General features: G+C 38.2%; 107 protein-coding genes (1 of these 107 running past the window's edge). 47 read left to right on the top strand and 60 right to left on the bottom strand.

Going from position 1 to position 115,343, the window contains the following annotated elements:
* From ribH to JKA74_RS10805, 5 genes are all read left to right on the top strand, one after another.
* On the top strand, nucleotides 1-14 hold the 3' end of the coding sequence (ribH, locus tag JKA74_RS10825) for a 6,7-dimethyl-8-ribityllumazine synthase (RefSeq protein WP_201431211.1). 475 nt of this gene lie to the left of the window's left edge; 14 of the gene's 489 nt are visible here — the last part of the coding sequence; its start codon lies off the left edge, out of view; it ends in the stop codon at nucleotides 12-14.
* A complete protein-coding gene (locus JKA74_RS10820; protein ID WP_201431210.1) occupies nucleotides 11-1,330 on the top strand; it encodes an aspartate kinase in 1,320 nt (439 codons plus the stop codon). The genes ribH and JKA74_RS10820 overlap by 4 nt, the downstream gene beginning before the upstream one ends.
* Before the next feature lie 771 nt (nucleotides 1,331-2,101).
* Nucleotides 2,102-2,662, top strand: coding sequence for a YceI family protein (locus JKA74_RS10815; RefSeq protein WP_201431209.1), 561 nt, complete (start codon nucleotides 2,102-2,104; stop codon nucleotides 2,660-2,662).
* Between the two features lie 34 nt (nucleotides 2,663-2,696).
* Entirely contained in the window at nucleotides 2,697-4,025 is a 1,329-nt protein-coding gene (locus JKA74_RS10810) for a hypothetical protein (RefSeq protein ID WP_201431208.1), read from the top strand.
* Nucleotides 4,026-4,114: 89 nt separating this feature from the next.
* Nucleotides 4,115-4,732, top strand: coding sequence for a YceI family protein (locus JKA74_RS10805; protein WP_201431207.1), 618 nt, complete (start codon nucleotides 4,115-4,117; stop codon nucleotides 4,730-4,732).
* A 5-nt stretch (nucleotides 4,733-4,737) separates the two neighbouring features.
* Here the strand turns inward: JKA74_RS10805 and JKA74_RS10800 are convergent, their stop codons facing one another.
* Together JKA74_RS10800 and JKA74_RS10795 are read right to left on the bottom strand one after the other, a co-directional pair.
* Nucleotides 4,738-5,421 carry a DUF2490 domain-containing protein gene (locus tag JKA74_RS10800; RefSeq protein WP_201431206.1) on the bottom strand — a complete coding sequence of 228 codons (684 nt, stop codon included), beginning with the start codon at nucleotides 5,419-5,421 and terminating at the stop codon, nucleotides 4,738-4,740.
* Between the two features lie 198 nt (nucleotides 5,422-5,619).
* A complete protein-coding gene (locus JKA74_RS10795; protein ID WP_201431205.1) occupies nucleotides 5,620-6,510 on the bottom strand; it encodes an SMP-30/gluconolactonase/LRE family protein in 891 nt (296 codons plus the stop codon).
* Between the two features lie 162 nt (nucleotides 6,511-6,672).
* Here JKA74_RS10795 and JKA74_RS10790 point away from each other — a divergent pair, with 162 nt between their 5' ends.
* A complete protein-coding gene (locus tag JKA74_RS10790; protein WP_201431204.1) occupies nucleotides 6,673-8,577 on the top strand; it encodes a CocE/NonD family hydrolase in 1,905 nt (634 codons plus the stop codon).
* 431 nt (nucleotides 8,578-9,008) lie between these two features.
* Here JKA74_RS10790 and JKA74_RS10785 read toward each other — a convergent pair whose 3' ends face one another.
* Nucleotides 9,009-12,701, bottom strand: coding sequence for a lamin tail domain-containing protein (locus JKA74_RS10785; protein WP_201431203.1), 3,693 nt, complete (start codon nucleotides 12,699-12,701; stop codon nucleotides 9,009-9,011).
* A 127-nt stretch (nucleotides 12,702-12,828) separates the two neighbouring features.
* Here JKA74_RS10785 and JKA74_RS10780 point away from each other — a divergent pair, with 127 nt between their 5' ends.
* From JKA74_RS10780 to JKA74_RS10770, 3 genes are all read left to right on the top strand, one after another.
* Nucleotides 12,829-13,842: an aspartate-semialdehyde dehydrogenase gene (locus JKA74_RS10780; RefSeq protein ID WP_201431202.1), complete on the top strand. Its 1,014-nt coding sequence runs from the start codon at nucleotides 12,829-12,831 to the stop codon at nucleotides 13,840-13,842.
* Nucleotides 13,823-15,028 (top strand): THUMP-like domain-containing protein, encoded by a 1,206-nt coding sequence (locus tag JKA74_RS10775; protein WP_201431201.1) that lies wholly within the window; start codon nucleotides 13,823-13,825, stop codon nucleotides 15,026-15,028. The genes JKA74_RS10780 and JKA74_RS10775 overlap by 20 nt, the downstream gene beginning before the upstream one ends.
* A 235-nt stretch (nucleotides 15,029-15,263) precedes the next feature.
* The gene (locus tag JKA74_RS10770; protein WP_201431200.1) at nucleotides 15,264-15,650 is read left to right on the top strand and encodes a hypothetical protein; all 387 of its coding nucleotides are present in this window, start codon (nucleotides 15,264-15,266) and stop codon (nucleotides 15,648-15,650) included.
* A gap of 81 nt (nucleotides 15,651-15,731) precedes the next feature.
* Here JKA74_RS10770 and JKA74_RS10765 read toward each other — a convergent pair whose 3' ends face one another.
* The 6 genes from JKA74_RS10765 to JKA74_RS10740 all read right to left on the bottom strand — a co-directional run bounded on the left by JKA74_RS10765 (nucleotide 15,732) and on the right by JKA74_RS10740 (nucleotide 20,588).
* The gene (locus tag JKA74_RS10765; protein ID WP_201431199.1) at nucleotides 15,732-16,172 is read right to left on the bottom strand and encodes a hypothetical protein; all 441 of its coding nucleotides are present in this window, start codon (nucleotides 16,170-16,172) and stop codon (nucleotides 15,732-15,734) included.
* Nucleotides 16,173-16,228: 56 nt separating this feature from the next.
* On the bottom strand, nucleotides 16,229-16,480 hold the full coding sequence (locus tag JKA74_RS10760) for a TOTE conflict system archaeo-eukaryotic primase domain-containing protein (protein WP_236587703.1): 252 nt from the start codon (nucleotides 16,478-16,480) through the stop codon (nucleotides 16,229-16,231).
* Between the two features lie 173 nt (nucleotides 16,481-16,653).
* Nucleotides 16,654-17,973 carry an ATP-binding protein gene (locus JKA74_RS10755; protein WP_201431198.1) on the bottom strand — a complete coding sequence of 440 codons (1,320 nt, stop codon included), beginning with the start codon at nucleotides 17,971-17,973 and terminating at the stop codon, nucleotides 16,654-16,656.
* 146 nt (nucleotides 17,974-18,119) lie between these two features.
* Nucleotides 18,120-18,611: a GNAT family N-acetyltransferase gene (locus JKA74_RS10750; RefSeq protein WP_201431197.1), complete on the bottom strand. Its 492-nt coding sequence runs from the start codon at nucleotides 18,609-18,611 to the stop codon at nucleotides 18,120-18,122.
* Nucleotides 18,612-18,620: 9 nt separating this feature from the next.
* Nucleotides 18,621-19,475: a DUF4349 domain-containing protein gene (locus JKA74_RS10745; protein ID WP_201431196.1), complete on the bottom strand. Its 855-nt coding sequence runs from the start codon at nucleotides 19,473-19,475 to the stop codon at nucleotides 18,621-18,623.
* Nucleotides 19,476-19,664: 189 nt separating this feature from the next.
* Nucleotides 19,665-20,588 (bottom strand): NAD(P)-dependent alcohol dehydrogenase, encoded by a 924-nt coding sequence (locus tag JKA74_RS10740; protein WP_236587701.1) that lies wholly within the window; start codon nucleotides 20,586-20,588, stop codon nucleotides 19,665-19,667.
* Between the two features lie 939 nt (nucleotides 20,589-21,527).
* Here JKA74_RS10740 and JKA74_RS10735 point away from each other — a divergent pair.
* Together JKA74_RS10735 and JKA74_RS10730 are read left to right on the top strand one after the other, a co-directional pair.
* Complete coding sequence (locus JKA74_RS10735; protein ID WP_201431401.1) at nucleotides 21,528-22,016, top strand: RNA polymerase sigma factor; 489 nt, start codon at nucleotides 21,528-21,530, stop codon at nucleotides 22,014-22,016.
* Entirely contained in the window at nucleotides 22,000-22,605 is a 606-nt protein-coding gene (locus tag JKA74_RS10730; RefSeq protein ID WP_201431195.1) for a hypothetical protein, read from the top strand. The genes JKA74_RS10735 and JKA74_RS10730 overlap by 17 nt, the downstream gene beginning before the upstream one ends.
* Nucleotides 22,606-22,784: 179 nt before the next feature.
* On the opposite strand, the gene JKA74_RS10725 is transcribed toward JKA74_RS10730, so the two are convergent.
* The 6 genes from JKA74_RS10725 to JKA74_RS10700 all read right to left on the bottom strand — a co-directional run bounded on the left by JKA74_RS10725 (nucleotide 22,785) and on the right by JKA74_RS10700 (nucleotide 30,191).
* Nucleotides 22,785-24,242, bottom strand: coding sequence for a S41 family peptidase (locus JKA74_RS10725; RefSeq protein WP_201431194.1), 1,458 nt, complete (start codon nucleotides 24,240-24,242; stop codon nucleotides 22,785-22,787).
* A gap of 236 nt (nucleotides 24,243-24,478) precedes the next feature.
* A complete protein-coding gene (locus JKA74_RS10720; RefSeq protein WP_201431193.1) occupies nucleotides 24,479-24,706 on the bottom strand; it encodes an acyl carrier protein in 228 nt (75 codons plus the stop codon).
* Between the two features lie 45 nt (nucleotides 24,707-24,751).
* Nucleotides 24,752-27,109 carry a TonB-dependent receptor gene (locus JKA74_RS10715; protein WP_236587699.1) on the bottom strand — a complete coding sequence of 786 codons (2,358 nt, stop codon included), beginning with the start codon at nucleotides 27,107-27,109 and terminating at the stop codon, nucleotides 24,752-24,754.
* An 82-nt stretch (nucleotides 27,110-27,191) separates the two neighbouring features.
* A complete protein-coding gene (locus JKA74_RS10710) occupies nucleotides 27,192-28,532 on the bottom strand; it encodes a carboxypeptidase-like regulatory domain-containing protein (protein ID WP_201431192.1) in 1,341 nt (446 codons plus the stop codon).
* 17 nt (nucleotides 28,533-28,549) lie between these two features.
* Complete coding sequence (locus JKA74_RS10705) at nucleotides 28,550-29,569, bottom strand: FecR domain-containing protein (RefSeq protein WP_201431191.1); 1,020 nt, start codon at nucleotides 29,567-29,569, stop codon at nucleotides 28,550-28,552.
* A gap of 49 nt (nucleotides 29,570-29,618) precedes the next feature.
* Entirely contained in the window at nucleotides 29,619-30,191 is a 573-nt protein-coding gene (locus tag JKA74_RS10700; RefSeq protein ID WP_201431190.1) for an RNA polymerase sigma-70 factor, read from the bottom strand.
* A 325-nt stretch (nucleotides 30,192-30,516) separates the two neighbouring features.
* Here JKA74_RS10700 and JKA74_RS10695 point away from each other — a divergent pair, with 325 nt between their 5' ends.
* Nucleotides 30,517-31,656: an acyl-CoA dehydrogenase family protein gene (locus JKA74_RS10695; protein WP_201431189.1), complete on the top strand. Its 1,140-nt coding sequence runs from the start codon at nucleotides 30,517-30,519 to the stop codon at nucleotides 31,654-31,656.
* A gap of 60 nt (nucleotides 31,657-31,716) precedes the next feature.
* On the opposite strand, the gene JKA74_RS10690 is transcribed toward JKA74_RS10695, so the two are convergent.
* The 10 genes from JKA74_RS10690 to JKA74_RS10645 form a co-directional block, all read right to left on the bottom strand.
* Nucleotides 31,717-32,109 carry a hypothetical protein gene (locus JKA74_RS10690; RefSeq protein WP_201431188.1) on the bottom strand — a complete coding sequence of 131 codons (393 nt, stop codon included), beginning with the start codon at nucleotides 32,107-32,109 and terminating at the stop codon, nucleotides 31,717-31,719.
* Between the two features lie 77 nt (nucleotides 32,110-32,186).
* The gene (locus JKA74_RS10685) at nucleotides 32,187-33,287 is read right to left on the bottom strand and encodes a hypothetical protein (protein ID WP_201431187.1); all 1,101 of its coding nucleotides are present in this window, start codon (nucleotides 33,285-33,287) and stop codon (nucleotides 32,187-32,189) included.
* A 7-nt stretch (nucleotides 33,288-33,294) separates the two neighbouring features.
* Nucleotides 33,295-34,851, bottom strand: a complete 1,557-nt coding sequence (locus JKA74_RS10680) for a GH3 family domain-containing protein (RefSeq protein ID WP_201431186.1) — start codon at nucleotides 34,849-34,851, stop codon at nucleotides 33,295-33,297.
* A complete protein-coding gene (locus tag JKA74_RS10675) occupies nucleotides 34,848-35,603 on the bottom strand; it encodes a hypothetical protein (RefSeq protein ID WP_201431185.1) in 756 nt (251 codons plus the stop codon). Before JKA74_RS10675 ends, JKA74_RS10680 begins: the two co-directional genes overlap by 4 nt.
* A gap of 7 nt (nucleotides 35,604-35,610) precedes the next feature.
* On the bottom strand, nucleotides 35,611-37,275 hold the full coding sequence (locus JKA74_RS10670; RefSeq protein WP_201431184.1) for a B12-binding domain-containing radical SAM protein: 1,665 nt from the start codon (nucleotides 37,273-37,275) through the stop codon (nucleotides 35,611-35,613).
* Nucleotides 37,272-38,324: an aromatic ring-hydroxylating dioxygenase subunit alpha gene (locus JKA74_RS10665; protein ID WP_201431183.1), complete on the bottom strand. Its 1,053-nt coding sequence runs from the start codon at nucleotides 38,322-38,324 to the stop codon at nucleotides 37,272-37,274. Before JKA74_RS10665 ends, JKA74_RS10670 begins: the two co-directional genes overlap by 4 nt.
* Before the next feature lie 2 nt (nucleotides 38,325-38,326).
* Nucleotides 38,327-39,181, bottom strand: a complete 855-nt coding sequence (locus tag JKA74_RS10660; protein ID WP_201431182.1) for a fatty acid desaturase — start codon at nucleotides 39,179-39,181, stop codon at nucleotides 38,327-38,329.
* Between the two features lie 29 nt (nucleotides 39,182-39,210).
* Nucleotides 39,211-40,128, bottom strand: coding sequence for a fatty acid desaturase family protein (locus tag JKA74_RS10655; RefSeq protein ID WP_201431181.1), 918 nt, complete (start codon nucleotides 40,126-40,128; stop codon nucleotides 39,211-39,213).
* Nucleotides 40,129-40,132: 4 nt separating this feature from the next.
* Nucleotides 40,133-42,910, bottom strand: a complete 2,778-nt coding sequence (locus tag JKA74_RS10650; protein WP_201431180.1) for an FG-GAP-like repeat-containing protein — start codon at nucleotides 42,908-42,910, stop codon at nucleotides 40,133-40,135.
* Complete coding sequence (locus JKA74_RS10645; protein WP_201431179.1) at nucleotides 42,897-43,514, bottom strand: hypothetical protein; 618 nt, start codon at nucleotides 43,512-43,514, stop codon at nucleotides 42,897-42,899. Before JKA74_RS10645 ends, JKA74_RS10650 begins: the two co-directional genes overlap by 14 nt.
* Before the next feature lie 247 nt (nucleotides 43,515-43,761).
* Here JKA74_RS10645 and rpsU point away from each other — a divergent pair, with 247 nt between their 5' ends.
* From rpsU to JKA74_RS10610, 7 genes are all read left to right on the top strand, one after another.
* On the top strand, nucleotides 43,762-43,953 hold the full coding sequence (gene rpsU, locus JKA74_RS10640; protein WP_188464065.1) for a 30S ribosomal protein S21: 192 nt from the start codon (nucleotides 43,762-43,764) through the stop codon (nucleotides 43,951-43,953).
* A gap of 73 nt (nucleotides 43,954-44,026) precedes the next feature.
* A complete protein-coding gene (locus JKA74_RS10635; protein WP_201431178.1) occupies nucleotides 44,027-44,908 on the top strand; it encodes a tyrosine-type recombinase/integrase in 882 nt (293 codons plus the stop codon).
* A gap of 23 nt (nucleotides 44,909-44,931) precedes the next feature.
* Complete coding sequence (gene hpf / locus JKA74_RS10630) at nucleotides 44,932-45,231, top strand: ribosome hibernation-promoting factor, HPF/YfiA family (protein ID WP_201431177.1); 300 nt, start codon at nucleotides 44,932-44,934, stop codon at nucleotides 45,229-45,231.
* A 262-nt stretch (nucleotides 45,232-45,493) separates the two neighbouring features.
* The gene (locus JKA74_RS10625; protein ID WP_201431176.1) at nucleotides 45,494-46,663 is read left to right on the top strand and encodes a tetratricopeptide repeat protein; all 1,170 of its coding nucleotides are present in this window, start codon (nucleotides 45,494-45,496) and stop codon (nucleotides 46,661-46,663) included.
* 12 nt (nucleotides 46,664-46,675) lie between these two features.
* Nucleotides 46,676-47,998, top strand: coding sequence for a hypothetical protein (locus tag JKA74_RS10620; RefSeq protein ID WP_201431175.1), 1,323 nt, complete (start codon nucleotides 46,676-46,678; stop codon nucleotides 47,996-47,998).
* A 171-nt stretch (nucleotides 47,999-48,169) separates the two neighbouring features.
* Nucleotides 48,170-49,030 (top strand): carboxylating nicotinate-nucleotide diphosphorylase, encoded by an 861-nt coding sequence (gene nadC, locus JKA74_RS10615; protein ID WP_201431174.1) that lies wholly within the window; start codon nucleotides 48,170-48,172, stop codon nucleotides 49,028-49,030.
* An 85-nt stretch (nucleotides 49,031-49,115) separates the two neighbouring features.
* Nucleotides 49,116-49,592, top strand: coding sequence for a YcxB family protein (locus JKA74_RS10610; RefSeq protein WP_201431173.1), 477 nt, complete (start codon nucleotides 49,116-49,118; stop codon nucleotides 49,590-49,592).
* A gap of 180 nt (nucleotides 49,593-49,772) precedes the next feature.
* On the opposite strand, the gene JKA74_RS10605 is transcribed toward JKA74_RS10610, so the two are convergent.
* A complete protein-coding gene (locus JKA74_RS10605) occupies nucleotides 49,773-50,762 on the bottom strand; it encodes a M28 family peptidase (RefSeq protein ID WP_201431172.1) in 990 nt (329 codons plus the stop codon).
* 388 nt (nucleotides 50,763-51,150) lie between these two features.
* Here JKA74_RS10605 and JKA74_RS20875 point away from each other — a divergent pair, with 388 nt between their 5' ends.
* Nucleotides 51,151-51,285: a hypothetical protein gene (locus tag JKA74_RS20875; protein ID WP_262895930.1), complete on the top strand. Its 135-nt coding sequence runs from the start codon at nucleotides 51,151-51,153 to the stop codon at nucleotides 51,283-51,285.
* Between the two features lie 32 nt (nucleotides 51,286-51,317).
* On the opposite strand, the gene JKA74_RS10600 is transcribed toward JKA74_RS20875, so the two are convergent.
* Genes JKA74_RS10600 through JKA74_RS10590 form a run of 3 tightly spaced genes read right to left on the bottom strand, consistent with a single transcriptional unit; the run spans nucleotide 51,318 to nucleotide 53,164 of the window.
* Nucleotides 51,318-51,782 (bottom strand): MaoC family dehydratase, encoded by a 465-nt coding sequence (locus JKA74_RS10600; RefSeq protein WP_201431171.1) that lies wholly within the window; start codon nucleotides 51,780-51,782, stop codon nucleotides 51,318-51,320.
* Nucleotides 51,783-51,830: 48 nt separating this feature from the next.
* The gene (locus JKA74_RS10595) at nucleotides 51,831-52,562 is read right to left on the bottom strand and encodes an SIMPL domain-containing protein (protein WP_201431170.1); all 732 of its coding nucleotides are present in this window, start codon (nucleotides 52,560-52,562) and stop codon (nucleotides 51,831-51,833) included.
* Nucleotides 52,563-52,618: 56 nt separating this feature from the next.
* Nucleotides 52,619-53,164: a hypothetical protein gene (locus tag JKA74_RS10590; protein ID WP_201431169.1), complete on the bottom strand. Its 546-nt coding sequence runs from the start codon at nucleotides 53,162-53,164 to the stop codon at nucleotides 52,619-52,621.
* 154 nt (nucleotides 53,165-53,318) lie between these two features.
* Here JKA74_RS10590 and JKA74_RS10585 point away from each other — a divergent pair, with 154 nt between their 5' ends.
* Nucleotides 53,319-53,948: a hypothetical protein gene (locus JKA74_RS10585; RefSeq protein ID WP_201431168.1), complete on the top strand. Its 630-nt coding sequence runs from the start codon at nucleotides 53,319-53,321 to the stop codon at nucleotides 53,946-53,948.
* 59 nt (nucleotides 53,949-54,007) lie between these two features.
* On the opposite strand, the gene JKA74_RS10580 is transcribed toward JKA74_RS10585, so the two are convergent.
* Nucleotides 54,008-55,429: a pyridoxal phosphate-dependent decarboxylase family protein gene (locus tag JKA74_RS10580; protein ID WP_201431167.1), complete on the bottom strand. Its 1,422-nt coding sequence runs from the start codon at nucleotides 55,427-55,429 to the stop codon at nucleotides 54,008-54,010.
* A gap of 88 nt (nucleotides 55,430-55,517) precedes the next feature.
* Here JKA74_RS10580 and JKA74_RS10575 point away from each other — a divergent pair, with 88 nt between their 5' ends.
* From JKA74_RS10575 to JKA74_RS10555, 5 genes are all read left to right on the top strand, one after another.
* Nucleotides 55,518-56,111, top strand: a complete 594-nt coding sequence (locus tag JKA74_RS10575) for a LemA family protein (protein WP_201431166.1) — start codon at nucleotides 55,518-55,520, stop codon at nucleotides 56,109-56,111.
* A gap of 71 nt (nucleotides 56,112-56,182) precedes the next feature.
* Complete coding sequence (locus tag JKA74_RS10570; protein ID WP_201431165.1) at nucleotides 56,183-56,620, top strand: TPM domain-containing protein; 438 nt, start codon at nucleotides 56,183-56,185, stop codon at nucleotides 56,618-56,620.
* Nucleotides 56,621-56,835: 215 nt separating this feature from the next.
* A complete protein-coding gene (locus tag JKA74_RS10565) occupies nucleotides 56,836-57,621 on the top strand; it encodes a TPM domain-containing protein (protein WP_201431164.1) in 786 nt (261 codons plus the stop codon).
* A gap of 217 nt (nucleotides 57,622-57,838) precedes the next feature.
* On the top strand, nucleotides 57,839-59,626 hold the full coding sequence (locus JKA74_RS10560) for a glycoside hydrolase family 15 protein (protein WP_201431163.1): 1,788 nt from the start codon (nucleotides 57,839-57,841) through the stop codon (nucleotides 59,624-59,626).
* 141 nt (nucleotides 59,627-59,767) lie between these two features.
* Complete coding sequence (locus JKA74_RS10555; RefSeq protein ID WP_201431162.1) at nucleotides 59,768-60,670, top strand: YihY/virulence factor BrkB family protein; 903 nt, start codon at nucleotides 59,768-59,770, stop codon at nucleotides 60,668-60,670.
* 85 nt (nucleotides 60,671-60,755) lie between these two features.
* Here JKA74_RS10555 and JKA74_RS10550 read toward each other — a convergent pair whose 3' ends face one another.
* From JKA74_RS10550 to JKA74_RS10525, 6 genes are all read right to left on the bottom strand, one after another.
* Nucleotides 60,756-61,763, bottom strand: coding sequence for a DNA topoisomerase IB (locus JKA74_RS10550; RefSeq protein WP_236587697.1), 1,008 nt, complete (start codon nucleotides 61,761-61,763; stop codon nucleotides 60,756-60,758).
* A gap of 324 nt (nucleotides 61,764-62,087) precedes the next feature.
* Nucleotides 62,088-62,927: a prephenate dehydrogenase gene (locus JKA74_RS10545; protein WP_201431161.1), complete on the bottom strand. Its 840-nt coding sequence runs from the start codon at nucleotides 62,925-62,927 to the stop codon at nucleotides 62,088-62,090.
* A complete protein-coding gene (locus tag JKA74_RS10540) occupies nucleotides 62,924-64,081 on the bottom strand; it encodes a pyridoxal phosphate-dependent aminotransferase (protein ID WP_317193588.1) in 1,158 nt (385 codons plus the stop codon). The genes JKA74_RS10545 and JKA74_RS10540 overlap by 4 nt, the downstream gene beginning before the upstream one ends.
* A gap of 28 nt (nucleotides 64,082-64,109) precedes the next feature.
* Nucleotides 64,110-64,937: a prephenate dehydratase gene (locus JKA74_RS10535; protein WP_201431159.1), complete on the bottom strand. Its 828-nt coding sequence runs from the start codon at nucleotides 64,935-64,937 to the stop codon at nucleotides 64,110-64,112.
* A 106-nt stretch (nucleotides 64,938-65,043) separates the two neighbouring features.
* Entirely contained in the window at nucleotides 65,044-65,436 is a 393-nt protein-coding gene (locus JKA74_RS10530) for a response regulator (protein WP_201431158.1), read from the bottom strand.
* A gap of 273 nt (nucleotides 65,437-65,709) precedes the next feature.
* Nucleotides 65,710-66,927 carry a lipase family protein gene (locus tag JKA74_RS10525; protein WP_201431157.1) on the bottom strand — a complete coding sequence of 406 codons (1,218 nt, stop codon included), beginning with the start codon at nucleotides 66,925-66,927 and terminating at the stop codon, nucleotides 65,710-65,712.
* 51 nt (nucleotides 66,928-66,978) lie between these two features.
* On the opposite strand from JKA74_RS10525, the gene JKA74_RS10520 reads away from it, so the two are divergent.
* Nucleotides 66,979-67,932, top strand: a complete 954-nt coding sequence (locus JKA74_RS10520; RefSeq protein WP_201431156.1) for a pyridoxal-phosphate dependent enzyme — start codon at nucleotides 66,979-66,981, stop codon at nucleotides 67,930-67,932.
* Nucleotides 67,933-68,372: 440 nt separating this feature from the next.
* On the opposite strand, the gene JKA74_RS10515 is transcribed toward JKA74_RS10520, so the two are convergent.
* Both JKA74_RS10515 and JKA74_RS10510 read right to left on the bottom strand, forming a co-directional pair.
* Nucleotides 68,373-69,791, bottom strand: coding sequence for a Glu/Leu/Phe/Val family dehydrogenase (locus JKA74_RS10515; protein WP_201431155.1), 1,419 nt, complete (start codon nucleotides 69,789-69,791; stop codon nucleotides 68,373-68,375).
* A 29-nt stretch (nucleotides 69,792-69,820) separates the two neighbouring features.
* Complete coding sequence (locus tag JKA74_RS10510) at nucleotides 69,821-70,498, bottom strand: 3-hydroxyacyl-CoA dehydrogenase family protein (protein ID WP_201431154.1); 678 nt, start codon at nucleotides 70,496-70,498, stop codon at nucleotides 69,821-69,823.
* Nucleotides 70,499-70,547: 49 nt separating this feature from the next.
* Here JKA74_RS10510 and JKA74_RS10505 point away from each other — a divergent pair, with 49 nt between their 5' ends.
* Nucleotides 70,548-70,928, top strand: coding sequence for a RidA family protein (locus tag JKA74_RS10505; RefSeq protein ID WP_201431153.1), 381 nt, complete (start codon nucleotides 70,548-70,550; stop codon nucleotides 70,926-70,928).
* Nucleotides 70,928-71,413: a hypothetical protein gene (locus tag JKA74_RS10500; protein ID WP_201431152.1), complete on the top strand. Its 486-nt coding sequence runs from the start codon at nucleotides 70,928-70,930 to the stop codon at nucleotides 71,411-71,413. The genes JKA74_RS10505 and JKA74_RS10500 overlap by 1 nt, the downstream gene beginning before the upstream one ends.
* A gap of 129 nt (nucleotides 71,414-71,542) precedes the next feature.
* On the opposite strand, the gene JKA74_RS10495 is transcribed toward JKA74_RS10500, so the two are convergent.
* The 5 genes from JKA74_RS10495 to JKA74_RS10475 all read right to left on the bottom strand — a co-directional run bounded on the left by JKA74_RS10495 (nucleotide 71,543) and on the right by JKA74_RS10475 (nucleotide 75,396).
* Nucleotides 71,543-72,007 carry a hypothetical protein gene (locus JKA74_RS10495; protein ID WP_201431151.1) on the bottom strand — a complete coding sequence of 155 codons (465 nt, stop codon included), beginning with the start codon at nucleotides 72,005-72,007 and terminating at the stop codon, nucleotides 71,543-71,545.
* A complete protein-coding gene (locus JKA74_RS10490; RefSeq protein WP_201431150.1) occupies nucleotides 72,004-72,414 on the bottom strand; it encodes a hypothetical protein in 411 nt (136 codons plus the stop codon). Before JKA74_RS10490 ends, JKA74_RS10495 begins: the two co-directional genes overlap by 4 nt.
* Before the next feature lie 335 nt (nucleotides 72,415-72,749).
* Nucleotides 72,750-73,169: a hypothetical protein gene (locus JKA74_RS10485; protein WP_201431149.1), complete on the bottom strand. Its 420-nt coding sequence runs from the start codon at nucleotides 73,167-73,169 to the stop codon at nucleotides 72,750-72,752.
* 348 nt (nucleotides 73,170-73,517) lie between these two features.
* On the bottom strand, nucleotides 73,518-74,033 hold the full coding sequence (locus tag JKA74_RS10480; RefSeq protein ID WP_201431148.1) for a hypothetical protein: 516 nt from the start codon (nucleotides 74,031-74,033) through the stop codon (nucleotides 73,518-73,520).
* Entirely contained in the window at nucleotides 74,017-75,396 is a 1,380-nt protein-coding gene (locus JKA74_RS10475) for a M23 family metallopeptidase (protein ID WP_201431147.1), read from the bottom strand. The genes JKA74_RS10480 and JKA74_RS10475 overlap by 17 nt, the downstream gene beginning before the upstream one ends.
* A gap of 567 nt (nucleotides 75,397-75,963) precedes the next feature.
* Between JKA74_RS10475 and gltX the strand changes: the two genes are divergently transcribed.
* From gltX to JKA74_RS10445, 6 genes are all read left to right on the top strand, one after another.
* A complete protein-coding gene (gene gltX, locus JKA74_RS10470; protein ID WP_201431146.1) occupies nucleotides 75,964-77,505 on the top strand; it encodes a glutamate--tRNA ligase in 1,542 nt (513 codons plus the stop codon).
* 145 nt (nucleotides 77,506-77,650) lie between these two features.
* A complete protein-coding gene (locus tag JKA74_RS10465) occupies nucleotides 77,651-78,220 on the top strand; it encodes an RNA polymerase sigma factor (RefSeq protein ID WP_201431145.1) in 570 nt (189 codons plus the stop codon).
* Nucleotides 78,217-79,038, top strand: coding sequence for an energy transducer TonB (locus JKA74_RS10460; protein ID WP_201431144.1), 822 nt, complete (start codon nucleotides 78,217-78,219; stop codon nucleotides 79,036-79,038). Before JKA74_RS10465 ends, JKA74_RS10460 begins: the two co-directional genes overlap by 4 nt.
* Before the next feature lie 10 nt (nucleotides 79,039-79,048).
* Entirely contained in the window at nucleotides 79,049-81,508 is a 2,460-nt protein-coding gene (locus JKA74_RS10455) for an FG-GAP-like repeat-containing protein (protein WP_201431143.1), read from the top strand.
* Nucleotides 81,509-81,510: 2 nt separating this feature from the next.
* Complete coding sequence (locus JKA74_RS10450; RefSeq protein WP_201431142.1) at nucleotides 81,511-83,016, top strand: PorP/SprF family type IX secretion system membrane protein; 1,506 nt, start codon at nucleotides 81,511-81,513, stop codon at nucleotides 83,014-83,016.
* A 72-nt stretch (nucleotides 83,017-83,088) separates the two neighbouring features.
* Entirely contained in the window at nucleotides 83,089-83,322 is a 234-nt protein-coding gene (locus JKA74_RS10445; protein ID WP_201431141.1) for a hypothetical protein, read from the top strand.
* Between the two features lie 59 nt (nucleotides 83,323-83,381).
* Here JKA74_RS10445 and JKA74_RS10440 read toward each other — a convergent pair whose 3' ends face one another.
* Nucleotides 83,382-83,804: a 3D domain-containing protein gene (locus JKA74_RS10440; protein WP_201431140.1), complete on the bottom strand. Its 423-nt coding sequence runs from the start codon at nucleotides 83,802-83,804 to the stop codon at nucleotides 83,382-83,384.
* A 192-nt stretch (nucleotides 83,805-83,996) separates the two neighbouring features.
* On the opposite strand from JKA74_RS10440, the gene JKA74_RS10435 reads away from it, so the two are divergent.
* Nucleotides 83,997-84,773, top strand: a complete 777-nt coding sequence (locus JKA74_RS10435; protein WP_201431398.1) for a TIGR00266 family protein — start codon at nucleotides 83,997-83,999, stop codon at nucleotides 84,771-84,773.
* Nucleotides 84,774-84,812: 39 nt separating this feature from the next.
* On the opposite strand, the gene JKA74_RS10430 is transcribed toward JKA74_RS10435, so the two are convergent.
* Both JKA74_RS10430 and guaB read right to left on the bottom strand, forming a co-directional pair.
* Nucleotides 84,813-85,409, bottom strand: a complete 597-nt coding sequence (locus JKA74_RS10430; protein WP_201431139.1) for a methyltransferase family protein — start codon at nucleotides 85,407-85,409, stop codon at nucleotides 84,813-84,815.
* A gap of 98 nt (nucleotides 85,410-85,507) precedes the next feature.
* Nucleotides 85,508-86,980: an IMP dehydrogenase gene (guaB, locus tag JKA74_RS10425; protein ID WP_201431138.1), complete on the bottom strand. Its 1,473-nt coding sequence runs from the start codon at nucleotides 86,978-86,980 to the stop codon at nucleotides 85,508-85,510.
* Nucleotides 86,981-87,180: 200 nt separating this feature from the next.
* On the opposite strand from guaB, the gene nagB reads away from it, so the two are divergent.
* Nucleotides 87,181-89,103, top strand: coding sequence for a glucosamine-6-phosphate deaminase (gene nagB, locus JKA74_RS10420; protein WP_201431137.1), 1,923 nt, complete (start codon nucleotides 87,181-87,183; stop codon nucleotides 89,101-89,103).
* A gap of 78 nt (nucleotides 89,104-89,181) precedes the next feature.
* On the top strand, nucleotides 89,182-90,810 hold the full coding sequence (locus tag JKA74_RS10415) for a carbon starvation CstA family protein (RefSeq protein ID WP_201431136.1): 1,629 nt from the start codon (nucleotides 89,182-89,184) through the stop codon (nucleotides 90,808-90,810).
* A gap of 122 nt (nucleotides 90,811-90,932) precedes the next feature.
* Here the strand turns inward: JKA74_RS10415 and hemE are convergent, their stop codons facing one another.
* Entirely contained in the window at nucleotides 90,933-91,967 is a 1,035-nt protein-coding gene (gene hemE / locus JKA74_RS10410) for a uroporphyrinogen decarboxylase (RefSeq protein ID WP_201431135.1), read from the bottom strand.
* A 95-nt stretch (nucleotides 91,968-92,062) separates the two neighbouring features.
* Between hemE and sdaAA the strand changes: the two genes are divergently transcribed.
* The gene (sdaAA, locus tag JKA74_RS10405; RefSeq protein ID WP_201431134.1) at nucleotides 92,063-92,983 is read left to right on the top strand and encodes an L-serine ammonia-lyase, iron-sulfur-dependent, subunit alpha; all 921 of its coding nucleotides are present in this window, start codon (nucleotides 92,063-92,065) and stop codon (nucleotides 92,981-92,983) included.
* Between the two features lie 13 nt (nucleotides 92,984-92,996).
* Here the strand turns inward: sdaAA and JKA74_RS10400 are convergent, their stop codons facing one another.
* Both JKA74_RS10400 and upp read right to left on the bottom strand, forming a co-directional pair.
* Nucleotides 92,997-93,953 carry a calcium/sodium antiporter gene (locus JKA74_RS10400; protein WP_201431133.1) on the bottom strand — a complete coding sequence of 319 codons (957 nt, stop codon included), beginning with the start codon at nucleotides 93,951-93,953 and terminating at the stop codon, nucleotides 92,997-92,999.
* The gene (upp, locus tag JKA74_RS10395; RefSeq protein WP_201431132.1) at nucleotides 93,953-94,603 is read right to left on the bottom strand and encodes a uracil phosphoribosyltransferase; all 651 of its coding nucleotides are present in this window, start codon (nucleotides 94,601-94,603) and stop codon (nucleotides 93,953-93,955) included. The genes JKA74_RS10400 and upp overlap by 1 nt, the downstream gene beginning before the upstream one ends.
* Before the next feature lie 129 nt (nucleotides 94,604-94,732).
* Between upp and JKA74_RS10390 the strand changes: the two genes are divergently transcribed.
* From JKA74_RS10390 to dnaJ, 6 genes are all read left to right on the top strand, one after another.
* Nucleotides 94,733-95,653 carry a M20/M25/M40 family metallo-hydrolase gene (locus JKA74_RS10390; protein ID WP_201431131.1) on the top strand — a complete coding sequence of 307 codons (921 nt, stop codon included), beginning with the start codon at nucleotides 94,733-94,735 and terminating at the stop codon, nucleotides 95,651-95,653.
* 14 nt (nucleotides 95,654-95,667) lie between these two features.
* Complete coding sequence (gene hpt, locus JKA74_RS10385) at nucleotides 95,668-96,195, top strand: hypoxanthine phosphoribosyltransferase (protein WP_201431130.1); 528 nt, start codon at nucleotides 95,668-95,670, stop codon at nucleotides 96,193-96,195.
* Nucleotides 96,196-96,251: 56 nt separating this feature from the next.
* Nucleotides 96,252-96,830 (top strand): adenylate kinase, encoded by a 579-nt coding sequence (locus tag JKA74_RS10380; RefSeq protein WP_201431129.1) that lies wholly within the window; start codon nucleotides 96,252-96,254, stop codon nucleotides 96,828-96,830.
* Between the two features lie 108 nt (nucleotides 96,831-96,938).
* Nucleotides 96,939-97,931 carry a GTPase ObgE gene (gene obgE, locus JKA74_RS10375; RefSeq protein ID WP_201431128.1) on the top strand — a complete coding sequence of 331 codons (993 nt, stop codon included), beginning with the start codon at nucleotides 96,939-96,941 and terminating at the stop codon, nucleotides 97,929-97,931.
* 78 nt (nucleotides 97,932-98,009) lie between these two features.
* A complete protein-coding gene (locus JKA74_RS10370) occupies nucleotides 98,010-98,624 on the top strand; it encodes a nucleotide exchange factor GrpE (RefSeq protein ID WP_201431127.1) in 615 nt (204 codons plus the stop codon).
* Between the two features lie 6 nt (nucleotides 98,625-98,630).
* Complete coding sequence (gene dnaJ, locus JKA74_RS10365; protein WP_201431126.1) at nucleotides 98,631-99,758, top strand: molecular chaperone DnaJ; 1,128 nt, start codon at nucleotides 98,631-98,633, stop codon at nucleotides 99,756-99,758.
* A gap of 86 nt (nucleotides 99,759-99,844) precedes the next feature.
* Here dnaJ and JKA74_RS10360 read toward each other — a convergent pair whose 3' ends face one another.
* The 6 genes from JKA74_RS10360 to JKA74_RS10335 all read right to left on the bottom strand — a co-directional run bounded on the left by JKA74_RS10360 (nucleotide 99,845) and on the right by JKA74_RS10335 (nucleotide 107,769).
* On the bottom strand, nucleotides 99,845-100,765 hold the full coding sequence (locus JKA74_RS10360; RefSeq protein WP_201431125.1) for a metallophosphoesterase: 921 nt from the start codon (nucleotides 100,763-100,765) through the stop codon (nucleotides 99,845-99,847).
* Nucleotides 100,762-101,835, bottom strand: coding sequence for a phytase (locus JKA74_RS10355; protein ID WP_201431124.1), 1,074 nt, complete (start codon nucleotides 101,833-101,835; stop codon nucleotides 100,762-100,764). Before JKA74_RS10355 ends, JKA74_RS10360 begins: the two co-directional genes overlap by 4 nt.
* A gap of 53 nt (nucleotides 101,836-101,888) precedes the next feature.
* Entirely contained in the window at nucleotides 101,889-102,968 is a 1,080-nt protein-coding gene (locus JKA74_RS10350; protein ID WP_201431123.1) for a hypothetical protein, read from the bottom strand.
* A gap of 11 nt (nucleotides 102,969-102,979) precedes the next feature.
* Complete coding sequence (locus tag JKA74_RS10345; protein ID WP_201431122.1) at nucleotides 102,980-106,045, bottom strand: TonB-dependent receptor; 3,066 nt, start codon at nucleotides 106,043-106,045, stop codon at nucleotides 102,980-102,982.
* A 108-nt stretch (nucleotides 106,046-106,153) separates the two neighbouring features.
* Nucleotides 106,154-107,119, bottom strand: coding sequence for a FecR family protein (locus tag JKA74_RS10340; RefSeq protein WP_201431121.1), 966 nt, complete (start codon nucleotides 107,117-107,119; stop codon nucleotides 106,154-106,156).
* 80 nt (nucleotides 107,120-107,199) lie between these two features.
* Entirely contained in the window at nucleotides 107,200-107,769 is a 570-nt protein-coding gene (locus JKA74_RS10335) for an RNA polymerase sigma factor (protein WP_201431120.1), read from the bottom strand.
* Between the two features lie 165 nt (nucleotides 107,770-107,934).
* On the opposite strand from JKA74_RS10335, the gene JKA74_RS10330 reads away from it, so the two are divergent.
* On the top strand, nucleotides 107,935-108,834 hold the full coding sequence (locus JKA74_RS10330) for a DUF4097 family beta strand repeat-containing protein (RefSeq protein WP_201431119.1): 900 nt from the start codon (nucleotides 107,935-107,937) through the stop codon (nucleotides 108,832-108,834).
* A 9-nt stretch (nucleotides 108,835-108,843) separates the two neighbouring features.
* Here the strand turns inward: JKA74_RS10330 and recG are convergent, their stop codons facing one another.
* The 4 genes from recG to JKA74_RS10310 form a co-directional block, all read right to left on the bottom strand.
* Nucleotides 108,844-110,937: an ATP-dependent DNA helicase RecG gene (gene recG, locus JKA74_RS10325; RefSeq protein WP_201431118.1), complete on the bottom strand. Its 2,094-nt coding sequence runs from the start codon at nucleotides 110,935-110,937 to the stop codon at nucleotides 108,844-108,846.
* A gap of 1 nt (nucleotide 110,938) precedes the next feature.
* Entirely contained in the window at nucleotides 110,939-111,520 is a 582-nt protein-coding gene (gene gldD, locus JKA74_RS10320) for a gliding motility lipoprotein GldD (protein ID WP_201431117.1), read from the bottom strand.
* A 279-nt stretch (nucleotides 111,521-111,799) separates the two neighbouring features.
* Entirely contained in the window at nucleotides 111,800-113,212 is a 1,413-nt protein-coding gene (locus JKA74_RS10315) for an aldehyde dehydrogenase (RefSeq protein ID WP_201431116.1), read from the bottom strand.
* A 182-nt stretch (nucleotides 113,213-113,394) separates the two neighbouring features.
* Nucleotides 113,395-113,754, bottom strand: a complete 360-nt coding sequence (locus JKA74_RS10310) for a cupin domain-containing protein (RefSeq protein WP_201431115.1) — start codon at nucleotides 113,752-113,754, stop codon at nucleotides 113,395-113,397.
* A gap of 138 nt (nucleotides 113,755-113,892) precedes the next feature.
* Here JKA74_RS10310 and JKA74_RS10305 point away from each other — a divergent pair, with 138 nt between their 5' ends.
* Entirely contained in the window at nucleotides 113,893-114,297 is a 405-nt protein-coding gene (locus JKA74_RS10305; protein ID WP_201431114.1) for a hypothetical protein, read from the top strand.
* Between the two features lie 14 nt (nucleotides 114,298-114,311).
* Here JKA74_RS10305 and JKA74_RS10300 read toward each other — a convergent pair whose 3' ends face one another.
* Nucleotides 114,312-115,187 (bottom strand): alpha/beta fold hydrolase, encoded by an 876-nt coding sequence (locus JKA74_RS10300; RefSeq protein ID WP_201431113.1) that lies wholly within the window; start codon nucleotides 115,185-115,187, stop codon nucleotides 114,312-114,314.
* Between the last annotated feature and the right edge of the window lie 156 nt (nucleotides 115,188-115,343).

Below are 115,343 nucleotides of genomic sequence, written 5' to 3'. Positions count from 1 at the left end.
CAGAACAGTTATGATTGTAGTAAAATTTGGAGGTACATCCGTAGGTACTCCTGAGGGAATGAACCAAATCCGTGAAATCATCACTAAAGACGGACAAAAGAAATTGGTAGTGCTTTCAGCTCTCGGTGGAGTAACCAATAGCTTGGTAGAAATTGGTGAGCGCTTGAGAAGAAATGACATTGAAGCAGCTCAAAGAGTAGTGGATCAGCTGGCCAATAAATATGCGCAATTTATTGACGATTTATATCAGTCTGATAATTATAAAAAACAAGCAGAAAAGGCTGTAACCAAAAGCCAGGACTTTCTAAAAAGGTGCTTAACAGAAAAATTTACTAATCTGATGGATAAAGAGCTTTTAGCTCAGGGAGAATTGATGTCTACCCAATTATTCCATTTACACTTGGAGGAACACCAACTCAACAGTGCCTTGATTAATGCCCTAGATTTTGTGAGGACCGATATTTTCGGTGAGCCTGATGAAGCATTTATTAACAAAGAGCTGTCCGATATTTTGGTCAAACAGCCTGCCGATACCAACCTCATTATTACCCAAGGATATATTTGCAGAAATATTGAAGGCAATATAGACAATTTACAGCGTGGGGGAAGTGACTATACTGCTTCATTAATAGGTGCAGCTTTACATGCCGATGAGATCCAAATATGGACCGATATAGATGGTATGCATAATAATGATCCACGCGTAGTGGAAAACACTTTTAGTATTCCTGAGCTTTCTTTTGATGAGGCTGCTGAATTGGCTTATTTCGGAGCAAAAATCCTGCATCCATCCTGCATCAGACCTGCTCAACGGAAAAACATTCCGGTACGCTTAAAAAACACCATGAAACCTGAAGCAGCCGGAACACTCATCGATAGTAAAAACATCATTGGCGAAGGCATTAAAGCCATAGCCGCCAAAGATGGCATAGTGGCCATCAAAGTAAAATCCTTACGTATGCTTATGGCCTATGGATTTTTACGCAGGGTTTTTGAAATTTTTGAAAAATATAAAACTCCAATTGATGTAATTACCACCTCGGAAGTAGCTATTTCTGTTACCATTGATAATGTATATTATTTAGATAGTATTTTAAGTGAGTTGCGCCCTTTTGGGGAGGTGGAAGTTGACAGAGAACAAAGTATTATTTGCATAGTAGGAAATATGGTGGCAGAAAGAACCGGGATGGTCAGCAAAATTTTTAATGCCTTGCAAGAGGTGCCGGTAAGGATGATCTCTTACGGTGGCAGCCGACATAACATCTCTGTAGTAGTGGATTCAAAATATAAGAAAGAAGCGCTAAAGAATTTGAATGCGGGAGTATTTTAGAATCTATAGAAAATTTAAAAAGTAAAAAGTCGGCTTTCAAAAAACCGACTTTTTTTTGTGCGCTCCCTTTTCTGATTATTGTAGTTTGAATAACAACTATTTCCTGCTCCCTGCCTATTTGCACCACAGTCGCCAAAGTTTGTGTCCTCACAAACTTTCTGCTAATGGATGAGGTATATTTTGAAAACCAGATCCAGGCTCGTTAGTGGAGACACAAAACGAGGGCGGGCATGGTAGGTTAGTTGGCTTTAAAATCGACACAACTCATTAGATGTTTCTAAAATTTCCAGTGAATAAGGTTTGCTGAAGGGCCTACCGACAATACCTGGCACACCGACCGCCAGAACTTGTGTCCCCACAAGTGCGTTACGGAAATTAACTTTTACCTTAAAATAAACAATCAGGATACTTAGAAAACTGTATTTAGCTTGCTCAATGTCGTTAAGCTTTAAACTAAAACCTCACCCTTTTATCCTTCTCCAAAGGGAGAAGGAAGATTATCTTACCTTAACGACATTGCTCGCTCACCTGGGAAAAAACACAACACGAGGGCGGGCAAGCTGCTGAATTCCGGCAAAACTGTAGCCCGCCTGTTCCAGTTTAATTCGTAATTAATCATCCTTTTTACATGACAAATGTCATGAAATGGGCAACTTCTATCACTGACCTTTACATCATAATAAAGGCACAAAAAGTTACGGCATCTAATTGGAAATAGAAGCGTAGACTAAGGAGAGGCCAAAAGAACAATAAATTTTAAATACAAATACCATGAAAAATCTAATCTTATTCTTATTTATCGTCACCATGCCCTTTGCACAGGCACAGACATTTACATTAAGTCCAGGGCAGACAGAACTGACTGTAGATGGAACTTCTTCGGTTCATGACTGGACTATTATAGCAGAAGAGTTTGACGGCAAAGCAGAAATTGTACTGGAAGGCAATAATATCGGTGACATTAAAAACCTCTCTTTTAAAGTGCCGGTGAAAAGTTTGAAAAGTGGGAAATCAGGTATGGATGACAATACTTATAAAGCACTGAAAGAAAAGTCCCATCCCTACATTAGCTATCAATTGAACTCTATTGAAAGCAAGGAAAAAGCAGAAGGCAAACAGGTTTTAATGACCAAAGGTAGCCTTACAATTGCCGGGGTAACAAAAGTGGTGAACATGAAAGTAACAACCGATGTAACCAATGGAGTAGTGTTTAGCGGAAATGTCAGCTTCAATATGAGTCATTTTAATATTGATCCACCAACCGCTGTGTTTGGCACCATCAAAACCGGTGATAAAATCACCATTAATTTTAAAGCGAATTACACAAAATAGAACTATATAAATAACAATTTAATTATTAAATGTCATGAAAAACCTAATTAGAATACTGATGATTGGCGTATTAATTGGAGCAGGCGAATTAGCCATGGGACAGAATAACCGTTCCCTTCAATTTTTCAGACCTGTAGGCCAGGATGGCCTGAATGTTTTCGAAACCCCTAAAGTAGATACTGTAGAGTATGACGGTATCAAAGTGAGAGTAGGTGGTGATTTTGCCATGCAATTTCAAGGGATTGATCACAGCAATACTGCAGGGAATTTAATAGATCTTGGATCTGATTTTAACCTTCCTACAGCTAATCTTAATCTAGATGTACAATTGTATGATGGGGTAAGAATGCACTTAAGAACCTACCTCTCTTCCAAGCACCATAATGAAGCCTGGATTAAAGGTGGACATATGCAAATAGATAAATTGGATTTTATTAGTGAAGGTTTCTTAGAAGGGCTTATGCAATACACCTCTATTACTGTTGGTTTGGATGAGTTCAACTATGGTGATGCCCACTTCAGAAGAACAGATAATGCAAGAGCCATTTACAATCCATTTGTTGGCAATTACATCATGGATGCCTTTTCTACAGAAGCATTTGGTGAGATAACATTACAAACTAATGGTTTGCTGGCAGTGGTTGGTGTTACAAATGGTAAATTAAACCAAAACGTTAGCTTGAATGCAAATAGTGACAATCAACCTTCTTTTTATGGGAAAGTAGGGTACGATCAACAATTAAATGAAGATTTCAGACTTCGATTGACTGGTTCATGGTATATCAATAATGGTACAACAACAGGTACTTATCTGTATGGTGGTGATCGTGCAGGCTCACGTTACTACAACATCATGAAAACCGAAGCCATTGAAGCAGATCCAGATAATGGCATTGTTGCTGTTCCTTCTCAGGCAACTAATTTTGATGGACGTTTTAACCCACGTTTTGGTAAACTTACAGCCATACAAGTGAATCCATTCATTAAATTTAAAGGTTTAGAGTTCTTTGGCATCTACGAATTGGCCAATGGCAACAATGAATTCACAGCGCCAACTGCTGATACTGAAGGAGCTTTTACACAAATAGCAGCTGAATTGCTTTACCGGTTTGGAGCTAATGAGCGTTACTACATTGGAGGCCGTTATAATACTGTAAATGGTAAATTGAGAGAAAGTGCCACTGAAGATTTGAATATTAGCAGATTAAATGTGGGTGCCGGATGGTTCCTGACCAATAATATCATCACAAAGTTGGAATATGTAAACCAACAATACAATGGTGACGGATGGGTTGGCAACAATGCCAGATTTGCCGGTGGGGAATTCAAAGGATTTATGGTAGAAGCTGCCATTAGTTTCTAAGGAAATAGTAAATTAGATCAAAAATAGAAAAGACCTCGTTTTACCCTTAATCAAAACGAGGTCTTTCTTTTTAATTAAAAATGTTAATAATGACTTATTTCGCATTTTTCTTGTCCTTCCTTTTAGCACCTACCCTCTTAACACATCAGTTTGTGTACATAAGCACTTACATGCCTAAGGAAGATGAATCAATCAGGAAAACCATTATCCTTGATACAGAAAAAAGCCATATTGAAATCCATGGCAAAACCAATATCAATTCGTTCAAATGTGAGTACAAAATGGAAACAATGCCCAATCAATTCGATATTGAAACGCTAAAATATCCTACTCATCTAAATATCAAAAACGGCACCCTTAAATTAAAAGTGACAGAATTTTCTTGTGAGAATTCTCAGATGACTAAAGATTTCAGGGAGCTATTAGAGTTCAAAAAACACCCCTTCATTTATATTGATGTAAATGAAATTAGTCAGACAACAAGCAAAAATTTTATAGCTGAAACACTTATTCAATTGTCCGGACAGCAACAAAAATACAATATGGAGTTAGCTACCAACCCATCACAGGAATGGGTTCACTGCGAAGGAGAACAGGAAATATGCATTACAGATTTTGGTCTGGATGCTCCTGAAAAATTTTTGGGCATGGTGCGTGTGAATGAAAACATCACCATCCGGTTTCAATTATATTTAAAAATTTTATAAGCTAATTATCTCCCGGCCTGAATCACATGGTGCAAAGAAAACTGAAGTTGAGTTTTACTCCAGTTACTGGTAGTCTGCTCCATCACCCCTACCTGTATCCTCAAATTATTTGTCCAGACATAACCTAAGCCTCCATAAAGGCGGTTTCTATCAAAATATCCGGCATTAGCAGTTTGTTCACCATTAATAAAAAGCTCGTTGTAAATAGGTATGTATATTCCCCCGGAAGCAAATTTTTTCTCGGTAAGAGGAATATTAATGAAGAGGGCATACCGAAAGCGGCTCCTTAAATCCTGTTCATCAATAAACCTTTGCTCATACCGAAAACGATGATTCAAATTGACCAAATAAATATCCTGCCGCAAAAGGGCCTCCTGATAAATTCGGTGTTCGTAAAAGGTATTATTGGGAGTTCCCTCACTTTCTGTAGTAATATTTCCATAGCCCAGTGTAAAGGTAGCTGAGCCGTCTTTTAAATGATACTGTAAACCGGTTCTAAGTAATAATTGCTCCAGATCACCTAAAATATTGTGATTTCTATACTGTGCCTCTCCATGGATTCCCCATTGGCTATTCTCAAATTTGAGCCCCCCGAAATACATATACCAGGACCCTAAATCACTTTTCTCCTGAGCGTATGTGCTTGTAAAAACAGATAATAAAATAGCGGTAAAAAAAATTTTCTTCATTGACTAAAATGGCTTGTGTTCGAATTAATATTCGAAATTATAGCGCAATAGTTTTACAAAAAAAGGAACTTCCACTAGCGGTATTAATTTTCAGGCATCGGATGGAAAAACTTTTCCGTTGTCTGGGCCGGAATAGCACGATGATTCTAACTGAAGGTATTTCAAAAAAATTATTTTTTAAGAGTGCTCATCACCCATTTATTTTACTCCCTTAACATTAGTCTTCAAACCATACAAGCCTTTTGAAGCAGTAATAAAAAGCTCATTATTATCTTTCCCACCAAAACAAATATTGGCGGTCCAATCTTCAGGAATATCAAGGTGCCTTATTGCTTTCCCACTACTGTCGAATACATCTACTCCCTTCCCCGTGAGGTAAATATTTCCCTCACTATCAAGCGTCATTCCATCAGACCCTTGTTCAATAAGTAATTCTTTCTCAGCAAGTGTGCCATCAGCAAGTATGCTGTAACGATAGGTTTTATCATCACCAATATCCGCCACATAAAGGAAATTATCAGAGGAAATGCCCACTATCCCGTTAGGCTGTACCAAAGTAGAGTCTAATAAAACGGGTGCTATTTGGCCTTTACGCAATAAATAAACCCCCTGATAGACCAATGTATCATGAACTCCTTCCCAATAAGGTCTTTTGTAGTAGGGATCGGTAAAGTATACATTGCCATTTGTATGAACCCACACATCATTAGGACCATTGAATACTACTTTTCCTTCAGGATTGAGTACCACTTCTTTATTTCCGTTCAAATCGTACTTCCATAATTGGTTGTACATATCTGCACATGCCCACAAATTCTCATTTTGATCAATGTACAAACCATTGGATCGGCTACTTTCATTTGAAAAAGTATCAAGCACAGCCTCAGTGCTGTATTTATAGATTAAGTTATTAGGCTGATCAGTGAAATAAATATTTCCTTCTGAATCCGAAGTTGGGCCTTCGGTAAAACTAAAGCCATCGATAATTAATTCTGCCGTAGCATTTGTAGCAAAGGGATTTTCAGTTGGCTGAGTGCAGGAAAATAAAAGCAGGTTTAAAGCAATCAGACTTAAAAGGAACTTGATCATGAAGTTTTACGGTTTAGCTATAGGTATTGTAGTTGAGTGTAAAGTACAAAGATTCGTCAAATTGTCTGATAAGAAATTAACCGATTATCAAATATTTTACTTTTCGATTACTTAACCCCTTATTATTTTATAATTTATCACTGAATTTAATTTATACAATTTATGAAAAAATACCTAAACTCATTATTGGCAGCTTATCTGCTTTTGATAATTCCTACTTATGCCCAGGAAGCTCCCGATTATGTGAAAGAAAATTACAACAAAGAGGAGGTTTACATTCCTATGCGTGATGGCGTGAAACTATATACCGCTATTTATACTCCCAAAGAAACGGGAAAGCACCCAATCATGATGCAGCGTACTTGCTACAGCATTGCACCTTATGGTGTTGATAACTTTAAAAAACAATTAGGCCCATCCAAATACCTAATGGAGGACAAGTTTATTTTTGTTTATCAGGATGTGCGCGGCCGTTGGATGTCCGAAGGAGAATTTACCAACATGACTCCTAATATTCCCGGCAATAAGCATAAAAAGGAAACAGATGAAAGCTCTGATACTTTTGACACCATTGAATGGCTTTTGAAATATTTGAAAGGCAAAACCAATGGAAAAGTAGGACAGTGGGGCATTAGTTACCCTGGTTTTTATACAGCAGCCGCTTTACCGGATGCCCACCCTGCTTTAAAAGCCAGTTCACCACAAGCACCAATTGGTGATTTCTTTTTTGATGACTTCCACCACAACGGAGCTTATCTGCAAAGTTATACTGCTGCTTACCCTGTATTTGGCTATCAAACTGATACCACTAAACAATCGTGGTATGGTGAAGCCTTGACAAGAATGCGAACTGCCAATGCTGTAGACGGATATGACTACCACATGGAAATTGGCCCTTTGAAAAATATTACTGAGAAAATCCATTTCGATAATGAGTTCTGGCAACAGACGGTGGAACATCCTAACTATGATGAGTTTTGGCAGAAAAGAAGCATTATCCCTCATTTAAAAGATGTAGACCATGCTGTAATGGTTGTAGGTGGATGGTTTGATGCAGAGGATTTATTCGGCCCGCTGAATATTTATAAAACCATTGAAAAGAACAATCCTGATACCTACAATACTATTGTATTTGGTCCATGGAGCCATGGTGATTGGGCACGTGAAAGAGGTATTCAGAAAGTGAACCATATCTATTATGGTGATAGTATTTCCACTTTTTACCAAAAAGAAATAGAACGCACGTTTTTCAATCACTTCTTAAGAGACGGAAAAGGTAAGCCGGCTTTACCAGAAGCTTATATGTTTGATACAGGCTTAAAAGAATGGCAGAAATTTGATGTATGGCCTCCACAAATCCCTAAAACTACTTTAGGTTTCAAGGAGAATGGAGTACTCACCATCAATGAGACAGGAAGTGCGGATGTTGCATTCAATTATGTGTCGGATCCTGCCAAACCCGTGCCTTATACTTCTTTTACTGAAGGCGTAACATTTACTCCCCGGGCTTATATGACAGATGATCAACGTCATGCCAGCCGAAGACCGGACGTACTTACTTTTGAAACTGAAGCTTTGGAGGAAGATTTGGTGCTGGCCGGAGAAATTATGGCTAAATTAAGAGTGGCCATTTCTTCAACAGATGCTGATTTTATCGTAAAAATTATTGATGTGTATCCGCCAGATCATGAAAATTATGAGCACAACCCTGAAAATATAGTAATGGGCAATTATCAGCAGTTAGTGCGTGCGGAAGTATTCCGTGGTCGTTTCAGAAACAGCTTTGCAGAGCCTGAGCCTTTTGTGCCCAATGAAGTAACGGATGTGGAATATGTGTTGCAGGATATTTTGCACACTTTCAAAAAAGGACATAAAGTGATGGTGCAAATCCACAGTACCTGGTTTCCTTATATTGACAGAAACCCACAGAAATATGTGGACAATATTTATGAAGCCAATGAAGAGGATTTTATTAAAGCCACCATTACAGTGAAAGGTGATTCCAAAATTGAGATTGGTGAACTGAATACTACTCCTGCGCCTTTGAAAGTGGATATGGATAAATAAATGTGATTTAGAACAAGTGATTTTAACACCAATCATGAATTCATGGTTGGTGTTTTTGTTTTTAGATAAAGCCAGAAAACTGCAATACCAATGGTTATTGCGAGCATATAATTCTAACAGATGAAATCTGAATAGAATTTATGTGAAGCAATCTCTTGATTAGCATGTTACTGCTAAAAATTAAAAACACTTTGCGGAAAGCAAGAAGCGATAAACTATAAGGTAGCGTATGTGAACTTTAAAAAGTTCACCTCAGCACTCGTGGTATGAGTTTTTTAAAACAGAAAAGGGTAGCACAGAGCTACCCTTTTCGCCTACAACCATAAAACTATGAACGGTAACCAGCCTTTCACAGAAAAGATTTCAACCAAAACCTTATGTATCAATGACACAGCTTCAGGCAAAAGGGTTGGAAGGGTTGTAAAAAAAAATTAAAAATTTGCTCCGACAGCTACTTTCTCTTTAATGAGCTGGGTATTTCCATTCCCGCTAAACAATTGAAAATAGATCATATAATAGCCTGTACGTACTTTTCTGCCTTGTCCATCATCTCCATCCCACCTAAAAAAGCCGGTATTATTTAATGTCTCGTTATTCGCTAAAGTTTTCACCAATGTTCCTTTTGCATCAAATATTTTTACAGTGGCTATATTCCCTGCGTCTTCAATAGTGTAGTTGATGATGGTATAATTTCTGCCTGGCGCATTGTGTGCAAATGTTTTAGGATTAGCCTCAACCTTGCCAAAGCTGATATTTTCATTGGTCAATTGTGAATTAACAGTGCCGGGGCTGGCATAGCCTGAAGTGGCTGCTGCGGAAGCCCAGGAATTAGTGACATCAATGGCTGCGTCAGGAGAAATCCTCTCCAAAGAAACGCCATCGACCGAGCGCAAGAATGGCACATGCATGTCATCATCGTATTCAAAATATTCTTCCAGCTCTCCATTGGCAGAAATGATATGGACAATACCTTGACCATTCGGGAAGCTGGGTAGATTAGTAACAGCAATGTTTTCAGGAGTGGTGGAATTAGGATATTGATTCACTAAAATGTCAAAGTCTGAGGTCAGGGCTAAAATATCCCCCGGAGCCATCACCACATTATCATCAGGAAAAATGGTCCTTTCCTGAGAGGGGCCCAACACTTGCCAGTTTCTCAGATTAATATATTTATCGGACCGGTTGTACAACTCGATAAAATCCACACCCCCGCTTCGTGGATCATAAAGTACTTCATCTAAGATCACATCATTTTGAACCGGTTCTTCCACCACTGCAAAAGTGGCCGAATTATGGTCAGATCGTACTGTATTTCCTACACAATCGGTCAACGCATTTGCTTTCAGAGTATAAAGGATTTTTACTGATAGCTTCTCTGCCAGATTAAGTCGCACTTCATTATCCTTTACAACAGTGGTAGAAGCAATTTCAATAGCCGGCTCAATGGCAAATTGATTGACTATTACATGAGTAATATTGATAGATTCATCAAAATAAACAATTACCTCATTTTCTGATGGGGCAAATGCTTTTATCACTTGTGGACCCAGTAAATCCTGATTGTCTTCGGTTACGGAATTTACTGCTCCGGGGCTACCTTTTAGTTCTGCTACCGAAGCTCTCCAGTTAGAGAACCCTTCACACGGATTAAGTGTATCTATCATTTCCAGTGACCAACCTCCTTCTTCATTTTTGAAATCTTCTTTGTACCATGTATCCCTGTAAAAAACTTTATGCACCAACTCATTTCCTGCATTGATAATTTGTAAATCATCTCCTGTATTGTTGAGATTGGGCCAGGGTCTGATGCCAATTGCCCTTCCGTAATCACGCATTTGAGCAACATTTGAATTAGGGCAGACAATCAAATACTCCTTCGGTAAAATATAATTTAACCCAATATCCACTGTATCCCTGGCATCCATGTATCGAAGCCCTACCAATGAAATAAGCTCATCTGTCGGGTTGTAAATTTCCAAATACTGGGAATTGGGCAAGTTCTGATCTGCAAGTGGCTTGGCCATTATTTCCGTAATCAGTAGTTGATTGAAAGCCGGTTGTGCCGGTGCTTCAAAACTAAATTCCGTCTCCTGACTCAGCACCGTATTATCAAAAAAATCCTTTATTCCGGAAATAGTCAATGTATAGTCTGTCTGTCGATCTAATGGCTCATTTAAAATTAAAACTACTTCATTACCTGAAAACAATCTGACATCAGAAATAGTGGTTTCCGGAGAAATGCTGTAGTTAGAGGCTTCCTCGGCAGTTTCAGCTGCCAGCGATTCGTCAAACTGCACCAAGATAATGCTGTCTGATAAAAAGATCAACCCTGAAACACCCGGAGGAATATCATCAAAAACAAAAGTAAAGGACAAATCATTACTTGAATTCCCATTACAATCTGTCACGGAATTGATGGTTACTGTATAGGATATTCCATTACTTAAATCTTCTGCCAAAATGAGTTCTACACTATTGTCCTCATCAGAATTGGTATTAATTTCTGCAACAGCAATTTGTGGCTCTATTGTGTAGATGGCATTTTCCAGTGAGTTCAGATCAATTGGTTTATCAAATGCAATTTCAATTTTGTCCCGCTCCGGAGTAGTATGGTTGATTATCTGGGGAACACTTCCTGTAAAAGAAGGGTCGTTTATTGAATTAACTGTTCCGGGAGTCCCTCCTGTATTGTTCTCAGAAGCTTTCCAATTCCTGCTGTCGAAGCAATCCAATTCCAGGTTAATCAACTCCAGGGAATAACCACCCTCCTGCTTTTCCTCATCCTGGTACCAAGACAGGTTGTAGGCCAAAGCATCAACCAGTTCCCCGTCAGCCGATTTAATGGAAATACTATCTTCACTATTGTTAAGCGCCTGCCATGAAGAAGGCGAAATCGTAGGGCCAAAAACTTCATAATCTGTTTTGGCTGAAGAAGGAGCCAGGATCACAAATTCACCAGGATATAGTACATAGGGAGGCAAACTGCTTTCTGAGCTTGTATTGTCGGTGATTGTCCAGTTTTCCAGGGAGATAAACTTTTCGGAGCGATTATATAATTCCACAAATTCTGCCTCCGGCAAACCAAACACCGGAGTAGGGTCAGGAAAAAATTCACTGATAATAATGTCCCTCTCATCAGCCTCCTCCAGCTCAAAATAGAAAAAATCAACAGAAGCAGGTTCCATTAGATTGCCAGACAAATCAGCTATGTTTTCAACAAACAATGTATAATCTGTTCCGTTTTCAAAATGAGTAGCAAAAGTTAAAAAGGCAGTGTCCTGATTGATAGTCACATTTGATGGATTCACACTGCCAGGTGTTAAATGATAGTTTTCCAATCCCGCTCCGGTTGACTCATCAATGGCCTCAGAAAATGTTACTGCAATGGAATTTTCCCCTGTAATATGAGTAGTAAGAATTTCAGGAGGAGCTGTATCAATGATGTAGTCCCCAAAATACACATTATCAAAAAAGAAAAGGTCTCTACGTGTGGTAGAAAAATAACAGACAAAGCCCATATTTTCCGCTGAATTATAGTTAACGTCATTTCCGGTAGCCGTAACGACATAGTTTTCCAATCCCGGATTGCCGACCGCTATTTCCCAGTTTCCATCAGCATCTCTCCTTACCCTTATGCTCAACTCAAAGCTATCGGCAAACTGTCCATTCTGCCCCCTGGCAATTAAATCAGTGGTTGAACCATTTCTATAATATAAGCTTACCGCATCATCAGATCCATTTTCTCCAATTTCCAAATAATAGCCTTCCTGTGTGCTGCCACTAATTTCATTATCCAATAAATCAGCTGTGCTGCTTGCCAAATAAATCACCACTTTATTGCTATTGGATGGGGCAAAATCCAACTTAAGATCAAATCGCCATTCCTTGTCATCTAAAGTGACTGCTGTAAAATTGGTGGAAATGTAGGCCGGTTTGAGATCCTCAGGCTGAAAATCAAGCTGAAGCTGATTGACCTCATTTACAATAAATTCTGATACTTCGCCTGTCCAGGCTGGGTTGGTGGTAAAATCCCCGTCAGAGAAATCATCGGAGATTATTTGCGCTTGCACCGCAAAACAGAAGCTGTAACAGATCACTTTTAGTAGTAAAACTCTGAAAGTCATATTAATTACTGTTCTTATTGATCAAATATATTACTTTTGTACTTCGGGATTAAGTCAAACGCTTAAATTTCAGAGCATAAGCCTTGGTTTCGAAATCACACAATAATATAACGTTAAAATCCTAAAAATGAAAATCGCAGTTGTAGGTGCCACTGGTTTGGTAGGTGGTGAGATGTTAAAAGTATTAGAAGAAAGAAATTTTCCTTTTGATGAATTGTTGTTAGTAGCCTCTGCAAAATCAGCAGGTAAACAGATGACTTTCAAGGGAAAAGAATATACTATTATTACTTTGGAAGATGCGTTAGCTGAAAAACCGGATTTGGCTTTATTCTCTGCCGGAGGAAATACTTCCCTGGAATGGGCTCCCAAATTTAGTGAAATAGGGACTGTTGTAGTTGATAACAGCTCAGCATGGCGCATGCACGAACGCATTAAATTGATTGTGCCGGAAATTAATGCCAAAGAATTAAAAATTGACCATAGAATTATTGCCAACCCTAATTGCTCTACCATTCAAATGGTAATGGCTTTGGCTCCTTTGCACAGAAAATATAAAATCAAGAGAATAGTAGTTTCCACCTATCAGTCTGTAACCGGCACCGGAAAAGAAGCTGTTGACCAGTTAATGGATGAAAGGGCCGGCTTACCTGGCAAAAAGGTTTATCCACATCCTATCGACATGAATGCGCTGCCACATATTGATGTGTTTATGGACAACGATTACACTAAGGAAGAAATGAAAATGGTAAACGAAACACGTAAAATTTTCAGCGATGAATCCATAGGAGTTTCAGCTACCTGCGTGCGTTTACCTGTAATGGGCGGACATTCGGAATCAGTAAATGTTACTTTTGAAAAAGATTTTGACATTCAGGAGGTGAAGGATTTGATTGCTCAATCAGAGGGAGTTGTACTTCAGGATGACCCGAAAAACAACCTTTATCCGTTGCCATTGAATGCACATGGAAAAGATGAGGTTTTTGTCGGCAGAATAAGAAGGGATGATTCTAATCCCAACACTTTGAATATGTGGATAGTGGCAGATAACCTGCGTAAGGGTGCGGCCACTAATGCGGTACAAATTGCCGAATATATGGTTCAACATAGCTTAGTGCATCCGTATGGCTTTGAGCGAGCATAAATCATTAGCCAAAATATTGGAATTTATCAAAGAAAATGAGCAGGCTGAGCCTGCTCATTTGGTTTTAAAGGCAAAGCAGTTTCCGGATTTGCCCATGAGGGAAATTGCCGAACAAGTCGCTTCGCGAAAAAAAGCCCGGGAAAAACTGCCTGAATTTTATGCCCATCCCAATATCCTGTTTCCACCTGCAATTTCTATGGAGCAATGCAGCTCGCAGGCAACGGCTCAATTTAAAGCTTCATTAATAGAGGGCACGAAAATGGTCGATTTAAGCGGTGGTTTTGGGATTGACACCTATTATTTGTCCCAAAGCTTCCGGGAATGCGTATACGTGGAACAACAAACTCATTTATGTGAGTTAGCCACTTATAATTTTAAGCAGCTGAACAGCTCCATTCATGTGGAAAACAAAGAAGCCTCTGCCTTTTTAGAGCGTGCAAAAAATGATTTTGATTGGATGTACATAGATCCTGCCCGAAGAGACCAAAACCAGAAAAAAGTTTCCCGCTGGGAAGACTGTAGCCCTGACATTACTAACCTTTTACCAAAGATATTGGAGAAGGCACCACGTGTTTTGCTTAAAGGTGCTCCCATGCTGGACATCTCACAAGCCATTCTCGATTTATCACATCAGGTAAAAAAAGTGCATATAGTAGAATGGAGGGGAGAAGTACGGGAGCTGTTGTTTCAACTGGGAAAAACTGAAATCGAAAACCCGGAAATAACAGCTGTTATCCTGAGTGATGAGGGCCGGGCCACACAGCAATTTACTTCTGACAAGCTAAAGGAGCTGTCGACTCTTATTGCCTTTTCCCTTCCGGGTCCATATTTATATGAACCTTCTCCGGCAGTAATGAAATCCGGCTTTTTTAAATCTCTGGCTGAAGCTTACCAACTGAAAAAATTACACTCTAACACCAATTTATTTACTTCATCTGAATTAAATAAAGATTTTCCCGGTAGAAGCTTCAGGATATTGGAAAGCCTGCCTGTTAACAAAAAGGCTTTGAAAAAATTATTGCCTGAAATGAAAGCCAACCTCAGTAGCAGGAATTTCCCATTGGCAGTTGCAGACCTGAAAAAGAAATTAGGACTGAAAGACGGAGGCTCCATTTACCTTTTTGCCTGCACTTTACAGGACAACAGCAAACGGCTTTTAGTTTGCGAGAAAGTAAACCAGGATTAAAAGCAAAAGCGGAACTCCGTAGTATTTCAATACCCTTAAACGGTTAGGTGCTGAGTGCCACCAAAGAACCCACCACGGCCGTATATATCCTAAAAAAAGGCTGAGCATGAAAAAAGTCAAAACAATATAAAATAGCTCCATGTTTTAATCGGACAAATACTTTAGGTGGTCGAAATTACCGCAATCCTTTCGATTTACGGTAAAATATTTTTGAATTTTATATCAAATACTTTTTATGATAACTATAGCAGAGAACAAACAATATACACTTCAGGTGGATATTGACCTCAATCGCGCTTTTTTAACTATTGTCGGGTTTTGGAGAAGTAGAGCAGATATTCCTGCCTATCTGGAAGATTGGGACCAGGCCATTGATTTATTAAAACCGGGTTTTACTTTATTGACAGATGCGAGGGAAATGGTGATACACCCTTCAGAAGTCAGGGAAATTCATGCGCAGGCACATAAGAAAATCATTGAATTTGGAGTGAAAAAAGTAGCCGAACTGCCAAACGAGGAAATTGCTAAATTACAATTGAGTGGGTTTTCTGCCCAATGTGGAATGCCTAAGGAGAATTTCAGCAGCAAAGCTGAAGCGATGGCATGGCTGGATAAAGGGTGATTGGGGGGTAAAAGCTTTGTTTAGTAGTTTCCAACTGATTAGTAATCTATGTTTTAGTTTCAACAATTGTTTCCTTTCACCTTACTCGGATAAATAAACAAAATTTTTCTTCCCATCCTGAATTTCAATTTTTGTTATCTCGTTAAGTGGTATAGATTGCTGAATTGCTGAAATAAACCTCGATTGGACACCGATTAATTTGTTTTCCTGAATTAGAATCCTGTCAAAGTAAAAAATGGTTTTTTTTCCATTAGTTTCAGTTACACGAATTTCAATAGAAGGCATGTTGGTTAATTCTACAATATTTCCCTTTTTATCTGTTACTTCAATTGCATCAATCGGATTTGCTAAATAATTATATTCCTCACCAAGTGGGCCTCTCACTCTGACAGGTGTTAGGTTTGTTGAATCAATGCCTGATAATTGAGAAGTTAAATTTTCTGTTGTCACTGTATAAGTAGAACATGATAAACACATCAGAACCAAAACTACTGATGCTAAATTGTTAAAGAGTTTTTTCATTCTTATTTCCTAAACGTTAAATTTTTTAAGCAAATATTCACTATCCCAAATGTAAATTAATATTTAAAAGCATTGAAGTCACAATTGCCTGGCCATTTTATAGTTGATGATTTCCACACCTTGTATGATGTTTGTTTGAAGGTCCCTCCTTTCATTTTATGAAGCCGGTACATGTAGGGGTCAAAATGATAAGCCGGCATATATCCACTTTTATTTCCCTTTTCCCATCGGATAGCAAATACATCCTCTCTGCCTTTAAAGAGGCTTTTGAACAAACTCAGTTTTTCATTTTCTGAATATTGTTTCATCTGTTTTGTTATTCATTTTGACGTAACGAGATCTCTCTTAATGTGTTTTTCACAATTTTTTCATCATTATGGTGCAATCACTGTGCAATTACCAGCCTATTATAAACCCATTATAACTCAATTGGCCCTATTATGACTCCATTATGGCGCAATTGGCGCAATTATGGCGCAATTCAAAATTTGTAATATGCTCCAGCTCCTCTTGTTTCAGAAGATTTTAATATCTCTTTTTCCACCAATTCTGCTAAATCCCTCGTTGCGGTTCTTCTGGCAACTCCTAGCAATTCCTGATAATCACTATTTGTAATTTTCCCGTTCTCTTTTACATACTTGACTGCCTCAATTTGCCGTTCATTTAGTCCCATTCGCTTGAAGTAGTCCTCAGAAAATATGTCTTTCAGGAAGGTAATCTGCATACCACCTGCCACTTCTTCAATAGCCGGTTCGGGAAGTCCGGCTTTTCGGCAGGTATCCATTATCATGGAAATACCCCTTCCCCAGGCTTCAATGTAACCGGCTTTAAAGAAAATGTCTGCAATGTTCTTGTTGCGTGGATGGGAGGGATGTTTTCCTTTGAGCATTTCAATATTCAATTCATCCGGCAACATACCGGGATTCCAAAGGATCAGTTTATCGTCATACACGCTGAGTTGGATGGTGGTGCCTTTGTAGTCCTTGTGAACAATGGCGTTCAGGATGGCTTCTCGTAAAGCGGGTTCTGGATATTCCAATTCTTCCACACGCTGCATACCTTCGTAACGTATCGGCCTGATCAGGTACTTGCGTTCGAGTATTTCCATGACCTTGTCCACCATTTCGATCAGGTTGCCCTCCACCACATCCTGAAATTTCAGGTCGGCATCCGAGTCTCCGAACCGCCCGATCTTGAAATAGGCAGACGTGAAATACTTTTGGGGATCTTTTCCGAAAAGCAGTAGTGCAGCATTTTTCAGCTTTCCATTGTTGCTGAAAAGATGCAGGTTGTTCAAAAGTGTTTTTGTGTCTTCTTCCGTAGCATCCGGTACAATACGTTTGCTTTTAAGGGCTTTTTTAGCGAAAAACTTTATGGCATCCTCATCAACATCTTGTAAAGTAGCCAATTCAACCGGAATGTCATCCCATGTTTTTCCGGTCCGTTTAAGAATAAATTCATTTAAAGCTGGGCCTTTCAATTCCTGCAAAGTACTTCCGGTACGGACATAGTATTTTCCTCTTACTGAAATAGGCACATCAAAACGAGGAACTATAATTTCAAGATAGTACTTCCCTTTCTCACTTTGTAGGTTCACTTCTGCGTACACGCCCAGAATATCCCGAAACTTGTTAGGTAAATCTTCCAGTAGTTTTTCGTGATTATCAATGCCTGTTGTCTTTCCCTTATCGTCAATGCCTATATAAAGCCTGCCCCCGTTGGCATTGGCAAAGCCACATATCCATTTCAGGTATTCTTCCCTCCAGGTGGATTTGTATTCTATATTGTGCGATTCGGACATTGTAGTTCTATTTAGTCAATCCTTTTGTAATTTCAAGTCCTTTCATTTTTTGAATCTTCTCAATATTTTAATGAATGCTCCGATCATTTCTCCCGTATTTTTAACAATCTATTCCAAATGTAAATTAGTACTTAAAAGCATGGAAGTCACAATTGTCTGGCCATTTTATAGTTGATGATTTCTACACCTTGTATGATGTTTATTTGAGGTGCTATTGTTCTAAATCCTTTTTTCTCAAAAAATGGTTTGGCCGTTTTGCTTACGTCTGAATGTAAGGCTGTCGCCTTTCTTTTTATGGCTTCTTTTTCAATTTCATCATACAATTTATCGGCTATACCTTGCCTTTGGTAGTCACTATGAACATAGAGAAAGTCTAGATAATTATTATTCTCTAATGAGGCGTAGCCCACTATTTGGTTACCTAATTCTGCAACAAGAAAATATTGCGAAGTTAATTTATCAGTCCAGCGCTGTGTGTTTTCAATTGAAGAAGTCCAAACATTAATTTGCTCTGTTGAGTAATCGGCTTTGCAGATTGTCGTAATCGTATCCACAAATAGCTTTTGCATCTCTTTCAAGTCATCAAGTTTTGAAGGTCTGATTGTTATTTCATTGTTCATTACCTGTCTCAATGTCATTCTAGTCTCTCATTTTTTCGTTTTCCATTTTCTTCTCAACTTACGGAATAAATATATTACCCCAACTGTTAGAATTACAAATGGCCAAAGAGTTGTTAAACCGATCAGAAAAGAAAGAAAGCCATTCCAGCCGCTTCCCAAAGCACGCAGGATTCTTGCTCCAAATCCTTCCCTTTGAGAAGAGTTCACTTCATAAGGTAACACTTCATAGAAAGATAAATGGATAGTTGAAAAATTCACCTGCTTATTTAAATAATTGAATTGGCCCTGGAGGCGTTCAATCTCTGTTCTCACTTCATTTAAGTTCTTTTCTATCTCTAAAATGTCTTTTATTGCCGAGGCCTTTTTTAAAAGTTCAACATACCTCTGTTCAAGAGCCTCTTTATTTTTAATCCTTGCTTTTAGATCATAGTATCGTTCTGTCACATCTTCTACGTTTGAATAGCGATTATCCAATTGAAAGGCAAGAGCTGATATTGATGAAAATAAAGTATCATAAACTGTTGAAGGCACTCGAATGGTTAAATTGTATTGAATGTTAAAAGCTGATTTCGATTGGTTTTCATTTTCAATATAGGCATTGAACTTAGGTAAGAGGTTACGAATTTTTTGGTAGTCCTTTTCAATATTCTCAGTTTGAAAGTCGATACCTCCATTTTTAATAATTTTCTTTGTTCTGGAATCAGGCACAGGTGTTTCATCTGGTGCCGATACCGGTGATTGCTCAGTAGCCGGAATTTCAAGATATGCGTCAAAATCACCACTTGAATTTTTCAAATCCATGAGTGCTGAGTCTGATAAATCCCTGGCATCATGACAGGCGGTGAAAAAAACCAATGCTAAAATTAAAAATGACGATTTCATAAATTACTAATTGTGATTGAACCTTTCTATGATGAGTAACAATTAGAATGCCTCAGTTTTCCACATACAAGCCTTATAAAGATAATAGTTTATATGAAAAATAAGAGAATCTAAACATATAGCATCTAATCTACATAAAATATCCGTATTTATGCTGATTTGCTTGTCCTTGGTATATTAAGCACCATTTTATGATTCAAACATCTTTATAGCAACATTTCCTACCTTATGTCCTTTGTCCACATACCTATGCGCTTCAACAATGTCTTCGATAGGGTATGTTCTGTCCAAAATGGGCTTTAGGATGTTTTTCTCAATCAAGTCTTTAATAAATGTTAACTCATTCTCTTGTATGTTGGGAAGACCAGAATTGTTGATAAAAACACCCTTTTTCTTTAATATTCGTCTACAGTGAGCGCGTTTTGATTTCATCACTGCATCATACACTATATCGTATTTCTCATCTGTTTTTGTGAAATCCTGTTCTGTATAATCAATCACTTTGTCAGCTCCAATGGATTTTACCAGTTCGAAATTTTTTGCACTACAAACAGCTGTAATCTCTGCTCCAAAATGCCTGGCCAGTTGTATGGCGTATGTACCAAGGCTTCCCGATGCGCCATTTATCAATATTTTCTGGCCAGCCTTAATATTTGCTTTTTGGAGGTTTTTTAAAGCAGTAAGTGCTCCGGCAGGGACAGTTGCGGCCTCTTCAAAGGATAAATTCTCGGGTTTTATGGCTACCAGTCCCTTCCTTTGCAGGGCACCTTTCGCTTTTTCAGGCAAGCATATGTATTCCGCATATCCCCCTAAGCCAAATCCGGTCAAGGCAAATACCTTATCACTTTTTCTAAATGATTTTACGTTTTTCCCAACGGATTCAATCACACCGGATACTTCCAGCCCAAGTATTAAATTTTTCTTTGGTTTGAATAGGCCAAAGATAATCCTCACCAAAAATGGATCAGCTCTTCTAATACGGGTATCGCCAATATGTGCAGTTGTTGCATATACTTTTATTAAAACCTCATGGTCTTTAGGCCTGGGCTTTTCCACTTCTCTCATCCGGAGGGTTTCAGGTGGCCCGTATTGGGTACAAATAACTGCTTTCATTTAGGTTTTTGGATATCTGTCGTTAAAATTTTTCCCATTTAGTTTTTCAGGTTCATGTTCCCATCAAACTTTGCAACTTTAATTTCCATTATAATTGACCCCTAATACAAAATAACTATAGACTAATAACCAATATATGAGAAAAACTATATCCGTGATATTTTGAATAGATTAGAAGTGTAGGAAAGGTAAGATATGCATGGAGTTTTTCAGTTGGGTATACCATTTTAGCCTCTTAAATTAAACGTGTTCTCGTCATTATTCCTCAATTACTGAAAATGATTGTTGAGTTGTGACGGTTAAAAGATCTTTCTTAGCCTATTTGATAAAGGTAGCAAAAAGAAAGAATATTTCAATTACCTGTTGATCCATCCTTGTTTGTAGCCTCTCGCTGTACATATTCTTTTCTCGTTAACCTGGGTATTAGTATTCATTTTAACTTGTTGCGGTAAAGTTCAGTACCCACTCATCATATAGGTAGCTTTGGAGATAATCGGATAGGTTTTACCATCTTTAACACCCTTCCACTAGGAGACCTGATTCTTTAGCTTCATTTTTTGTAGGGTTTAAATAATTTTAACACTCCGATAGTTTTAGATTAGCTTTATGATAACTAGCAGTAGCTCTGTATCAGGAATTAATGAAACAAATAGCTGCAGAAATAAACGCATATTCTACACCTCCTCATTCCTTAAATCAAAATCTTATAACTCAATTCCGACAGTCTTAGCCACTAAGCCATCAGTAAGCTAAGTCAATACTCGTTAGTTTTTCGCCTTCAATTCCTGTATGGATACATTCTTTATTAACTAATCCTGCCTTTCCTTAAAACCTTTCCAAAAGACCTTTTCAACAGGAAAAACTGAAATCTCATAATTTTTTTTTTAACTACGGTGTAATAAATTTCCACTTGTGTCACTAATCAGGAAAAGAATAGTTTTGAGCAACGATTTTTATACATCATCGATTTTACCTTATGCCCCCATTATCATCAAGATTTGTAGGGCATATACAGATTCACAGGAAGATTATGAAGATTACTATCAGGAAGTGTGTCTGCAGATATGGAAAAGCAGGGCCAATTTTGAAGGAAACTCGAAATGGTCCACCTGGATTTACAGAATATCCCTGAATGTTTGCCTGACATTATTAAGAAACAATAGCAAAAAAGTGGGTTTTTCTGAGGAAGAAACTATTTCCAGGGAATCAGAAGAAGAGCATCGGTTTTCTGATGAATCGCTTCATTTATTATATGAAGCCATCAAAAAGCTGTCGGAAATAGACCGTGCGGTCATACTGCTTTACCTGGAAGAGAAATCCTATAAGGAAATTGCTGAGATCACCGGAACCAGCCCAAACAATACAGGAGTAAGAATTACAAGAATTAAAAAACGACTAAAAACACTATTAGATGGAAAAATCAATTGAAACAATCTGGACCAAAGGATTTCTTAATGAAGAGGAATTAATAGCACCTAAAATTAACAATCTGTACAACAGGAAATCAAAACTCCTGATCGAAAAACTCAAAAGAACCTACAGGGCAGATAATATGAGCATTATACCCTTGTCGGTGATATCTGTAGTAGGTTTTGGCCTTGCAGGATATGGTGTTCTTGGCCTATACCTTATGGTACTTATGATGAGTTTATTCTTTTTAAACAGAAGAAAGCTGGCTAAACTGGAAAGCATCAGGATAGAAAGCAGCAGCTATCAGTACCTGCTTGAATATCGGGAAATATTCACAGGATTTAAGAAATTTTACATCCGCTTATTGGGAATTGGAGTCCCAGTTGCGGGGTTGACGGGCTACTATCTGTTTTTTAGGAATTCCCCTGTGATGGAGAGTTTTTTAAGTATTCAACCTTTTAAAATTGTACTGATACTGTTGGGGATTTCGCTGAGCCTATCAGCAATGGGCGTTTTTGTTTATCTCCTTACTACAAAGTTGGTATACGGCAGCTTAATAAAAAAGCTAGATGAAATGATAGCAGAAATGAAAGACTTGCGCTCTTAAAGCAGCGCAAGTCTTTCATTTTTATGGTTTCTGTTCGCCAAAACAAATAAGACCACAAAACATTGGTGAAGTCCCGATTAATAATTTTACAGACTTGCTATCGTACTATAGAATGAAATTACATATCATGGGTTTAACGCTATTGGTTTGATAATCCCTAATTTGCCCAATAAAGCATTCTAAAACTCTTTTGGAATTTCGTTTATTACATAATCTAATTGACTGTCTTTACCCTCGATCAAATCCTGAGGTGTTAGCTTGATTTCAATATCTGGTATTACTCCTTTTCCTTTTGGGACAGATTCATCCCGGACATAATGGTTAATTTTAATCAGAGAGATTCTCAACATTATTTTTGAATTGGGCAACTCATATAAAACAGGGAATTGTCCTGTATGAAAATAATAACCGCCTCCTGTCTCTTCCCCCACAAGCGTTATTGAGTGATTGTTTTTTGCGCTCAAAGCAAAAGCGGAAGCTGCCGAAAATGTTTTTCCGCTTGTCAGTATATAGATCTTTCCTTTAAACACTTTTTTATATGGCTTCATCATTTCTTCTGCCTTATCGGTTCTTAATACATAATGATCATCCTTTTTCTCAGCTCCATCAAAATACGTTTCCAAAAACTGACCATAATCAGACATAGTATGAATGATATGCTCCTGTTCCGGTAAGGATGTAGTGATTATGCTTTCTGATGTTCTTTGTTTAAACACTTGTTCGGAAATAAATGAAAACAGGTTTATTGCATTTATCCGGAAACCTCCAATATTCTGTCTAACGTCAATGATTAAATGATCTGTTTTCTTCTTTTTTATTTCTTTAAAAATATCAATGAGCCTGGACTTGAATTCCTGAGGGTCAACTCCAAAAGAGTTCACTGTAAGTACCGCAGTATTTGTTGAATCAATAAAATAAACAAAAGGCCATTTCCGGTGAATTGTATTTCTAAAATGTGCTGCTTTATCTGTTGTTTGGTGATAAGCGGAAAAATAGGAATGTCGGTTATGGTTTCTATTTCCAATACTTTCTAAAGACTGACTTTGAATTTCAGTCGTTTTGGTTAGATTATCAGGTGTACGACACCTAACTGTATAAGCTTTCTTAGCCCCAAATTCATAAAAAAGTAAAATACCGAATTCCAACTCGATTTGCCTGTACTTCCTGGTAACATTATAGCCATCTGATGGGGCATACTTTAACATTCGATTAAGTAATTCTTCACTGTTAATACCATCAACACTCGTAATCTCAGAACCAACAGGAATGTCAAAATCATCCGTATCTGCGTAAAACTTTTCGTCAATTATTTTAATAAATAAAGGAAACATAGACGGAACGGTGTCCATTTTTTGGTGGTGTATTATAAAATGTCCGTCCTTCACATGATCTGCCAATGCACTCATTGATTTGAATAAATCGTCAGCATTTTTCAGTTGGTTAAGTCCTTCTTCAAAGTGTGTAAATAAACTATCCCATTGAGCCTGGCTAGTGTATTCATACAAGCCAGGATGTGCACTTGTCAAAATATTCTTAAAAATGCTATAATCTTCACGAATTTGTTTTTGCATTAATTCCGTTTGAGCAGATAATGCAACAGGAAAAAACCAACAGAAAAATAATAGTTTAAACTTCATCTATATTAATTTAAAATTGATAATGATCAGCCAAAATGAGGATGTTTTCCATTTAATCAGATACTATAACACCTGAATTTAGAAAATACCTGCCAGAAAACTCATTTCCAATATCTATTTTTAGCAGCTGTCATCTTTTTTTTAAAAAAACTTATGCTTCTTTTCACTTGAGTTAACCATTATTCAAGCAATTCGGCAGAAGGAATTTCTGCCCGACATTCCTTCTGCCCGACTGCTTAAATCAGTTTCTCAATAATTTGAATGGGTGTTTGAACAGCAAAGGCATGTGCATCCTGCATGTCTTTTTGGCAAGCCAGTTCCAGCTCAAAAATCAACCCCATTACAAATAGTTGCTCCATTTTCAGGTCGTGGTAAAGGTTTACATGCTTCCGGTTACCAAGCAAACTTATGCCGTACAGGTGGAAAATCCGGACGATCTTCCGGAGTAGAATATACTTTTTCATATCTTTTCTGTTCAGTTGAAAACCCTCTATTTCAGGCCAGCTTTTTTAGAAATTAAGTGTGTAGCTTAAAACAGGCAGCATAGGCAATTGCTCTACCTTTTCAATACTCTTATTGACATCATAATAGTAATAATCAATAACAGCAGTATTGTTGGTTACATTTTGCACATCAATTTTAAATTCATGGCTCAGCCTTGGCTTATTAATTCTGTAACTGATAGCCAAATTTAAACTGAATACATCTTCCCCTTTCTTTTGAAAAGCATTCGCCTCATCGTGAACAACAGAGCCACTTTCAATTGATTTTTCCAAATCAATCGTCATCACCCTCCTGGCACCCAGCAGGCTAAGCTTAGAATTAATGCCGATCACATTATTCTTGCTTTTGCCTACCATAAATTCTTTCCCAAATAAACCATTCGCAATGTAATTTCCATTAAAGAGGGTGTTTCTCCATACATCGTCACTTGCTTTATACTTGGAATCAAATAAGGAACCTGTCACCAGGAAGTAATAATTGTTGGCGAAATATCTTTCCAATGTGAGTTCAAGACCAATGTTTCTGCCTTTCCCCTCATTCACCAAAACCCTGTCTGAAAATTCATATGTTTGGTTGATCAGGGAATAACTACTGTTGCCTTCCTCCACAGGGATATCATATAAGTCCTGATAATAGCCTTCCACTTTCAGGAAGAGGTTTTTCGACAATCTATTCTCATAACCTAACACATAATGCCTGGCTTTCAACAATTCCAATGAAGAATTAGGCGTGCTTTTATTTCCTTCTTCATCATACACGATGGTATTATAATTACTCAGGGAGGTCATATTGCTGTGTACACCAATTCCTGCCGTTATAGCTTGTCCTTTTGGAAGCTCATAACGCAATGAGCTACGGGGCTCAAAGGTTATTTCATCATTTTCTGAGGTGTTTTGGCTATGAATTCCATTGACCAGACTTAGTTTTTCTGAAGCTCTCCATTTCCAGGTGATAAATGATTGATACAAACTTGCAGTGCCTGTTATATCTTGTCCTTGAATAAACTGATCAGCAGCACTATCAAAATACCTGGTTTTAAAATCGAAATTAAACTGTGAACTGACAGAGCCTAATTGAAATTGATGCCTGTTGTTGAGCTTATAGTTGAGGCTGGTATTTAATCGGACAATATTATTACTTGTGTTGGCCTTTTGGTCTTCCTGAAGAACTGAAGAATCAAATATTCTGGAACTGCTATACTCGCTACCATTATTGGAATAGGAAAGAGTAGAGCTGATGTAAGCTTTTTTATTGAGGTTAATAATATGGCTAACGCCAGCCACTCCTAATTGCCCTTTTTGCTGGAATTCTTCATTTACCTCCTCTTCATTCTCGGGATCATAGAATTCTGATTTGATATTGTTTAATCCGCCTAAACCGAAGAAAGAAAATGTGCCAGCTTTTTCTGTAGGGATAAATACTTTAAAAGATAAATCCTGGTATTTGGGAACTCCCCCGAAATCCAGAAACCCCAGGCTACTGATGATAGCAAGCGTAGAATATCTATAGTTAATGAGGTAACTACTTTTTCCTCCTTTTTTAAAAGGTCCTTCGGTGGTAAGATCTGTCCCTAAAACTCCAATTGAGAAACTGTGCTCCCTTTTTTCACTATTGCCTTTTCTCAATCTCATATCGAAAATACCCGATAATGCATTACCAAATTCAGGCGCAAAGGCACCAGTATAGAATTCGGAATTGGCTAACATTTGGCTATTTAGGGCATTAATAGGTCCACCGGTTAAGCCCTCTTGCGAAAAGTGGTTGGGATTGGGTATTTCAGTGCCTTCCAGTTTCCATTGAATATACCGTGGGTTGTTTCCTCTCACAATAATATCGTTATTGCCTTCCCCGGTAGAGCCTACACCTGCAAAAGAAGAAACCAATCGGGCAGGATCGCCAATTCCTCCTGCATATCTTTTGGATTCCTCCACAGACAAGCTTCTTGAAGACACCTGAGCCATTTCATTGTTAATTTCAGATTTGTGCTGTCGGGCTGAAACAGTTACTTCATTCAATGTTTCGAACGATTCTTTCAGTTCAATATCCAGCACCGTTTCTTTTCCTGAAATAACCACCAAATTAGGAATGAGCTTATCTTCATAGCCAATATAGCTTACTTTGATAGTGGCTCTGCCTACAGGTACTGCTTCAATGGTGAAATAGCCATCCGTATCTGAAGTGGCTCCTAAAAGAGGTTGCGAGCCGGTCACTATAATATTGGCAAATGCGATGGGGGATTTGGAGTCGGTATCAATTATTTTCCCCCGGATAGTTTGTGTTAAAACCTGAGCTGATAAATCAGTTGCCATAAAAGCAATCAGACTCATTATCAATAATTGCAAGCATAATTTTTTCATTTTCATAAGACTGTGTTTTTAAGTTTATAGTCTTATGACATCCGGAATAAATTATACCCCTACTCTGACGGAAAATTATTTTTGTTTTTTACTTATAAGCAAACCCTATCCGGGGAAATTTACGGCTCTTTACAAAATTAAGCAGGCCTATTGAAACTCCCTCTGATGAATCATTTATATTAATAAAGCCCAACTGAAATCCATTTTGCTGCCTTGCCCGGTTAACGATCCCTATCTGTACTCCTTTCATATTTTCAGAAACATTCAGGCCTGAACTGATCTGCACCCCTTCCAAATGTTTGCTCTTATTATAAACAGAAGACAACTGTAAGCCTGACAATGTATCAGCTAAGTTGACTGCTCCGGCTATTTGTGTTCCTACTAAATTTTTGGCCTGATTGTAGGACCCGGACAACTGGGTTCCGGAAAAATCATCTAAATTAAAATTTCCAAAACCAGCTATTTGCATGCCACTTTGCTTTCCTTTCGTTCCGTTGAATACTCCTGATATTTGCAAGCCGTTCACCTCCCTACCCACCAGGTTGGCCATTCCTGCAATTTGTACTCCACTCACATCTGTTCTGTTGATATTGAAAACACCGCCTACTTCAAAAATATCTACTCCATAATTATAGCCTCCTATCAAATTAATAGAGATTTCGTTTTTAACTGTTCCTGCAATTTTCAAATTGGTGCTGGTTCCCGGTGTAAAGGAAAGCTGAAACCTTCTTCTTGTATAGCCTTTGATATTTTCGGAATGAGCCACCAAAAGCTGAGGAACCATCAATCGTCCTAAAGGATAAGTTTCCACTGTCTTTATAGGAATACTCTCTACTTTTTTAAGCTGAACTTCCGGGGTCCTTTTTTCAATTTTTGCCAATTGAAAGGCCACCTCCTGATTTTCAGGGTTCAATAAAACAGAGGAATCCATATAACCATTTTTGCTGATGGATAGTACCAGTTCTTGTTGCTTATGAGTAAGATGAAGCATAAAACTCCCTGTTGAATCAGTTAAAGCCGATTGAGAACCGTAAACGTCCAATATAGTTACTCCCTTTACCGGCTCTCGGCTTCTTGAATCAATGACTTTACCTCGTACAGTAATTTCCTTTTTCCTAAACTCATTTTTGGATTTAGCTTTTTTAAGCAGGATGACATTGTTACCTGAGGTTTTAATGTCAATTTCCCCAGGTAATATGGAGGGGAAAATTTCTGCCAGCTTTTTTTCTTCGCATTTGAAGCTGATCAAGCTATCGGAAGGAATAATGCTGGAATTAAAGGATAAATTAAAATCAGCCTCTTTAGAAATAGTAAAGAGCGCTTCATGAAGCTGCACACTTGAAAAATTCAGTGATATATTTCTGTCCAATAAAGGAATATTGGATTGAGCACAAAGATTTAAATTGATCAACCATAAGAAAACTGTCATTATTATACGGCTCCATTTCATTCCTCACACGCTTTACCGCTAATAATTACCTTTTCTCCCATTGTTGCTTCAATATTGAAACTGAGTTGTAGCTGGGCTATAATTTCCTCCAGACTGGCATTTTTAAACCTGCCTGTAAAATGACAGTTCTCCAGTTCTGATTGCTGAAAGATGATCTCCTTGCCATAAGCTTTTTCAAGGGAGGACAATACCTGATCCAGTGGTTGCCCATTGAATTCCAGTACTGCTGTTTTCCAGAAAAGTTTGTTGTTATTATATTTTTCAGTGAGGCTGAAAGATTGGGTGGCTTTATTATATTTCGCCATTTCATTTGCCTCCAAAACAACTGATTTCTTGCCGGATTTTTGCACCACCTCAACAGTTCCTGTTTTTACACCTACTTCAATAAAGATGTCATTTTCATGGGCTATGACATAAAAAGAAGTACCCAGCACTTTTACCTCCAAACCATTGGCTTCCACTACAAAAGTTTGGTTTTTTACTTTCTCCACTTCAAAAAAGGCTTCTCCGGATAAGGAGAGGCTTCTGTTTTCAGTAAAATCTCCACTATACTTAATTTGACTTCCTGCATTAAGGTTTATTATTGAACTATCAGGCAACACAATTTCCGTGTTTTCATTGGTAGCGGTTAGCAACACTTCCGAATCAGATGGTTGAAAATTTTGGTAAATTAGATAGACGCATACTCCTATTATTAAAATAGCGGCCACACGCGCAAACCAGGATGGGAGTGTAAATGTCTTCCCTAATTTTTGATTTTGCTCTTCACTGTCTGAACCCTCATTAATTCGGTCCAAAACATTCCGGAAAGCTGCTTTTTTATCAAAATTAATAGCAGGATTGTATTTCGCTGCCTGGCTTTTAAACCAAATTTCTTTAAATTGATCAAAAAGTTGCCTGTTTTCCGAACTCTCAGCTATCCATGATTCCACCTCAGCATTTTCCTGCTCAGTCGTTGAACCATCCAGGTATTTTGCTAAAAGCGAATCATCAATATTATTTCTCGGACTTTCCATAATCTCTATTTATTAAAGACAAACCAACCAGTATCTACCCTTACTCAAATTAGAAGTATTTAGCGATATCTATAAAAAACACAATCCAAACAGCTAAGTATTCTTTTAGCCTTTCCCTTAAAAACCGTAAGGCTTTTCCCATCTGCGCCTCCACCGTCTTCACAGAAATACCTAGTTTTTCTGCTATCTCCTTATACTTTAAATCTTGCTCCCTACTTAGTAAAAAGATTTTTTGTCTTTCCGGTGGCAAATCTATGATACAGCTTTGAATGAGTTGACCCAAATCTTCGGCATCAATTTTATTGGGAATAAACTCGTCATATTCCATAGTAGTACCTGATGCAGAGAAATAAGCCTCTTTTACTTTCTGATGCTTAAGCTGATTCAGGCAGGCATTCCGAACAGCACTATACAGATACGCATTAATGGACGTTTCAATACTTAACTTTTGCCTGTTCACCCACAACTTTGAAAACAATTCCTGAACAACATCCTCGGCATTATCCTTATCTTTCAAATATTGATAAGCAAAATAGGCAAGCCTATCATAATAGTCATTAAAAAGCGCTTCAAACGCTTTTATATCCCCAGAAATAATTTTTTTGACTATTGTGGTGTCCATTTCCTTTTTTCATACGGAATCAGGAAGCAATATATTTATTAATTTTCAATATAATGACCGTTTGCGGTTTTGCTTGTGCAACCTTGGACTTATGCGAAAGTATTTTCCCTGATTTTTTAAATTTAAGTGAAGCAAGTTTTATCCGGTGGGTTTTTTGGATTTTCTTCTGGATTTTTTTGACTAATTTTTACTGAATCCGTTATTAAGAATTCAATCTTAACATTTTTACCTAACTAATGTTAGTTGGGTAAATACAGCAATCTTACTTATCTTTAGGGCTGAATAAGATTTCAAAATAAATATCAACTAACAAGAGCATTAATTTATGGATTTTGGATTGAACGAGAACCAACAAATGATTGCCCAAATGATCAGAGACTTTGGTGCAAAAGAAATTACACCTTTTAGGGATCAATGGGATGAAGAACAATATTTTCCCATTGAAGTAATGAAGAAGTTAGGAGGTCTTGGTTTAATGGGTGTGATAGTACCTCAGGAATATGGGGGTGCAGGCTTTGGGTACGAAGAGTATGTTACAGCCATTTTAGAACTTTCCAAAGTTGATCCATCCATAGGTTTGTCTATGGCAGCGCATAACTCTTTATGCACGGGCCATATTTTGACCTTTGCCAATGAGGAACAGAAAAAAAGATGGTTGCCCAAATTAGCCACTGCCGAATGGATTGGTGCCTGGGGACTCACCGAACCTAATACAGGTTCTGATGCCGGAAACATGCGTACTACTGCTGTGCAGGATGGTGACTATTGGGTGATTAATGGTGCCAAAAACTGGATTACACATGGCGTTTCAAGTGATGTTGCAGTGGTAATTGTAAGAACAGGTGAAGTGGGCGATTCTCATGGCATGACTGCTTTTGTAGTAGAACGTGGTACTGAAGGCTTCAAGGGTGGTCGTAAAGAGAATAAATTAGGGATGCGACTTTCTGAAACGGCTGAAATGATTTTTGAAGATTGCCGCATCCATAAAGATAACATTTTAGGAGAAGTGGGTCAGGGTTTTATCCAGTCCATGAAAGTATTAGATGGTGGCAGAATTTCCATTGCCGCACTTTCTTTAGGAATTGCACAAGGTGCATATGATGCCGCTTTGGCTTACAGCAAAGAAAGACACCAGTTCAATCAGCCTATTTCCAATTTCCAGGGAATTGCATTCAAATTAGCTGACATGGCTACTGAGCTGGAAGCTGCTAAATTATTGACTTTCCAGGCGGCAGACTTAAAAAATAGGGGCAAAAGTGTCAACAAAGAATCTGCCATGGCTAAGTACCATGCTTCCGAAGCAGCCGTAAGGATTTCTACTGAAGCTGTTCAGATTTTTGGTGGCTATGGCTATACCAAAGATTATCCGGTTGAGAAATACTACCGTGATTCCAAGCTTTGTACTATTGGGGAAGGAACCTCAGAAATTCAAAAACTGGTAATCAGCCGATCTATATTAAAGTAAGGACTTAAAGAGCCTTAACTGATAAAACCAACCCGTAAGGAAAGCTTCCTTGCGGGTTTTTTATTGTGAGAATAAAAGTTCCATCACCAGTTCATTGGATTTGATGCTAATTACTGAATATTTTACCACCACATCGCCCCACTCATCTTTTATAGTCAGAAACTTTGTAGTATCCGAGTATTCATAAGTGCCTTCCTCGGTATAATGGGCATCTGAAGGGGATAATACTGTATAAGAGCATACATTATCCGCTTGTAAATGATAGGATTGCCTGTACCAGCTTGTTCCAAGGTTTTCATTGTCACAAAGTAAAAATGTTGATCTATTTCCCTCTGTTTCATATAATGTCCAGCATTTAACTATACTGGTTGCAGCAACATCTTCCTTTTTACAGGAAGTAAAAACAACACTAAAAATTAGCAATAACAAAATGCTATACTTGAGTTTTATCATAGTTCTATGACACTGGTTTTAATAAAAGAGTTGGGAAAGAGAAGCCTCAAGAGCAAGTAATTAGAACTGGTCCAATCTTAAATCCTTGCCGACTCCACATAAAAATGTCCACTTTTAAATTCTTGGGGAAGTGGTTCTCCAAAATTAACACAATAATATTTTCCTTTGATTTTTCTGTCCGCCCCCAGCTTATCTAAGGCCTTGGTTAACGGACCCTCCTCACTTAAACTACATAATAAATAGTCAAATCCATTGTTATAACGTTCCTTTTGTATCCTCAGTATAAGTTGTTCAAACACCTCGGTTCTGCTCTCTTCAACTAAAATACTATGTACATTTAAATAAGTTAAAATCTTACCTGCTTCAGGTAATAAAGGCCTGCCAAAAATTGATGCCAATAAATTATAAAGTGGTTTGATGATTTGATAAGTCCTGCTATATCCCACTATGCGCGTCTGCTTTATTCCACTTTGATCCCAGGTGCCACAAACCCCAACCAGTTTTTCCTTCTCATAGGCCAGGAAAAAATCACTGATCTTTAATCCACGGTAATAGGGCCTCTCCAATTCACTAAAATTATAATAAGGAGAGTAGTTGATTCGAGGGCTTTCCTTATCAAAAAAAGCTTGCATGGTTTCAATATCATCATTTGTAGCTCTTCTTATGTCAAGGTTCTCCTTAGTTTCTTTGGGGGAATTAAACCCTAACATATAAGTAGTCAACCCTCCTATCAAATGATAAAAAGGCAGTTGAGAAGTCTTTTTTCTTTGAGACAGCTTTTCAATTATTGCTAACATCTTATGGTTATCAGCAAACACTACGGTTTGAGCTGGCAATAGATCATTTGCAGTTATTTCACTGAATTTCTTTACGATCAGGTAAAGTGCCGGGCTTTGTTGTTTTTCAGGGTGAATCCTTAAATCGCATAAATAGCGCACCTCAACCACTTCGTTCCTATACCACACTCTTCTCTTTCCAGCATTAAAAACAGCCCACACTTTTGAAAGACTTTCCTCATACACCACAAATATTTCAGGCTTTTCACATTGCAGGCAGGCCCCTGCATAATAATTCGGCTCCCGCTCCAGGGCAAGTGAAATATTGCCGGATACCGGTATCCGGCAAAGTGCTTTTATTCCTTCTTCAAATTCTGGCTGGTAAGGAGCTATCTTTATCATAAAGTATTCATTTGAGAATTGGGTCTAAAAAACCTGATGGAAAAAGCAGAGGAAGCTTTAGATCTCCATCTTTAATTCCTTTAGTTGATTGATAATAACGGGTTAGTCTGCGTGTAAAATCTCCATCAACTGAAGCAGCTTTTAGTAAATTCAACTGACCTGAGCTGATAGCTTGCTTATAATATGGGTTGGTCATCATTTGTTCTTCAACAAAGCGGACAATATTATCACATTCAATTGTTGTGGAACTCTCGATAACCAATACATAGCCTGCCATATGCTGCTGTCTTTCGGAATAAAGATATAAGGCTTCAATACTTGGAAAAGTGCTCAACGCCTGATGAAAAATTTCAACCAGGCTGCTCTCTGCCAATTTCTCCCCAACCAGGTCGCTGATATTTCCTGAGCGACCCAGAAATTCAAGACAGGGAACACTTTTGTAGAAACCACTACACTTCACTAAATCATGGGTGTTATAGCGATATAAGCCTCCTCCTGTGGTAATTATTACTTCATAAGTTTCCCCCTGACGAAGCGCATCTGCCATACAAACTTTCCCTTCTTCGCTTTTAAATTCGTAAAAGTGGGAAGTATAGGAAAGCACATGCTGGTTCATACCTAAGGGCACACTTACAACACCCTCAGTGGCCAACAATCCTTTGCCCTGAATGGGGACGGCCCCTGTTATTTCTTTCAGCTTCTTAATCCATATTTTGGAGTGGCCTTGTGTCCAGCAACTAATCAATTTCAAGCCTGAAAACAACAAATCGAGGCTTAAGTGTTTTTCTTCAATAGCCCGCCAAACTAAATCTGCCCTGGCCAAAGACATTCCACTTTCTTTCCTGATCTGTTGGAAATTTTCCACAAAAAAATCCATCAAACGAAGCAAAAACTGAGGGCTCCAAACGGAAATAAAACTCAAGTTTGAGGCTCTGAGTAAATAGCACCATGTTTGAATATAAAATTCGTGTACATCCTGAATTTTATTAAGTTGCGGAGGAACAGCAAAAATTTGCTTCAACAAAAAAGCTGTGACGGGATCAAAATAAGCCGAATCATCTCCGGTTCCAATGGAAATACCACCTGATGTAGTACTTGTTTCCTTCAATGCAGGAGATAAGGACCAATAAGCTTTTCCTGAGAATATTTTAGGGTCAGTCCGATATAGATCCCACATCCAAACAGCTACTGCCGCCTTGAATTCTTTCTTTAGCCGGGTATTATAGGGGATAAATTTAGGGGTGGAGCCAGAACCCGAAGTGGTTTCAAAAAAGAGGGTTTTACCGGCAAACAAAACATTTTCTCTCCCGGATTTCATGTCATTGATAAAATTCTCCATCTCAGAAAACTCTTCAATTACAGGGACATTTTGTACATAATCCTGATAAGATTTCAGCCGGTCAAATTGATGTTTTTTTCCAAAATCCGTAGTTGCATTTAATTGTAAATATTGCTTTAAAATCAAGTCCTGGGTTTGCTGACAGTGGTGGGCGTTTTGGTGAAACTGCTTTGAAAGGCTTTTCTGGCTAAGCAACCATGCTTTGTTGATTAAAGAGGCTTTCATTTCGACTCCAACTTTAACTTTATAGGATGCTCCATTCCTTCCAACACAATCATTTTTGCCGAACGAAGAATATTGTCAGGATGTAGTTGTGCTACACAAACTAATTCCTCTCCCTGATGAAAACCCGGGTTTTTTTGCAAGAAAAATTGAACAAAACTGCTTCCTTTCTTTTGGTAGGAGGCTTCAATCCACTCCTGCTTTAACTCCCCCTGGCTTTCATCAAAGCGAATTACTCCCTCATCTGGCTTCCAGTAATGCCCATAAAGTTTTGCTGAAACTTCTGCGGCAATTTTTTCCAATTTCCCCTCAACCGCAGTTTTTTCTATAGAGGGAAAATACTCTTTAAAAAACAAAGGCAAAAACATGTAGGTGCGGTGACCTTTGGATAATAGGTACCAGTACCATGGTTTGGAAGGGTCTGCGGCAATGATACTTCCTACTGCCTTACACCAGCCATCTCTCATGATTTGGGTGCCCCAATATTCAGGAGCAATGACCGTATCACCGGAAAAAAGCACATGATATTCTTCTCCCCCAACACCTTTAGGGTTAATTGCAAAAGTAGTGAAGCCCTGAACCGTTCCATCTTGGTCGCTAATGAGGCCTGCCCAATGCTTTTTTTCCAAATCTGCTAAAAAATTTCTCTCCTCTACCTTATTATAGCAGGCATGCATCAACTCAAACATCCGCTTTCGCTGGACGTTATGAATATCTTTTACTTCTACTAATTGGAATTGGAGATTGAATTTCATTTTCAAATCAAGCTTTTATCTGTTGTAGCTGTTCCTTATTGTCAGGGAATACCTTTTTCATATCTTTTTGTAATTTTAGATCCACCTTATGATTGATCCAATTGAACACCTTTTTTAAATAAGTGTTTCCCTTGATCAGCGATTGCTGATACTCAAGAAATTCCTCTTTCATAACCGGTTCATAATGTAAAATATTCTGATAAAAAAGCGCTCCTTCCAATGAGATTTTTTCTTCACACAATTGCATGCCAAGGATTCGTACATGCTCTCCCACTTCAGAACAACTCATGGTATTGTGCCTCCAGTAAGGAGCAAAGCTGTAAGGATTGTCCATCTTTTCCAGTCCAAAACGTTCTTTATGAGGTGCCTTAAACATGGGTACATCTTCAATCCGTACACTAAAAGTAGCCAAAAAATGAAAATCCGGCCGTGCCTCACGCATAAAATTCAATGTGTCCTTTAAGGTTTTTTCTGTTTCCCCCGGATAGCCCACTATTAATGACACCATACTGATCACCCCATGCTTCCTGCAATTCTTTATCGCCTGTAGATTTTGCTCAACCGTACAACGTTTGTTCATTTGGTCCAACATCATTTGATTGCCGGATTCCAAACCTATTTGCACCTGGGAAACCCCTGCGGCTTTCATGAGTTTCACCACAGACTCATCTGCCAAATCATCCGCCCGGGCATAACAAATCCATTTTACATTGGTCTTTTGTGCTATTAACAATTTACACAACTCTACCAATCGCTTTTTAGGCATGGTAAATAATGAATCGAGGCAAGTGATATACTTCACTCCTAATTCCTCATAGTAGAACTTCCAGTCAGCGGCTATTTTCTCAGCACTTTTTGTCCTGAATTTCTTATCGTCAAACAGAAAAGGATAATTACAAAAGCTACAACGGTAAGGGCAACCCCTTACACTTTCGTAATAAACATGCTCAAATTTCCGCTGATGGTAGCTTTCTGCCACTCTCCAATCAGGAGTAGGAAGAAAATCCAGGTCACGACTTTCAGGCACACCACTAAACAAAAACAAAGTATGTTCCTTTTGAATCATTCTTCCTTGTTCCGGAGGACGAATTTCTTTAAACCCTGATTTAATCCAATCTGCAATTTTAGGAACCAGGAATTCACCATAACCAATGGCCATTATATCAACTAAGCTATCCCCTTTCCAGTGGCTATAAAGGCTGCCACATAAAGCCCCGCCAAGAATTATTCTGTTATGATCTCTCTTGAGCATTTTTATCAATGGCATGAGTTCGCTCAAATCATGCAGTAAGGTGGAAGAAGCCAATACCACCTGGGTGTCCTGTAGTAATTGATTGGCCTTTTTGGGATTGGAGTAGAGCAAATCATAAGTAATTGCTTCGAATGGGATTCCTTCCCTATACAATAAATCTGCAAGCACTACTTCGGTAAGTTCAGGTATGGATTGAGATTCCCCTTTGAAATACTCTGCCAGCTTTCCTCTTTTCTTCTTTAGCTTCTCATATACCAACATTTCAGCTGTTACCAATTTAATCTTTGTCTCCAGCCAGTGGGCTTTCGCAGCTTTCACTTGCTTATATTGCTTTTTGAGGGCGTTCCACATGGACTTCTCACCTGCGCTCAAAAGCCCTCCTGTTACTATTAAAACCTTTGGAAGATTCGCTTTTATCATACCCAAAATTCAATCTCTTTTACAGTCGGCTCAGGAATAGATTTCTCATCAGCATTTGTTGCATACTCTCTCAATGATTCTATGTATAAGTGCATAAAATCACACTGGGTGGAGTGGTAATCCGTTTCATCAAACCTCTGAATGTTTTTACCATGAACATCCATAATCCATACGTCCTGATTAATTACTTTCCGTGTATATGCTGACAAGCCCAATTTGGCTATCGGTGTTAACCAACCAAACTTATAACTGATCAAGGTATAAACCATGGTTTCATAAGGACTCACCGGGGTACATGTACTTGTAATAATAAAACCTCTTTCATTTCCACCAAAAATATAATCGACCCTAGTAATATTGGGCATATAGAAATTATCTGTATGCTTCATTGGTAGCTCTTTAGGGTTTACCAGCCAGCCGGAAAACCCGATTGAGTCATTGGGTTGATCATAACTAACGAGCACACTGTCAGCCGTACGTTCTACTTTTGCTTTTATACAAATTTGCTTTCTGTCCCTGAACCAGCCTTTGTGGACAAAAACAGTATGAGGCACATCCATAAAATTCTCCACCAGATCAGTAACCGTATTGCTGAACTTCGTCTCCATATAATAGCTATGCCAGCCTAACTCTTTCATCACAGGCATTTCAAAAGGTGCTGAAGTAGGTGATTTATCCTTTCCCATCCAAACCCAAACCAGGCCATAGGCTTCTTTTAAAGGAAATGACTCCACTTTTTTATTGGGGATTCTATCTACATTGGGCCCCTCAGAAGGTATTTCGATACATTTTCCTTCTTTATTATAGGTCCAGCCATGGTAGGGGCAAATCAAACAATCATTCAGCACTTTTCCTTCACTTAAAGGAGCATTCCTATGATTACAACGATCCAGCATTACTGTTAATGAACCATCCTTCATTCGCCAGATCACCAGGGGCTTTTCAAAAATAACGACCGATTGTGGTTTCCCTTTTTTAAATGCTTTTGATTGACCGGCAGCATACCAATGATTGACCAATTCACCTGATGATTTGTACATTTTACTCATTTCTACACATTTATTTTGTGAAGGATTTCATTGCTTTTCTGATTTGTCATCTTCTGATTTCTACTCAATAGCAGACGAATAAAATAGTAAATAAAATTTCGCTCATTTAAACTGGCGGCAATTTTATGCTGCATTGAAAGATGAATTCTTTTGTACTCGCTCCAATGTGCTGCCGGATGGTGATGATGAGCGGTATGAAAGCCATTATTAAAATTAAAAAAATTAATGAACTTGCCCGTGAAGTTTCGGGAATGGTCGTATTCTGAAAGTGGATCACAATCAGCATGTTGGAAATAATTAAAACTGACCAATACTAACTGCCCTAGCAAATGAGGTAATATTATGTACAAAATGGTTGCCTCAAATTTCAGGATCAGCATCACAAAATAAACGATCATGATAATCCAACTTTCTGTTTTGCTTACCAATCCTATACTTTTATGTGCAGTATTTTGGAGCCATTTCCGTTTCGCTTTCAGAAACTTTAAAGGTGTCATACATGCATATTTCATAAGATTAATTGCTTCAGAGCGATGCTGATACCTAGCAGTATTTCCCCAATCATTCGAATTATTATTCTCTTTATGATGATTTACAAGGTGAATAACATAAGCCCCATTCATACTGGTACCGGTGAAAACCCCTAAAATATTTTCATAAATACGATTAAGTACTGCTGACTTAAAAACTGAATAATGGAGATGGTTATGTTTGATGCTATAAAGTATAAAAACTGAAGCGATAATGAATGGAAGCCAAATCAGGAAGTAATTAGGGGCCTTCCACCAAAGCACTATTCTCACTGATACTATTATCAGAAGAAAACAAAGTGTTCTTATGTCTTTAGAGTTTTTCACTATTAAAATCTGTCAATCATTTCGAAATCTTATGATTTACTTGCTTTTGGTGTTACATACAATAATGAAAAAGCTGAAAGACTTTTTGCTTTTTTGAGCCATTCCCACCAACCCACATTTAAATGAGGGGTTTGTGGTAAGCTCCCAAGTTGATAAGTAGGAATAGAAGGGTTCTGGTGATGCAGTCCATGCCTGTCGAAATTGTAAAATAAAAATCTTGATACAGGCTTCGGGTAAATAATCGTCCGGGTATAATTGGACTGCTCAGCATATTGGAAAGAAGTGACCTCTTTTTTTCCGGCAGTTTGCCATTCAATATCTGTATGTTGGCTCATCAGTACCAAATCAGAAAAAATCATATATAATATAAATGCTGTTAGCCAACACTCCAGCATCAACTTACCAAAACCAGCAAACAGAAAAACGTAGATCGAGAAAACGAGTACAATACTCAAAACTATTCCGGCTCTGGCCACAGCTGATTTAAAGTTTCTGAATAATCTTGGCATGTTCCAGAAGTTCTGAATTACAAATACCGGTGACATTAAAGGAATCCAGAATTTCCAACAAAAATTAACGATTCTGATAATCCATGATGGAGGTGTTTTAAAATAATTTTCAGGGTTGGACGGATCCTTATCTCGCCAACCTGTCCAGACATGGTGCTGATGATGAGCCAATTTAAAGCTAAAAAATGGTATTAAAGTTGGGATGGAAGATATATGACCAAATATTTTATTTAAGACCCTGGTTTTAAAAAAGCTATCATGTGCCAAGTCATGATGAATAACAAACCATTGAAAGATACTGATAGCAAGTAACACCTGCCCCAGGAACCAAACAAGGTTTTCCCCTTTAAAGGAAACAAACAAGGCAAAAAAAGTAAAGGCTACCTGCCATAAAATAATGGCCATTGCCTTTATGTCATTTGATTGGTTCTTTAACATCGCTTTATAATTTAAGTCCCTGATTGATTTCCAGGTACTGATTTAGCTCATCTACATTCAGCACTTGTTGTTCTCCATTATGCCATTGCACTTTCAATTGTAAATTTTCCACCTTATACTTTTTATGTCCGAGGCCAAACAATAAACGATTATCCCCCATGGCGCTAAATCCATTTACCAACCGCTGCTCCCTGTATTGTGTTTGCTTTTCACCTTCCAGGGTATAGCTTATCCATACTTTAGACCCTACCGCATCGGAATTGGTTGTAATGCCATTGCCAGAAAGGCTCACTGCCAGCCACTGGTGGTTTTCCAGTTTGTTCTTATATAGAATTGGCGCCCCAAACTGATTAGTAATTAAAATATCCAGATCACCATCGTTGTCAAAATCTGCCAAGGCTACACCTCTCGTATTCGCTTGATGGGTTAAATTCAACTGTTCTGCCAGATCCACAAAACCCTTTCCATAATTATTGATCATCACCCTATCCGGTTCATTAGGATAAATAAAACATCCCCTAATATCCGCCCATTTATTGGCAAAGCTGTGGACTTCTGGACCAGTTCTGGCTATTTGCGCCTGGTAGTACCAATAATCGGTAGGTTTTTCAAATTTAGGATCCCATGACGCATCCACCATCCCATTAGCCTGGATAACATCCTGCCAACCATTCAAATTAAGATCGCCAACAGCAGCTCCCCAACCGAAACGATTGGTGTTGAGTGCATTTAGTTGAGAGGCTTGTTCCTTAAAATTGGCTTTTGGGGCTTCATCTTCTGTAAAATTCATCCACAACAAACTACCTTCTGCCTGCATAGCATGGTGTACATTGCTAATGTAAATATCTTCTTTCCCGTTCCGGTCAAGGTCACCCACAGATACATTCATGCCTTTATAGGTATCTAATCCTAAATCACCATAAAATTCACCCTCCTGCCTTTCAAAATATTTGCCTTCCATGTTCAGGTAACAATCATCCCGTCCAAAGTCATTGGCTACATAAATATCAGTAAAGCCATCATTGTTAATGTCCAGTGTGCCAACAGCAAGACTCCATCGAGTAGCCTGCAAGCCTATTTCATCATTGTTCAATGAACTGAAAACAGAGGAATCACGGGTGTTTTTCAAAAGGTAATTTAAGCCTCCATTATTGGCATTGTGCCAGCTTTCATGCATAAACTGAAACATTCTTTCATCCCCCTCATAAGCAGCTTCGGGCAGTTTAAAGATGTTTAATGGTTCAGGATTTTCTTTATAGCCTGGTAAATGTGTAGGCAAAGTATTGGTTAAAAACAAATCAAGAAAACCATCATTATCAAAGTCGAAAGCATTGGCGGCAAGACATATCGTATGCTGGTTTTCCAAAAACGGCACTTTCACTTCTTTAAAAACAACTTTGCCATCAGCTGTGCTTTTATTCTCAAAAAGGTGCGATTTTCCGAACCCAAAACCTACAAACAAATCCTTGTCACCATCATTGTCATAATCCATAAAGAAAGCAAAACCAGGCACTCCATATTTTACAGGGTCATCCAGGTACCGATCCAAATCAGGAATACTTACTTTTTCAAACCTAAAATCGCCTTGGTTAATGTAAAGCTTAGCTTTCCATTCTGCTGTTTTCAAAGGTTGTGTGAGAAAAATATCAGGCAAGCCATCATGGTTAACATCCGCTATTGCAGAAGCATCTCCAACCGAAAGTATCCATTTGGCTACATGCGCCAGTCTTGGATCTGTATTTTCCAGCAAATCTCCTTTTGCCCAGCCCAGACCACTATGTTCGTGAGTTACATTTTCAAGACTAAATAAATCCTCATGAGGAATTAGGGCTTCGTTTTTATTCAACTGAAAGGCCAGTATAACGGGAATAAAAAAAACGAGCAACAATCCTGCATGAGAGGCCTTTGCTTTAATGGCAGATAAAGGATAAAATCCGTCTTTACTCAATAATTGTTTAGCAAGAAAATATATATAACGAATCCCTGCAACCGTTAATCCCGCAAAAAAGAAAGTATAAAGGCTATATTTTAAATGAAAGAGCAAATCGAAAAGGGCGATGAACACACCCACCAAAATTTGGTCTGATCGCTTTCCGGGGCTTGTAGCAGGATCGGTGATCATATAGAAAGTAAACAGATAAAATGCCGGGGAAGTAAGGGAGCTCAGGAATAAAGTTTCCCATGGAATAATGTGCTCCATTACATATGCCCTGTAAAGTGTTTGCAGGAAAAAAGTAATTAAGAAAGAGCCAATGAGCCAGCCTCTTTTTATTTTAAAAACAAATAAGAACAGTGCTCCTGTAACTATAAAAAAGCCCATTAACCAGGCCGTCTCTGCGCTGCCATACCACTGGTATGCCGGTGCCAAGGTAACAAACTCTTCCCCTAAAATAAGGCAAACACAAATGGCGAATAAAGATGGGTTAAAGAAATGTTTCCCATTTAACGTAATCAGGTATTTTGAAGCTATACAGATAAATACCGGCAACCATAAATTATGCATGCCGAATGACCAATTTAATATGAGTGCCAGAGAACTACAGGAAATCATCGCAGAAAGCGGGAAAATTTTCCTTGATCTCAATAAACCACTCAGCACCACATCCAAAAGGGCTCCTGAAGCAATCAGGATGAAAATATGTAAAGGTTGGCGGCTAAAGCCCAGAATAGTCATTCCTAAGATCAGGTAAAGGAATAACAAGCCAAACGCACGCCAGCGCACATCCCCGGCAGGTGGTATACTGTAACTACCGGTCCAGGTATTGGGCTTAAGGTTTATCATATAAAATCATTAGGATAATTAATGTAATACTAATAAAACTAAATATAATGTTATTTCTTATAGTGAGGCGGTTGATTTTTTCAAATTTCCTTTCATCGGAAGCATACCAAATAGCTTTTCTTCCTTTGGTGTTGTTGCCGATGAGCTGTTTGAATTTATAGGCATAGATGGTATCTGTAAAGAGTATTAGAATTAATTTAAAAAGAAATAATGATGTGAGAACCAAACCTTCTTCCTTCAAAGAGCCAAAGGAAAGGTAGAGTTTGATCAGTGCGCTGAATATAATAATGATACAGACTATATTATACATCATTCCATAGTTGGGTACCCAATTCCGGGTAACAAACATCAAAAACCCCTGGAACAATGCCCTGAAATAAAAAACGCAAATAATAAGAAATAGTACGGATTGAAATATCTGATTTTCCAGAAAAAAATACAGAAAAACTGTAAAAATAAAATAATTAAACAAAGCATAGCCAAGCCAAAATGCTTTTGCCACAGATATTTTACCTCCCATATTTTCCTGCTTATTCTGATAATAGTAGTAGCTCGCAATCAGCAAGACAAAGGAAATCACCAGCCCGGGAAATATCAGCATCATGTTATAATAGGTTTAAATGAAGAAAATAGTAAATATACGCTATTTTAGTGTGCAAACTGTAGCACGTAGCACCTGTAAAATGAGAGACGGGTGAGTATCTGAAAAAGAGATATTTACACTAAGGTTGAAGCCATTAGGAAAATAAAAACATTACTTATACCTTTGCAGTCCTTAAAACAATCCCGTTATCACAGGGAATAAATTATAGATAAAGTTTTAAGAACGCTCGCGGAAGGAGGTGTATAATATGATACAAATAAACGTAAAAGAAAACGAATCAATCGATAAGGCATTAAAACGCTTTAAGAAGAAGTTTGAGAAAACAGGTGCTTTGAAAGAAGTTCGTGCTCGTCAACACTTTGTAAAACCTTCTGTTGAAAGAAGAAAAGAAGTTATACGTGCAGCATATAGACAAAAAATGAGGGATTTAGATAGCTAATTTTTCTAGCTAATTTGAAATCTTTTTACTAAGTTAGTATTCATCCTTAAGGGGAAGGATACTAACTTTTTTTATGCTCAATACATTCTTGAAATACTTGCAATTTGAAAAAAGATACAGTGTGAACACACTGGTATCCTACAGATCAGATCTGGATCAATTTGCAGCATTTTTGGAGAACCAATACCAACTCAAAGATTTACTGCTGGCTGAACACCGCCACATCCGTTCCTGGATAGTAGCCATGATGCAGCAGAAAATCAGTCCAAGATCCATCAACAGAAAGATGGCTTCCCTTCGCATGTTTTATAAATTTGCCATTTCGCGGGAAAAAATTAGTCAAAGCCCGGTTCAAAAAATACAGGCTCTTAAGGTTTCCAAAGACCTGCCACAATTTGTCCATGAGGCTGACATCAATGATTTGCTCACCTTATTCGAATTTGAAGATGATTTTGAGGGAAGCAGAGATGCTTTTGTAATGGAGTTGCTTTATGGAACCGGCATACGGTTGTCAGAATTAATTGGTCTGCGATTAAAAGATTTTGATTTATACGCAAGCACCATCAAGGTTTTAGGCAAAGGAAGCAAGGAAAGAGTAATTCCTTTTCACAATGCATTAAAGGAAAGGCTGGATCATTACCTGCTACATAAAAAAGAACACCTTTTTCATACGGAAAGTGAACCGCTCATCGTTACTAACAAAGGAGAGAAATCATACCCTATGTTAATCTACAGAATTGTCAAAAAATACTTAGATCAATGTACAACCATTGACAAAAGAAGCCCCCATGTTCTTAGACATACATTTGCAACACATTTATTAAATAAAGGGGCCGACTTGAATGCTGTAAAGGATTTGCTCGGACACAGCAGCCTGGCAGCAACACAAGTTTACACCCACAATTCGCTTGACAAACTCAAAGCAGTGTTTGATCAGGCACATCCAAAAGCGTAAGTTTAACTTTAAACCACAAAACCATGAAGCTACAAATGCATTCGATCCACTTTGACGCAGACGCCAAATTATTAGGCTTTATTCAAAAAAAGGTTGATAAACTGGAAACGTTCTATGATCGTTTTATCGATGGGGAGGTCTTCTTAAGAATAGACAAGGACTCTCAGAATGAAAACAAACTTGTAGAAGTGAAATTGAATATTCCAGGTGGACAATTTTTCGCAAAGGAAAAGAAAGATTCTTTTGAAGCCAGCGTGGACTATGCAGTGGAAGCACTGAGACGACAAATTAAAAAACATAAGGAGAAACAACTGGCACAATAGCCAAATCCTCTGTCAATAATTTAAAAGCCCGTACTAATGCGGGCTTTTTTCGTTCATGCAAACTATCGGCTTTCGTTAAAAATTTCTGGTATAGAGTTTGCCACATATATTTAAAAGAAAAGAGACAAGTTCTATGTTGTTATTATATAATTTATATCAAATACGCGTTTCTTAAGTACAATTAAAAAACCCAACCCCATTAAAGAATTTTTTTGCAGATTTGCAATCGGCATTCAGCCAAAATAGCATTTACAATAACTTCATGAGAAAATTATTCTTCACTTTTTTATTGATCATTTCTTTACCTCTCCTGGCGAAAGCACAATATGTAATGGAGCAGGATAGCAGTATCCTTATTAACAATATGTATATCCAAATGGAGGTGACAGCTTCAGTGAATGCTCTTTATAATGCAGAGCATGAGAAAGCAGAAAAAAATTTTCGATGGTTGCGCTACAGATTCCCGCATCACCCTCTGCCCTACTTCCTTTTCGGGTTGAACGAATGGTGGAAAATAATGCCTGAGCCACACAATACCTCCAGGGATGATATCATGTTGGCTTATATGGATACCTCTCTTTTTTATGCCGAAAAATTATTTGAAAAAGATCCTGAAAATACAGAAGCAGCCTTTTTTCTTTCTGCTATACATGGCTTCAAAGGCCGGCTGTATGCAGAAAGGGGAAGTTGGACTAAGGGAGCTTTTGCTGCCAAAAATTCCTTAAAGTATCTGGAATTAAGCAAAGGTCAAAAAGATTTAAGCCCTGAATTTCTTTTTGGAGATGGCCTATATAATTATTACAGGGAATGGATTCCGGAAAACTATGGTATACTTAAACCTGTTCTCCGTTTATTCGATCCGGGCGACAAAGAGCTTGGCGTCCAGCAACTCACTACCGTTTCACGCATGGCTTTTTATACCCGCACAGAAGCACAATATTTTCTGATGCGGATTCTTGCTGTTGAAGAAGGTGAAATACAGAAAGGGCATCAACTATCTGAATACCTACATCAGACTTTCCCTAAAAATGCTTATTTCCATCGATTTTACGCCCGGCTTCTTTACTCTACCGGACGTTTGGAAAACGCAAAGGAAGAATGCCTGGAGATCATAGCCAATATTGACAGTGCCATGGCGGGATATGGTGCTACCTCAGGCAGGTATGCAGGCTTCTTTCTGGGCCAGATTTATGAAAGAAAGAAAGAATATGATGAAGCCAAACATTATTATCAACGAGCAATAGAATTCTCAGAAAGCATAGGAGAAGAAGAAGCTGGTTATTATTTGTATAGTTTATACCATTTGGGCGTATTAGCGGAAAGGGATGGAGACACACAATTAGCCAAAGAATATTTCAAAAAAGCTAAAAAGAAAGCCAAGCGTGGTGAAACTGTTCACAATAATGCAAAAGATAAGCTGAAAGAGTTGTAATTTTAGGTTCGGATGACCTCTAAAGATCTCATAATAACCCCCATCGCCTTTTTGGTAATCATGTTATTGGCGTATGCGATGCGTGAAAGCACAGCTACCGAAGAAACGAAAAAATATTTTTATCCGGCCTTATTGCTGAAAATGATCGGTGCCATAGGAGTAGGCTTGGTTTATCAGTTTTATTATGGAGGAGGAGACACCTTTGCTTATTTTACTCACGGTGCCACCCATATATATCATGCCTTTCAGGATGATTTTTCTGTGGGTATGAAATTACTTGGCTCCAATGGAGAATTTGATCCCGAAACCTATAAGTACGCCTCCAAAATCTGGATGTACCGCGATCAAAGCTCTTTCTTTATAGTTCGCATTGCCGCTATCTTTGGTTTGATCACCTTCAATACCTATAGCGCTGTCGCTTTGCTTTTTGCTTTCTTTTCTTTCTGGGGCCTATGGTTAATGTTCCAGTCATTTTACAAGATCTATCCCGAATTGAAATGGCCTTTTGTTGTAGCTATTTTTTTTATCCCCACTGTTTTTTTTTGGGGCTCAGGAATTTTAAAAGATACTGTTACCCTCGGGGCAGTGGGTTTTTTGGTATATGGTTTTATACAAGTGTTTTTTGAAAGAAAAAACATTGTCCTTAACAGCATGCTTATCCTCCTTAGCATTTATATCATTTATTCTGTTAAACTATATATATTGATGAGCCTTGCACCTACTTTGGTTTTTTGGTTTTTCATTTACAGAATCGGGCGCATACCCTCTTTGGTAGCCAAAATCCTAATCGCCCCTTTTTTACTGGCAATTGGATTCTTTCTGGCTTATTTTGTGGCACTTAAGGCCGGGGAAGATAACAGTCGATATGCATTGGATAAACTAGCAGAAACAGCCCAGGTAACCGCTTATGACATCCGTTACTGGACAGGGAGAGATGCCGGTTCTGGTTATTCACTTGGTGAGCTGGACGGAAGTTTTGGTAGTATGATTAAGCTGGCTCCACAAGCAGTAAATGTAGCTTTATTTCGTCCTTATCTATGGGAAGTAAATAATCCGCTCATGCTTCTATCAGCCATTGAAGCGCTTTTTCTTTTGGGTATTTTTATCCGAATTTTATGGAGAAATAAATTGGTACATATTATAAGCAGTCTGCGCACTCCTATCATTATGTTTTGCCTACTATTCACATTGATTTTTGCTTTTGGAGTAGGCATCTCTACCTATAATTTTGGTACTCTTTCCAGGTATCGGATTGTAATGGTGCCTTTTTTTGTAATGGCTTTGTTTTTAATTGATTTCCATGCATCTGCCAAAAGAAATGCTATGGAAGAATAATTAAATAGAGCCTATTAGGCAATTACTCGAGATCCATTGGTGTCTTCTTGAAAATCTAGCCTTTGTGTAATTAATTATCGAACCCAGATAAAAGGATCAATTGTATGCTAAAAAATAACGAATAATCAATCGCAGGTTGTAAATTTGGCCTTTCAATAAAAAAACGAACTAGTGGCATACCAGTATTTAACAGAATCGGCAATTCAACATTTTATCTCCCTGGCTTTAAAAGAGGATATACAGGATGGGGATCATTCTTCCCTTGCCTCTATTCCTGAAGGAAAAAAAAGCACAGCTCAATTGATCATTAAAGGGGAGGGCATTTTAGCTGGCGTTGAAATGGCCCAACATATCTTCAAAAAAGTGGATAGCAACCTCACTCTTGAAATCTTTAAAAAAGACGGGGAGCAGGTGAAGTATGGAGATATTGGGTTAAAAGTAAGTGGTTCTGCCATTTCTATTTTGAGTTCGGAAAGGCTGGTGCTGAATTGCCTGCAAAGAATGAGCGGTATTGCCACTTATACACACCATTTAAGCAGCTTAATTGCACATACTCATACAAAATTGCTTGATACCCGCAAAACCACACCCAATTTCAGGATAGCAGAAAAATGGGCGGTAGCCATTGGCGGTGGAAAAAACCATCGTTACGGGTTATTCGATATGATTATGTTGAAAGACAATCATAATGACTTTGCGGGTGGCATTACACAAGCAGTGAAAGCCACACAGTCTTATTTAAAAGAAAAATCCCTGGATTTACGAATTGAAGTGGAAACAAGGAATTTAAAAGAGGTTGAGGAAGTTTTAAGTCTGGGAGGAGTGGATGTGATCATGTTGGACAATATGAGTACTGAAATGATGGCCAAGGCAGTGGAAATGATCAATGGAAAATGCGAAACTGAAGCCTCAGGAGGCATTACAGAAGAAACCATTGTGGCTATTGCTGAAACCGGAGTAGATTACATTTCGGTAGGTGCTCTTACTCATTCCTATAAAAGTTTAGATATCAGTTTGAAAGCAGTTTCCTGATACCATAAAATCGAATATATTTGCAGTCCGTTTCGAAAGTTCGAAAAAATCGATCTTTCTATTTAACATAAATCAATAATCAGAAATGCTTGTAAAAACTAAAAAATATAAGCTGGATAACAGCACTTACATCAAAACAGGATTAAAAAACATTATCAAAGAGCAGTGGTGGGTAGGTTTAATTGTAGTGGCTTTGTGTAGCGGTTACTTTTTTGCTCCAAGTATCTGGTGGTTCATTGGTACCGGAATTGCCTTATTACTTTACTTTTTATTCTGGCTGATCCAGTTTGCCGGGGTGACACAACTTGAGCAATATAAAATCTTGTTTGAAAAGCTATCTTATGAAATTACCTCACAGCAGATATTGATAAAACTGAATACCAAACAGGGAATGCCTGTTAAATGGGATCAGATTAAATCGGCCAAGATGGGTAAAAAAGCCTTTATTTTTGTATTGTCTAAAGCACAATTTATTTATTTGCCCTACAAAATATTTAATACCGAGAATGAGCGAAAGTTTGTAGAAACCATTTTGAAAAGGAAGAATTTGTTGAAGGCATAGTAGTATTGCAAAGACCCCGCAAAGAAGAACCGAAGGAGTGATTTTTTACCAATCACTCCTTCGGTTTTTGTGTGTCATTTTTTCGCTGGACCTATGTTTCAAAAAAGTTTGTGAGGACACAAACTTTGGCAACTGAGGTGCTAAGTTAAACTCTACAGATAAAGTATTCGTTTGGAAATCTCATCTCCCTTTTTCCTCATAAATCACCTGTAGCGCAGTCTGCCCAACAGCTTTCAATGTTTCCTGCGAAATGATGTCCATATTATCATCATGGGTGTGGTGAAAATCTGGAAAGAAATGATTGGAAAGGGGGTCATGAGCAATAATATCTATCATGGGTATTTTCCCATACTCATTTACATAATAATGATCATCAGTAATAGGGTCTACTTCCCCGGAGAAAAAATAATTCCCATACCCAGTTCTTTCCGCAGCATTCCACACCTTATTAACAATGCCGGGGGCATATTTCATAGAAAACCCTTCTTTATAAAATTGTGCATTCACACCACCCACCATGTCAAATAAAATTCCATAATAGGCAGAGTAGTTGGAAACATGTTTGTTTTTAGACCAATATTGAGAACCCAGACACCACCAATCCGGATCGCCACCTGTATTGTGAGGCATTCCGTTATCTTCTCCATCGAAGAAAATAATATCAATACCTATTTCCGGCTTTACTTCCGCTTGTTGGATGGTTCTTAAAATTTCCAGGACCACCGCCACACCGCTGGCCCCATCATTGGCTCCGTCAATTGGTTCATTGGTACGTTCTGTGTCTTTATCCGCAATTTTCCTGGTATCCCAATGAGCGGCCAATAAAATTCTTCTTTTCTTTTCGGGTAGTATAGATCCTATGATATTTGTCAGGTTCCATATTTCCCCATCATAAGTTTCTGCCTCAAATTTTTGCCGGGTCACTTTGGCTCCAAATTCATTCAGTTGGTTTACTAAATATTCTTCTGTTTGCCTGTGAGGTTCAGTATTAGGAACCCGAGGGCCAAATTCTACCTGATCAACCACAAATTGATATGCCTTGTCCTGATTGAAAGATGGAACCGGAATGTCCCTTTTCGTTTCTTCTTTTTCTGTGGTCTCCTTTTTTGAATCCCCGGTACAGGCAGAAAATAGAAGAAGTAATATAGATATTATAAATAAATTTTTCATGAATGGAATAATGCCGTTTTCTTTATCAAAAATAAGAATAGATTTCTCTTTATTTCATTAATTGTTGAGCAAAAATCAGAGCATGTCAAGATTATAGGGTATTAAGAAAGTCCAAAGCTGATACTTTTCAATGTACTTTTTTAGCCATTCTCTTCATTTTCTGCTTGTATGGATATTTAATCTTGGAAAGCTTACAACGTATGAGTCCTCCTCAAATTATTTAATCCTCAAATATTATAGATTCAGATAGTATATTTAGTTATTAATCGATTTATATTGTTTTGGTAAACTATTTGCAAGCAAAACGTAATATTTAAGTGTAAAGCCTTTTTTTAGCTGGCTGTAGGTACTTAACTTTACCCTATCAAAATTAATTGAAAAAACGATTATGAAAAAGACAACTAAATTATTCGCAGCACTGGCAGGATTAATCTTATTTGCTTCAGCTTGTGCACAAAGGACATGTCCTACTTATGCCGATGTTGATACTGCTCAGGAGAAAACAATAGAAGCCACAGTATAAACTACCGTAGCTTCTGATTTTACTTTTTTGAATCAATCTTCAAAATGATATAAAAATATCAGGGAAGCCGAATAGGCAGGTTTTTTTTCCCCTTTTACATCCATCACAATATCTATTTGTGCTTTGCACACTCCCCTCAAATCAATAATTGAATTAAGCTTAGCCGATAAGCGTACTGAAGAACCTACTTTTACCGCATTGTTGAATTTTAATTTTTCTATGCCATAATTGATCATCATTTTCAAATTGCTTACTTCAGCAATTTGTTTCCACAAGTAAGGTGCCAGGGACAAAGTTAAATATCCATGGGCAATAGTGTGGCCAAATGGACTTTCAGCAGCCTTTTTAGGGTCTATATGTATCCATTGGTGATCCAGGGTGGCATCAGCAAATAAATTAACCTGCTCCTGGTCAATAGTATGCCAATCGGAAACTCCTAACTCCTGACCATCATAGGCTTTAAATTCTTCAAAACTGCTAATTTTGATAGGTTCCATATTCTAAGGTTTTAAAATGAAACTGCAATATAAAGCCAATTTTGAACTTTACTTAATAGAAAACACAATGTTTAGTTCAACCTCCAATTTGATGTTTCTAAACTCCACATCACTGGCATCCATGCCACTCTCCTCTGCCATTGACATCGATCTCATGTTGTTGTTTTGGTTTTTGTAATAGTAAACAGGCTGGTAACCGCCAGCATTTTCCTGAATTTCAATTACTTTACCTAACTCTTCTCCCAATGGCTTTAACAAAGCTTCTGCTTTGGCTTTGGCATTTTTAACTGCCTCCACCTGCAGTTCCTGATTGATTTCCTGAATGCGTGAATGGGTATATTCGGTAACCCGCACATATTCTATACCTTTTGGATCCAGCTGATTTAAAATCTGATGGAGGTATTTCCCATCACTCAATTTAAGCCTGTACTGTTTTCTGGCCATAAAATCTTTATTTTCCTCTTTTTTCTGCCAGTTATAATTGTAGCCATAAACATTCTCCACTGTCAGGTTTTCTTTATCAATACCTGCTTTTTTGACAGCTGAACTCAATTGATTTTCCAGTTCGGAAATGGTGAACTTACTACCTGATTTTATAGCATACTCTTTTAATGAAATAGTGAAGTAGATAATATCCGGGGCAATTTCCTTTTCTGCTTTGCCTGTAACAGAAATACTTCTGATGTTTTTATCATTTTCCTTTTGTTGGGCGTTTAGCTGAGAAAAGGAAAATATCAATGCGAAGGTCAGCAGGCTGAATTTAAATAACTTGTTTTTCATAATTAATTCTTGTTTTTGCTTGTATCTGAAGGGAGTCAAATCTTATGCCGAAATACTTATAACAAACCAGTCAGCCTGTAAAAATCATACATACTTACCCTGAAAGCTTCCTTTTGATCATTATTTTTAAATAAAGCAACGCTCTCTTTCCTTTCCTGATTCCAATAAAGTAAATGATCTTTTACAATATGATTATAAATATCCGTCAAAAATGCTAATTCGGCCTGCCTGCTTAGCCCGCTAAGGCTTATCTCCCCTTGTTCATTTGTCTCCTCTCCTTTCCAAAATACTTTTAGCCCTTCTTTTGATATTTGACCGGGCAACTCCATAATAGCATAGGCTTTACTGGCTTGCCAGTTAACTACCAGGGCGGTAGTGAAAAAATATTCAGAAGTATCCTTTTCAAAATCTTCATGACGGTAAATACGCCAACCGGCCTCTTCCATTACTTCCAGATTGTACCTGGCCTGCCTCATGTTTCTGAAAAATATGTAAGCATCATCACGATAATTGAAAGTGAGTTTTTCTTTCTCTATTTCCCGGGAAGTGTTGATAGAGCATGCCATCAGGAAGGATAATGATATAAAGAAGAGGTTTTTCATGATTAATTAAAGTAACCAAGAAAACCAGCTAAGAGTTTTGTTAGGCTATATTCACGTTAAAATTCAAAATAGGAAATACCCAATCAGAATTTTTATTAGGAAAGTTATACAGGCATAGTTTTTGGGTTGAGTCAAAAACAACTACCAAAATATTATGAATCCCTTTAAATCAACACTCATTAAAATCAGCATTGTGGTTGGAATGATAAACCTCCAGTCCTGCATTCCTATATTATTGTTAAATTATGATTCCAATCCGATAGTGGAACATGATGAGGTTAAAGGGGTTACCCGTTTTAAGAAAACACTTTTTTATTACTTTTCTGAGGAAAGAAACTCCTCCTTCATCAAAAATGAGCAACAAATATTTAAGGAAATCAGCCCGTTTCAAGATCAATATAATGTTTATGATTATTTGCACTTAGACGACAGACTAAATCATATTGAAAACACTATTTATTTCATAATAGATCAACAGATTTACCCTATTGAAATCAATTTCCAATCAACTAAAAACCTTTCGGAAATAGCTAAAGATGAAGAGGATATCCTATTAGCAGATTCAACTAAAATGTCTGTGATTACAGACTACGAAATAAAAAATTATGCGGTTATCAGCATTCATTATCAACTGGAAAAGGAAATAATCACTAAAATCAGCTATGCAAAAGATGTTAAAATTCGATATTATACACCTCCCGAAATGATTACACTCAAACTTTCAAATCATAAAATTAAAACATTTAAGGCATTAGCAGAATCTGTTGTTTCTCACAAAAATTAAATGTTTGCTCCAAGATCGAATTCTGAACCCTTTTAATGGCCGCCAATAATTTTCAAACACTATCTGCCCAAATGAGCAGCCATCTCTTTCATCAAAGCCCAGGCCCTCTCCACATGCCCTTTTGTTAGCTCCGGATGACCACCCACCCAACGCAAAGTGTATTTTCCATTAAGTTTGGTATGGGTCATAAAGATTTTGCCTGATGCATTAATCTCTTTCATGAGTTTCTCATTGAACGCATTAAGTTCTTCTTCGCTCATTTTGCCATCATTATAGCGGAAACAAACCAAATTGACAGGCACAGGAGCAAGTAATTCAAATTGAGTTGATTGTTCTATTTCCTCTTTCAGCCAGTCCGCCCATTCACAGTGGTGGCGAATAATTTGCCTTAGTTCCTCCGCACCAAAACTCCGCAATACAAACCACAGCTTTAATGCCCTGAAACGCCTGCCCAGTTGTATGTGCCAGTCACGGTAATTGTTGACCTCTGTGTCAGTATCAGTTTTCAAATACTCGGGAGTGATACTATAAGCCTGCGTTAAAGCCTTTGGATCTTTCACATAATAGAGATTGCAATCAAAATTGGTAAACAACCACTTATGGGGATTAAATACCATACTGTCTGCCATTTCCATCCCTTTGCTCATCCAGCGAAATTCCGGAACAATTAAAGCTGCTCCTGAATAGGCTGCATCAACATGATACCAAAGGTTGTAAGTTTGGGCTATCTGCCCTATTTTATCCAAAGGATCTACTGCCGTGGTGCCAGTAGTGCCCATTGCCCCCAAAACAAATAATGGATGAAAACCTTTCGCTAAATCCTCCCGAACAGCCACTTCCAATTTTTCGGGAATCATCGCGAAATTCTTATCCACAGGGATTTTTACCAGGTTATCAATTCCAAACCCGGCAATTTTCACATTTTTATCGATGGAGCTATGTGCCTGTTCAGAAGCATAAATGCGGTATTGGGGCATTCCTGCAAATCCTTTCTGGTTGATTTGATAGCCGGAAGCTTTTTCCCTTGCCGTAATCAAGGCATTGAAAGTTCCTGTGCTGGCAGTATCCTGGATGGAGCCGGTCCATTCAGCTGACAATCCCAGCAAATCGCGCATCCATTCCATCATCCTGTCTTCCAGTTCGGTAGCTGCGGGTGAAGTTAACCAAACCATGCCCTGAACGCCTAAAGTGGCAGTAACCATTTCTGCCAATACGGACGCCTTACTTTTAGATGCTGGAAAATATGCGAAAAAATTAGGGCTCTCCCAGTGGGTAATTCCCGGCATAATTATTTTTTCAAAGTCTTTAAAAATCTCCTCAAATTTTTCGGGGGATTCATTAAATGAACCGGGCAATTGTGATTTTATCTCTCCGGGCTTAACCTGGGACATCACCGGGTAATGTTCTACATTTTCAAAATAATCGGCCATCCAATCGGCCATTACATGGGCATGCTTTCTGAAATCCTGGGTATTGAGCATTGCTTAACTTTTATTTGATGTGAACGTAATGGTAATTTATTATATTAGCATAAATCTATTTATAAATTAGAATTAATCTGACAAAAATATGAAAAAAGGACTTTTAATTACATTAGGGATCATAGTAGTGGTCGTTTTGATTTTTTACAGCATTTTTGCCGGCTCGTACAACAAAATGGTCACCAAGGAAGAGCAGGTAACAAGCGCCTGGGCTCAGGTGGAAAACGTGTATCAGCGCAGGGCCGATTTGATTCCCAACCTGGTAAATACTGTAAAAGGCTATGCGGATTTTGAGCAGGAAACATTACAAGGAGTAATTGAAGCGAGATCCAAGGCAACAGGAGTAAATGTGAATGCTGACAATTTAAGTCCGGAAAATATTCAGCAATTCCAGGAAGCACAGCAAGGGCTGAGTTCTGCCCTGTCACGCCTAATGGTTGTGGTAGAGCGTTATCCTGATTTAAAAGCCAATCAGAATTTCCTGGAACTGCAATCGCAATTGGAGGGTACTGAAAACAGAATAGCTGTTGAAAGAAGAAGGTTTAATGAAGTTACAAGGGATTTCAATACCTATATCAGAAGTTTCCCTCAGAATATGTTGGCAGGAATGTATGGCTTCGAGAAAAAAGGCTACTTTGAAGCGGATGCAGGAGCTGAGGAAGTACCTGAAGTTACTTTTTAAATTCAATTCACAATTATTGGCAAAGGAATTACAGCAATTGCCCATTTAAAACTAAGATATCAAAATCCATTATGGCAAAAGATTCATTCAGTAAGGAAGAGAAGCAACAGATTGAACAAGCAATAAAGACTGCTGAACTTAAAACCTCAGGGGAAATACAAGTACATTTGGAAAACCATTGCAAGGAAGATGTGATGGACAGGGCTGCACATATTTTCAAGGTATTGAAAATGCATAAAACTGCTGAACGCAATGGGGTATTATTTTATATGGCTATAAAAGACCACAAATTTGCCATTTTGGGTGATGTGGGAATTAACCAAAAAGTGCCGGATCATTTTTGGGATGATATAAAAGAACAAATGCTTTTGCATTTTAAAAAAGATGAAATTACCAAAGGTTTAAGCAAAGGCATTGCAATGGCAGGCGAACAGTTATCTGCTCATTTTCCTTATCAGAAAGATGACGATAATGAATTGTCGGATGAAATCTCATTCGGTAAAAATTGAATTAAAGCAATTATATACATATGAAATGAGCATAAGTATTCGAGGGCGAATTTATATCAACCGCCAGATGAATATTTATTGCGAATTCCATGTGGTAATTTAAAACGAACATATACACATGAAATGAGCATAAATTTTAGAATCCTTAACATACCAACCGAGGATGAATAAAATTTATTGAATTCCATGTGACTAATGGAAATAAACATATACACATGAAATACTTATTTAATCTTGCATTCCTATTATTTTCCTTTTCGCTGTTTGCACAAACCACCATCCCTGACAGGCCCTCTCCACCAAGATTGGTCAATGACTATACCAATACTTTAAGCACCCAGGAGAAAAACCAACTGGAGAGAAAGTTAGTGGCCTATAATGACAGCACCTCCACGCAGGTGGCTATTATTATCATTCCCACTTATGGAGAGTATGAGCCTAATCAATTTGGTGTGCAAGTATTTGAAAAATGGGGCATTGGTCAGTCTGGAAAGGACAATGGTATTTTAATCTCTGTGGCCATTGAAGATAAAAAGATGTTCATCAATACCGGTTATGGAGTGGAAGACCGGATTACCGATGCTGCTTCCAAAAGCATTATAGAGAATTACATGAAGCCGGCCTTTAGAAATAATGACTTCTATAAAGGTTTAAATGAAGCAACTACCATTATTTTCGATTTGGCCGCAGGTAAGTACACGGCCGATAAAATCAAAGATAATAATGTAGGTGAAACCATCGGCTTGGGCACTTTTCTGTTTTTCTTTTTCATCATCATTATTATTATTTCCCGCATCCGAAGGGTTAAAAATCACCATGCAGGAGGAGGCCGTGGTTTAGGTCTCATGACTTTATTGATGTTAATGGGAAGTGGTGGTCGACATGGCGGATCATATGGCGATTTCAATTCTGGCGGAGGAGGCTTCGGTGGAGGAGGCGGTGGTTTTGGAGGTTTTGGTGGAGGAATGACTGGTGGTGGTGGTGCCGGGGGAAGCTGGTAAAACTTTTATTTATTGCAAAAAAACGTTCCGAAGCTCAAATTCACTCGTTTATTATTTTTATCTATCCCATAAATTCTCAAAATTAGGGAGATCATAACAAGCATTACTTAGGAACCAATGAGGTAACTAAATGAATGCAGGGTTGTAATTGGTTGGTTTTCAGCAATTAATTACAGTTTCTTGTAAATTTAATTCAGACTTTACAATAATCATTGCTATGAAAAAAAGACACACATACGATTTTGGCCTGATTGGTAACTGCTCTTATCTTGCCCTGATTGGTTTGGATACTAATATCTCATGGATGTGCCTGCCACGCTTTGATAGCTCCTTTGTTTTTGGCAGCCTGGTAGGTGGGGAAAAGGGTGGGGAATTTTCCATCAAGCCTCCTAATAAGGAATTTAAAACAGAGCAAAAATATATACAGAACACCAACATATTGGAAACAATTGTTGAAACTGATGATTACGCCTATAAAATAACTGACTTTGCCCCACGCTTTATGCAGTACGACCGCTCCTATAAGCCTTCCATGCTGATAAGAAAAATTGAGCCTTTACGTGGGCTTCCACAGGTAAGGGTGGTTTGTGATCCCGTGGGTGACTATGGAAACAAAAGGCTTAAACGAGAAAGTGGCAGTAGCCATATCAGCTTTCATGGTTTGCAGGAAACCCTGAGGCTTACTACTGATTTTCCTCTTAACATGATATTAGATAGTAGCCCTTTTACGCTTACTATGCCAAAATATATGGTACTTACTTATGGAACTCCTATGGAAGCCGGCATTCAGGAAACGAGTGAAATCTTCTTAAGTAAAACCATCAGATACTGGCAAACATGGATTAAATCTACCAGTATTGGGATGCATTATCAGAAAGAAGTAATCCGTTCATCTCTGGCATTAAAAATTCATCAATTTGAAGATACAGGAGCCATTATAGCTTCTCCAACCATGTCATTGCCCGAGTCACCGAACAGCACACGCAACTGGGACTACCGCTACTGTTGGATGCGCGATACCTACTATACCCTGACAGCATTCAACAACATTGGCCATTTTGAGGCAATGGAAAAATATGCTCTTTACCTCACCAACATTCCTATGCAAGGGAAAGAAAGAATTCAGCCTCTGTACAATGTAGTGGGTGAAAGCATTATCACCGAAAAGGAACTTGACCTGCCGGGCTATATGGGCAATTTGCCGGTGCGCCTGGGAAATGATGCTTACACACACATTCAGAATGATGTGTACGGCCAAATATTGCTGGCTATATTGCCACTTTTTGTAGATAATCGATTTGCCAATATTGAGAAAAGACAATCGATTTATTTATTGGAAACCATTCTGGAAAAAATTGCCTTTACCATGGATGAAGCAGATGCAGGCCTGTGGGAATTTAGAAACCTAAAGCAAAAGCATGCCTACACACATCTTTTCCAATGGGCAGGAAGTCATGCGGCTTGTAAAATTGCCAAAGAAGTTGGCCAAAAAAAGCTTGAAGAAAAAGCCTTGTCCTTGTTAAAACGGGCTGAGGCGCATTTGGAAAAATGCTATATACCTGATCGTAAAGCTTATGCACAAGCTGAGGGTGTCACAAGAATGGATTCCAGTACACTCCAACTGATCATGATGAACTATATTCCTCATGACAGTCAAAAAGCAAAGGATCATTTGAAGGCATTGGAAGAAGACTTGCGGATTGGCAAAGGCTTATTTTACCGCTACAAGCATGCCGATGATTTTGGTGAGCCTGAAACCACCTTTTTAATTTGTGCTTTTTGGTATGTAGAAGCATTGGCCTGCGTAGGCAGAACAGATGATGCCATGGAGGCTTTTGAAGAATTGGCCGGCTATGCCAACCATGTAGGTCTGTTAAGTGAGGATGTTCATTATGATGACGGCTCAATGTGGGGTAATTTTCCACAGGCATACAGTCATGTAGGCCTGGTGAATGCCGCCTACAGAATTAACAATAAGCTGGATAAACCGGATTTTCTGCCTTAAGAATTGTACGACAGAAGTTGATTCTGATTTGGGGTTCTCACCCTTAACAGATGTGCTTCTGTCAACTTATTATTTTATTTGAGGTATAAGTAGTTTGTGAGCTATCCATTCTTTAATTTATGATCTAGCTTTTGCCTCTATATGACCTACTTCTTTAAAAAATGGTTTAAAATTTTCAAGGATTCAACCATCAAGTTTTTTGATGAGAACCCCTTTCACCACAGTGCTTCTACAGCCTATTTTACTATTTTTTCATTGCCGGCCATAGGAATTGTTTCCATTACCTTAGCCGGGTATTTTTATGAAGATGAAGTAGTAAGGACCCAATTCCTGGATCAGATCAACCAGCTAATGGGCCAATCAAGTGCAGAGCAGGTAGACAGCTTGTTAAATTCGGCTACTATTAGTGCCGACAGGTGGATATTTAAAGTGATTGGAGTAGGAACATTGGTGTTTAGTGCCACAACAGTATTTATTTCCCTCCAGGATAGTCTGAATGCTATATGGCATATTAAAGCAAAACCCAAAAAAGGAATAATAAAATTCATTGTAAACAGGCTTTTATCATTGGCTATGATTGCTGCTTTAGGTTTTTTGCTATTGGTTTCCCTACTGGCTGATACTGTTATTTCTTTCATTAATACCTCCATTTCCGGTTGGCTGGACACCTCCACCATTTATTTGGTTCAAACTTTAAATATTATAGTTTCCTTATCATTCATCACACTTGTTTTCGCTATTATTTTTAAGGTGTTACCTGATGCCAAACTCAAATGGAGAGATGTTTGGGTGGGAGCATTTGTAACCACTATTTTATTTGTAGCAGGAAAATTTGCGCTGGGATTTTATCTGGGAACAGCTAATTTAACCGACTCCTATGGAGCCGCAGGTTCTTTCGTGGCCATTTTGGTTTGGGTATATTATTCAGTGCTTATCCTTCTTTTTGGAGCACAGCTTACTTATGTATATGCTCATACTCTGCGAAGGGTAATCCCGCCAAAAGAGGATGCCGTGGAAGTTGAAATTATTGAGAAAGAATTATGAGATTGATTTGATTCAAAATTGGTATTCCCGTTGAGTCAGCTTAGGAAATTCAAGGTTAAAGGTTTTTAAACCGGAAACACCATTTTCATTCTTCCAAAAGTGAAAGCAGTAATTTCTCTTCAGCAGTGAGCCCATAGGAAAGGCTGCTGTCTTTGTAGGGATTGCGTACAGGAACTGACCCGGTTTCTATTCTTTCCGCTATTTTAGGGTGAACGTAGTATGTTCTGCACACTGAGGGCGTATTGCCCAATTCATCAGCTACCAACCGGATAAGTATATTCTCAATTTTTTTGCGACTAGAGGTTTCTTTTTGCTCCACTGCTACAGGATATAATTCTAAAGCCAACCTACTGCCCGCCCAGGTCCTAAAGTCCTTGCTGGAAAAATCATCACCAAGAATATTGTAGATATACTCATTTACCTCCTGACTGTCCACTGTTCGGGTTTTACCTGCATCATCCATATAACGAAATATTTCATAGCCGGGGAGTTCCACAGCTTTCTGTATATGTTTGACCAATGCATCATCTTCAATAGTGACCGATTGCTCTTGGCCACTTTTCCCATTGAAGTTAAACTGTAGTTTACGTCCATCTGATTTTAAGTGTTTTTTTCTCAATGTGGTAAGACCATAGCTTTGGTTCTGCTTCGCATAATAACTATTGCCCACCCGAATGCCGTACTCATCCAGAAGTGACACCATCAATGCAATTACTTTTTCCCTTTTCCACCCTCTTTTACCAAGATCTTTCTCACATTGCTTTCTTACTTTGGGCAACAGTTTTCCAAACTCAATCATCCGGGAAAATTTCATCTCTTGTTGCCGCCTTTCCCATTCTGAATGATAAATGTATTGTTTTCTACCTTTGGCATCACGGCCAATGGCTTGAATGTGGCCTTCATCCAATTCACAAATTTTCACTTCCGACCACATAGGAGGAATAACTATTTTTTTTAGCCTCCTTAACTGTTCCGGAGAGCTAATCTTTTTGCCGGAGGCGTCAAAATAAGCAAAGCCTCTTCCACGCCTTTTACGTTCAATTACAAGGGAGGAATCATCAATCTTTTTTAGTTTTATTTTTGTCTTTTTCAATTCGGCTATACCTTTCCTGTTTTCCCTACCCACTTTACAGTTGAATATTAGAAAACAATTGTGATGACTACCTTACCCAACTTCTCGCCTCCTGGAATTCATCCAATGTAAAAGTTCTCTGATACCCGTCTTATTTGGTTGTACTTAAAATGTACGCTGGGCAAATTATCAGGTTTGTAAGATTCTGACATTTATTGTTTGACAAGAACCATACTTGAATAAAAGCAGGCAAGGAATTGCTCAACGTGATATTCAGACCAGCATCAACCTAAGAAAAAACAGCCGTAGGAGTGGTGTAGAAATCACTCCGGGCTTTTCATTGTCTCAAATTTTGGAACGAATGATGGCAGCTTTTTCCATCAGCTCTTTGGTGCGGGTGGTGTTGCCTTCATCTATCGCTTTTTTAAAAGCTATCAGGTGATCAATGTACTCTCCCAAAGCTGCAGAAATATTCTCATTATTTTGTTCAAATATTGGACCCCACATTTCCGGTGAACTTTTAGCCAATCTCACAGTAGAAGAAAAACCACCCCCTGCCATTTTAAACATATCTTTCTCTTTTACTGCCATGTCCAGTGCAGTCAGCCCCAAACTAAAAGCACTTATGTGGGATAAGTGGGAAACATAAGCTATGTGTAGATCATGAATTTCAGGTTCCATTATTTCAATGTTCATTTCCAGGGTTTTATACATGCTTATGGCCAATTCCAAGGCTGGTTTACTGCTCCTTTGCTCCTCACAAATGATTGCTTTTTTTCCCTGAAACAAATTGACAAGAGCTGCTTCCGGACCAGCATTTTCTGTGCCTGCAATAGGGTGGCTCGCCACAAAGTTTTGTCTTTTGGGGTGATCTTTCACTAATTGGCATATTTTTGATTTTGTAGAGCCCATATCCACAACAATAGTGCGCTCATGGATTTTATCCAGCACCTCCACTAAAATGTAATAAATGGCATCCACCGGAATGGCCAAAACAATCAAATCTGCCATTTGGCAGGCCTCAGGCAATGTTGCCTGACTATCTATAATGCCCAGACTCATGGCTTTTTGCAAGTTGTCAGGGTTTTTATCCACACCAATAATATTACTTGCAAAACCTGTTTTCTTAAGCGCCAGGGCCAAAGAACCTCCTATTAAGCCTGTGCCAACAATAGCTGTTTTCATAATTGGGGTGTATGAGTTTTCACGTAGGTTTCAATTCGTTGATAAGCTTCCATCAATAAATCCCTCGAACTACATAATGAAACCCTTACATAGCCCTCACCATTGCTTCCAAAAATTTGTCCCGGACTAATAAATACTTTTGCTTTTTGCAGTATTTCATTCACAAACTCCTCTACATTTTTAATATGCCCTGGAGCTTTGGCCCACACAAACATGCCAGCCTGATCTGTGGTATAAGTACAGCCCAACAAATCCAAAAGTTGCCTGGCCACAACCTGCCTTTGGATGTATTCCTGATTTTGTTGCCGGTGCCAGTCATCGTCATTTTGTAAGGCCTGAATAGCCGCATGCTGAATAGGTAAAAACATACCGGAATCGAAATTGCTTTTTACGGTAAGTATGGTTTTAATATAGCTTTCCATTCCTGCCACCCAGCCCAATCTCCACCCGGCCATATTGTGCGATTTGCTAAAAGAATTTAGCTCAATGGCAACTTCCCCGGCTCCCTCCACATTAAAAATACTTAAGGGGTAATCATTCAAAATCAGGCTATATGGATTATCATGACAAAGCAAAAAGCCCTTTTCTTTCGCCAGCTCAACCAGCGCTGCCAACAAAGTTTCATCCGCCCTTCTGCCAGTCGGCATGTGTGGAAAATTAATCCACATCAGTTTTACTTTTGATAAATCCTCTTTCTTTAATTTCTCCATATCAATGGCCTGAGGGCTAGCAGGCAAAAGATCGTAAGGCCTTACTTTTGCACCCAACAATTTACTCACAGAAGTGTAGGTAGGGTACCCGGGATTAGGCACCAGCACTTCATCGTCCGGATTCAAAAAGGCCATGGAAATATGCATGATTCCTTCTTTAGATCCCATTAATGGGAGAATTTCTGTTTCCGGATTTAATGTGGTTTTATAGGTTCTTTGATTCCAAAGGGAAATCGCTTCCCTTAATTCAGGAATCCCTTTATAGCTTTGGTATCCATGGTGAGCAGGGTTTAGGGCAGATCGAGAAAGGACTTTAATGGTCTCTTCTGAGGGAGGCATGTCCGGGCTGCCTATTCCTAAATTAATGACTTTTTCCCCTGTGGCATTCATCCACCTGATCTCTTCCAGTTTACGGGACAAATAATATTCGCTGACTTCAGTCAATCTATTTGATTTTTGAATGATCATGCTGCTATTGAAAATTAAAATTGCTTCGTTTATAAATGCCCAAAAGAATAATGCTGTTGGCAAATTCCCCGGCTGATTCCATCGCTTTTTCAAAATCCACTTTTGACTCCCAGGTTAGATCTGCATGAAACCTATATTCATACGGCTTGCCCACCAGTGGCATAGATTGAATGTTTGTCAGATTGATCCGGTTCTTCTTAAAAACTGTTAGTATATCTGCCAGGGTTCCCGGCTGATGCCCCAGTTCGAAAGATATGGAAGCTTTATCTCCCTCTACTGACTGATTTGACTGGTTGGTAAGCACTAAAAAGCGGGTATAGTTTTCCTTATTAGTTTCTATATTTCCTTTCAGAATATCTAAACTATATAATTGAGCGGCTGTTTCTCCTGCAATGGCAGCCGTATCTGTTAAATTCCCTTCCCTGATCATCCTTGCCGACTCCGCAGTATCCTTTGATTCGTAAACCTGCACCCCTGAAAGGCCATCCAAAAAAAAATTACATTGATTCAAAGCCACTGGATGGGAATAAATGAATTTAATGGCTGACAATTCTACCCCGGGAAGTGCCAGTAATTGCATTTGAATGCGCAGATAAACTTCCCCAACTATGCTTAATTGATACTCATTAATCAACCCATAATTTTGCGAAAGACTTCCTGCTATAGTATTTTCAATAGCCATAACGGCCATATCTGACTGGCCACTTTTGAGTGATTTACATAAGTCCCGGAACGTCATACATTCCACCAATTGAATTGACTCCCCTGCATATTTTTTGGCAGCCGCTTCATGAAAAGCACCTCTTACTCCTTGTATAGCTATTTTTTGCATGTTTTTTATTTCAATGACCGTTTGAAATTATAAGGGGGAGAAGGAATAATTTGCAAACAAAAATCCGGGTTTTTTTAATTATTCACTTATTTCTTTGGGATGACCTTCAAAAGAAGGAGCTTATTTGTTCGTTTTTCTTTAGTAGGTTGAGTTTAACATCATTCAACGGCTTTTCTAAGAAATCAATTACCTGTGTGTATCCTCTGGCCTTTTCCCTGTCTATTTCATTTACTGATGAGGTAAGAATCACAACATATATGTTTTTGGACATACTTTCTTCCTTAATAGCATCTAAAAACTCCCACCCATCCATTACCGGCATATTAATATCCAAAAAAACACAGTACTTTTCTTCCGGGTTATAATTGGCTAAAAGATAATCCAGGAAGCTTTTCCCATGATTAAATGAATGGGGTGTTTGATGAAAATCATTTTCTTTTACAAAAATCTCATTCAAAAATACGGTCATTTCATCATCATCTACTATAATTGCTTCCATTTGTTATCAATTAGTGATAAGGGGATAAACGGATTAGCTAATCTGCTTTTTACGTTTCATGTTTATAAGTTTATTTTCAACCGTCACAACTTGTACCACCTTAGCGGTATGCCCCAAAGGGATCCCTTCGGGAGAATAGTCCAGATACAAATAAGCTCCACAACCGTCACTTCACTCCTAAATATTCATCCTCAGTTGATCCCGTACTCGGGATGACTATTTCAACCTTAATTAAGTCATTTTAGGGTGGAAATGAAACAGTTTTTAAAAAAATTAAATTCCATATTTAAAATAAACTGAGATCACATCGCTAAAAAACCTTGCCCCTCCGGCTCCATGTATGGCATCCGGTTCCACAGAACTATTGTAAGTATACGTCTCTAACAATATCTCCGTGCTACCTTTATCCGTCATGTTGTCAAATGCATCAGCAGAGTTAAAGTAAGGAACGAGTTTGTCTTCTAAGCTGTGGTAGAGCTTTATAGGAGCAATAGCTTTCCAATCATGAATATCATTGTCTGCCAAAGCATCCCTAAAATCACTATTTGGATCATTAATATCATCAATAAAAGTATCAGTAAAAACCTCTTGCGGATTAGAACTGGAAATAGCAAAGTAACCATTATCCACAACCTCCGAGGCATATGGCTCATTCAGGTAATAAGGAATGCCCTTTTGTAAATAAATTCTATCATAGGAATCAAGCACCCATAGATACAGGCTTATAGAGAAACCCAAATCTCCCTGAAAATTAAATATATAATCTCCCACTGCTGATTTATGGTAGGCACCGGCCCCCATAGCACTTCTGGTAATGGGGAATTCAGCCGCATGGTTTTCTTCTATGTATTTATGTAATGCCATGGTAGAATTTCCGCCTTGCGAATAACCAATTAAAAAAAGCTCATCAGTCATGTTCACAGATAAGGATTCGGCTAGTTCTTTAGTAGCCAATAGCATGTCGAAACAAGTAGTGGCTGCTGTTTGGGCATGTTCATAAGGATGGAACATCTCTGATGTGCTACCATAACCAATATAATCTGCAGAAGAAATTAAGTATCCATTTGAAGCATACAAAACTGCTGAAAGATAGATTTCGGCATTCTCAGATGATAAATAAGACGGAGCCCTATGTTCCTGGTCTATTTGTGGGTCATTGGATTTCGCCAAGGTACTATGCTGAAAGCTGGTTAGCTTTACCGCTCCTTCCACCTGGGGTATTAAAACCAGGCCCGATGCTTCAACCTCGGTGCCATCATAGTTAGGTGTTAAATAGGTGACTTTGTAGGCTTCAACATCAAAATTAATAAAACCTGAAACTAAGGGATCGTTGTTAAACCTTTGATTGATTTCACCCTTAGAAATGGTTTCCACCAATTCATAACTGAGGACATGGTCAAATCCCGGCTCAACGTTATCATCAGAACAACTTATCCATAAGAGAGACAGGAAGAGAAAAGGTAATAATTGTAAAAACTTTTTAGCTTGCATAATATCTTGTTTAATTCAGAAATATAATCAAATTAACTAAATATAAACCCAATGCTTTTAAAAGATGTTCCCTCCGCTCAAAACATTGAAGATGCAGAAGAAAGAATTCACTCTTACATTCATCGCACTCCTGTATTTACTTCTACTCAAATCAATGATCTATTAGGTTTGAAAGTGTTTTTTAAAGCTGAAAACCTTCAGAAAGTGGGCGCCTTTAAAATGCGGGGGGCTTCCAATGCGGTGTTGTCCTTAACGAAAGATCAATTGAAGAAAGGTGTGGCCACGCACTCTTCCGGCAACCATGCACAGGCATTGGCACTAGCTGCTAAAATGAGAAAAATACCTGCATATATCGTAATGCCTCAAAATGCCCCGGAAGTAAAAGTAGCCGCTGTTCAACAGTACGGGGCGGAAGTGATTTTCTGCGATCCAACACTGGAAGCCAGGGAAAAAACATTGAAGGAAGTGGTTGATCAAACAGGTGCTACTTTTGTGCATCCTTATGATAATTATGATGTGATTGCAGGACAGGCTACAGTTGCCAGGGAAATGATAGAAGATACTGATCATTTGGATGGAATATTTGCCCCAATAGGTGGTGGAGGTTTGATGGCCGGCACCTTATTATCTGCAAAATATTTTGGCAAGAATGTACCAGTATATGGTGCCGAACCTCTTGGGGCCGATGATGCTTTTCGTTCATGGAAAGCAGGGAAAATCATTCCTATGGAATACCCTAATACCATAGCCGATGGTTTGAGAACCTCGGTTGGCCAAAAAAACTTTCCTATCATCCAAAAATACATTTCGGACATCATTACTGTAACGGACGATGAAATTATTGAAGCAATGAGAATGATTTTTCAGTATCTGAAACTAGTAGTGGAACCATCCGGGGCCGTGCCATTTGCAGCCCTTATAAAAATGAAAAGCAAACTAAAAGGTAAAAAAGCCGGAGTGATTTTAACCGGTGGAAATGTAGATCTAAGCAAGTTGCCTTTTTAAAAGCTATGCTGCCTGCTGAAGTAAAGAATGCCTTAAGCATCTCTAAAAGTAAAAAGGCTACCTTTTTGTGAAAAGGTAGCCTTTAAAAAATTTTGTATTGATTTATTGGTTCTACCACGATTTTAGTGGAGAGCTACATTTAGGATACTCGAGATAAATAACGTATCAAGAATGCTCTGTTCGTTCATACTTCTGCTACTTATACTTCACAAACTTCTTTCTTTTCTTTTGACTTGACTCAAAAGAAACAAAAAGTCAAGGCTGTATTCATTTCTTAACGGTATTTTGGATTTATAATTGGGAAACAAAAAAACTCCCTTCGGTCAAACATTTTGTTTCTTATCCAATTATAAATTCAAAATCCCTAAAATGAATAAGGCCGATCCTTTAAATAAACATCATACTTACCACTAAATTTATTGTAGTACCGATTTATTATATCAAGGGAAAATACCCATATCCGTATAGCTTACGGCAATACGGTCAAGTGCCAGAATAAAACCTGCAGTTCTTAAACTTTTAATATTTTTCTCTTTGCGTTTGGCATTTAACTCATGGTAAGCTGTCACCATGGTTTCCTCCAGGCCGGAATTCACCAAGTCCCTTTCACTAGCCCCCTTTACAATTAAATCCACTTGCTCATTGCTGAATTTATCACCTGTGGCATGTTCAATACTTTCGAGCAATAGCTTATATTTCTGCATATCATAACGCTTCTCCAGTTTCCCGAAAGAAACCCTGGAAAGATTTTTCAACCATTCGAAGTAAGAAACTGTTACACCCCCGGCATTCAAATACATATCCGGAATGATCATCATATTCTTCTCCAATAAAATTTTCTCTGCCTCTTTGGTTACCGGGCCATTGGCTGCTTCACCAATAATTTTAGCCTGGATCCTATCTGCATTTTCCTTGGTGATTTGATTTTCCAACGCTGCCGGCACTAAAATATCGCAAGGTCTTTCCAACAATTCTATAGAGTTTTCTATAAATTGCCCTTTAGGATAGCCTTTAAAGCCTTTATTCACCGTTTGATACTTTTTGATTTCCTCAATGTCTATGCCTTCCTCATCCCAGATACCTCCATTCCACTCTGCTATTCCAATAATTTTGGCACCCGCCTCTTTCAGGAATAATGCAGAATAAAAACCCACATTTCCTAATCCTTGAATAATAACTTTTTTATTGAACAAACCGGTTGTTAATCCCAATTCTGCCATATCTTCCTGCACACTCACGGCCTCTCTGATGCCCAAATAAACCCCCATACCTGTCGCTTCAGTTCTGCCGTCAATTCCATGCTGAGATACAGGTTTACCCGTTACACATCCTTTGGCATTGATGGCATCCGGATTAAACGCTTCATAAGTATCCACTATCCAGGCCATTTCCCTTGCCCCGGTCCCATAATCCGGTGCCGGCACATCAATTGCCGGGCCTATAAATTTCTTTTTGATTAATTCCGAGGTATATCGCCTGGTGATTTTTTCCAGCTGGCCAACTGAATATTTTAGCGGGTCAATATTTACGCCACCTTTGGCTCCTCCAAAAGGAATGTTGACCATCGCACATTTGTAAGTCATTAATGCAGCCAACCCCATTACCTCCTGCTCATTTACAAAACTGCTAAAGCGGATACCTCCTTTTACAGGAAGTTTATGATGTGAATGCTGAACTCTGTAACCTTTCACTACTTCATAAGAGCCATCATCTTTTCTGATAGGAAAATGAAATTTATAAATGCTATTACATTGCTTGATTTGCTCTAGCAAACCGGGATGTAATTCCATATGTTTTGCGGCATCATCCACAAAACTACAGACATCTTCAAACAAGCTATATTCGGGGTCATTAACCATATTACTATTTTTTTGTTAAATTTTTAATTTTATAAGTTAGCCATTTCGAGTAAGTATTCCTTTTTGAGTAGCGGACAAATTTTGTATCGCTCTTCTTTTGTGTCCTCGTAAATAGCTTCCAGCATTTCCACTACATTACTGATTCCAATACGCTCACACCATTCAAAAGGGCCCAATGGATAATTGGTGCCCAGTTTCATGCCCAAATCAATATCTTCTTTGCTTGCCGTACCCTCCTGCACTGTATAATAAGCCTCATTAATGATCATAAAAATCACTCGGGGGGTTACCATTCCAACCCTGTCCTCCACTATTTCGAAGTCAGTGCCTAGTTTACTACAAATTTGAGTCAACATTTCCTTTTGGTTGTCATTAGTCATTGTACACTCCAGAATTGGACGATTAATGAATGTAGGAAAACCATTAAACCCGAAAATGGGATTTTGGATTTTTGGCGTGTATACGGCCATTTCAACAAATGAGCTCATTGCCATGTGAACAAAGACGGGCATCTCTGGTTTTTGTTCGTAAAAAACCAGGCTTTCTGGCGTTTCATGTGCAAGGAAGTCAAACACAACTTCCGCCTTAAAAAAAGTTTCTTCTGTTATATCAGATAAGTCTTCCGCGAAATAAAAAGAATGATTTTCGCCCAACTTGGCTTTTAGCTCTTCGTTGTTTTCAAGACTCCCTACTATCAGTATTACCATATTTTGAGTACTTTTGTTCAAAGTTAATCAACAATTAGAGAAAAGCGATATGGAAAAGACAATCATTCAAACAAAAGAAGCTCCGGCACCGATTGGCCCCTATAACCAGGCAGTTTTAGCAGGTGAAACCTTATATGTTTCCGGCCAGATAGCGCTTGATGCACATAGTGGTGAAATGATCAATGAAAATATTACGGAAGAAACCCATCAGGTAATGAAAAACATGGAAGCCATTTTGGCTGCAGCCGATTTAGGTTTCTCAGATGTGGTAAAATGTAGCATTTTTGTGAAAAACATGGGTGATTTTGCTACCATTAATGAGGCCTATGGTCAGTATTTCAAAAGCAACCCTCCTGCCAGGGAAACAGTAGAAGTTTCTCGCCTACCCAAAGATGTGAATGTGGAAATCTCCTGTATAGCGGTGAAGTAATGCAATGGTGGCCTGCCAAATCGGAAATTCTCATCAGTCATTTGCCTCCCCGGGAGATATTCAGAAGATTAAATTTGGCAGTAAAGCCCACCAATTATCAAAGCTTTAAAAACCGCTCCTTAGATGATACACCTGAAGAAGTTTACCTATTCAATGGCAAAGTAAGCAATACAGGATTTGCCATTTCACAAGTAGTACAAAAGCCGGATAATTTTTTACCTCTTATTCAGGGGAAAGTAGAAGGCACCTCCAAAGGCAGTTTGGTTTATATCAAATACCGCTTATTCCCAAGTGTGAAGTTGTTTTTGGGCTTTTGGTTTATACTGATGCTATTGTTCTCGATGATTGCCTATGCAGAAGGGGAAGATATGCTTACCGTTTCTTTCCCTATTATTATGTTAATAGCCAGTTTTTGGGTGATTTTGTCCCGCTTTAATTCCGGCTATGAGAAAAGCCGAAAGGAGTTGGTAAGGTTGATTGGGTGATGGAGTCTGTTTAGAGATTTTAGATCCTCTATAACTATGGAGATGTAGACCATCGTGGAGCCATCATAAGTACACTTAGTAGCAATAATCCTGTCATAAACTGATGCATTTATATTATCTATTACTAAGTCACCTAAATTTCCTGATCCAAACCCTATAAATATTTCTGTCATCTTCTGGTATTTTGTTTGCTATGGAAATAAGCATCATAAAACCATTTTTTTTCCAAGCAGTTGACTGATAAGGAAAATTATTACTATCAATTTCCGCTCCTACTTTAAAAACACTATTAGGCTGTCCAAAAGACTCAATGGCTTTGTCAAGAAATTGTTCATTTCCTCTAATGTAGCAAATAATAGAGCTCGATGTACTTGAAGAATCATCCTTGTAAGCCATAAATACTATGCTGTCTCCCAGAAAATTAAATCTTTCAGGATTAGTAACCTTTCTTGTTTGATCGTATATTAAATACTCCCTTTCATCTTGTTCTAAGATTTCAGAAGTATATTCAAATATATTTTGATTCTGACTATTCAGAACACCTAAAAATGGATTAGCACAAATAGTTAAGACAAGTACTAAATAATTTATCATATTTTATGAGGTATTTCATGTACAAAATACGCATCAAAAAATGTAAATTCACCCATTTTTTTGTCTTTAAAAGCTATATCAGGTATTTTTTTATAAAGTAACTTTTGTGGGAAAGCTGTATAATTAAATTTTTGAAGAATTTCATCTACCTTCTTTAATATTTCGTTATTCGCATACTTGTTTAAATCATTGCTGCTGAACTGGGAGTTCAGCCCATTGTTTTTAACGTTATTTTCTATATACAAAACAGAATAAAATGGAACAATTATACTAACATACAATGACACTACCTTAATAACTTCTTCATCAACTTGGATAATTATATCTAAAATGTAACACCTATCTAACCAAGATAATAAAGAGATATCCCTTACATTATAATCAGGCAAGGCTTTTTGAACTGACATAAAAATTTTTGTCCATGTCTCTCGATTTGAGTCAAAAAAAAAGACAAGTATTCTTCAGTTTTAAATATTCCGGAGTTTCTTGATATAGTAAATCATAAGTATCCTCATAATTTCTTGGAAAATAGTTGTGAGCAATATTTGTCAAAATTTTACTTATCATAAGTATTAGTAACAATTACCATTTCAAAAAAAAGCATATTCAGCTAATGTTGGTATTACTTTAGAGGAACCACTACCAACAAAGTCAGCTCTTCCCCCACTAATAAGCATCTGATGATAAATAGAATGATGATTAACCATTAAGATTAGTTAATCTATCGGCAATTCGTAATACTCTACCAGTAAACATAATGCCGTTTGCCTCCCTTGTTAATTGTTGAAAATGAAGCTAACATATTATCCTCAACCAGAACGTAAGTAAGGACTTCATTATCTGTAAACAATACCAGCATCTCAGAACTATCATTTTCATGAATTACATTTTTGAAAGCTTCAGTTTTTTCTCTGAAAGTATATACTTCTACTTTCTTTCCTTTGATACTTTTCCTTATCGATATAATAATATTCGATATAACACTGTCTCGATATTCAGCATCCTGAACTTCACTCACTTTGATGAATTTTTTTATTATTTCATCCTCAGATATATTTTCGTTCTTCAATGCATCCACAAATCTGCTTACAATTATCTTACTATCCTCTTGAGATCCAAAGCAAGAAAAAAACATAATAACAATTAATACAACTATTTTCATAATTTTTAAATTCAAACCAAGCTTGCGGATCGTGGATCTTTGCAAAAATCAAAAATAATATTCCTAAACATTAAGTATAACCCCTTGTGCTAATTTAAAATCGTATAAAAATAGGATGAGCATCAGTTTGATTTTAGTAACCCTGAGATTCAATAGTATAAGGAAATGAATTCTGAGCATTATGCTTTAGACACAGCTTCACCTGTAAAAACTACATCAGCATCATAGAATTCCAATGCCATTTTCTTTCTATACACTCACAAGCAACTACTTTGAAAGTGCGTACATAATAACTTATTAGTGAAGTTGTTATCCTGCTCTTCTACGACTATCCTTTGAACTCTTATTTCACAAATTCGGATCAATTTTATAAATAATCTTGTTCAATTTATTAGAGGAGTAATGATATTCAAGATATCGATGCCCCTCTCCAAATTTTTCATTGTCAGTAAGCTTTGAAGGAATAGCTTTAAAATGCAAATTAGTAAAACTTCCTCTTAAAGATTCTCGACTATTCTTAAATAAGTTTATGTCAGAATAAGAAAAGTCAGCTTCCTCCTTTGTTACTTCTACCGTCAACAACTCTGGTCCCGAAGGAAAAAATTGCACAAAAGTTAAAACAAAACCAGGATAATGGTAAATCCACTTAGGCTCAGCGCTCATGTAAACTGAATCCACCTTTATTGGTTTTCCGAATACCTTTAGTCCTTCAAAATTCTTATCCATTTCATATAGCTCTTCCAAAGGAACACCCTTAATCTTTAAATTATTGAACGAACCTTGAGCGAGCATTACCTCATCTTGTGCTAAACTTACATTTATTGCAAGTAGACTAAATACAACTATTTTAATTACAATTTTCATTTCCTTGTGTATCATTATTATCATCAAATTTAGTACCTAAAAAATCCTCAATATTTACTGGGTCAGAACTATAGAAACCTCCTGATATTTTTCGAGATTCAATATGTAAATGTGGCTCATCTTTTGTATCAGATTCTCCACTCAAAACCATTAATTGACCAGATGAAATATTGTCTCCAACATTAAAGTTTGGTTCACTCTCTAAATGTGCATACATAAAGTAATAACCATTAGATTGGATTATTATGTAATTTCCATATCCCGCACTTTCATCTTCACTCCTTGTTTCATAAACTGTGCCACTATTTATACTATAAACACCTGACCCTATAGGTACATCAAGATCCACACCTGCATGCATTCGATGACCCTTTACTCCATCACAGGTTTTATTTCGGTCTTTTCTCACACAACCATATCGATTAGCACTTTTTCCACTATTGTAATCTGAAATTTCCATATTTTTCAATGGGTCACCCGCGCAAGGCACATCAGACACACAGCCTTCCCCATTAGGGTTTGGTTTATAACCCGGAGGACATAGCGGAACACATTCCCCATTCTCATCAGCAACATATCCCTCACTACAAATCACTTCGTCACAATCTACCCACATGCCTTCAATAAATGGGTGGGCACATAGACCATTAGGCCCTGAAGGAGAGGAAGATCCTCCTCCACCGAGACCAGGATCAACAGGGTCAGGGGGGGCAATTTCGTCAGGCTCCGCACAAGTCATGGTAGAACCTTCGTAAGTACAGGTAGTATAAGAACTGCTTGCTCCCGAAGCTGTTACACACCACCAATGGTCAATTATGGTACAGTTTGCCATTAATCGATTATTTTCTTCATTGGTAACCACCTGCTGGCTCACTTCTGTTTCCCTTACAAGAATACCATTTTCATAGATTAGCATACGCTTGGCCTCGCCTCCCCAATCACTTACCAACAAATAACCTGTAAATTCAGGAGTGTTTTCCGTAGGTACAGGCATTACATAGTCCAGTACAACTTCACCTTCCTCATCTTTATAGGCACGGCCGAAGGAAGTATAATCTACAGGAAAACGGTTGGTGCCTTCCCCGGAGCTTACATATTTTTTGCCTTCCGTTCCCATATTGCTTTTTACGGGAAAGAACAGGGCATCTCCAATATTCAGTTCTTTATAAATGGCTAAATCCCAAACTATATCCATTTGGCCGGTAGCGGTGGTCCTTGAATTAATACTTTCTGATTTCTTTGCATTAAACACCTCTTTCACTTCCTCAATTGTAATGTCTTTTTTAACCTCAATAGGTTCCTCCTGCTGGCAGGAAGCCATCAACAGTAAGAACGATGAGCAATAAATGATTAGTCGATTCATGTTTAAATATTTAATTTATAAAAGGTTCCATCAAAACAATTATAAACTTTTAAATGCATGAAAAGAATTATGCTAAAAGCACCAGGGTCTTTGGAGGCTGAAGTCAATTCATTTCACTTGTAGGGTTTGTCATAAAAACAGGAATTGTACCTTCCAATTTTTATGATCGGTGTAGCCTTATTTAAAAAGTTTTTAACCGAGTTGATTTTTTAAAATAGAAATAAATATTTCATAAATACAAAATTCCTTACCTCTATTTTTGAAGCATTTATTAATCAAACGATATGAAATATTTAAATAATTATATTCAAATATTTCTGGTTTTCATACTAACTGTCACTATATAGATAAAGTAATAAATGAGGGTTTTTCTTTATAATTCACAGGTAAGCAAAAAATGTCAAGCCGAAACAAGCTATACCCCACACAAATTATTTTTAAACTGACTGGAACCCCCTCTTTAAAAAAACACCTTCTTTCGTCATTTACTGAATAAAAACACTTGCCCAACCCATGAGTTGAATTATAATTCTTAATTTTGCACCCTGAATTAAAAAACACTTACTCATGAGCACAGCCGTACGCGTACGTTTTGCACCCAGCCCAACAGGCGCTTTACACATCGGTGGTTTAAGAACCGCCCTTTATAATTATTTATTTGCCAAAAAATCCGGTGGTACTTTCATTTTAAGAATTGAAGATACTGACCAAACCCGCTATGTGGAAAGTGCTGAAAATTATATAAAAGAATCTTTGGAATGGATAGGCATTACGCCTGATGAAAGTCCCTGGAATGATAAAGGTACTGTTGGCCCTTACAGGCAAAGCGAGCGAAAGTCCATGTACAGGGAGTATGCGCAAAAACTGGTGGATGATGGAAATGCTTATTACGCTTTTGATACATCAGAAGAATTGGAAGCTATGCGCGAGCGATTAAAAGCTGCCCGGGTAGCTACACCGCAATATAATGCCATTACTCGCATGCAGATGAAAAACTCCTTGACTTTACCTGAAGAGGAAGTGAAACAAAGATTAGACTCAGGAGAGCCTTATGTAATCCGACTCAAAGTTCCCCGCAAAGATGAAGTAAGGTTAAATGATATGGTAAGGGGCTGGGTAATGGTGCATTCTTCTCAAATAGATGATAAGGTGTTGATGAAGTCAGACGGAATGCCTACATACCACCTTGCCAATGTAGTGGATGATCATTTGATGGGAATTACACACGTAATCCGCGGAGAAGAATGGTTGCCTTCTGCACCCTTGCATGTGCTCCTTTATCAGTTTTTTGGCTGGGAAAACAGCATGCCACAATTCGCACACTTACCTTTATTGCTAAAACCTGATGGTAATGGAAAGCTGAGCAAGCGAGATGCTGAGAAACACGGATTCCCTATCTTTCCTTTACAGTGGAAAGATCCTGTTTCAGGTGAAAATGTGGCCGGTTTTAGAGAAGATGGTTACCTGCCTGATGCCTTGATCAATTTCCTGGCCTTTTTAGGATGGAACCCGGGTGACGAAAGAGAGATTTTTAGCAAGGAAGAATTGACTGAAGCTTTTTCCATAGAAAGAATTGGCAAATCAGGTGCTAAGTTCGATATCAACAAAGCGAAGTGGTTCAATCAGCAATATTTGAAAAACAAGGATAATAGCGAGTTAGCTACGTATTTATTAAAAGACTTAAAAGCCAATGGCATCTCTGCCAGCAAGGAAACTGCTGAAAGAGTCGCCAATGCAATGAAAGAGCGGGTTACCTTTCCTCATGAACTTTATCTCGATGGAAAGTTTTTCTTTACAAAGCCGGAAACCTACGATACTAAGGTGATTGAAAAAAAATGGACTACTGAAGCCGTAAAGGTGCTGGAGTTATATGCCATTTCTCTCGAAAAGGCCAATCATATAGATGCAGAAAAAGCCAAACTGATCCTAACAGATGTGTTGGAGCAGGAAGGTGTAGGAATGGGAAAAGTAATGCCTGCTTTGCGGGTGTCTATTACAGGATCCGGTGCCGGGCCAGACTTGATGGAAATCATTGCAATTTTAGGTAAGGATGAAATAACCGATCGAATCCGTCTGGCATTGGATAAACTGGAAGATCAGGTGAAATAAACCCAACGTCTCTCTATTTTAAATGGTAAATGAAAATGCTCGTTGAACAATCAGCGGGCATTTTTTTGTGCTTTTCATAAAATACTTCTGATTGTACTGTATCTTTTGTCATGTTTTCACATTATAGGTGACAAATGAAATAAAATTGGATGATTTAATAAGATATAGCGAAAGTTTGATGCAGGAGGAATCCGAAAAAGAGCTGATTGCTAAAGCAAAGGAAAACCCAAGATGGTTCGAGCCGCTTTACGACAAATACTATAAGCAAATTTTCCTCTTCCTTTATAAAAGGCACCTAAACAAAGAATTAACAGCAGAAGTCTGTTCCACTGTTTTTTACAAGGCACTCACTAAAATTAATTCTTATCAGGATAGAGGGCTGCCTTTTTCCTCCTGGCTTTACAAAATTGCCCTTAATGAATCCAATTATTTCTTTAGGAGAAAAAGTGCTGAAAGGACTATCCTGCTCACGGAAGAAAGCATTTCCTCAGTGAGCAACGAGCTTCCTACTACTGAAGAAAATGATAACCTCCCTCTACTTAAAGCTGCATTGACACAGCTAAAGCCAAAGGAGCTTAATTTGATAGAACTCCGCTTTTTCAATGGCTTTTCCTTTAAAGAAATAGGGGAAATATTAAGCATCACTGAAAACAATGCAAAAGTAAGGTGCTACCGCATACTGGACAAAATGAGAATTAAAATGGACGTGAAATGAAACCTAAATATAGATTTACCAATAATGCCCCTCAATTGACTGATCAGGAAATTGAAGCTTCAAAAGATTTTAAGAGCCTGATGGGCAGAAGAACCCATGCACTCAAAAAAAGGCAGAAATATCAGAAGATAACGATCAAAGCAGGTATATCTGTTTTGTTAATCAGCCTGATAGGCTCCGGAGTTTTTGTGCTTAATAATTTCAATTCTAAACCAGAAAAAAAGAATTCTCCAATAGCTAAAGTAGATTCTACTACTGATGAAATTATTCATGAGGAGACCCAGCCAATCGCCAAAGATGAAACTACAAATAAAGTTGAAACAGAAAATGAAAAAACGGCCATACAGAAAGAAAAAAGTGAGTTAGTAAAAAAAGACAGCCCTAAGCCGGAAGCTACACAACAAAAATTAGAAGATAAACCAATTACAGAGTCGGAACAACCAACATCTAAACCCGACAAAAAAGGTAACATAGGTGAAGAGCGCTCCCTAACAGAAAGTAAATTTGAAAATGCTTACCCCTTGATTGGAATAGATTCTTTAACCGCTTATTTGAATGCCAATTTAAAATACCCGGAAAGTGTAGACAAAAGCCTGGAAATAAAAGGTACCGTGATCGTATTGTTCACCATTGACACACTTGGACGTGCATCAGGTTTGCAAATTCAAAAATCCCTGGGAAAAGAGTTTGATGAAGCAAGCATCAAATTGATCAAAAACATGCCCCCTTGGCAACCGGCCACCAGAAATGGCCAGCCTGTAAGTTCTCAAGTGAGCATTCCTCTTACTTTTAATCTAGACAAAAAACAGTCCCACTAAAATTATAATTATGAAAAATTTTATTTCACAAATTGCTCTTTTCTGTGCTTTGTGCAGTCCCGCTTTTGCCCAGGATTTTTCAGCCGTTGATTCCCTTCGGATACCTGTCCAGGCAACTATTGAGTCATTTTGGTTGGATATCAACAATGATACAAATCATGAGATAATCTTACAAACCCTTATTGACAATGACCAATCAATCATACAGCTAATTGATCTTGAAAATCATGAATTTTCTATGCTACTGAATGATAGTCTTTCAATACTTCCCATTCAAATTGAGGATATGGACAATAATAATAAGCTGGATATAATTGCCTTAAATAAAATTGATAATGCCTCACATTTATTAAAGATTTATTCGCAAATCAATGGTGAATTTATTATTAGCTTCGAAACACAATTGAATAATTTTCATTCTTTTAATATTGAAGATTGGAATGCAGATGGGTTTAAAGATTTATTAATTTCTACCCATTCAGGAGACAGTGTAGAACTAAGCCTCATAAAGAATAGTATGAATGGCTTTGAAAATACTTCAGAGAAACTATTAAGTTATCTTCCCTCCCAGTCGTTAACTTTTATGGATGTTGATCGGGACGGAAAAAAAGATGTTTTAATCACTTCAATCGATTCTAATAATCCAACAAAACCATCACTCTGGTTTCATAAGGATTCTCTTTACTCCGAGGAACTGGATGCTCCGGCAGCTAATTATTCTAAAATAAGCTCTGGAGATTATAATCATGATGGTAAATTGGATTTCTTTAGCAGTTTATCAGATAATTCATCGCTTATTACAAACCAGGTTTTCTTAAATGATAGCCTGAGTTTTACCGAAGGGTCTATTTTTGATTTAAACAATTTTTCTTCTTCCTTTAGTTTTTTGGCAGACTTTAATTCAGATGGTTTAACTGATATTTTTGTTGCCAATCAAGACAGCTCCTTTATCATTCAACAGAAAGACAGTATTAACTACACCATTCGTGAAACCCCAGGCGGAGCATTAAGTACAAAGTTTAACTTTTCCGATAAAGACCAGGACGGGGACTTAGATATTATGATCCTTTCCGAATTCAGTAGTGACAGTATTCAAATTACCTATGTTGAAAACCAAACCGTAGAGAAAAATTACGGCCCTTACTTACCATCTTTTCATTCTGCCATTCAAACCAATGATGGAGTAATATTGGTTTGGAATGAGCCAGAGGATGACCATAGCTTGTCAGAGAATATTACTTATGATATTTTCATTGGTAAGGATAGTTATACTACTGATTTTTTGGCTCCTAATTTTGACATCAATACTTCTAAAAGATTGAAAACCAACAGGGGAAATAATTTTTATAAAAATGAATTGCATTTAACCTCTCTGGAAAGCGGAAGGTACAGTTATGGAATACAACCTATTGACAATTCCTTATCAACAGTGTCGCCACCAGATTGTGATACATCTGCTTGTGATGGACGGTATATGGCTTGTGGTGAGTTTGAGTATTGTGATGAAATCAACTATGTCACCATTGACGCCTGTATAGAGGAAATCCTCCACCTCGGAGATTCCGCTATCATAAGGTCATGGTATTCAGAAACTCAAGGCTTTTTAGGAACACATGATACCATTGCTTATCATGTAATGGCCAATGATACTATTTTTACTACAAAAATGGGTACTATGGATTGCGATAGCAACCTGGCATTTATTATCAACCTGATAGACGAAGATATCATTGAACTTGAAGAGCTTGTTATCTGTGAACCGGGAGAAATCACTTTGGAAACAGGCATCGCTTTCGATAGCCTTTCCTGGTATTCCGCAAATGATGGTTTGATAGGAACCTCTCCGGTGCAAACCTTTATTGTGCAAGAAAATGATCAAATCAGGTTAGAAGGTTATTTAAGAGGCTGCTTTATTGAAGACAGTTTCCATGTATCCATAGAAAACAGTAAAGTATCGATTAAGAATAGCACCGTGGAAATAAATAGAGACGGAAGTGTCAATTTAATTGCTGAAGGCGCATTCAGTTATGAGTGGACACCGGCAGAAGGCCTTAATCAAACCAATATTCCCAATCCAATAGCTTCGCCAACCATCACCACCAATTACATCGTAAAAGGCACTTCGGTTAATGGCTGTATTTCCTATGATTCTGTTCAAATTATAGTAAAAAGTGAAGCTTTCATTCCCGAACTATTCACTCCCAATGGTGATGGAAAAAATGATCAGTTATTAATTTACGGACTACAAAATGTGGAATCGTTTGAATTTGTTATTTATGACAGAGAAGGTGTGGTCATTTTCCAAACAGAAGATGCAAGCGCTATGGCTTTAAATGGCTGGGATGGTTATTACAATCAAAGTAAAACAAAGGCGGGGCTTTACTTCTGGCAAGTAAGAGGCAAATACAAAGATGGCCAACCTATTTTGCTCAATGGCCAAAAGAAAGGTAAAGTTTTATTGAGTAAGTAAATATGAAGAAATTTCTCTGCATACTTTTCCTTTTTTGTGGCTGTACAGTTGGGCTTGACGCACAGGATCTGATACATTCCTTGTATAGCTTTACTGACAACAGAATTAATCCTGCTCTGGCATCTACAGACGATTATCAGCGGGCAAATTTTCTGTTCCGAAAACAGTATGCCACAGAAAATGTGTCTTTTTTATCTTCTTATGCAGAGTTTAAGCAACCATTTTTCAATAGTGAAAGACGCTGGTCCGGCTTAAATATATCTTTCTTAAATGATAAAACGGAAGGAGATGAAGTTTACAGTTTTAATCAAATAAGCTCTTCCTTTGCGATTAACATTCCAATAAACGAAGATTCTGAAATAGCAATCGGGCTTAATATGGCCTACCAAAGCAGGGCAATTAATTCCACTGGGCTTACTACGGGTAGTCAATATGTGGAATATCTTGGCTTTGATCCGTCCCGGCCAAGTGGTGAAGGTGCTTATCAGGAGAATATTAACTACTTTACCTATGCAGCTGGTATCTTCTGGCAAAAAATTGACCGATTTGGCAATCAAATATATTCAGCAGGTTATTCACTGAACAAACTCAACAGGCCAAGCACCTCATTCTATAGTTCCAATGAGGAACCTTTGCCAATGCAGTCCATTTTAACGGCCACAATCCGGCTTCATCAGGATTATTTATGGGGCATCAGGCAAGATGTATTGCTAAGTAAATCCGGGGCCGCTACAGAATTGGTTTCGGGACCTGCATTGTATTATGCATTGGATAATATGGGCAGGAAGAAACTAAACTTTATGCTCAGGTATTCAACTGCCAACAATATGATGGCGGGCGCTGTCTACGAGTCAGAAAATTTTGCATTTGGCGGAAGTTATGATTTGAATATCATGAAAAACAATGTGAGTAATAACAGTGCTTTTGAAGTAATGCTTTCTTTAAAAAGAATCCGACAGCCAAAAAATAAAAAAAGTAAATCCAGGAAACGTAGCAAAACGAAACGAGATGAAAGCATCCATCATTTAAAAAAAGCTGAAATACCTCAAAAGGATATCTTAGACACTAAAAATGAACCCGAGAAAAATATTGAAGAAGAGAATGAAAATGAAGAAGTCATTACTGTTGAAACAGAGGCAGGAATTATTACTTATTATCCACATGAACTGGAGAATTTGAATCACAGCTTCTTTTTTGATTTTGATGATGTCACCCTAAATGAGGAAGATGCACTTTACATCAAGGACATGACAGCCATATTAAGGCAAAATAAAAATGTAAAAATATTAATCACCGGCTATACAGATAACATTGGCAGCGAAGAATATAATATGAAACTCTCTTTCAAGCGTGCTAAAATTATTGGCTTGTTATTGGTAAAAAACGGCATCAGCAAAAAACAAATTAAGCTTCAAGCCAGAGGAGAAGAAAACCCCATTGACTCCAACGAAACAGCAGAAGGGAGGGCAAAAAACAGAAGAGTAGAAGTCAATCTGATTTATAACTAATCAGAAAGCAAGTCAATAATAACCGAACGCTCCCATTTATCGTTAAATAGCAAAAGAGCAAGTAAAATAGCTATGAGCCGAAAGAAAAAGACCGATAAAGACAAAAGTAAACAAGAGCCAAGGGTAAACCCGGAGCTAAAAGGATTTGATGTAAAAATTGACACTTTTGGTGAGATTAAAACCAGTTTTGACATTGATAAAATCAACGATTTTCTCAATAAAGAGGTAGAAGACAAGAAACTAAAAGATCGGAAAGACCTTGACTTTATCAAAAAGAAAAAGAACAAAAAAGACGAGGAAGAATAAAGAAACGTCACTTTATTTTAGTTGTCGTATTATTCTCTAAAAATACTTTGAATGCTATTTTACTCATCCTCCACCGGCACATAAATTTCTACTTTCTGCCTGCCCCAATCCCTTGCCTCGGTCACATCCTCTCCCATATAAATATCTATTTTATTGGTCCAACGCCTATTCATTTTGTCTTTAACTATATAAGTTCCATCAAGCCCCTCAATGAGCACTTCAGTATTATGGGCAAGTCCACTGTCTATCAAATCGCGGGAAATAGCAATAACTTTCATGCCGGGCTTCAACGTGTCTCCCCAGGCAGCTATGGCCGCATTTCCTCTTGTAGTTTGTGCCTCTAACGAATTATATGCCGTGGCTACTACCTTTAAGGTATCGTATGTTTGTCTGGCATTTTGATCCTCTCCAACCCCACAGCCAGAAGTGAGAACCAGTGAAAGATTCATGCAGACAAGGTAACTATTAAAAAAATATCTCATGTTTTAGTTTTTAGAGTGATATTATTAATCTTTTAAATGTATCAGGATTATACTTTAATAAGTCTTGAAAATTAAAATTGTTTATTGACACCATTGAAATGGATGGTTTATTAACACTGTTAAGAGTAATTTTATGCGTGCGGTTTTGCTTATATTACCATAACGATTACTTTTAATAAAAAGATCAATATGATGAACCAGAGATCACACGAAGTAGATTACAAAATAATTGGTGAAGGTGTTCAACTTGTAGAAATAGAGCTTGATCCACAGGAAACCATTATTGCCGAAGCAGGAGCCATGATGTATATGGAGCAGGGCATTGCTTTTGAAACAAAAATGGGTGATGGGTCTGATCCGCACCAGGGTTTTCTAGGTAAGCTTTTATCGGCAGGAAGCAGGATGCTCACAGGCGAATCTTTGTTTATGACGCACTTTACTCATCAGGGAACAGGTAAATCAAGGGTTGCTTTTTCCGGGCCATACCCGGGTACAGTTTTACCAATTGATTTAAAAAAATGCTTCCAAAATGAAGTAATCGTTCAGAAAGACGCTTTTTTATGCGCTGCCTTTGGCACTAAGGTATCCATTACTTTGAATAAAAAAATTGGCTCAGGTCTTTTAGGTGGAGAAGGTTTCATTCTGCAAAAATTACAAGGGGATGGTTTATCTTTTATCCATGCCGGAGGAACGGTGGTTGAAAGGCAACTCAACAACGAAACCCTTAGAGTAGATACCGGTTGCGTGGTAGGTTTTGAATCAAGTGTAGATTTCGATATTCAGACAAGTGGCGGATTAAAATCCATGTTGTTTGGAGGTGAAGGAATATTTTTGGCCACTTTAAGCGGTACCGGTAAGGTTTGGCTACAATCCATGCCAATAAGAAAGTTGATCCAGGCTATTGCACCTTACAGTAAAAACTCCAACAAAGAAGGTGGATCATTACTAGGTAATTTTTTAGAGAGGTGACACCCATAATCTACTAATCTTAGGAGATACTCCATTGAACTAGAATCCAAGTTTTAGCTTTGGCAGCAACATCGGTACTTCCTCTTTGTACTTTTCATATTCCTTTGTGAAAGCTTTTGCTCTTCTCTTATCTTCATATTGAACACTTATCAGAAGATAAAACAACAGACATATGCCATGGATTAAGTTGGTATAGCTGGGGCTGAAAACGACAAATCCAATCACAAACATAATAGCTGAGGTATAAAGTGGGTGGCGGATTCTTCCATAAATACCTGTTTTTACCAATATCTCTTTGTCTTCTTTTGCTTTAGTACCCAAAAAGACCTTAAAGCTTTTTTGTTTGAAGGCCATTTTCACAAGAAAAAAGGCAAAAGTAGCTATGATCAAGCCCACACCCTGGCTAGCTTTTGTAGCAGGCATAAAATAAACAGGCTCAATAAATGACCCAAAGGAGAGTATTAATAAAAATAAGAGTACAAATATTATAACATAAGCTCTACGATAATTAACAGGTTTTCTGCCGGCATCATACGCCTTTACTTTTGCCCGCCAGGAGGCGAGATAAATAGTTAAAATACCAAAAATTAGCCAGGCTAATAGGATGAAAATATAATTAAAAAGATCATTCGGCATTTAAAATGTATTTAATATCTCACAAAGCTTAAAAAAAGAAGACGAAGCACCCTATAAACTAGAATTGCTTCGTCTCCCACAATTATCATTATATACGCCTACTTTCTGCTATAGTTGGGGGCCTCTCTTGTGATATGCACATCATGCGGATGACTTTCGGCCACCCCGGCAGCAGTGATTTTTACAAATTTGGCAGTTTTTAAAGTCTCTATAGATCCCGTGCCGCAATAACCCATTCCGGCTTTCAGTCCACCAATCAGCTGATATAATACTTCAGAAACCAAGCCTTTAAATGGTACGCGTCCCACAATTCCCTCCGGAACCAGTTTCTTAATGTCATCTTCAGCATCCTGGAAATAACGATCTTTGGAACCATCATCCATCGCTTCCAATGAGCCCATGCCTCTGTAGGATTTGAATTTTCTTCCTTCAAACAAAATCATTTCTCCCGGAGCTTCTTCTGTTCCAGCCAATAATGAGCCAATCATCACACTATCAGCCCCACCTGCTAAGGCTTTCACCACATCACCTGAAAATCGAATACCACCATCAGCAATAATTGGTACTCCGGTATCTTTTATAGCTTTATATGCTTCATATACAGCAGAAAGTTGTGGTGCTCCTACTCCTGCGACTATCCTGGTAGTACAAATACTCCCTGGTCCTACTCCTATTTTTATGGCATCGGCTCCTGCATCAACCAGGGCTTTGGCTGCCTCAGCAGTAGCTATATTTCCAACAATAACTTCTAAATCCTGGAACTTGGCTTTAATTCTTTTTGCGGCATCAATTACTCCTTTGCTATGCCCGTGAGCTGTATCAATACTTATCACATCCACTCCGGCAGTAATTAGTGCCTGCACCCTGTCTTCTATATCCGGAGTAACGCCTACTGCAGCTCCAACACGTAATCTGCCAAACTCATCTTTACAGGCAAATGGCTTATCTTTTTTCTTTAAAATATCTTTGTAGGTAATCAAGCCCATTAATATGCCTGATTTATTCACAATAGGTAATTTTTCAATTTTGTGTTCCTGTAACACATCCTCAGCACCTTCAAGCTTAATTCCTTCTTCAGCAGTAATTAAATTGTGCTTGGTCATTACTTGCTCCACCGGAACTGAATGGTTCTTTTGAAAACGCAAGTCTCTATTAGTAACAATTCCTATAAGTTTTTTGCTTGAATCAATGACAGGTATGCCACCAATTTTATTTTCCCGCATAATTTTCATAGCATCACCCACGGTACTATCAACATGCAAAGTGATGGGGTCCAGGATCATCCCACTCTGCGACCGCTTTACTTTGCGTACCTGTAAAGCTTGTTGCTCTATGGTCATGTTTTTATGAACAAAGCCTAATCCGCCCTCAAGCGCCATAGCAATTGCCATATCATGCTCTGTCACTGTGTCCATAGCGGCAGAAACCAAGGGTATGTTCAATCGGATATTTCTGGTAAGGCGGGTGGAAGTGTCAGTATCCCGGGGAAGGATTTCTGAGTAGCCGGGCAGCAAAAGGACATCATCATATGTCAGTGCCTCGTAAATAAATTTTGAAGTATCTAAACTCATAGTGCAAATAATTACGTGTTATTATTTGCAGGGCAAAATTACAATTATACTTTCATTTTAAGAAATATGTGTAAATTAATATTTTATGAATTATTAAAAAGCACCCTGTTATGGGGGAAATCACAATCTGTCTTCACAAACAGGAAACAGTAGTTTAAACCACAGAAGTAATACTTAGTTATTATTAAAACCTTCAGCTTATGCCAAGATTAAATTTTTTAGAAGAAACACGATTTGAAAAACTCCCTGTATCTGTTTATAAAAACGAACAAGAGGCATCAGTGCAAATAGCAGCAAGAATAGCCAAGATTATAAGGAAAAAACAGAAAAAAGGAGAAAATGCAGTTTTAGGATTAGCTACAGGAGCCACCCCCGTGATAATGTATGCTGAGTTGGTAAGGTTACATAAAGAAGAAGGTTTGAGTTTCAAAAACGTCATCACTTTTAATTTGGATGAATACTATCCTATGCAACCAGACTCAGCTCAGAGCTATGTTTATTTCATGAATGAGCAACTATTCAACCATGTCGATATCAAAAAGGAGAACATTCACATTCCTGATGGTACTTTGAAGAAAGAAGAAATTATTGATTTCTGTCTGAATTATGAAAAGAAGATTGAAGCAGCAGGGGGGTTGGATTTACAAGTCCTTGGCATAGGGCGAACCGGACATATCGGCTTTAATGAGCCAGGCTCAGCCCCCAACTCCGGCACACGCCTGGTTACCCTGGATGATTTAACCCGCAGGGACGCCTCCCGGGATTTCGGAGGGAAAGAGAATGTGCCAACTAAGGCAATCACCATGGGAATTGGTACTATTTTCAAAGCCAGGGAAATTGTACTGATGGCATGGAGCAAAAAGAAAGCCCCTATTGTTCGTAAAGCTGTTGAGGGTGAGATATCAGGAGATGTGCCTGCCACCTACCTCCAGTTATCAGAGCATGTAGAATTTATTTTGGATACGAGTGCTGCCTCTGAACTCACCCGATTTGATACGCCATGGCTGGTAAAAGATTGCCAATGGGATCATCAATTGATCAAAAAAGCGGTTATTTGGCTCTCCAATAAAGTAAATAAGCCGGTTCTAAAGCTCACAGAGGAGGATTACAATAACAATGGCATGGCTCAACTCATTACCCAAAGAGGCAGTGCCTATGATATTAACATTCATATTTTCAACAAACTACAGCATACTATTACAGGTTGGCCCGGAGGAAAGCCTAATGCGGATGACTCCCAAAGACCGGAAAGAGCCGCACCTGCTAAAAAAAGAGTGCTAATATTCGCTCCTCATCCTGATGATGATGTCATTTCAATGGGAGGCACCTTTATTCGCCTGGTAGATCAGGGTCATGATGTACATGTGGCCTATCAAACTTCAGGAAGCACTGCCGTCTGGGATCATGATGTGTTACGCTATATGGAGTTTGCCATTGATATATCTAAAAGTATCAACGGAAATGCTGAGAAGTTAATGGATACTTATGAGAAGATGCGTGTTTTCATAGAACAAAAGAATCCGAACCAAACGGATCTTCCTGAAATACGAGATGTTAAGGCTTTTATCCGAAAAAGTGAGGCCATTGCAGGAGCAAGATATTGTGGACTGGAAGATGACCACATTCATTTTATGAATTTACCCTTTTATGAAACAGGTAAAAAGGAAAAAAAACCTGTCATGGATAATGACATTGAAATGACGAAAACTCTACTTCAAAAAATAAAACCTCATCAAATTTATGCTGCCGGAGATTTTTCTGACCCACATGGTACGCATGTCATTTGTTTCAATATCATACTGGAAGCAATGAATCAAATCAGATTAAAAGAAAAGTGGACAAAAGATTGTTGGTTATGGATGTACAGGGGTGCCTGGCATGAATTTGCCACCAGCGAAATAGAAATGGCAGTTCCTCTTTCTCCAAATGAGGTTCAACGTAAACGAAATGCAATTTTTAAACATCAGTCACAGAAAGATAGCCCGGTATTTCCAGGAGATGACGAAAGAGAATTTTGGGTGAGGGCTGAAGAAAGAAACAGGGAAACAGCTATCCACTATGACCACCTGGGCCTTGCTGATTATGAGGCTATGGAAGCCTTTGTTCGTTGGAAATTCGACTAATAAAGGTTTTGTTGGAAATATTGCTTTTATTTGTGTGAGCTCTAAATCCTCTTTTAAGTGAATAAATTACAGTTATAAATGAATCTGATTCTGTTATTGTCTTTTTCGGGCGTTTTCCTTTTGGTGTCTTATTTCACTTACGGAAATTTTATTGCTAAAAAACTTAAGATAAATAACCTCACAAAAACACCCGCTCATAGCTTAAAGGACCACATAGATTATGTACCAACTAAAAAATTTATTGTTTTAGGTCATCATTTTGCCTCAATAGCTGGTGCCGGCCCTATCATTGGACCAATCATAGCTGTTACTTTCGGGTGGATTCCTGCTGTAATATGGATATTACTGGGTGGGGTTTTCTTCGGAGCAGTGCATGACACGACCAGCATGGTGGCATCTTTGCGCCATAAAGGAAAATCGATCGGCACAATTATCCAATCCTACATTGGCCATGGTGGCAAAAGGCTTTTTCTGATTTTTAGCTTTGCTACTTTAATCTTAATCATTGCCGTTTTTGCAGATATCATTGCCAAAACTTTTGTTAAAAATCCAGGGGTAGCCTCCGCTTCAGGCTTATTTATAGTGCTTGCCATTGTATTTGGCAGGGTCAACCGTCATTTTGAAAATAAAAAAAATGCCTTTCTAATCCTTTCTATAATTGGAGTAGGCTTAATGTATGTTTTTATTTTCCTGGGTACAGAAATACCGCTTGAACTAAATTATTCAGCATGGGTATTTCTTTTGTTGGCCTACTCATTTGTTGCTTCCGTTACGCCCATGACTTTTTTATTACAACCCCGTGATTATTTAAGCAGTTTTCTCTTATATGGATTAATGATATTAGCCATAGTAGGAATTGTAATAGCTAATCCTGAGATTAAAATGGATAACAACATAGTAATCGATAGTGAAAATATGGGCTATTTATTCCCCGTGCTTTTTGTTACTGTAGCTTGTGGTGCCATCAGCGGTTTCCATTCTTTAGTGGCCTCCGGCACTACTTCCAAGCAAATCGATAAAGAAGGAGATGTGAAAATGGTGGGTTTTGGAGGCATGTTGATAGAATCATTTTTAGCCATCATTTCTGTAGGAGCAGTTATTGTATTGGAAAGAGCAGATTATACAGCTTTACTTTTTGCAGATGGACCTGTCAATATGTTCGCAGATGGATTGGGATTTATCATCTCTTCACTGGGCATTTCCGAAACACTGGCTGTCACTTTTGTGGCACTCACCATTTCCGCTTTTGCTTTAACCACTTTAGATACTTGCACAAGACTGGCACGCTTTACCTTTCAGGAATATTTTGAAGATGTAAAACACCCAAAGGTACAAAAAGTGAGTCAGAATAGGTTTTTTGCTACAACTATTGTGGTGGTTATGTCGGTATTGATGCTTCTCTCCGGAGAATTCTCTGCCTTGTGGCCTATCTTCGGCTCTGCCAACCAATTACTGGCTGCCCTGGCCTTATTAGCTGTAGCTGTGTGGCTTTATAAAATTAAAGAAAATGCCACTTTCGTACTCATCCCCATGTTTTTCATGTTTACAGTGACACTTTCTTCCCTTTTTCTATTTGCATTGGAAAACTACCATAAAGGTATTTATATGCTTTCATTAATAGCCGGATTGCTTTTTCTATTATCAATTGTACTAATTCGTCTGGCCTTTAAAAGCCTTAAACAACACCCTGAAAAAGTGAATAACTAAATTTAATTAGTTGTTTTTTTGGTCTGACTGTCGTCTGATCTAAACAGGCTCTTAGTTCCGCACCGTCAGTTCAGACCGGTTTTAAAGAAACCTTAGCTGCCAAACTAAAATTTTCTTCTGCTTTATTGCTTGCTGCTATACTCCTTCACCACATTAATAAAATGTTTCACTTTATCAGGGGAAATATCCGGATATACCCCGTGGCCCAGATTGGCTATATATCTGTGATTTCCAAAATTATCTAACATTTCGTGTGTCAATTTGGTAATGGTTTCGTCATCAGCATATAAAGCACAAGGGTCTAGGTTTCCCTGTAGTGTTTTATTAGGGCCGACAATATCTCTGGATTTTTGAGGATCCATAGTCCAGTCTAAACCGATGGTATCATATGTCAGTTGACTTAAAGAAGGCAAAGCATAGTGTGCATCTTTAGCGAAAATAGTCTTAGGCACAGTATCTATGGCATCTGCAATTTGCCTCAGGTAAGGAATGGAAAATGCTTCATATTGAGCTGGAGATAAAATACCTGCCCAGCTATCAAATACCTGAATTAAGTCTGCCCCAGCCTCCACTTGTGCACGCAAATATTTAATGGTGCTGTCGGTAATCATCTGCAACAGTTTATGTGACAGTGAGGGATTGGAATAAAGCATAGCCTTGGCTTTAGAGAAAGTTTTGCTTCCCCCTCCTTCAATCATATAAGCAAAAATAGTCCAGGGAGCACCGGCAAAACCTATCAATGGCACTCTACCATTCAGGGCTTTTTTCACTATTTTAATAGCGTCTATTACATAACTTAAACTTTCTTCCGGCCGGGCAATGTAAATTTGGTTTAAATCTGCCTCTGTTTGAATGGTTTTAGGAAAATGAGGGCCTCGCTTTTCAACCATCTCATAAGGCAGTCCCATTGCTTCAGGAATCACCAAAATATCTGAGAAAATAATAGCGGCATCCACCTCCAAAAGATCTACTGGTTGCAAAGTAACTTCTGCAGCCAGTTCAGGAGTTTGCGCCAATTCTATAAAACCACTAAGTTTATTTCTTACAGCACGATATTCCGGCAATATCCTACCCGCCTGTCTCATCAACCAAACAGGCGTTCTTTCAGTAGCTTCTCCCCTTGCGGCTCGTAATAATAAGTCGTTCTTAATTTTCATCTTGCAAAGATAAGGACATATCTTTATCAGAAATTACGAGGGCAATAAACTTTTCTGTTTATTTGTCGATTAAGGGAATAAACTATAGAATTTTTATGTCGCTACTTTTTAATGACTTCAAAGAATGGAAAGCTTATTGTGAAAAAAACAAGATGCAGCTTTTCGAGCCTGTACTGGAATATGAGAGAGATCAGAAAGACAGGGCTGAAGAACAAGTATGGGAAGGCCTTCAGGCTGCCTATGATGTGATGCGTGAAGCAGTAACAACTGGCCTGGAAGAAGACATGACTTCTCGTTCCGGCATGATCAACAATGGAGCAAAAAAAGTATATAAAAATCCGCTTACTGTTTTAGATAAAAACTTCCAGAATTTGATAGCACGTGCCCTGGCTGCCAAAGAAGTGAACTCATGTATGGGCAGAGTAGTGGCCGCCCCTACTGCAGGTGCCAGCGGAATTCTGCCCGGTACCATGTTCACCTTGCAGGAAGTTCATCATTTAGAGGACAGGAAAATTTTAGAAGGCCTTCTGGTTGGTGCAGGAATAGCTTTAATAATTGAACAAAAAGCTTCTTTGGCTGGTGCTGTAGGTGGTTGCCAGGCCGAAACCGGCAGCGCTGCGGCTATGGCGGCAGGCGCTATAGTTTATTGTCTGGGTGGTGATATTGACCAAACCTTTAACGCTGTAGCCATTACTATTCAATGTATGCTAGGCCTCGTGTGCGATCCTGTAGCTGGCTTGGTGGAAGTGCCTTGCGTGGTCCGAAATGCAAGTGCCGCAGCTATTGCCAATTCCTCTGCTCAAATAGCGCTCTCAAATGTAAGCGGTGTAATTCCTGTCGATGAATGTGTCGATGCCCTGGGAGAAGTTGGCAATAGCATGGAATCCCGCTATAAGGAAACTGCCATGGGGGGTTTAGCCGCCACCTTGACAGGTCAGAGTATTTCCAAACGTGTATTGATTCAGGATATAGAAATGCTACCTGATGAGGATGATGAAGGCACAGAAAAATCCTAAGATTTTTCAGCTATTACATAATTACATTTACAGTGTAAAAAATGTAAGTCCCCAGCAGAATTAAGCCTTCATATCGATCAATTCTTTTATTTATCACCATCATTGGCATGATAACCAATGTTATGCCCAACATCCATATCATATCGGAATTCAGTATGATAGAACTCACTTCTATTTCAGCAATTAAGCTGGTAATTCCCAAAATAGAGAGGATATTGAAAATATTGGAACCCATCAGGTTTCCAAGGGCCAAATCAGTTTCTTTTTTAAATGCGGCCACAACTGAAGTTACCAACTCAGGTAAACTTGTTCCTAAAGCCACTACAGTCACCCCTACAATTCGTTCGCTTACACCCATGTAAATTGCTAAATCTTTAGCGCTATTCACAAACCAGTCAGACCCAAAATAGAGTCCTGCTCCTCCGATGATGATCAGTAGAATATCCTTTACCAGATTTTTTTTATCATTATCAGTTGGAACCTCAAGGTCAATCCCAATTTCTGAAGCACTGATATTGTTCTTTCTGGATCTTCTGATGATAAATACTATATAAATTATTAAAAGCACAATGAACATTATGCCTTCATAATCATTGACAAAACCCTCCCTCACTAAAAAATATAACAAAAGAGCACTGCCCATAGTCATAGGCCAATCAATTTTAATACTATCAGAATTAACAGGTATGGGTGCTATAAGTGCTGTTATTCCCAGCACTAAAGCCAGGTTACAAATATTGGAACCTATTACATTACCCATGGTAATATCAGGACTCCCTGACAAGGCTGCCTGGATACTGATAAGCAATTCAGGTGAAGAGGTACCAAACGCCACAATTGTTACTCCAACAACTAATGGTGAAATTTTAAATCTTAATGCAATCCTGGATGCACCACGTACCAAAAGGTCTCCCCCCAGAATCAGGATTGCTAAACCAATGATTAACAAAAGTGTATTGTTTAACGCCATTAATGCTCTTTTTTATTACCGAAACTTAAATCTCCTGCATCACCTAAGCCCGGCAATATATAAGCTTTTTCGTTTAATCTTTCATCCAAGGCCCCAATATATACTGAATAATTGACGGATAACTCTTCTTCTAAATATTGCATTGCTTCAGGAGTAGCAATGGCACTTGCCAGAATAAATTTTTCGGGTTTTCCATTTTGCAAAATACTTTCTATAGCTCGTACCATGGACTTTCCTGTGGCCAACATGGGGTCAGCCAGTATGACCACTTTATTGTCTACGGAAGGCATCGCCTGGTAGCCAAGAAAAATGGAAAACTCTTCCTCGGTGGTATGTTTTCTATAAGCTCCAAGAAAGCCGGAATCTGCATGGTCAAAGATATTTAAAAAGCCCTGATGAAAGGGTAGGCCGGCCCTCATAACACTTATAATGACGGGGAAGTCCATTAGGAGTTGTATGTTGGTTTTTTGTAGTGGCGTTTGTATTTGCTTATTTTGATAATAAAGAGACTTTGATATTTCATAAGCCAAAATTTCAGCAACTCTTTCCAGGTTTCGCCTAAACCTTTGCCTATCCTTTTGGATATCAACTTCTCTCAGCTCTGCGAGAAAATGGTTTAATATGCTGTTATCATTATTGACTATAAACATTCACTCTTCAAGGTTGGTTTCTTTGCTAAATCTAAATATAATTTTATTTTTTTAGAAATTAATTAAATTCAGAAATAATCCCTCATTTCTTAAGACATTTTCCTCATAAAAGCTTCTAACTTTGCCTCAATGAATCAATACCGATTATTAAAAACCTTATGTGAAATTCATGCTCCTTCTGGTGAGGAAAGTGAAATGAAAAATTTCTTACTGGACTACATATCCAAGGTACAAGCCAGCTGGAAAGTTAAACCACAGATTTTTGATGGTGAAGATTTACAAGACTGTCTTGTATTGGTTTTTGGAAAACCCAGAACTGCCATTTTTGCACATATGGATTCCGTTGGGTTTACCGTACGTTATCAAAACCAGCTAATCCCGATAGGCGGCCCGGATGTAGAGAGTAATTATAAACTAAAAGGTAAGGACAGCTTGGGGTTCGTCAATTGTAAATTACAGGTAAACCAAGAAAACCAGTTGTTTTATGAGTTTGGTCGTGGAATAGAGCGAGGAACAAGCCTCACTTTCGATTGTGACTTCAGGGAAACAGAAGAATTTATACAATCCTGTTATATGGACAATCGTCTAGGGATTTATAATTGCTTAAAGTTGGCCGAAACGCTGGAAAATGGCATGATTGTTTTTTCCTGTTATGAAGAACATGGTGGAGGAAGTGTGCCAATGCTGGCTAAGTTCATGTATGAGAAATACCATATTCGTCAGGCTTTAATTTCTGACATTACCTGGGTAACAGAAGGAGTAGAACATGGCAAGGGAGTAGCTATTTCCATGCGTGACAGAAATGTTCCCCGAAAATCCTTCATCAATAAAATTATCTCCCTGGCCCAAGAATCTTCCATTCCTTACCAACTGGAAGTGGAAAGTGGAGGCTCAAGTGATGGCCGGGAATTACATCAGTCCCCTTACCCTATAGACTGGTGCTTTGTGGGGGCTCCTGAAGACAATGTGCATTCTCCCAATGAAGCCGTTCACAAAAAGGACATTGAAGCCATGCTTTCAATGTACCAACTATTAATGGAAAAACTTTAATTACGCTTTAGGAAATGATAAAAATTCTGGACAAAACATTTGAAATTTATATTGAGGAAACAAAAATTTTACAACGCGTAGCTGAATTGGGCAAAGAATTAGATCGTGATTTTAAAGACAAAAACCCATTAATGATCAGCGTGTTAAATGGAGCTTTTATATTTTCTGCTGACCTCATCCGCTGTATGGGTATTCAGCCGGAAATCACCTTTATCCGCGTAGCTTCCTATGAGGAGTTACAATCAACCGGTAAAGTAAAAGAAGTGCTGGGCTTGAAAGAAAATATTTTTAACCGGGATATTCTTCTGGTTGAGGACATTGTAGACACCGGTGAAACACTAAGTTATTTAGTGGAAATGTTTGAAACTTTAGGCCCTAAATCAATTTCCATCGTTACCTTACTTCATAAGCCTGAAGCACAACAAAAATCTAAAAAACCCGATTATATAGGTTTCGAAATTCCCCCTAAATTTGTGTTGGGTTACGGCCTGGATTACAATGGACTGGGCCGGGAACTGAGAGATTTATATCAATTGGTTTAATATCCTTACTTTTTATTCTAATAATCTTTTATATTTGATTTTCAACAAACTAAAATATGTTAAATATTATCTTATTTGGGCCTCCGGGAGCTGGCAAGGGAACACAAAGTGAAAAAATAATTGATCGATATAATTTGACTCACATTGCCACAGGTGATTTATTCAGGAAACATTTAGGCGAAGGGACTGAACTGGGAAACCTGGCACAAAAATATATGGATGCAGGAAACCTGGTACCTGATGAAGTTGTGATTGGAATGGTGGATGAAAAGCTGAAAGAAAACAAAAACAACAATGGCTATATTTTTGATGGCTTTCCAAGAACCGTTACCCAGGCCAAAGCATTAGATGCTCTTTTAGAGGAAAAAGGTCAACCAATTGCCGGTATGATTGCTTTAGATGTGCCTGAAGAAGAATTGAAAAAACGCATCAAGGAAAGGGGCAAAACCTCTGGCAGAAGTGATGATCAGGATGATAAAAAGATTGAGAACAGAATAAAAGTATATCAGGAAGAAACAATGCCTGTGGCAAAATATTATGACAGCCAGGGCAAATTTGTAAAAGTAAAGGGCGTTGGTACGATAAATGATATTTTTGAAAACATTTGCTCCGAAATAGAAAAATTGAAAAGGTAAAATTCACTCCGTTTCGACACAAAAAAAGCCAGCGATAAAAACACTTATCTCTGGCTTTTTTATTTCCATTAAAAATAAAGCTAAATTTGCATTTTCAAAAACGAATTTATGGCTAATCCCAACTTTATAGATTATGTGAAATTATGCTCACGCTCCGGAAGGGGAGGTGCGGGCTCTATACACATGAGGCGAGAAAAACATGTGCCAAAAGGAGGTCCGGATGGAGGCAATGGCGGACGCGGGGGACATGTAATATTAAGAGGCAATAGTCAACTCTGGACTTTACTTCATCTAAAATATAAAAAGCATGTGCTAGCTGAAGACGGTAGTAATGGAGAAGGAGGTAATAGAAGTGGAGCTGAGGGAGAAGATGTATATTTAGAGGTGCCATTGGGAACTACAGCCAAGGATGCTGAAACGGGAGAAATACGTTTCGAGATTACCGAAGACGGAGAAGAGAAAATTCTGACAAAGGGTGGTCGTGGTGGTCTGGGAAATGCCAATTTTAAAACTCCCACGAACCAAACTCCCCGATATGCGCAGCCAGGGGAAGAAGGTGGGGAAGAATGGATTATACTGGAATTAAAACTGTTGGCAGATGTTGGCCTGGTAGGTTTTCCGAATGCCGGAAAAAGCACCCTGCTTTCCGTGCTTTCTGCCGCTAAACCGGAAATTGCCGATTATGCCTTTACCACATTAACTCCCAACCTCGGGGTAATTCCTTACCGGGACCATCGTTCATTTGTAATGGCTGATATACCCGGAATTATAGAAGGAGCCGCTGAAGGGAAAGGACTTGGCACACGCTTCTTGCGGCATATAGAAAGGAATTCTATTCTTTTATTTATGATCCCGGCAGATTCTAAAGACATTCAAGAAGAATATAACATATTGAGAAATGAGCTCAAAAAGTATAATCCGGAATTGCTGGATAAAAATCGCATCCTGGCCATCACCAAGTCTGATTTATTGGATGATGAGCTCATGGCCGAAATGAAAAAGGAAATACCTCAAGAGCTTCCTTCCCTCTTTATTTCTTCCATGACAAATTATCAATTGGAAGAATTGAAAGACTTGATTTGGAAGACCTTACAAGATTAATGTCATATTGGCAGACAACTTACAATTGGCAAAATCATTGATATAATAGACGGAAATTGAAAGTGCAATAATATTACTATGGCTAAAGAAGAAATAGACGAAAAGGAAAATGAGTTAAAATCTCAGGAAGAGCAAATTGAGCAGGAAGAAAAAGTTGCTCAGGAGCAAAATTCAGCAGATCTTAATGAGGAGAAAGAAAGCGAAGAGAATGAGGAAAATCCGGTTGCTGAAGAAGAGTTGTCAGCAGAGGAAAAGCTTCAGATAGAGGTAGCCGAAGCAAAAGACAAATATATAAGGCTTTATTCTGAATTTGACAATTTCAGGAGGAGGAATGCGAAAGAGCGCCTGGAATTAGTTAAAACGGCTTCTGCAGATTTGATCACTGAGCTATTGCCGGTTATTGACGATTTTGAAAGGGCAGAAAAAGCCTTCCATGATAACGCAGATGTTGAAGCATTAAAAGAAGGTTTCAGCCTGATCAAGAATAAATTTGAAAAAACACTGGCCAATAAAGGCCTCACGGCCATGGATAGTAAGCCGGGCATTGAATTTGATTCGGAAATCCACGAAGCAATCACCAAAATTCCTGTTGAAGACAAAAAATTAAAAGGAAAAGTAGTTGATGTGGTAGAAAAAGGATACCTGTTGAACGATAAAGTAGTTCGGTATGCCAAAGTTATAATAGGAGAATAAATCAAAATGGCGAAAAGAGATTACTACGATATTTTAGGAGTTAGTAAAAGTGCTACCAGTGAGGAAATTAAAAAGGCTTATCGAAAAGTAGCCATTAAATACCATCCGGACAAAAACCCGGACAATCCTAAAGCTGAAGACCAATTTAAAGAAGCTGCCGAGGCCTATGAAGTACTTGGCAATGCCGAAAAGCGCCAAAGATATGACCAATTCGGTCATGATGGCGTGAAAGGCGGTGCCGGAGGATTTGGCGGTGGCGGAATGAACATGGACGACATCTTCTCTCAATTCGGTGACATCTTCGGTGGCGGAGGTGGTGGTGGATTCGAGAGTTTCTTTGGTGGGGGCGGACGTTCCCGAGGAAGAGGCAGAAGAGGCTCAAACCTTCGTATTAAGCTGAAAATGACACTTAGTGAAATTGCTCACGGTGCAGAAAAGAAAATAAAAGTAAACCGATTGGTTGCTGCCGATGGTGTAACTTATAAAGACTGTCAAACTTGTGGTGGTACAGGTCAGGTAAGACGAGTAACCAATACAATGTTAGGCCAAATGGTTTCAGCCAGCACCTGCCCAACTTGTCATGGTTCCGGTAAATTTATTGATAAAAAGCCTCCTCATGTAGATAACACAGGGTTGCACTCCAAAGAAGAAATTATTAGTGTGAAAATACCTGCCGGTGTAACTGACGGAATGCAGTTAAGCATGCAAGGCAAAGGAAACGAGGCACCTATGGGCGGAGCCGCTGGTGATTTACTGATATTGATTGAGGAAATTGAGCACGAAGTATTGAAGCGTGACGGACAAAACGTGATATATGATTTATACCTCAACTTTGTTGATGCTGTATTAGGTACTTCCGTAGAAGTGCCTACGATTGATGGTAAAGTAAAGATTACTATAGAAACAGGAACTCAATCAGGAAAGATTTTAAGATTGCGAGGCAAAGGTGTAGGTGATATCAATGGATATGGCCGTGGCGACCAATTAATTCATGTGAATGTTTGGACTCCAAGACAAGTGAATTCGGAAGAGAAAGAAATGTTGGAAAGTATGCGTGCCTCCGACAATTTTAAACCACAGCCCACAAAAGCAGACAAAGGCTTTTTTGACAGGGTGAAAGAGTTCTTCAATTAAAATCTTATAAAAATGTATAGTGAAAAGCTCCATTTCAGACTGAAATGGAGCTTTTTTATGAAATTTTGAATTATTGCTTTGACCTTTTACTTATTCACCACCTGCTTATAAAGCACTTCATCTTTCTCGTTCAATACCTGAACCAGCATTTTAGAAGAAGTTAAAGAAACAATCATATAACCATGTTCACTAGCAGCAAAAAGGCTTTCTTTTACCCTGCCTGTAGGCCGAATCTCTGAGCCTGCACCGGAAATGAAGTGATAAGTAGCTGATGGTTTAATCACTTGCAAATCGTGCTCGTGACCTGCAAAATAAGCATGCACTTTGTATTTCGCAAAGTAAGGATTAAAATGTCGCGCTACAGAAGATGTTTCACCATCTCTTTTTCCCCCTGTATAAGCAGGATGATGACCAATTACAATACGCCAATCCATATTCTTTGAAACGGAAAACACACTATCCATCCATTTATTCTGCTTAAGCGTATCCTGATCCATTACCGCTTCTCTATATTTATTACCCTCCTCATAATAAGATGCTTCGTAAGGATTTGTATCGGTGAAAAGAATTTGAGCGGTAATGCCCTCTTCCTCAAAACCTTTAGCGTAATATCTAGCTGGCATATTCCATCGCTGACTTTTATAGGTATAATCTATCTCTGCCTGTACATTTCCCCTGTAATCATGATTGCCCAAAACCAGGTACCACGGTTCAAAGAGCCCTGCCGCTTTATAAATATTTTCGAATGAAGAAATAAAATAAGGATCATCCACAGATGCTACTCCATTGGGATAAAAGTTATCCCCTGTAGAAATAAAAAACTCCGGCTCAATGAGTTTGGTCATTCTTCCCATTGCATCGGCCACCTCTTGTTGGCCAAGATCCCCGTTTCTGCCCCAATCACCGATTACATAAAAATGCAGGGCATCATCTAAAATTTCCAGCTTTTCTTGTGCTAAAGCAGAGGAAGAAACTACTAGAAACAGAACTATTATTGCTTTTCTCATTTCTGATTCGCTTTATCAATAGCCTTTTGAATGTCTCTCCAATCGTAAATCTGAAAAGTTTTATCATCTGACATTGCTACAAATATTCCTTCAGGAAACTCTTCTCCAAAATTGTAATTAACTACTTCGTTACCATCACTCTGTTTGGTACTGAAAGGTAATTCAGTGATGAAATCATTATTTCCTTCTCTTTTAAAAACATGAAAGGTATTATCGGACTGGTCTGAAACCAGTAAATAACCTGTGGTATCTGATTTTTTGTAAATAGAAAGCCCTTCCCTATCCTCCAGGAAGTTCTTCTGACCAAATCGCGCTATCTCTTCATTGCCTTTTGCCGGATCAGCATAATATTTTGCTATGGCCTTTCTTTCATCGCTGAAATACACATAGCCTGCTTCATTGTCCGCAACAATTGCCTCAATTTCCTTTTCTCCACTCCATATTCCAAATTTGCGCACCAATTCTCCTTTTACTACTCCATTTTCAGCCATTAGCTCATATTGATAGAGGTAAGTACCATCTGTAGGGCCTTCTTTTCTTCCAACAACAGCAAATATTTTTTGGTCTGATGGTCTGGGATAAAGAGCCACTCCCATTGGGCTGCGTAACGTATCGTCCTCAAAAACTGGAATGCCTCCATTATCAATTTCCTTCATTTCCGGCAATTGAAATATTCGGATGGAATTAGTATAACGTTCTGTAAAAACGGCAATATCAATTGTATCTCCGTTTAAAGGCATGCCATAAGCTACATCCACGTTATTAGGCCTCTCTAAATCAGTAATACTTTTTTCTCTATCGATTTCGCCTTTCAGATTATAAACATAAAGACCTCCTAATACGCCATCATCTCCCTTATCTGTCCCAATGATTAAGCTTTCAGAGGGATTCGCTTTATTGATCCAAATGGCTGGATCATCTGTATCGCTTATTACCGGTTGAGTAACGTATTTGGGTTGAATTCTTAATGTATCTGGATTTTCATTGCTTGAGGCCGTCTCTTGTGAATCTGTTTTACCGCCACAGGCCAACATATTAAGTGCTATAATTAAATATAAAAAATTCTTCATTAGTGTGTTTTTAAAATTATTATAAATGGAATTAAGTTTTTCAAGTACTCTAATTAGTCCCTGTTTAAATTAAATGTGTATGCGTTTTCTCGATTGTAATAAGCTTCTTCATTAAAATTATCCTCATCTTCTAAGGACTGTAAGCTAATAGTTAAACGTTCCTCCGATAAGCTAACTTCGTAAGTTGCCTGAAGAATAAAATCAAGCTCAGCTTCTACTTCACCATCCCCTTCATTAAACACTAAATAGCTGCCCTCCAATTCAAGTTCACCATCTTCCGCACCGTATTCCGCTTCAATTTCTATTTCTTTATTAGAAAAATCCGTAGGATCGCATTCATCCGCTTCTTCCTCGATCAATTCTATTTTGATTGCCAATTCTTCAAATTGAAATTCGAATTTAATGGCATTCACTTCTGAATAATCCAACTCTGCTAAATCTGCATTGATGGGTGAAAAAGCTTCTTTAAATTGATCAAATACTGCCTCCTCTGATATATCAAGCTCCCATTCAGCGGTAATTTTCTCGTTATCCAACACAATGTATTCAAATTCTGCAACAGGACTGAGTACGATACTTTCTTCATCGCTGGTAATACCAGTGATTTCAAAAACAAAGCCTCTGTCATCTTCATTTTCCAAATCATCCTCGAGTAAAGATTCGTTTTCCTCTTCTCCGTCATCCATTACTGTTTCATAAGGTAGACTGAAAACAACTTCGAAAGCTTCCGGCATTCCAATTTCGGGATCTGGTTTTAAAGTAATAGTACCTGTACCCTCTGCATTAAAAGTAAAGTCCAACTCGCCTTCTGTGCAATCATCAATTTCATAAATAATTTCTTTGATATGCAATTGGTTATCCTCAGGGCCTATTTGTAAGCCTTCAGCATCTTTAATTTCAAAAGAGATTGTTACTTCTGCTTCAGGAAGTTCTCCAAAGTAATCCTGAAAGGCAACTTCTAATCCATAGTCTGTTTCCGATTCCAAAGCGCCACCTTCATCTGCATCTAAAGCAAGAATGAACAATTCTTCTGACTCGGCATCCTGAGGGTATTCAAAATCCTCGTCAACACAAGCTGTAAAAGCTAAAGCAAGAGCTAAAACTGAGAAAATATTATTAGATAGATTTTTCATTTTTATTAAGTTTAGAAATTGAATTTTACGCCTACACGTGACCACCAGGAGTAGAATTCCCTTTGAATGTACTGATCTCCTGAGCCTTGATAAACTTCAAATGGCTGATTGGTAAGGTTCATAATTTCCCCAAATACCTGGAATTTGTTATTAAAACGGTAAGCTCCTGTTAAATCAACCTGCATTCTGTTTTTCACATATACATCTTCCTCAGCATCTCCTCCTAATTCTGAAAGGTATTCACCGTTGAAATTTGCCGAAGCCCGAATGTTGAACTTACCATAATCATAAGCGAGCGAGAAATTTCCTACGTGGGCAGCTTGCCCCGGTAATCGGATTTCTTCTGAGCCAAATTCTTCTGTTCTGCTGGCAATATTTGCTGCTGAACTGGTGTAAGTATAGTTGGCATAAATTCCAAAGCCTTTTAATGCACCCGGAAGAAAAGTCATATTTTGCTGATAGGCCAGCTCGAAACCTAATAATTCGGCAGTCTCTCCATTTCGGGATTGATTTAAGACCACATTAATATTGCTGATGGTAGAATCATAGCGCTGAGTGAAGATGAAATTATCGAGGTTTTTATAGAAAAGGCCTGCGGAGATAATTCCTACGGTTCCAAAATAATGCTCTCCCATTAGGTCAATATTGTAGGCTGTAACAGGTGCAAGTTCAGGGTTTCCTATGCTTCCTTCCCTGGCGTTTAACTCAACTTCCTGAGATGGAACAATATCTTCAAAGTTTGGTCTGGAATAACTTGCCGTTGCAGCAAAACGAATATTGGTCAGTGGATTTAGCTGGTATTTAAAATGAATTTGAGGAAGTAAAAAATCGTAAGTAACTCCTCCGTTTACCGGATCGATTCTATCCAGATCTCCTTCCACATCAAAAATAGCTGCCTGAGAATTGTAGGTTACTTTTGTGGTTTCATAACGCAATCCGCCTAACGCCATTAACTTATTAAATTCAAGTTTCGTCATTACATAAGCAGCATACACATCTTCTGCTGCTTTGTAGGATTCCACAGATTCCGCTACCAGCTTATCCTCCACTTCCAGGGCAAAACCATTTCGGTTGGCATTGAAGAAAGTATTAAATTGAGAAACATCTACATTTCTGTTGATCTGGAATTTTCCATCTAAGAAATTGTTATCCAGAGTTCCTCCTTCAAAAAAGTTAAGTGTGAAATCTTCTGTGGCTCCATTAATTTGAATATCGCCTCCTTCCCATGAATAAACATTCTCAGTAATACTAAAGCTCTTTTCTTTCAACCTGATTTTACCACCAAACTTCAAAAGACCGTCAGCGTCACTTAATCTGTAAGGAATACCTACATTGATTTTTGCTGTTTTATTAACATCTAAAGCATAGCTGTTTCCAGTAGCTAATTCATCAAATTCATAGATAGTGTTATCCAAATAATCAACTCCTTCTACATTAAAGGTTGGAAATTCCGGATTGGTAGAAAAATCAACTCCTATTTGGTCTACTTCAGCCAAAAAAACGGTCTCCGTGTCAAAAGGTGTATCCTGATAGGCCTCAGAATATGACACTTCGTAATCTAATGAAAGATTAGAGAAAGAGTGCTTTCCTCCGAGGTTAAAGCTGCTCACAATTTGTTTTTCCCAGCGGTCTTTGCTGGCCCTTTCAATTTCAGTATCCTCGAATGGAGAATCGTCCTCATTTGGAATAAATAGATAGGTTCTTCTTTGCTCTCTGTCCTGGAAGTTGTTGTAGATTCCGCGGAAATAAAGGTTATTATTGGCATTGATGTTATAATCCAGCGTCCCGCTTAAACCGCTTCTACTTCTTTGCAATGTATAGTCTCTTAATTCTAGTTCACCGCCATCTCTTTCCCAGTTATCGGAACCCCGATCTGTATAGTAATGGCTTGCATTAAGGAGTAACCCCAATTTGCCTTCTGCTCCGAACCTTTGTCCGTATTGTAAAGAACCTTGTCCATTGGCTTTTTCTATCAGGTTGTTGTAGCCTCCTATTAAGGTACCACTAATACTTGGCGTGGTAGATTTTGCCGTTCTGGTAATCAGGTTGACGGAACCCCCGATGGCATCTCCATCCATATCAGGCGTAAGTGCTTTTGTAACTTCAATGGAAGCTAGTTGATCAGCAGGAATGGCATCTAGCGCTACAAAACGTACCCCTGCTTCCGGGGAAGGTATTTGCTCTCCATTGATACTGATGTTTGTAAATTGCGGTGCTAAACCACGTACTAAAACATAGCGCCCTTCACCCTGATCTCTTTCAATATTAACACCCGGTACACGTTGGAGTGCTTCCGCTACGTTGGGGTCAGGAAAACGACTGATCTGATCAGCGGCTACAATGTTTTTAATATTATCTGCATTTTTCTGTTGATTAAGTGCTTTTTGCTGCCCTTCAAGGTTACCATAAGTCACCACCTCGCTTAAAGCCACGCTCTTGGGCTGCAGCTGGATTTCACCTATTATCAAAATATCGCTTTCAGGTATTGCTATGTCTATTACTTTGGTTTCATAGCCCAAATAGCGAATTTCCAGTTGCTTTGCCTGAGTTTTCAGCATAAAGTTAAACTCTCCCTGAAGATCGGTTACAGCTCCATAAGTCTGACCAACCACTACAACACTTGCTCCTGGAAGAGGCTCTGATGATTGGGCGTCAATTACTTTACCAGTAACAATTCCCCAGGTTTCTTGCTGTATTTTTAATCGATTAGCAAAATTTTGCTTTCTCTCAGTCACAACAATGCTGTTATTGATTTGCTTAAACTGAAGCTTTGTTTTACCGGAAACTTCAACAAGTATTTCCGCCACTGATGCCTTACGTTTACTGATTTGAATTCCTTCTTTTAGCGATACTTTATGCGTGCTATACATAAATTTAAAAGAAGTGTTTTTCTCTATATCAGCAAATAATTCAACCAAACTACCATATTCAGCAGCCACTGAAATAATTACATCTTTTACATTTTGCGCTTTTACTTTTTCCGCGAGTAAGGCACTGCTGACGTAGCATGTAATTAAGAAACCGAAAAAGGTGTATTTACTCAGCATAAGTATACCTCTCTGTAAATTTTTTTTCATAATTTTAATTGTTTGTTAAGACTCCGTTGTTTTAATAAATAAGTAAGTTCCAATTGCAGTTGGAATTTTTAAGAGGGTGTTGCAGCACCCTCTTTTTGTTGATTATTTTTAGCATCCTTTTCCTTTTAGTGTGACTTGCTGTTTTGTAATTTCATAATTAATACCAAAGGTTTCTTTTAAAACCTCCAACACATTCGGTAGCTTTTCCTTAATGAACTGCCCTGTAAAAAAGCACTTTTCCAAAGCTTTATCTTGCAGTACTATTTTAACATTGTACCATTTTTCTAACTTCTCAGCTACTTCAAGCATGGGTGTATCCTTGAAAATTAATACACCTTTTCTCCAGCTTAATTCGCTCGGGCTTACCGGCTGCTTCTCAAGCTTCCCCTTTTTTAAAAACACCTGTTGATGTTTTTCAAGTATAACCACATGATTTTCATGTTTTACCTCCACTTTACCCGAAACCACACTGACAGATTGTTTTAGGTCCTGATAAGCATTTATATTGAAGGAGGTGCCCAATACTCTTGTTTGAATTGGTCCTGTAGATATTATAAAAGGTTTTTGCTCATTTCGCTTTATTTCAAAAAAGGCTTCCCCTGTTAAAGTGACCGTCCTGTTATCTTTTGAAAATTTTTCCGGGTACCGCAGCTCACTTCCGGAATTGAGATATACCAAAGAACCATCGGGCAGCGTGAATTTTATTTTCTGGCCATAGGCGGCAGTTTGTGTGAGCTGAGCGGGTGGCATGTTTTTAAACAAGAGCCAGGCTGAAGCTAAGCCTACAAATAGGATGACAGAAGCAGCAAATCTTAAAATTCGCTTGTTTTTTAATCTCGAGGAGATTTGCTTTTCTAATTTTACTCCATCAGAAATTTTTCGGTATACTCTTTCTTTATCAAAAGAGGGAGTATTTGTTAAGCGGGTATTTTTCCAAACATGTTTATATTCCGCTAATAATATTTTATTGGCCGGGTCTTCCAAAAGCCACTCTTCAATGAGCTGTTTTTCCTTTTCAGAAGCTTCATTTGCAAAATATTGTGCCAATAGACTATCTGTAATTCTATGCTGCATATTTGGGGTATTTACATAGAAGACACATTTCAGCACCTTACACCCTTACGCAGCCTTGTTAACAAATCATTACAAAATGGTTACTTGTGGTAATATTCCTTATAAGAACTCTTCTGAAATGCTTCACGCATCAGTTTAAGTGCTTTTCCCATGTGTGATTCCACCGTTTTAACAGAAATTTTCAGGATTTCGGCAATCTCTGCATAGGTAAAGCCTTCTTCTCGTTGAAGCAGAAAAACGGACTTTACAGCAGGAGGAAGAATATTGAGAATTTGCATTATTCCTTCAACATTTTCCTCCGAAATTAATTTGTCTTCCGGGGATTCATCAATGTCTTCGAAATCAGTTGAGCTAGAAAAAGAGAAAAACATGTTATAGTTTCTCAGTGCATTTAAAGATGCATTTTTTACCATCTTAAAAAGAAAAGCTTTCACTTGATGATTAATTTGAATATAAGCTCTTCTTCTCCATAGCTCTATAAAAATGTCTGCAACTACCTCCTCTGTAGTTTCCTGATGATGGGTTATTTGAAATGAAAACTGGCATAAGGAATTGAAATACCGATCAAACAATACTTTTAATGCCTGCTCATCATCATTTTTGATATGCATGATTAATTGTAAATCCGTTTGTAAGGCTATAATTTTCATCTATTAATTACTGCTTATGCAAACATGAGATTCTATTTTGGTATTTTGGGAAAAGTGCTGTTATCAAATTTTTAATTAATTGTTTATACCAATTTTATCTACAATAATCTGGCATTCATAGAAATCACATAACTTCTGTACTTAATATGCGTAACAGAATTCACCATGAGCAATAAGTTATATCCACTTTCTACATTTTGCCTTCTGATTTGGTGTTTTAACAGCTTTGGACAAGAATTTCATAAGCATTTTGAAGTAGCCGAATCTCAAGGTACTGAAAAAATGTTTCTTACATTATCCAGCAACGAAGGGGTTTCATACCTTAAAAGTGTCCGCTCAGGAAAACCTTTGGAAATATATGGGGGAATTGAAAATGATCTGGCTACCAATAGTTTTAAAGTACAGGAACTCGGCAATACGAAATATGTAGAAGCCAATCTTACCTGCAAGGATCATGTAGGGATTGATTTTACAAAGACTCTGACAAGCAGTCTCTTTTCAGACAATAGCTCTTCCAAAGAAAAGTGGCAAATAAACCTCTCAGAATCTATTAATTATGATTTGAATCTGAGTTATTTAATGGGCTCTGCGGAGATTGACTTATCCGGATTAGCAGTGGAACGTTTAAAAATAAACTCCGGAAGTGCAGATGTACTTGTCAATTATTCCGAAGAAAGTATGAATTCTGTAGCAATGGATACTTTTTTTGTAAAAGTAAACCTGGGGGATATTACCATTGAAAATCTTCATTTATCTTTAGCAAAGGAGGTCATTGCTGAAGTAGGTTTTGGATCTATTTATTTGAACTGCGGTGAAACATGGAATACAAATAGTAATATTACTGCCTCAGTAGGGGCTGGTAGCATGATTATTCAATTACCCCCTGATGATGTTCCGGTATTAATTAGAATTAAAAATTCAGCATTGTGCCATATCAAATTAGCCAAAGGTTTTGAAAAAATAGGTCACAACGTGTATGGTAATTCTTCCTATTTAAAAAGCTCTAATAATTTTCTGGAATTTTCGATAGATGTAGGGATGGGAAGTATTTCCTTTATTGAATAAAAACTGCCCCTAACTTATCCTGCTCCAATTAACTGATTTCTTCTTTTGGTTTTCAATCTGTAGTTTTATCGGCTGGTTTCCTTCATGCCCAAGCTCAGGATCCTCCTGGATTATTTTCTGCGCAGCTTGCCGGGAAATGCTCAAAATGGGTTCATCTTCCCTTAAATCTCCCAGAATTAAATCCATCTGACCACTTTGTTGTGTACCCATCATGTCTCCCGGACCACGCAATTGCATGTCCACTTGCGCAATTTCAAACCCATCAGTAGTGCGCACCATGGTGTCAACTCTTACTTTGGCTTCCTTACTCAATTTATAGCTGGTAACCAATACACAATAGGATTGCTCCGCTCCTCTGCCCACCCGGCCCCGTAACTGGTGCAATTGGGCCAGACCAAACCTCTCGGCATTTTCAATAATCATGACAGAAGCATTTGGCACGTTTACTCCTACTTCAATCACGGTGGTAGCCACCATTATTTTAGTTTCACCTTTTACAAAACGAGCCATTTCAAAATCCTTGGCATCCGCTTTCATTTTTCCATGCACAATGCTAATAGGGAACTCCGGAAAAGCCCGCTGTACACTCTCGTAACCATCCATTAAGTCTTTCAAATCCAGTTTTTCTGATTCTTCAATCAGTGGATACACAATGTAAACCTGCCTTCCTTTTGCTACCTCTGTTTTTATAAAACCATTTAATTTCAACCTATTGGCATCATATTGATGTAACGTCTTGATCTCTTTTCTACCTTTGGGCAATTCATCAATGGTAGAAATATCCAGATCACCATATACAGACATGGAAAGTGTTCGAGGGATGGGTGTAGCTGTCATGATTAGCACATGCGGAATAAACGTTTCATTCTTTTTCCAAAGTCTTGCCCGTTGAGCCACTCCGTAGCGGTGTTGTTCATCCACAATGGCCAGCCCCAGGTTCTTAAATTGAACCACATCTTCCAGCAATGCATGCGTACCCACTAAAATCTGTAATTCCCCGGAAAGTAAATTCTCATGAATTTTTCTTCGGGCTTTCGTTTTTGACGAGCCCGTGAGCAAAGCAATGCTCACTCCTATTTTATCTGCAAACTCCTTTAAGCCCTCATAATGCTGGCCTGCCAGAATTTGTGTGGGGGCCATTAATGCCACTTGTGCACCACTATCAATTGCAATGAGTGACGCTATGAAAGCTACAATTGTTTTTCCACTACCCACATCGCCTTGTAGCAAACGATTCATTTGCTTTCCACTTTTAAAATCTACAAATATTTCCCGGGTTACTTTTTTTTGTGCCTCTGTCAGCTCGAAAGGCAAATGCAATCGGTAGAATTCCGTCAGTAGATCCGTTTTTGCCAAAACCTGACCCCTGAATTTCTCCAGCCTGATTTTCTTTTGCATAAGCAGGCGCAGTTGCATAAAGAAAAACTCTTCAAATTTCATTCTGAAGCGGGCTTTTTGTAACACCTGAGCATCCCTGGGAACATGAACTTGTGCTACAGCATCTTTTTTAGTCAAAAAAGCATATTGCTGTAATATTGACTGAGGTAAAGTTTCTGGGATTCGGTTGTAGGCTTCCTTTAAAAGAGTTTTTTGCAAATTGAAAATGGCCTTGCTGTCCAAAAATTTCTTGCGCAATGTTTCTGTGGTGGAATAAACCGGTTGTAGAAAATGGTTACTTTGAAGTGCCGGGGTCAGTACTTCTATTTCCGGATGTGCCATGGTATACTTACTACCAAAACGATTGGGCTGGCCAAAAACCACATAAGTAACTCCTGACTTTAATTTTGGGCTAATCCATTTAATCCCCTGAAACCAGACCAGCTCTACGCTTCCGGTGCCATCACTCAAATGGATCACCAATCTTTGTTTCCTTCCCTGGCCTACAAGCTCTCTTCCGATAATTTGACCTTTTACCTGCACATTGGGCATGTGTTCGTTAAGCTCTTTAATGCTATAGAATTTTGTTCGATCCTCATAGCGATACGGATAGTGCTGTAATAAATCCGCATAGGTAAATATGTTGAGTTCTTTATTGAGCAATGCAGCCTTTTGAGGGCCTACACCTTTTAAAAATTCTATTGGTGTATTAAAGAAAGATGACATCTCAATTCCACTCCAGGGTATTCAGTGCATGAATGATATCCTTTTTCACATATTCTATAACTGGTGCCAACGAATCATTCTCGGTGGATGTACGAAAATATAGAGCTCCTCTTAAAAAATGTGTGGTGGAATCTGTTGTATAAAACTGAAACTGACTGGGGACATCTCCTTCCAATTCCGCTACAGAAACTGTTTTCCCACTAGGTGTTACCAATATAGTTTCTTCAATGGAAGTTGCTTTTATTTGGTGCTTGGAAGTTAATTTATAAGCATCATCAATATTAGTTCTCAATGAATCACGGTTATTATTCAAGGCCTTATAGGTAATATGGACTTCCGCCACCATTTCGGGATAAAACAAAGCAAACCAATAACGTTCGTGTATGAAAGAGCTATCCGGTAAAATCTTTGCGTGTTGAGAATATTCAAAGCTAAAAGGGAATGAATCCGGTAAGGGCTGAAAGGCATGTTCAGGCAAATCAATCCTGTTAAAGCCCTTTGGCTTGGGATAATATGACTCCTCGCAAGCCAATAATAAGAAAAAACCGAAACTTAATAAAAGTAAATATTTGATCAATTTCATGTGTATATATTTGCTTTTTAATGGTCACATGCCCCAAAGGGATCCCTTGGGGAGAATTCAATAAATTTTATTCATCCTCGCCTGTCCCGACAAATCGGGAGTTGGTATATTGAGGATTCTAAAATTTATGCTCATTTCATAGCTACAAATATATCAGGTTTTAATGGATTATGCCCTTTCAATAAGTATTTGATTGAAATTTAGGTTCCCACGCCTGAGTTAAAAATGTTTCATTCTTCTTCAAAGAACATTGTGGTTTCAGTAGCCTTAGGTTAAATACTAATTCATTAATTTCCGGACTATTTTCATGCTCAAGGCATTAAAAGGTGGATACTTCTTGCGCAAATCAAACCAGGTACCGGATTTCATAATTGATTTTTCATGGGAAAAAGTGTTGAAGCCTGCTTTTCCGTGGTAATTGCCCTGACCACTATTGCCAACACCTCCAAAAGGTAAACCGGGATTACTCAGGTGGACTACTGTATTATTAACAGCTCCTCCTCCAAAAGGTATTTTACTGATAAAGTTATCCTCGGCCTTTTTGCTTTCCGTGAATACATATAGTGATAGCGGATTGGGATTTTTGGCAATCATTGCATAAACCTCCTCTTCCGAAGTAAAAGTGAAAATAGGCAAGATTGGGCCAAATATTTCCTCCTTGAATAGCTGATCCCCTTCATTGATACTTTCAACCAAAGTCGGTTCTATTTTTCTTTGGGCATCATCAAAAGCTCCTCCAAAAATTATATTTCCTTCTTTTAGAAAAGCCTTGAGTGTATCATAGCGTTTTTCATTTACTATTTGGGTAAGGTCTTTACTTTCAAGGGGAGATATACCATAAAACTGCATGATACAAGCTTTCAATTCATCCACAAATTCTGCTTTCACACTTTCATGCACCAGCAGATAATCAGGTGCCACACAAGTTTGTCCGGCATTCATCATTTTGCCAAAAATCACCCGTCTCGCAGAAATTTCCAGGTTGGCCTCCTTATCTATAATGGCTGGTGATTTTCCACCTAATTCAAGTGTGGTGGGTACTAGTTTAGCCGCTGCCAGTTGGGCAATGATTTTACCTACCGGCACACTTCCTGTAAAAAACACATGGTTAAAGGTATGATTCTCCATTAATTGCGGTACCACTACTTTTCCTTCTCCCATTATGACTGCAATAAATTCCCGGGGAAAAGCCTCCCCTATCATTTTATAAATGAGCGTAGAGGTGTGGGGCGTTTCTTCCGGTGGCTTTATCATACAGGTGTTTCCTGCGGCAATAGATGCTACAAGCGGAGCCATCAATAACTGGAAAGGATAGTTCCATGGGCCTATAATCAAGGTTACTCCTTTTGGTTCATATAAAATTTTGCTTCTGGAAGGAAAATGCATGATGGAAGTACTGACACGTTTGGGTTTCATCCACGACTTCAAATGCTTAAGGTAATATTTAATTTCCTCATACATAAAACCGACTTCAGTAACATAACTTTCAAATTCAGGTTTTCCAAAATCAGTTGCCAGCGCTTGAATTATTTCCGCCTCATGCGCTTTGATCAATTGCAATAGCTTGTTGAGCTGGCCTTTCCTAAACTCATAGGGCCTGGTTTGATGCGATTGGAAAAAAGCTTTCTGTTTTTCAAATATGGCTTTTTGTTCTTCTTGAGAGGTGTTTTGTATATTTAAAGTGGTGTTCATCTTTTGTTGTTTTGGCTGTAATTCACAATTTAGTCAATGCTTGGGAATTACATTCTGGTTAATGGATAAATTCTTCAACGGCAATTAATCCGACATGGCATATGTAGGGGTTCCAAATTTTATTAACTTCATTAGCCTAACGTATTGTTTCATTTGTAGTTTTTAAGAGAAGAATTACTCCTTTAAATTCTATCTGGTTTTTCTACTGTCAAAGCATGCTTAACATTCCCGGTATGTTGAATGTTTGCCGGCTCAAACAGCATCAGCAAAACTTCTTCCTCAGCAATTGGTTTGTGCTCTACTCCTCTGGGCACAATCAGCATTTCTCCTTCATTTATTTCTACTGTTTTCTCTGCAAATTCGATTTTCAGCTTACCTTTTACCACAAAAAACAATTCGTCCTCCTCCTGATGATGGTGCCAAACAAACTCCCCTTTCACTTTGGCTAGTTTGATTTGCTGTCCGTTTAATTCTCCCACAATTTTGGGGCTCCAATGATCACTAAAGAGGCTAAATTTTTCGGATAGGTTTATTATTTCCATAGCTTTAGATTGAGTGGTTCTTTTCCTGTATGAAAATAAGCATTTTTCTTTTCTCAAAAGAACAAATCACTATTATTCAGACGTAAAGCTCCAACCCATTTTATGAAAACAGGGTTTATTAATAGTAAATAAACAGGTATGAGAAACTTAACACTTACAATAATTGCGGCAGCTCTTGCTTTATTTTCCTGTAAAGAAGAACCGGTTGACCTATCCTTGAATAAATTACATGGGAGTTGGTTGTTAGTAGAATCATCTTATAGCATCGGTGATGCTCAGCAACGCTGGCAAAAGATTGAAGGAGGGTATATCTATAATTTCAAGAATGATGGCACTTTTTCTTCCACTAGGTTCGAAGACTGTGAAGGGAGGAATTACTCAATGGACAACAATGTGTTGACCCTGGTATTTGATTGTGAAGGAGACGAGTTGGAAGCAGTAGAAGCCGGAAACTTTTACGATGGTTATCTTGAGCTCTCTCCTATTAGTCCCACCAGATGTGTGGAAGGCTGTAAAAATAAGTTTAGGAAAATCAGCGATTAAACAAGCTTCCGCGATTACGGTTGGCTTGTAAATTCCTTAATTGCCCCCACCACTTTTTCAGGTTCTTCCTCCTGAGGAAAATGCCCACTACTTTCAAGCCTGACTGTTGCAGATTTAGAAAATCCTGACTCAAATTTTTCCAGGTGCTTTGGTTCAATTATAGGATCTTTCATTCCCCAAATGAATAATACAGGTTTTTTGTGGGAAACTACTTCTCGCTGGGCCCAAAGCTCTTCAAACCAGTCTTGATCATTGAGAAGTGATTTTGCAAAAGCGAGGGTTCCATTTCGCTGTTTTCTATTAGCAAAAGGCCTGGTATATTGTTTCAAAGTTTTCTTTGGTAGCTTCTTATCTCCAAATGATTTTGGTAAAATAAAACGCGCTGAAAAATTGAACCTTTTATACAAAAATGGCAGAATCGGGCTTTTTAAGATCTTACTAAGCTTAATAAACTCCGGCTCATTTTCACTGCTCCACAACCAGGAATTTAAAACAACGATACTTTTAACTTTTTCCGGATAGTGTAGGGCAAAGTTAAATCCGATGGGTCCGCCAAAATCGTGTAATACCAAAGTAACATCACTCAATTTTTTATCCAGAATAAACCTTTCCAAAGTTCTGGAATGATTGATGGTTGAATAGTCGTAATTTTCCGGTTTATCAGAAAGACCAAAACCTATATGGTCAATGGCAATGCACCTGAAACTATCTTTTAAACCCTTCACAAGCTTTCTGAAATCAAAGCTCCAGGAAGGCGTTCCGTGTACGAATAAGATTGTTTCTCCTTTGCCTTCTTCAATGTAATGAAGCTGATAATTGTTTATTTCAAAATAATGTGACTTAAATGGATATTCTGTATTATCGAGCCATTTATACTGTTTTCCCTCCATGTCCAATGAATTCTAAAATGTAAAAGAAAGATTTAATTGCCAAAAATAGTTGGTAAAATGCCTTAAAACTGATTGTAAACAACTGATATTAAGATAGATATACTTATTTTGACTAGAGCTCATTGAAATGTGTTTCAATGAGCTTTTTTTTGTATA

The organism is Marivirga aurantiaca (assembly GCF_016679925.1).
GTDB lineage: Bacteria > Bacteroidota > Bacteroidia > Cytophagales > Cyclobacteriaceae > Marivirga > Marivirga aurantiaca.
Note: the sequence above shows the minus strand (reverse complement) of the source record. Positions and strands in the feature narration are given on the sequence as shown.

Bases quoted from the DNA above. Each gene is read 5' to 3' on its own strand.
- JKA74_RS10820 (WP_201431210.1), top strand. From the start codon at position 11: ATGATTGTAGTAAAATTTGGAGGTACATCCGTAGGTACTCCTGAGGGA.
- JKA74_RS10815 (WP_201431209.1), top strand. From the start codon at position 2,102: ATGAAAAATCTAATCTTATTCTTATTTATCGTCACCATGCCCTTTGCA.
- JKA74_RS10810 (WP_201431208.1), top strand. From the start codon at position 2,697: ATGAAAAACCTAATTAGAATACTGATGATTGGCGTATTAATTGGAGCA.
- JKA74_RS10805 (WP_201431207.1), top strand. From the start codon at position 4,115: ATGACTTATTTCGCATTTTTCTTGTCCTTCCTTTTAGCACCTACCCTC.
- JKA74_RS10800 (WP_201431206.1), bottom strand. From the start codon at position 5,421: ATGAAGAAAATTTTTTTTACCGCTATTTTATTATCTGTTTTTACAAGC.
- JKA74_RS10795 (WP_201431205.1), bottom strand. From the start codon at position 6,510: ATGATCAAGTTCCTTTTAAGTCTGATTGCTTTAAACCTGCTTTTATTT.
- JKA74_RS10790 (WP_201431204.1), top strand. From the start codon at position 6,673: ATGAAAAAATACCTAAACTCATTATTGGCAGCTTATCTGCTTTTGATA.
- JKA74_RS10785 (WP_201431203.1), bottom strand. From the start codon at position 12,701: ATGACTTTCAGAGTTTTACTACTAAAAGTGATCTGTTACAGCTTCTGT.
- JKA74_RS10780 (WP_201431202.1), top strand. From the start codon at position 12,829: ATGAAAATCGCAGTTGTAGGTGCCACTGGTTTGGTAGGTGGTGAGATG.
- JKA74_RS10775 (WP_201431201.1), top strand. From the start codon at position 13,823: ATGGCTTTGAGCGAGCATAAATCATTAGCCAAAATATTGGAATTTATC.
- JKA74_RS10770 (WP_201431200.1), top strand. From the start codon at position 15,264: ATGATAACTATAGCAGAGAACAAACAATATACACTTCAGGTGGATATT.
- JKA74_RS10765 (WP_201431199.1), bottom strand. From the start codon at position 16,172: ATGAAAAAACTCTTTAACAATTTAGCATCAGTAGTTTTGGTTCTGATG.
- JKA74_RS10760 (WP_236587703.1), bottom strand. From the start codon at position 16,480: ATGAAACAATATTCAGAAAATGAAAAACTGAGTTTGTTCAAAAGCCTC.
- JKA74_RS10755 (WP_201431198.1), bottom strand. From the start codon at position 17,973: ATGTCCGAATCGCACAATATAGAATACAAATCCACCTGGAGGGAAGAA.
- JKA74_RS10750 (WP_201431197.1), bottom strand. From the start codon at position 18,611: ATGACATTGAGACAGGTAATGAACAATGAAATAACAATCAGACCTTCA.
- JKA74_RS10745 (WP_201431196.1), bottom strand. From the start codon at position 19,475: ATGAAATCGTCATTTTTAATTTTAGCATTGGTTTTTTTCACCGCCTGT.
- JKA74_RS10740 (WP_236587701.1), bottom strand. From the start codon at position 20,588: ATGAAAGCAGTTATTTGTACCCAATACGGGCCACCTGAAACCCTCCGG.
- JKA74_RS10730 (WP_201431195.1), top strand. From the start codon at position 22,000: ATGGAAAAATCAATTGAAACAATCTGGACCAAAGGATTTCTTAATGAA.
- JKA74_RS10725 (WP_201431194.1), bottom strand. From the start codon at position 24,242: ATGAAGTTTAAACTATTATTTTTCTGTTGGTTTTTTCCTGTTGCATTA.
- JKA74_RS10720 (WP_201431193.1), bottom strand. From the start codon at position 24,706: ATGAAAAAGTATATTCTACTCCGGAAGATCGTCCGGATTTTCCACCTG.
- JKA74_RS10715 (WP_236587699.1), bottom strand. From the start codon at position 27,109: ATGAAAATGAAAAAATTATGCTTGCAATTATTGATAATGAGTCTGATT.
- JKA74_RS10710 (WP_201431192.1), bottom strand. From the start codon at position 28,532: ATGACAGTTTTCTTATGGTTGATCAATTTAAATCTTTGTGCTCAATCC.
- JKA74_RS10705 (WP_201431191.1), bottom strand. From the start codon at position 29,569: ATGGAAAGTCCGAGAAATAATATTGATGATTCGCTTTTAGCAAAATAC.
- JKA74_RS10700 (WP_201431190.1), bottom strand. From the start codon at position 30,191: ATGGACACCACAATAGTCAAAAAAATTATTTCTGGGGATATAAAAGCG.
- JKA74_RS10695 (WP_201431189.1), top strand. From the start codon at position 30,517: ATGGATTTTGGATTGAACGAGAACCAACAAATGATTGCCCAAATGATC.
- JKA74_RS10690 (WP_201431188.1), bottom strand. From the start codon at position 32,109: ATGATAAAACTCAAGTATAGCATTTTGTTATTGCTAATTTTTAGTGTT.
- JKA74_RS10685 (WP_201431187.1), bottom strand. From the start codon at position 33,287: ATGATAAAGATAGCTCCTTACCAGCCAGAATTTGAAGAAGGAATAAAA.
- JKA74_RS10680 (WP_201431186.1), bottom strand. From the start codon at position 34,851: ATGAAAGCCTCTTTAATCAACAAAGCATGGTTGCTTAGCCAGAAAAGC.
- JKA74_RS10675 (WP_201431185.1), bottom strand. From the start codon at position 35,603: ATGAAATTCAATCTCCAATTCCAATTAGTAGAAGTAAAAGATATTCAT.
- JKA74_RS10670 (WP_201431184.1), bottom strand. From the start codon at position 37,275: ATGATAAAAGCGAATCTTCCAAAGGTTTTAATAGTAACAGGAGGGCTT.
- JKA74_RS10665 (WP_201431183.1), bottom strand. From the start codon at position 38,324: ATGAGTAAAATGTACAAATCATCAGGTGAATTGGTCAATCATTGGTAT.
- JKA74_RS10655 (WP_201431181.1), bottom strand. From the start codon at position 40,128: ATGTTAAAGAACCAATCAAATGACATAAAGGCAATGGCCATTATTTTA.
- JKA74_RS10650 (WP_201431180.1), bottom strand. From the start codon at position 42,910: ATGATAAACCTTAAGCCCAATACCTGGACCGGTAGTTACAGTATACCA.
- JKA74_RS10645 (WP_201431179.1), bottom strand. From the start codon at position 43,514: ATGATGCTGATATTTCCCGGGCTGGTGATTTCCTTTGTCTTGCTGATT.
- rpsU (WP_188464065.1), top strand. From the start codon at position 43,762: ATGATACAAATAAACGTAAAAGAAAACGAATCAATCGATAAGGCATTA.
- JKA74_RS10635 (WP_201431178.1), top strand. From the start codon at position 44,027: ATGCTCAATACATTCTTGAAATACTTGCAATTTGAAAAAAGATACAGT.
- hpf (WP_201431177.1), top strand. From the start codon at position 44,932: ATGAAGCTACAAATGCATTCGATCCACTTTGACGCAGACGCCAAATTA.
- JKA74_RS10625 (WP_201431176.1), top strand. From the start codon at position 45,494: ATGAGAAAATTATTCTTCACTTTTTTATTGATCATTTCTTTACCTCTC.
- JKA74_RS10620 (WP_201431175.1), top strand. From the start codon at position 46,676: ATGACCTCTAAAGATCTCATAATAACCCCCATCGCCTTTTTGGTAATC.
- JKA74_RS10610 (WP_201431173.1), top strand. From the start codon at position 49,116: ATGCTTGTAAAAACTAAAAAATATAAGCTGGATAACAGCACTTACATC.
- JKA74_RS10605 (WP_201431172.1), bottom strand. From the start codon at position 50,762: ATGAAAAATTTATTTATAATATCTATATTACTTCTTCTATTTTCTGCC.
- JKA74_RS20875 (WP_262895930.1), top strand. From the start codon at position 51,151: ATGAAAAAGACAACTAAATTATTCGCAGCACTGGCAGGATTAATCTTA.
- JKA74_RS10600 (WP_201431171.1), bottom strand. From the start codon at position 51,782: ATGGAACCTATCAAAATTAGCAGTTTTGAAGAATTTAAAGCCTATGAT.
- JKA74_RS10595 (WP_201431170.1), bottom strand. From the start codon at position 52,562: ATGAAAAACAAGTTATTTAAATTCAGCCTGCTGACCTTCGCATTGATA.
- JKA74_RS10590 (WP_201431169.1), bottom strand. From the start codon at position 53,164: ATGAAAAACCTCTTCTTTATATCATTATCCTTCCTGATGGCATGCTCT.
- JKA74_RS10585 (WP_201431168.1), top strand. From the start codon at position 53,319: ATGAATCCCTTTAAATCAACACTCATTAAAATCAGCATTGTGGTTGGA.
- JKA74_RS10580 (WP_201431167.1), bottom strand. From the start codon at position 55,429: ATGCTCAATACCCAGGATTTCAGAAAGCATGCCCATGTAATGGCCGAT.
- JKA74_RS10575 (WP_201431166.1), top strand. From the start codon at position 55,518: ATGAAAAAAGGACTTTTAATTACATTAGGGATCATAGTAGTGGTCGTT.
- JKA74_RS10570 (WP_201431165.1), top strand. From the start codon at position 56,183: ATGGCAAAAGATTCATTCAGTAAGGAAGAGAAGCAACAGATTGAACAA.
- JKA74_RS10565 (WP_201431164.1), top strand. From the start codon at position 56,836: ATGAAATACTTATTTAATCTTGCATTCCTATTATTTTCCTTTTCGCTG.
- JKA74_RS10560 (WP_201431163.1), top strand. From the start codon at position 57,839: ATGAAAAAAAGACACACATACGATTTTGGCCTGATTGGTAACTGCTCT.
- JKA74_RS10555 (WP_201431162.1), top strand. From the start codon at position 59,768: ATGACCTACTTCTTTAAAAAATGGTTTAAAATTTTCAAGGATTCAACC.
- JKA74_RS10545 (WP_201431161.1), bottom strand. From the start codon at position 62,927: ATGAAAACAGCTATTGTTGGCACAGGCTTAATAGGAGGTTCTTTGGCC.
- JKA74_RS10535 (WP_201431159.1), bottom strand. From the start codon at position 64,937: ATGCAAAAAATAGCTATACAAGGAGTAAGAGGTGCTTTTCATGAAGCG.
- JKA74_RS10530 (WP_201431158.1), bottom strand. From the start codon at position 65,436: ATGGAAGCAATTATAGTAGATGATGATGAAATGACCGTATTTTTGAAT.
- JKA74_RS10525 (WP_201431157.1), bottom strand. From the start codon at position 66,927: ATGCAAGCTAAAAAGTTTTTACAATTATTACCTTTTCTCTTCCTGTCT.
- JKA74_RS10520 (WP_201431156.1), top strand. From the start codon at position 66,979: ATGCTTTTAAAAGATGTTCCCTCCGCTCAAAACATTGAAGATGCAGAA.
- JKA74_RS10515 (WP_201431155.1), bottom strand. From the start codon at position 69,791: ATGGTTAATGACCCCGAATATAGCTTGTTTGAAGATGTCTGTAGTTTT.
- JKA74_RS10510 (WP_201431154.1), bottom strand. From the start codon at position 70,498: ATGGTAATACTGATAGTAGGGAGTCTTGAAAACAACGAAGAGCTAAAA.
- JKA74_RS10505 (WP_201431153.1), top strand. From the start codon at position 70,548: ATGGAAAAGACAATCATTCAAACAAAAGAAGCTCCGGCACCGATTGGC.
- JKA74_RS10500 (WP_201431152.1), top strand. From the start codon at position 70,928: ATGCAATGGTGGCCTGCCAAATCGGAAATTCTCATCAGTCATTTGCCT.
- JKA74_RS10495 (WP_201431151.1), bottom strand. From the start codon at position 72,007: ATGATAAATTATTTAGTACTTGTCTTAACTATTTGTGCTAATCCATTT.
- JKA74_RS10490 (WP_201431150.1), bottom strand. From the start codon at position 72,414: ATGTCAGTTCAAAAAGCCTTGCCTGATTATAATGTAAGGGATATCTCT.
- JKA74_RS10485 (WP_201431149.1), bottom strand. From the start codon at position 73,169: ATGAAAATAGTTGTATTAATTGTTATTATGTTTTTTTCTTGCTTTGGA.
- JKA74_RS10480 (WP_201431148.1), bottom strand. From the start codon at position 74,033: ATGAAAATTGTAATTAAAATAGTTGTATTTAGTCTACTTGCAATAAAT.
- JKA74_RS10475 (WP_201431147.1), bottom strand. From the start codon at position 75,396: ATGAATCGACTAATCATTTATTGCTCATCGTTCTTACTGTTGATGGCT.
- gltX (WP_201431146.1), top strand. From the start codon at position 75,964: ATGAGCACAGCCGTACGCGTACGTTTTGCACCCAGCCCAACAGGCGCT.
- JKA74_RS10460 (WP_201431144.1), top strand. From the start codon at position 78,217: ATGAAACCTAAATATAGATTTACCAATAATGCCCCTCAATTGACTGAT.
- JKA74_RS10455 (WP_201431143.1), top strand. From the start codon at position 79,049: ATGAAAAATTTTATTTCACAAATTGCTCTTTTCTGTGCTTTGTGCAGT.
- JKA74_RS10450 (WP_201431142.1), top strand. From the start codon at position 81,511: ATGAAGAAATTTCTCTGCATACTTTTCCTTTTTTGTGGCTGTACAGTT.
- JKA74_RS10445 (WP_201431141.1), top strand. From the start codon at position 83,089: ATGAGCCGAAAGAAAAAGACCGATAAAGACAAAAGTAAACAAGAGCCA.
- JKA74_RS10440 (WP_201431140.1), bottom strand. From the start codon at position 83,804: ATGAGATATTTTTTTAATAGTTACCTTGTCTGCATGAATCTTTCACTG.
- JKA74_RS10435 (WP_201431398.1), top strand. From the start codon at position 83,997: ATGAACCAGAGATCACACGAAGTAGATTACAAAATAATTGGTGAAGGT.
- JKA74_RS10430 (WP_201431139.1), bottom strand. From the start codon at position 85,409: ATGCCGAATGATCTTTTTAATTATATTTTCATCCTATTAGCCTGGCTA.
- guaB (WP_201431138.1), bottom strand. From the start codon at position 86,980: ATGAGTTTAGATACTTCAAAATTTATTTACGAGGCACTGACATATGAT.
- nagB (WP_201431137.1), top strand. From the start codon at position 87,181: ATGCCAAGATTAAATTTTTTAGAAGAAACACGATTTGAAAAACTCCCT.
- JKA74_RS10415 (WP_201431136.1), top strand. From the start codon at position 89,182: ATGAATCTGATTCTGTTATTGTCTTTTTCGGGCGTTTTCCTTTTGGTG.
- hemE (WP_201431135.1), bottom strand. From the start codon at position 91,967: ATGAAAATTAAGAACGACTTATTATTACGAGCCGCAAGGGGAGAAGCT.
- sdaAA (WP_201431134.1), top strand. From the start codon at position 92,063: ATGTCGCTACTTTTTAATGACTTCAAAGAATGGAAAGCTTATTGTGAA.
- JKA74_RS10400 (WP_201431133.1), bottom strand. From the start codon at position 93,953: ATGGCGTTAAACAATACACTTTTGTTAATCATTGGTTTAGCAATCCTG.
- upp (WP_201431132.1), bottom strand. From the start codon at position 94,603: ATGTTTATAGTCAATAATGATAACAGCATATTAAACCATTTTCTCGCA.
- JKA74_RS10390 (WP_201431131.1), top strand. From the start codon at position 94,733: ATGAATCAATACCGATTATTAAAAACCTTATGTGAAATTCATGCTCCT.
- hpt (WP_201431130.1), top strand. From the start codon at position 95,668: ATGATAAAAATTCTGGACAAAACATTTGAAATTTATATTGAGGAAACA.
- JKA74_RS10380 (WP_201431129.1), top strand. From the start codon at position 96,252: ATGTTAAATATTATCTTATTTGGGCCTCCGGGAGCTGGCAAGGGAACA.
- obgE (WP_201431128.1), top strand. From the start codon at position 96,939: ATGGCTAATCCCAACTTTATAGATTATGTGAAATTATGCTCACGCTCC.
- JKA74_RS10370 (WP_201431127.1), top strand. From the start codon at position 98,010: ATGGCTAAAGAAGAAATAGACGAAAAGGAAAATGAGTTAAAATCTCAG.
- dnaJ (WP_201431126.1), top strand. From the start codon at position 98,631: ATGGCGAAAAGAGATTACTACGATATTTTAGGAGTTAGTAAAAGTGCT.
- JKA74_RS10360 (WP_201431125.1), bottom strand. From the start codon at position 100,765: ATGAGAAAAGCAATAATAGTTCTGTTTCTAGTAGTTTCTTCCTCTGCT.
- JKA74_RS10355 (WP_201431124.1), bottom strand. From the start codon at position 101,835: ATGAAGAATTTTTTATATTTAATTATAGCACTTAATATGTTGGCCTGT.
- JKA74_RS10350 (WP_201431123.1), bottom strand. From the start codon at position 102,968: ATGAAAAATCTATCTAATAATATTTTCTCAGTTTTAGCTCTTGCTTTA.
- JKA74_RS10345 (WP_201431122.1), bottom strand. From the start codon at position 106,045: ATGAAAAAAAATTTACAGAGAGGTATACTTATGCTGAGTAAATACACC.
- JKA74_RS10340 (WP_201431121.1), bottom strand. From the start codon at position 107,119: ATGCAGCATAGAATTACAGATAGTCTATTGGCACAATATTTTGCAAAT.
- JKA74_RS10335 (WP_201431120.1), bottom strand. From the start codon at position 107,769: ATGAAAATTATAGCCTTACAAACGGATTTACAATTAATCATGCATATC.
- JKA74_RS10330 (WP_201431119.1), top strand. From the start codon at position 107,935: ATGAGCAATAAGTTATATCCACTTTCTACATTTTGCCTTCTGATTTGG.
- recG (WP_201431118.1), bottom strand. From the start codon at position 110,937: ATGTCATCTTTCTTTAATACACCAATAGAATTTTTAAAAGGTGTAGGC.
- gldD (WP_201431117.1), bottom strand. From the start codon at position 111,520: ATGAAATTGATCAAATATTTACTTTTATTAAGTTTCGGTTTTTTCTTA.
- JKA74_RS10315 (WP_201431116.1), bottom strand. From the start codon at position 113,212: ATGAACACCACTTTAAATATACAAAACACCTCTCAAGAAGAACAAAAA.
- JKA74_RS10310 (WP_201431115.1), bottom strand. From the start codon at position 113,754: ATGGAAATAATAAACCTATCCGAAAAATTTAGCCTCTTTAGTGATCAT.
- JKA74_RS10305 (WP_201431114.1), top strand. From the start codon at position 113,893: ATGAGAAACTTAACACTTACAATAATTGCGGCAGCTCTTGCTTTATTT.
- JKA74_RS10300 (WP_201431113.1), bottom strand. From the start codon at position 115,187: ATGGAGGGAAAACAGTATAAATGGCTCGATAATACAGAATATCCATTT.